This window comes from Aurantimonas sp. A2-1-M11 (genome assembly GCF_036549475.1).
In the GTDB taxonomy this organism is placed as follows: domain Bacteria; phylum Pseudomonadota; class Alphaproteobacteria; order Rhizobiales; family Rhizobiaceae; genus Aurantimonas.
In genome coordinates this window covers 1-103,379 of the sequence record NZ_JAZHLI010000010.1, presented here as the reverse complement: position 1 = coordinate 103,379, position 103,379 = coordinate 1, and the positions used below count along the sequence as shown (strand labels likewise).

Annotated in this window: 111 protein-coding genes and 5 pseudogenes; 59 read left to right on the top strand and 57 right to left on the bottom strand. The window is 65.6% G+C overall.

What is annotated here, in order from left to right; translation table 11 throughout:
• The 8 genes from VQ042_RS07125 to VQ042_RS07095 all read left to right on the top strand — a co-directional run.
• The coding region (locus tag VQ042_RS07125; protein ID WP_331816984.1) for a hypothetical protein at positions 1-239 on the top strand (239 nt) is incomplete at its 5' end.
• 107 nt (positions 240-346) lie between these two features.
• Positions 347-2,536, top strand: coding sequence for an anthranilate synthase (locus VQ042_RS07120; protein ID WP_331816982.1), 2,190 nt, complete (start codon positions 347-349; stop codon positions 2,534-2,536).
• A gap of 64 nt (positions 2,537-2,600) precedes the next feature.
• The gene (locus tag VQ042_RS07115; protein WP_331817001.1) at positions 2,601-3,464 is read left to right on the top strand and encodes a cation diffusion facilitator family transporter; all 864 of its coding nucleotides are present in this window, start codon (positions 2,601-2,603) and stop codon (positions 3,462-3,464) included.
• Positions 3,465-3,760: 296 nt separating this feature from the next.
• The gene (locus tag VQ042_RS25950; RefSeq protein ID WP_442880050.1) at positions 3,761-4,330 is read left to right on the top strand and encodes a DUF4118 domain-containing protein; all 570 of its coding nucleotides are present in this window, start codon (positions 3,761-3,763) and stop codon (positions 4,328-4,330) included.
• Positions 4,225-4,707: a sensor histidine kinase gene (locus VQ042_RS07110; RefSeq protein WP_331816980.1), complete on the top strand. Its 483-nt coding sequence runs from the start codon at positions 4,225-4,227 to the stop codon at positions 4,705-4,707. The genes VQ042_RS25950 and VQ042_RS07110 overlap by 106 nt, the downstream gene beginning before the upstream one ends.
• 415 nt (positions 4,708-5,122) lie before the next feature.
• Positions 5,123-6,793 carry a 2-isopropylmalate synthase gene (gene leuA / locus VQ042_RS07105; RefSeq protein WP_331816999.1) on the top strand — a complete coding sequence of 557 codons (1,671 nt, stop codon included), beginning with the start codon at positions 5,123-5,125 and terminating at the stop codon, positions 6,791-6,793.
• Between the two features lies 1 nt (position 6,794).
• Entirely contained in the window at positions 6,795-7,613 is an 819-nt protein-coding gene (locus tag VQ042_RS07100) for an alpha/beta fold hydrolase (RefSeq protein ID WP_331816978.1), read from the top strand.
• An 85-nt stretch (positions 7,614-7,698) separates the two neighbouring features.
• Positions 7,699-8,316: a hypothetical protein gene (locus tag VQ042_RS07095; protein WP_331816976.1), complete on the top strand. Its 618-nt coding sequence runs from the start codon at positions 7,699-7,701 to the stop codon at positions 8,314-8,316.
• Here the strand turns inward: VQ042_RS07095 and VQ042_RS07090 are convergent, their stop codons facing one another.
• Positions 8,317-9,267, bottom strand: coding sequence for a metallophosphoesterase family protein (locus tag VQ042_RS07090; RefSeq protein WP_331816975.1), 951 nt, complete (start codon positions 9,265-9,267; stop codon positions 8,317-8,319).
• A gap of 59 nt (positions 9,268-9,326) precedes the next feature.
• Here VQ042_RS07090 and VQ042_RS07085 point away from each other — a divergent pair, with 59 nt between their 5' ends.
• Positions 9,327-9,788, top strand: a complete 462-nt coding sequence (locus VQ042_RS07085) for an NUDIX domain-containing protein (protein ID WP_331816974.1) — start codon at positions 9,327-9,329, stop codon at positions 9,786-9,788.
• On the opposite strand, the gene VQ042_RS07080 is transcribed toward VQ042_RS07085, so the two are convergent.
• Complete coding sequence (locus VQ042_RS07080; protein WP_331816973.1) at positions 9,779-10,771, bottom strand: glutathione S-transferase family protein; 993 nt, start codon at positions 10,769-10,771, stop codon at positions 9,779-9,781. The two genes, VQ042_RS07085 and VQ042_RS07080, sit on opposite strands and share 10 nt — an antisense overlap.
• Before the next feature lie 304 nt (positions 10,772-11,075).
• On the opposite strand from VQ042_RS07080, the gene VQ042_RS07075 reads away from it, so the two are divergent.
• Together VQ042_RS07075 and VQ042_RS07070 are read left to right on the top strand one after the other, a co-directional pair.
• Positions 11,076-11,618, top strand: coding sequence for a GNAT family N-acetyltransferase (locus VQ042_RS07075; protein WP_331816972.1), 543 nt, complete (start codon positions 11,076-11,078; stop codon positions 11,616-11,618).
• 68 nt (positions 11,619-11,686) lie between these two features.
• Entirely contained in the window at positions 11,687-12,589 is a 903-nt protein-coding gene (locus VQ042_RS07070) for an HNH endonuclease (RefSeq protein WP_331816971.1), read from the top strand.
• A gap of 15 nt (positions 12,590-12,604) precedes the next feature.
• Here VQ042_RS07070 and VQ042_RS07065 read toward each other — a convergent pair whose 3' ends face one another.
• The 4 genes from VQ042_RS07065 to VQ042_RS07050 are packed head-to-tail and all read right to left on the bottom strand — an operon-like array spanning position 12,605 to position 19,615.
• A complete protein-coding gene (locus VQ042_RS07065; RefSeq protein WP_331816969.1) occupies positions 12,605-14,803 on the bottom strand; it encodes a hypothetical protein in 2,199 nt (732 codons plus the stop codon).
• Positions 14,800-17,673, bottom strand: a complete 2,874-nt coding sequence (locus tag VQ042_RS07060) for a DUF4159 domain-containing protein (RefSeq protein WP_331816968.1) — start codon at positions 17,671-17,673, stop codon at positions 14,800-14,802. Before VQ042_RS07060 ends, VQ042_RS07065 begins: the two co-directional genes overlap by 4 nt.
• Entirely contained in the window at positions 17,670-18,596 is a 927-nt protein-coding gene (locus tag VQ042_RS07055) for a DUF58 domain-containing protein (protein WP_331816967.1), read from the bottom strand. Before VQ042_RS07055 ends, VQ042_RS07060 begins: the two co-directional genes overlap by 4 nt.
• Before the next feature lie 8 nt (positions 18,597-18,604).
• The gene (locus tag VQ042_RS07050; RefSeq protein ID WP_331816966.1) at positions 18,605-19,615 is read right to left on the bottom strand and encodes an AAA family ATPase; all 1,011 of its coding nucleotides are present in this window, start codon (positions 19,613-19,615) and stop codon (positions 18,605-18,607) included.
• Positions 19,616-19,798: 183 nt separating this feature from the next.
• On the opposite strand from VQ042_RS07050, the gene VQ042_RS07045 reads away from it, so the two are divergent.
• From VQ042_RS07045 to VQ042_RS07035, 3 genes are read left to right on the top strand one after another with little or no spacing between them, the layout of a single operon-like run.
• Positions 19,799-20,413 (top strand): DUF1285 domain-containing protein, encoded by a 615-nt coding sequence (locus VQ042_RS07045; protein WP_331816965.1) that lies wholly within the window; start codon positions 19,799-19,801, stop codon positions 20,411-20,413.
• A complete protein-coding gene (locus tag VQ042_RS07040; RefSeq protein ID WP_331816964.1) occupies positions 20,398-21,096 on the top strand; it encodes a CoA pyrophosphatase in 699 nt (232 codons plus the stop codon). Before VQ042_RS07045 ends, VQ042_RS07040 begins: the two co-directional genes overlap by 16 nt.
• A complete protein-coding gene (locus VQ042_RS07035; protein ID WP_331816962.1) occupies positions 21,093-22,334 on the top strand; it encodes a CCA tRNA nucleotidyltransferase in 1,242 nt (413 codons plus the stop codon). Before VQ042_RS07040 ends, VQ042_RS07035 begins: the two co-directional genes overlap by 4 nt.
• 59 nt (positions 22,335-22,393) lie before the next feature.
• On the opposite strand, the gene VQ042_RS07030 is transcribed toward VQ042_RS07035, so the two are convergent.
• Both VQ042_RS07030 and hemF read right to left on the bottom strand, forming a co-directional pair.
• The gene (locus tag VQ042_RS07030) at positions 22,394-22,594 is read right to left on the bottom strand and encodes a DUF1059 domain-containing protein (protein ID WP_331816960.1); all 201 of its coding nucleotides are present in this window, start codon (positions 22,592-22,594) and stop codon (positions 22,394-22,396) included.
• A gap of 88 nt (positions 22,595-22,682) precedes the next feature.
• On the bottom strand, positions 22,683-23,591 hold the full coding sequence (gene hemF, locus VQ042_RS07025; protein ID WP_331816958.1) for an oxygen-dependent coproporphyrinogen oxidase: 909 nt from the start codon (positions 23,589-23,591) through the stop codon (positions 22,683-22,685).
• A gap of 239 nt (positions 23,592-23,830) precedes the next feature.
• Here hemF and VQ042_RS07020 point away from each other — a divergent pair, with 239 nt between their 5' ends.
• Positions 23,831-24,115, top strand: a complete 285-nt coding sequence (locus VQ042_RS07020) for a hypothetical protein (RefSeq protein WP_331816956.1) — start codon at positions 23,831-23,833, stop codon at positions 24,113-24,115.
• Between the two features lie 37 nt (positions 24,116-24,152).
• Here the strand turns inward: VQ042_RS07020 and VQ042_RS07015 are convergent, their stop codons facing one another.
• The 3 genes from VQ042_RS07015 to VQ042_RS07005 form a co-directional block, all read right to left on the bottom strand.
• Entirely contained in the window at positions 24,153-25,127 is a 975-nt protein-coding gene (locus VQ042_RS07015) for a calcium/sodium antiporter (RefSeq protein ID WP_331816954.1), read from the bottom strand.
• Between the two features lie 287 nt (positions 25,128-25,414).
• Complete coding sequence (locus VQ042_RS07010) at positions 25,415-25,594, bottom strand: hypothetical protein (RefSeq protein WP_331816952.1); 180 nt, start codon at positions 25,592-25,594, stop codon at positions 25,415-25,417.
• A gap of 92 nt (positions 25,595-25,686) precedes the next feature.
• Entirely contained in the window at positions 25,687-26,190 is a 504-nt protein-coding gene (locus VQ042_RS07005; protein WP_331816950.1) for a tRNA (cytidine(34)-2'-O)-methyltransferase, read from the bottom strand.
• A gap of 273 nt (positions 26,191-26,463) precedes the next feature.
• Here VQ042_RS07005 and VQ042_RS07000 point away from each other — a divergent pair, with 273 nt between their 5' ends.
• From VQ042_RS07000 to VQ042_RS06970, 7 genes are all read left to right on the top strand, one after another.
• Positions 26,464-28,335, top strand: a complete 1,872-nt coding sequence (locus VQ042_RS07000) for an ABC transporter ATP-binding protein (RefSeq protein WP_331816948.1) — start codon at positions 26,464-26,466, stop codon at positions 28,333-28,335.
• Positions 28,332-30,227, top strand: a complete 1,896-nt coding sequence (locus VQ042_RS06995) for an ABC transporter ATP-binding protein (RefSeq protein WP_331816946.1) — start codon at positions 28,332-28,334, stop codon at positions 30,225-30,227. The genes VQ042_RS07000 and VQ042_RS06995 overlap by 4 nt, the downstream gene beginning before the upstream one ends.
• A gap of 259 nt (positions 30,228-30,486) precedes the next feature.
• The gene (gene petA, locus VQ042_RS06990; RefSeq protein WP_331816997.1) at positions 30,487-31,047 is read left to right on the top strand and encodes a ubiquinol-cytochrome c reductase iron-sulfur subunit; all 561 of its coding nucleotides are present in this window, start codon (positions 30,487-30,489) and stop codon (positions 31,045-31,047) included.
• 17 nt (positions 31,048-31,064) lie between these two features.
• On the top strand, positions 31,065-32,363 hold the full coding sequence (locus VQ042_RS06985) for a cytochrome b (RefSeq protein WP_331816995.1): 1,299 nt from the start codon (positions 31,065-31,067) through the stop codon (positions 32,361-32,363).
• Between the two features lie 98 nt (positions 32,364-32,461).
• A complete protein-coding gene (locus VQ042_RS06980; RefSeq protein WP_442880053.1) occupies positions 32,462-33,370 on the top strand; it encodes a cytochrome c1 in 909 nt (302 codons plus the stop codon).
• Between the two features lie 133 nt (positions 33,371-33,503).
• Entirely contained in the window at positions 33,504-33,830 is a 327-nt protein-coding gene (locus VQ042_RS06975; RefSeq protein WP_331816942.1) for an antibiotic biosynthesis monooxygenase family protein, read from the top strand.
• On the top strand, positions 33,827-34,390 hold the full coding sequence (locus tag VQ042_RS06970) for an adenine phosphoribosyltransferase (RefSeq protein ID WP_331816940.1): 564 nt from the start codon (positions 33,827-33,829) through the stop codon (positions 34,388-34,390). Before VQ042_RS06975 ends, VQ042_RS06970 begins: the two co-directional genes overlap by 4 nt.
• A gap of 94 nt (positions 34,391-34,484) precedes the next feature.
• Here VQ042_RS06970 and VQ042_RS06965 read toward each other — a convergent pair whose 3' ends face one another.
• The 12 genes from VQ042_RS06965 to lgt all read right to left on the bottom strand — a co-directional run bounded on the left by VQ042_RS06965 (position 34,485) and on the right by lgt (position 45,212).
• Positions 34,485-34,955 (bottom strand): MaoC family dehydratase, encoded by a 471-nt coding sequence (locus tag VQ042_RS06965; protein WP_331816938.1) that lies wholly within the window; start codon positions 34,953-34,955, stop codon positions 34,485-34,487.
• On the bottom strand, positions 34,952-35,404 hold the full coding sequence (locus VQ042_RS06960; protein WP_331816936.1) for a MaoC family dehydratase: 453 nt from the start codon (positions 35,402-35,404) through the stop codon (positions 34,952-34,954). The genes VQ042_RS06965 and VQ042_RS06960 overlap by 4 nt, the downstream gene beginning before the upstream one ends.
• Positions 35,405-35,494: 90 nt before the next feature.
• On the bottom strand, positions 35,495-36,598 hold the full coding sequence (gene ychF / locus VQ042_RS06955; protein WP_331816934.1) for a redox-regulated ATPase YchF: 1,104 nt from the start codon (positions 36,596-36,598) through the stop codon (positions 35,495-35,497).
• A 232-nt stretch (positions 36,599-36,830) separates the two neighbouring features.
• Entirely contained in the window at positions 36,831-37,562 is a 732-nt protein-coding gene (pth, locus tag VQ042_RS06950; protein ID WP_331816932.1) for an aminoacyl-tRNA hydrolase, read from the bottom strand.
• A gap of 44 nt (positions 37,563-37,606) precedes the next feature.
• On the bottom strand, positions 37,607-38,266 hold the full coding sequence (locus VQ042_RS06945; RefSeq protein ID WP_331816930.1) for a 50S ribosomal protein L25/general stress protein Ctc: 660 nt from the start codon (positions 38,264-38,266) through the stop codon (positions 37,607-37,609).
• A 216-nt stretch (positions 38,267-38,482) separates the two neighbouring features.
• Positions 38,483-39,031 carry a hypothetical protein gene (locus VQ042_RS06940; protein WP_331816929.1) on the bottom strand — a complete coding sequence of 183 codons (549 nt, stop codon included), beginning with the start codon at positions 39,029-39,031 and terminating at the stop codon, positions 38,483-38,485.
• A 126-nt stretch (positions 39,032-39,157) separates the two neighbouring features.
• Positions 39,158-40,090 carry a ribose-phosphate pyrophosphokinase gene (locus tag VQ042_RS06935; RefSeq protein WP_331816928.1) on the bottom strand — a complete coding sequence of 311 codons (933 nt, stop codon included), beginning with the start codon at positions 40,088-40,090 and terminating at the stop codon, positions 39,158-39,160.
• Between the two features lie 156 nt (positions 40,091-40,246).
• Entirely contained in the window at positions 40,247-41,053 is an 807-nt protein-coding gene (locus VQ042_RS06930; protein ID WP_331816927.1) for a hypothetical protein, read from the bottom strand.
• 146 nt (positions 41,054-41,199) lie between these two features.
• Positions 41,200-42,351 carry a M24 family metallopeptidase gene (locus VQ042_RS06925; RefSeq protein ID WP_331816993.1) on the bottom strand — a complete coding sequence of 384 codons (1,152 nt, stop codon included), beginning with the start codon at positions 42,349-42,351 and terminating at the stop codon, positions 41,200-41,202.
• Between the two features lie 3 nt (positions 42,352-42,354).
• Positions 42,355-43,161 (bottom strand): peptidoglycan editing factor PgeF, encoded by an 807-nt coding sequence (gene pgeF, locus VQ042_RS06920; RefSeq protein WP_331816925.1) that lies wholly within the window; start codon positions 43,159-43,161, stop codon positions 42,355-42,357.
• Positions 43,162-43,194: 33 nt separating this feature from the next.
• Positions 43,195-44,169 carry a class I SAM-dependent methyltransferase gene (locus VQ042_RS06915; RefSeq protein ID WP_331816923.1) on the bottom strand — a complete coding sequence of 325 codons (975 nt, stop codon included), beginning with the start codon at positions 44,167-44,169 and terminating at the stop codon, positions 43,195-43,197.
• A gap of 164 nt (positions 44,170-44,333) precedes the next feature.
• Positions 44,334-45,212 (bottom strand): prolipoprotein diacylglyceryl transferase, encoded by an 879-nt coding sequence (gene lgt / locus VQ042_RS06910; RefSeq protein WP_331816921.1) that lies wholly within the window; start codon positions 45,210-45,212, stop codon positions 44,334-44,336.
• Positions 45,213-45,496: 284 nt separating this feature from the next.
• Here lgt and VQ042_RS06905 point away from each other — a divergent pair, with 284 nt between their 5' ends.
• From VQ042_RS06905 to VQ042_RS06890, 4 genes are all read left to right on the top strand, one after another.
• Positions 45,497-45,781: an accessory factor UbiK family protein gene (locus VQ042_RS06905; RefSeq protein WP_331816919.1), complete on the top strand. Its 285-nt coding sequence runs from the start codon at positions 45,497-45,499 to the stop codon at positions 45,779-45,781.
• A 280-nt stretch (positions 45,782-46,061) separates the two neighbouring features.
• On the top strand, positions 46,062-46,562 hold the full coding sequence (locus VQ042_RS06900; RefSeq protein ID WP_331816917.1) for a YbjN domain-containing protein: 501 nt from the start codon (positions 46,062-46,064) through the stop codon (positions 46,560-46,562).
• 1 nt (position 46,563) lies between these two features.
• Complete coding sequence (gene proC, locus VQ042_RS06895) at positions 46,564-47,376, top strand: pyrroline-5-carboxylate reductase (RefSeq protein ID WP_331816914.1); 813 nt, start codon at positions 46,564-46,566, stop codon at positions 47,374-47,376.
• A gap of 4 nt (positions 47,377-47,380) precedes the next feature.
• On the top strand, positions 47,381-47,746 hold the full coding sequence (locus VQ042_RS06890) for a tRNA-binding protein (RefSeq protein WP_331816912.1): 366 nt from the start codon (positions 47,381-47,383) through the stop codon (positions 47,744-47,746).
• 11 nt (positions 47,747-47,757) lie between these two features.
• Here the strand turns inward: VQ042_RS06890 and VQ042_RS06885 are convergent, their stop codons facing one another.
• From VQ042_RS06885 to VQ042_RS06875, 3 genes are all read right to left on the bottom strand, one after another.
• Positions 47,758-49,053, bottom strand: coding sequence for an ATP-binding protein (locus VQ042_RS06885; protein WP_331816910.1), 1,296 nt, complete (start codon positions 49,051-49,053; stop codon positions 47,758-47,760).
• Between the two features lie 189 nt (positions 49,054-49,242).
• Positions 49,243-49,977 (bottom strand): response regulator, encoded by a 735-nt coding sequence (locus VQ042_RS06880; protein ID WP_331816908.1) that lies wholly within the window; start codon positions 49,975-49,977, stop codon positions 49,243-49,245.
• Positions 49,974-50,522: a MarR family winged helix-turn-helix transcriptional regulator gene (locus VQ042_RS06875; protein WP_442880052.1), complete on the bottom strand. Its 549-nt coding sequence runs from the start codon at positions 50,520-50,522 to the stop codon at positions 49,974-49,976. The genes VQ042_RS06880 and VQ042_RS06875 overlap by 4 nt, the downstream gene beginning before the upstream one ends.
• Positions 50,523-50,747: 225 nt before the next feature.
• On the opposite strand from VQ042_RS06875, the gene VQ042_RS06870 reads away from it, so the two are divergent.
• Together VQ042_RS06870 and VQ042_RS06865 are read left to right on the top strand one after the other, a co-directional pair.
• Positions 50,748-51,638, top strand: coding sequence for a branched-chain amino acid aminotransferase (locus VQ042_RS06870; RefSeq protein ID WP_331816906.1), 891 nt, complete (start codon positions 50,748-50,750; stop codon positions 51,636-51,638).
• Positions 51,639-51,760: 122 nt separating this feature from the next.
• Positions 51,761-52,402: an MBL fold metallo-hydrolase gene (locus VQ042_RS06865; RefSeq protein ID WP_331816904.1), complete on the top strand. Its 642-nt coding sequence runs from the start codon at positions 51,761-51,763 to the stop codon at positions 52,400-52,402.
• A gap of 24 nt (positions 52,403-52,426) precedes the next feature.
• Here the strand turns inward: VQ042_RS06865 and VQ042_RS06860 are convergent, their stop codons facing one another.
• Together VQ042_RS06860 and VQ042_RS06855 are read right to left on the bottom strand one after the other, a co-directional pair.
• Positions 52,427-53,308 (bottom strand): hypothetical protein, encoded by an 882-nt coding sequence (locus VQ042_RS06860; RefSeq protein ID WP_331816902.1) that lies wholly within the window; start codon positions 53,306-53,308, stop codon positions 52,427-52,429.
• 198 nt (positions 53,309-53,506) lie between these two features.
• A complete protein-coding gene (locus VQ042_RS06855) occupies positions 53,507-53,719 on the bottom strand; it encodes a cold-shock protein (protein ID WP_331816900.1) in 213 nt (70 codons plus the stop codon).
• A gap of 335 nt (positions 53,720-54,054) precedes the next feature.
• Here VQ042_RS06855 and VQ042_RS06850 point away from each other — a divergent pair, with 335 nt between their 5' ends.
• From VQ042_RS06850 to VQ042_RS06825, 6 genes are all read left to right on the top strand, one after another.
• On the top strand, positions 54,055-54,687 hold the full coding sequence (locus VQ042_RS06850; protein WP_331816898.1) for a pyroglutamyl-peptidase I family protein: 633 nt from the start codon (positions 54,055-54,057) through the stop codon (positions 54,685-54,687).
• Positions 54,688-54,760: 73 nt separating this feature from the next.
• A complete protein-coding gene (locus tag VQ042_RS06845; RefSeq protein ID WP_331816896.1) occupies positions 54,761-55,582 on the top strand; it encodes a class I SAM-dependent DNA methyltransferase in 822 nt (273 codons plus the stop codon).
• 90 nt (positions 55,583-55,672) lie between these two features.
• Positions 55,673-55,816, top strand: a complete 144-nt coding sequence (locus VQ042_RS06840) for a hypothetical protein (RefSeq protein WP_331816894.1) — start codon at positions 55,673-55,675, stop codon at positions 55,814-55,816.
• 64 nt (positions 55,817-55,880) lie between these two features.
• Positions 55,881-56,180: a hypothetical protein gene (locus VQ042_RS06835; RefSeq protein WP_331816892.1), complete on the top strand. Its 300-nt coding sequence runs from the start codon at positions 55,881-55,883 to the stop codon at positions 56,178-56,180.
• A 108-nt stretch (positions 56,181-56,288) separates the two neighbouring features.
• Positions 56,289-56,411, top strand: coding sequence for a hypothetical protein (locus tag VQ042_RS06830; protein ID WP_331816890.1), 123 nt, complete (start codon positions 56,289-56,291; stop codon positions 56,409-56,411).
• 107 nt (positions 56,412-56,518) lie between these two features.
• Positions 56,519-56,977: a GNAT family N-acetyltransferase gene (locus VQ042_RS06825; RefSeq protein ID WP_331816888.1), complete on the top strand. Its 459-nt coding sequence runs from the start codon at positions 56,519-56,521 to the stop codon at positions 56,975-56,977.
• A gap of 126 nt (positions 56,978-57,103) precedes the next feature.
• On the opposite strand, the gene VQ042_RS06820 is transcribed toward VQ042_RS06825, so the two are convergent.
• From VQ042_RS06820 to uvrB, 5 genes are all read right to left on the bottom strand, one after another.
• A complete protein-coding gene (locus tag VQ042_RS06820) occupies positions 57,104-57,322 on the bottom strand; it encodes a hypothetical protein (protein ID WP_331816886.1) in 219 nt (72 codons plus the stop codon).
• Between the two features lie 75 nt (positions 57,323-57,397).
• Positions 57,398-57,715 (bottom strand): hypothetical protein, encoded by a 318-nt coding sequence (locus VQ042_RS06815; RefSeq protein WP_331816884.1) that lies wholly within the window; start codon positions 57,713-57,715, stop codon positions 57,398-57,400.
• Between the two features lie 567 nt (positions 57,716-58,282).
• Positions 58,283-58,453: a hypothetical protein gene (locus VQ042_RS06810; RefSeq protein ID WP_331816882.1), complete on the bottom strand. Its 171-nt coding sequence runs from the start codon at positions 58,451-58,453 to the stop codon at positions 58,283-58,285.
• Positions 58,450-58,650: a hypothetical protein gene (locus VQ042_RS06805; protein ID WP_331816880.1), complete on the bottom strand. Its 201-nt coding sequence runs from the start codon at positions 58,648-58,650 to the stop codon at positions 58,450-58,452. The genes VQ042_RS06810 and VQ042_RS06805 overlap by 4 nt, the downstream gene beginning before the upstream one ends.
• A 65-nt stretch (positions 58,651-58,715) precedes the next feature.
• Positions 58,716-61,970: an excinuclease ABC subunit UvrB gene (gene uvrB, locus VQ042_RS06800; protein WP_331816878.1), complete on the bottom strand. Its 3,255-nt coding sequence runs from the start codon at positions 61,968-61,970 to the stop codon at positions 58,716-58,718.
• Between the two features lie 279 nt (positions 61,971-62,249).
• Between uvrB and VQ042_RS06795 the strand changes: the two genes are divergently transcribed.
• Together VQ042_RS06795 and VQ042_RS06790 are read left to right on the top strand one after the other, a co-directional pair.
• Entirely contained in the window at positions 62,250-62,594 is a 345-nt protein-coding gene (locus tag VQ042_RS06795) for a DUF2147 domain-containing protein (protein WP_331816876.1), read from the top strand.
• Between the two features lie 325 nt (positions 62,595-62,919).
• Positions 62,920-63,369 carry a transposase gene (locus VQ042_RS06790; protein ID WP_331816874.1) on the top strand — a complete coding sequence of 150 codons (450 nt, stop codon included), beginning with the start codon at positions 62,920-62,922 and terminating at the stop codon, positions 63,367-63,369.
• On the opposite strand, the gene VQ042_RS06785 is transcribed toward VQ042_RS06790, so the two are convergent.
• The 4 genes from VQ042_RS06785 to VQ042_RS06770 form a co-directional block, all read right to left on the bottom strand.
• Entirely contained in the window at positions 63,366-63,758 is a 393-nt protein-coding gene (locus tag VQ042_RS06785) for an EAL domain-containing protein (RefSeq protein WP_331816872.1), read from the bottom strand. The genes VQ042_RS06790 and VQ042_RS06785 overlap by 4 nt on opposite strands.
• Complete coding sequence (locus VQ042_RS06780; protein WP_331816870.1) at positions 63,755-64,267, bottom strand: molybdopterin-dependent oxidoreductase; 513 nt, start codon at positions 64,265-64,267, stop codon at positions 63,755-63,757. Before VQ042_RS06780 ends, VQ042_RS06785 begins: the two co-directional genes overlap by 4 nt.
• Before the next feature lie 412 nt (positions 64,268-64,679).
• Positions 64,680-65,300 (bottom strand): ferric reductase-like transmembrane domain-containing protein, encoded by a 621-nt coding sequence (locus VQ042_RS06775; RefSeq protein WP_331816868.1) that lies wholly within the window; start codon positions 65,298-65,300, stop codon positions 64,680-64,682.
• A 4-nt stretch (positions 65,301-65,304) separates the two neighbouring features.
• Entirely contained in the window at positions 65,305-65,775 is a 471-nt protein-coding gene (locus VQ042_RS06770) for a twin-arginine translocation pathway signal (protein ID WP_442880049.1), read from the bottom strand.
• Between the two features lie 413 nt (positions 65,776-66,188).
• On the opposite strand from VQ042_RS06770, the gene VQ042_RS06765 reads away from it, so the two are divergent.
• Entirely contained in the window at positions 66,189-67,310 is a 1,122-nt protein-coding gene (locus tag VQ042_RS06765) for a YihY/virulence factor BrkB family protein (RefSeq protein WP_331816864.1), read from the top strand.
• Positions 67,311-67,431: 121 nt separating this feature from the next.
• Here VQ042_RS06765 and VQ042_RS06760 read toward each other — a convergent pair whose 3' ends face one another.
• Positions 67,432-67,692: a hypothetical protein gene (locus VQ042_RS06760; protein ID WP_331816862.1), complete on the bottom strand. Its 261-nt coding sequence runs from the start codon at positions 67,690-67,692 to the stop codon at positions 67,432-67,434.
• 137 nt (positions 67,693-67,829) lie between these two features.
• Here VQ042_RS06760 and VQ042_RS06755 point away from each other — a divergent pair, with 137 nt between their 5' ends.
• Positions 67,830-68,063, top strand: a complete 234-nt coding sequence (locus VQ042_RS06755) for a hypothetical protein (RefSeq protein WP_331816860.1) — start codon at positions 67,830-67,832, stop codon at positions 68,061-68,063.
• A 152-nt stretch (positions 68,064-68,215) separates the two neighbouring features.
• On the top strand, positions 68,216-69,400 hold the full coding sequence (locus tag VQ042_RS06750) for an extensin-like domain-containing protein (protein ID WP_331816858.1): 1,185 nt from the start codon (positions 68,216-68,218) through the stop codon (positions 69,398-69,400).
• Positions 69,401-69,410: 10 nt separating this feature from the next.
• Here VQ042_RS06750 and VQ042_RS06745 read toward each other — a convergent pair whose 3' ends face one another.
• Positions 69,411-69,650 carry a YrhK family protein gene (locus VQ042_RS06745; protein WP_331816856.1) on the bottom strand — a complete coding sequence of 80 codons (240 nt, stop codon included), beginning with the start codon at positions 69,648-69,650 and terminating at the stop codon, positions 69,411-69,413.
• Between the two features lie 240 nt (positions 69,651-69,890).
• Here VQ042_RS06745 and VQ042_RS06740 point away from each other — a divergent pair, with 240 nt between their 5' ends.
• Positions 69,891-70,226, top strand: a complete 336-nt coding sequence (locus tag VQ042_RS06740; RefSeq protein WP_331816854.1) for a YnfA family protein — start codon at positions 69,891-69,893, stop codon at positions 70,224-70,226.
• A gap of 10 nt (positions 70,227-70,236) precedes the next feature.
• Here VQ042_RS06740 and VQ042_RS06735 read toward each other — a convergent pair whose 3' ends face one another.
• The 3 genes from VQ042_RS06735 to VQ042_RS06725 all read right to left on the bottom strand — a co-directional run bounded on the left by VQ042_RS06735 (position 70,237) and on the right by VQ042_RS06725 (position 71,460).
• Positions 70,237-70,638 carry an acyl-CoA thioesterase gene (locus VQ042_RS06735; RefSeq protein ID WP_331816852.1) on the bottom strand — a complete coding sequence of 134 codons (402 nt, stop codon included), beginning with the start codon at positions 70,636-70,638 and terminating at the stop codon, positions 70,237-70,239.
• A gap of 86 nt (positions 70,639-70,724) precedes the next feature.
• Positions 70,725-71,003: a DUF6522 family protein gene (locus tag VQ042_RS06730; protein ID WP_331816850.1), complete on the bottom strand. Its 279-nt coding sequence runs from the start codon at positions 71,001-71,003 to the stop codon at positions 70,725-70,727.
• Between the two features lies 1 nt (position 71,004).
• Positions 71,005-71,460 carry an Rrf2 family transcriptional regulator gene (locus VQ042_RS06725; protein WP_331816848.1) on the bottom strand — a complete coding sequence of 152 codons (456 nt, stop codon included), beginning with the start codon at positions 71,458-71,460 and terminating at the stop codon, positions 71,005-71,007.
• A 94-nt stretch (positions 71,461-71,554) separates the two neighbouring features.
• Here VQ042_RS06725 and VQ042_RS06720 point away from each other — a divergent pair, with 94 nt between their 5' ends.
• Positions 71,555-71,977, top strand: coding sequence for a group III truncated hemoglobin (locus tag VQ042_RS06720; protein WP_331816846.1), 423 nt, complete (start codon positions 71,555-71,557; stop codon positions 71,975-71,977).
• 40 nt (positions 71,978-72,017) lie between these two features.
• On the opposite strand, the gene VQ042_RS06715 is transcribed toward VQ042_RS06720, so the two are convergent.
• Complete coding sequence (locus VQ042_RS06715) at positions 72,018-73,064, bottom strand: potassium channel family protein (RefSeq protein WP_331816839.1); 1,047 nt, start codon at positions 73,062-73,064, stop codon at positions 72,018-72,020.
• Positions 73,065-73,297: 233 nt separating this feature from the next.
• On the opposite strand from VQ042_RS06715, the gene VQ042_RS06710 reads away from it, so the two are divergent.
• Positions 73,298-73,441 (top strand): hypothetical protein, encoded by a 144-nt coding sequence (locus VQ042_RS06710; protein ID WP_331816837.1) that lies wholly within the window; start codon positions 73,298-73,300, stop codon positions 73,439-73,441.
• 43 nt (positions 73,442-73,484) lie between these two features.
• On the opposite strand, the gene VQ042_RS06705 is transcribed toward VQ042_RS06710, so the two are convergent.
• Together VQ042_RS06705 and VQ042_RS06700 are read right to left on the bottom strand one after the other, a co-directional pair.
• Complete coding sequence (locus VQ042_RS06705) at positions 73,485-74,387, bottom strand: DMT family transporter (RefSeq protein WP_331816835.1); 903 nt, start codon at positions 74,385-74,387, stop codon at positions 73,485-73,487.
• 140 nt (positions 74,388-74,527) lie between these two features.
• A complete protein-coding gene (locus VQ042_RS06700; protein ID WP_331816833.1) occupies positions 74,528-74,977 on the bottom strand; it encodes a DUF1499 domain-containing protein in 450 nt (149 codons plus the stop codon).
• Between the two features lie 156 nt (positions 74,978-75,133).
• Here VQ042_RS06700 and VQ042_RS06695 point away from each other — a divergent pair, with 156 nt between their 5' ends.
• Complete coding sequence (locus VQ042_RS06695; RefSeq protein WP_331816831.1) at positions 75,134-75,724, top strand: superoxide dismutase family protein; 591 nt, start codon at positions 75,134-75,136, stop codon at positions 75,722-75,724.
• A 49-nt stretch (positions 75,725-75,773) separates the two neighbouring features.
• On the opposite strand, the gene VQ042_RS06690 is transcribed toward VQ042_RS06695, so the two are convergent.
• Complete coding sequence (locus VQ042_RS06690; protein ID WP_331816829.1) at positions 75,774-76,391, bottom strand: glutathione S-transferase family protein; 618 nt, start codon at positions 76,389-76,391, stop codon at positions 75,774-75,776.
• A gap of 273 nt (positions 76,392-76,664) precedes the next feature.
• On the opposite strand from VQ042_RS06690, the gene VQ042_RS06685 reads away from it, so the two are divergent.
• From VQ042_RS06685 to VQ042_RS06675, 3 genes are all read left to right on the top strand, one after another.
• Positions 76,665-77,870 carry a pyridoxal phosphate-dependent aminotransferase gene (locus tag VQ042_RS06685; protein ID WP_331816827.1) on the top strand — a complete coding sequence of 402 codons (1,206 nt, stop codon included), beginning with the start codon at positions 76,665-76,667 and terminating at the stop codon, positions 77,868-77,870.
• A gap of 476 nt (positions 77,871-78,346) precedes the next feature.
• On the top strand, positions 78,347-79,669 hold the full coding sequence (locus tag VQ042_RS06680) for a hypothetical protein (protein ID WP_331816990.1): 1,323 nt from the start codon (positions 78,347-78,349) through the stop codon (positions 79,667-79,669).
• Between the two features lie 6 nt (positions 79,670-79,675).
• On the top strand, positions 79,676-80,611 hold the full coding sequence (locus VQ042_RS06675) for a hypothetical protein (protein WP_331816825.1): 936 nt from the start codon (positions 79,676-79,678) through the stop codon (positions 80,609-80,611).
• Positions 80,612-80,626: 15 nt separating this feature from the next.
• Here VQ042_RS06675 and VQ042_RS06670 read toward each other — a convergent pair whose 3' ends face one another.
• The gene (locus tag VQ042_RS06670; protein WP_331816823.1) at positions 80,627-81,070 is read right to left on the bottom strand and encodes an MgtC/SapB family protein; all 444 of its coding nucleotides are present in this window, start codon (positions 81,068-81,070) and stop codon (positions 80,627-80,629) included.
• Between the two features lie 111 nt (positions 81,071-81,181).
• Positions 81,182-82,141, bottom strand: coding sequence for an alpha/beta hydrolase (locus tag VQ042_RS06665; protein ID WP_331816821.1), 960 nt, complete (start codon positions 82,139-82,141; stop codon positions 81,182-81,184).
• A gap of 157 nt (positions 82,142-82,298) precedes the next feature.
• Between VQ042_RS06665 and VQ042_RS06660 the strand changes: the two genes are divergently transcribed.
• Both VQ042_RS06660 and VQ042_RS06655 read left to right on the top strand, forming a co-directional pair.
• The gene (locus VQ042_RS06660) at positions 82,299-82,598 is read left to right on the top strand and encodes a hypothetical protein (protein WP_331816819.1); all 300 of its coding nucleotides are present in this window, start codon (positions 82,299-82,301) and stop codon (positions 82,596-82,598) included.
• A gap of 104 nt (positions 82,599-82,702) precedes the next feature.
• Positions 82,703-83,713: a ribonuclease T2 family protein gene (locus VQ042_RS06655; RefSeq protein WP_331816817.1), complete on the top strand. Its 1,011-nt coding sequence runs from the start codon at positions 82,703-82,705 to the stop codon at positions 83,711-83,713.
• 86 nt (positions 83,714-83,799) lie between these two features.
• Here the strand turns inward: VQ042_RS06655 and VQ042_RS06650 are convergent.
• Positions 83,800-84,143: pseudogene (locus VQ042_RS06650) on the bottom strand (SDR family NAD(P)-dependent oxidoreductase); the annotation flags it as partial.
• A 111-nt stretch (positions 84,144-84,254) separates the two neighbouring features.
• Between VQ042_RS06650 and VQ042_RS06645 the strand changes: the two are divergent.
• Complete coding sequence (locus tag VQ042_RS06645) at positions 84,255-84,686, top strand: AraC family transcriptional regulator (RefSeq protein ID WP_331816988.1); 432 nt, start codon at positions 84,255-84,257, stop codon at positions 84,684-84,686.
• Entirely contained in the window at positions 84,623-84,991 is a 369-nt protein-coding gene (locus tag VQ042_RS06640; protein WP_331816815.1) for an AraC family transcriptional regulator, read from the top strand. The genes VQ042_RS06645 and VQ042_RS06640 overlap by 64 nt, the downstream gene beginning before the upstream one ends.
• 97 nt (positions 84,992-85,088) lie before the next feature.
• Here VQ042_RS06640 and VQ042_RS06635 read toward each other — a convergent pair.
• Positions 85,089-85,326, bottom strand: a pseudogene (locus VQ042_RS06635) (Rid family hydrolase); the annotation flags it as partial.
• A gap of 10 nt (positions 85,327-85,336) precedes the next feature.
• Here VQ042_RS06635 and VQ042_RS06630 point away from each other — a divergent pair.
• Positions 85,337-85,815, top strand: a pseudogene (locus tag VQ042_RS06630) (TetR/AcrR family transcriptional regulator); the annotation flags it as partial.
• Between the two features lie 9 nt (positions 85,816-85,824).
• Here the strand turns inward: VQ042_RS06630 and VQ042_RS06625 are convergent.
• The 5 genes from VQ042_RS06625 to VQ042_RS06605 all read right to left on the bottom strand — a co-directional run bounded on the left by VQ042_RS06625 (position 85,825) and on the right by VQ042_RS06605 (position 89,464).
• Positions 85,825-86,634: an aspartate dehydrogenase gene (locus tag VQ042_RS06625; protein WP_331816813.1), complete on the bottom strand. Its 810-nt coding sequence runs from the start codon at positions 86,632-86,634 to the stop codon at positions 85,825-85,827.
• A 2-nt stretch (positions 86,635-86,636) separates the two neighbouring features.
• On the bottom strand, positions 86,637-87,587 hold the full coding sequence (locus tag VQ042_RS06620; RefSeq protein WP_331816812.1) for a 3-hydroxyacyl-CoA dehydrogenase: 951 nt from the start codon (positions 87,585-87,587) through the stop codon (positions 86,637-86,639).
• A 92-nt stretch (positions 87,588-87,679) separates the two neighbouring features.
• Positions 87,680-88,303 (bottom strand): cupin domain-containing protein, encoded by a 624-nt coding sequence (locus tag VQ042_RS06615; RefSeq protein ID WP_331816811.1) that lies wholly within the window; start codon positions 88,301-88,303, stop codon positions 87,680-87,682.
• 16 nt (positions 88,304-88,319) lie between these two features.
• Entirely contained in the window at positions 88,320-89,156 is an 837-nt protein-coding gene (locus VQ042_RS06610) for an alpha/beta fold hydrolase (protein WP_331816810.1), read from the bottom strand.
• Positions 89,153-89,464 carry an NIPSNAP family protein gene (locus VQ042_RS06605; protein WP_331816809.1) on the bottom strand — a complete coding sequence of 104 codons (312 nt, stop codon included), beginning with the start codon at positions 89,462-89,464 and terminating at the stop codon, positions 89,153-89,155. The genes VQ042_RS06610 and VQ042_RS06605 overlap by 4 nt, the downstream gene beginning before the upstream one ends.
• Positions 89,465-89,525: 61 nt before the next feature.
• Between VQ042_RS06605 and VQ042_RS06600 the strand changes: the two genes are divergently transcribed.
• Both VQ042_RS06600 and VQ042_RS25945 read left to right on the top strand, forming a co-directional pair.
• Positions 89,526-89,633: an ATP-binding protein gene (locus tag VQ042_RS06600; protein ID WP_331816808.1), complete on the top strand. Its 108-nt coding sequence runs from the start codon at positions 89,526-89,528 to the stop codon at positions 89,631-89,633.
• A complete protein-coding gene (locus VQ042_RS25945) occupies positions 89,588-89,911 on the top strand; it encodes an ATP-binding protein (protein ID WP_442880048.1) in 324 nt (107 codons plus the stop codon). The genes VQ042_RS06600 and VQ042_RS25945 overlap by 46 nt, the downstream gene beginning before the upstream one ends.
• A 174-nt stretch (positions 89,912-90,085) precedes the next feature.
• Here VQ042_RS25945 and VQ042_RS06595 read toward each other — a convergent pair whose 3' ends face one another.
• Together VQ042_RS06595 and VQ042_RS06590 are read right to left on the bottom strand one after the other, a co-directional pair.
• Positions 90,086-90,538 (bottom strand): hypothetical protein, encoded by a 453-nt coding sequence (locus tag VQ042_RS06595; protein ID WP_331816806.1) that lies wholly within the window; start codon positions 90,536-90,538, stop codon positions 90,086-90,088.
• 64 nt (positions 90,539-90,602) lie between these two features.
• On the bottom strand, positions 90,603-91,262 hold the full coding sequence (locus VQ042_RS06590; RefSeq protein ID WP_331816804.1) for a helix-turn-helix transcriptional regulator: 660 nt from the start codon (positions 91,260-91,262) through the stop codon (positions 90,603-90,605).
• A gap of 638 nt (positions 91,263-91,900) precedes the next feature.
• Here VQ042_RS06590 and VQ042_RS06585 point away from each other — a divergent pair.
• The 6 genes and pseudogenes from VQ042_RS06585 to VQ042_RS06560 all read left to right on the top strand — a co-directional run.
• Complete coding sequence (locus tag VQ042_RS06585) at positions 91,901-95,074, top strand: hypothetical protein (RefSeq protein WP_331816803.1); 3,174 nt, start codon at positions 91,901-91,903, stop codon at positions 95,072-95,074.
• Positions 95,075-95,221: 147 nt separating this feature from the next.
• On the top strand, positions 95,222-97,270 hold the full coding sequence (locus tag VQ042_RS06580; protein ID WP_331816802.1) for a type I secretion protein: 2,049 nt from the start codon (positions 95,222-95,224) through the stop codon (positions 97,268-97,270).
• A 1,679-nt stretch (positions 97,271-98,949) separates the two neighbouring features.
• The gene (locus VQ042_RS06575; RefSeq protein ID WP_442880051.1) at positions 98,950-101,154 is read left to right on the top strand and encodes a type I secretion system permease/ATPase; all 2,205 of its coding nucleotides are present in this window, start codon (positions 98,950-98,952) and stop codon (positions 101,152-101,154) included.
• A gap of 14 nt (positions 101,155-101,168) precedes the next feature.
• Positions 101,169-102,503 (top strand): HlyD family type I secretion periplasmic adaptor subunit, encoded by a 1,335-nt coding sequence (locus VQ042_RS06570; RefSeq protein WP_331816801.1) that lies wholly within the window; start codon positions 101,169-101,171, stop codon positions 102,501-102,503.
• Positions 102,504-102,648: 145 nt separating this feature from the next.
• A pseudogene (locus VQ042_RS06565) lies at positions 102,649-103,089 on the top strand (transposase); the annotation flags it as partial.
• 125 nt (positions 103,090-103,214) lie between these two features.
• Positions 103,215-103,379, top strand: a pseudogene (locus tag VQ042_RS06560) (IS5/IS1182 family transposase); the annotation flags it as partial.

The window sequence follows — 103,379 nt, the reverse complement described above, 5'->3', positions numbered from 1 at the left end:
ACAAAATCGCCATCGCTCTCCACCATCGAAATCTCCTCCCGCAAGAATCAGAGGAGTTCGAAAGATTCAGCTCTTCAGCCGCTTGTCATCACCTTCTTCACCCGATTGCCCTGAGGCCGAACGTGATTGCCATTGCCCTTTGCCGCGCCGTCGTCTATCCGAATCTTCATGGAAACGATGATCTCTGCGATGGACTGGTGGTGGGCACGCTGACAGCGGCCGGACCGTCACGCATGTGATCAGTACATCAAGGCCGCCTCGGATCATCCGGCGGCCTTTTTGCTTTGGCGCCGGGGTCCGGGCACGAGACCCGCAACGAGCTTGTCGCAAGACCCGGAGAAAATGCATGGTGACCGAGCAGACCGAGGACGGACGGGAACGTTTCGTAACCGCCGGAGGCATCACGATCACCCGCAGCCGGACGGCCGTCGCCTATGAGGGCGCGATCGAGCCTTATTTCGACTGGCTCGACACGCGCCGCGGCGCCGTGCTGTTCTCCAATTACGAATATCCGGGCCGCTACACCCGCCAGGACGTCGCCTTCGTCGATCCACCGCTGGTGCTCTCGTCCGCCAGGCGCGAGATGCGCATCGAGGCGCTCAATCCGCGCGGCCGCGTGCTGCTCGACTTCATCGACGCGGCGCTGGCTGGCAATGCCGACATCGCCAGCCGCACCCATGGCGACGGCTTCATCGACCTGACCATTGTCGAGCCGACCGCCGCGGTCACGGAGGAAGAGCGCTCGCGCATGCCGAGCATCTTCTCGGTGCTGCGCACCATCGTCTCGCTGTTCCGTTCCGAGGAGGGCCGCGAGCTCGGCCTCTACGGCGCCTTCGGATACGATCTCGCCTATCAGTTCGAGCCGGTGCCGGAAGTACTGGAGCGCGACGCCGAACGCCGCGATCTGGTGCTGTACCTTCCCGACGAACTGCTCGAGGTCGATCACTATTCGGCCTCGGCCGTCCTGACCCGCTACGATTTCGCCATGGACGGCGCCTCGACCGAGGGGCTGGAGGGCGGCGGGCCGGATGCGCCCTTCGTCCCGTCGGACCGGATCCCGCCCCGCGGCGACCACCGGCCCGGCGAATATGCCGACCTCGTGCGCTCCGCCAAGGAGCGGTTCATGCGAGGTGATCTCTTCGAGGTGGTCCCCGGACAGGTGTTCTACGAGCGCGCCGAGCACCGTCCGTCGGAAATCTCCCGGCGTCTGAAGGCGGTGAACCCGTCGCCCTATTCCTTCTTCGTCAATCTCGGATCCAACGAATACCTGATCGGTGCTTCGCCGGAGATGTTCGTGCGGGTCAATGGCCGCCGCGTCGAGACCTGCCCGATCTCCGGAACGATCAAGCGCGGCGACGACGCCATCGCCGATTCCGAGCAGATCCTGAAGCTGCTGAACTCCAAGAAGGACGAGTCGGAGCTGACCATGTGCTCCGACGTCGATCGCAACGACAAGAGCCGGGTCTGCGATCCTGGCTCGGTGCGGGTGATCGGCCGGCGCCAGATCGAGGTCTATTCCCGCCTGATCCATACGGTCGACCATATCGAGGGCCGGCTGCGCGACGGGATGGACGCCTTCGACGCCTTCCTGTCCCACGCCTGGGCGGTCACCGTCACCGGCGCACCGAAGCTTTGGGCGATGCGCTTCATCGAGAACAACGAGAAGAGCCCGAGGGCCTGGTATGGCGGCGCCGTCGGCATGGTGCATTTCAACGGCGACATGAACACCGGCCTGACCTTGCGCACGATCCGCCTGAAGGACGGTATCGCCGAGGTGCGCGCCGGCGCAACGCTGCTCTACGATTCCAATCCCGAAGAGGAGGAAGCCGAGACCGAGCTCAAGGCTTCCGCGCTGATCGGCGCGATCCGCGAGGCCGGCGCGCCTGATCCGGCAGCCGCCAAGCGCGATTCCGCAAGAGTCGGGGAGGGGCTTCGGATCCTGCTCGTCGATCACGAGGATTCCTTCGTCCACACGCTGGCGAACTATTTCCGGCAGACCGGCGCCGAAGTTTCCACCGTGCGCACCCCCGTGCCGGCCGAAATCTTCGATCGCATCGCGCCGGATCTGGTGGTGCTGTCGCCGGGACCGGGCAATCCGTCCGACTTCGACTGCAAGGGCACGATCGCCCGGGCGCGCGAGCATGGCGCCGCGATCTTCGGCGTCTGCCTCGGCCTGCAGGCCCTGGCCGAAGCCTATGGCGGCACGCTGCGCACGCTGCACATGCCCGTTCACGGCAAGCCGTCCCGCATCCGTATCTCCGAGCCGGGCATCATCTTCTCCGGCCTGCCGGGCGAGGTGACCGTCGGGCGCTATCACTCGATCTTCGCCGATCCGGTGCGCCTGCCGAAGGACTTCATCGTGACGGCCGAGACCGACGACGGCATCGTCATGGCCTTCGAGCATCGGACCGAGCCGGTCGCGGCGGTGCAGTTCCATCCGGAGAGCATCATGAGCCTGGGTGGCGATGCCGGCATGCGGATGATCGAGAACATCGTCGCGAAGCTGCCGCGCCGGGCCCGCGAACAGGCGGCCTGATCTCGTGAGCAACGGGGCACATGAGGCGGCGGTCACCAGCGCCCCATTGGTCAAGCGCATCGCCATGGCATCGGTCGCCGTGGCGGTGGTCGTGCTCGCCATCAAATACGCCGCCTATCGGATGACCGGTTCGGTGGCGCTGTTTTCGGACGCGCTGGAATCCATCGTCAATGTCGTCGCCGGCCTGATCGCGCTCTGGGCGGTAACCCTGAGCTACAAGCCGGCCGACAGCGACCACCCCTTCGGCCACACCAAGGCGGAATATTTCTCGGCGGTTGTCGAGGGCGTGCTGATCGTGCTCGCAGCGCTCCTCATCCTGCGTGAGGCGTGGCAGGCCTATCTGGTGCCGCGCGAACTGGAAGCACCGCTGATCGGCATTGCGATCAACGCGGCCGCAACGACCATCAACGCCGTCTGGGCAACCTATCTGATCCGCCAGGGCGCGGCCCGGCGTTCGCCGGCGCTGGCCGCGGACGGGCGTCACATCATGGCGGATGTCGTCACCTCGATCGGCGTCATCTCGGGCCTGCTGATCGCCACCAGCACGGGGTGGACGATCCTCGACCCGCTGATGGCGGCGCTGGTCGCGCTGAACATCCTGCGCGAGGGCTACCTCGTGGTCATGAGCTCGCTGTCGGGGCTGATGGACCGCGCGATCGACCCGGGCGAGGAGGCCAATGTCCGCGACATCATTTCGTCCCACGCCGAGGGAGCGCTGGAGGTCCATGACCTGAAGACGCGGCTCGCCGGCCGGGCGATCTTCATCGAGTTCCACATGGTGGTTCCGGAAACCATGACCGTCGGCGCGGCCCACGAGATATGCGACCGCATCGAGGATGCGTTGCAGGTAGCCTTCGACGGTGCGCGGGTCTCGATCCATGTCGAACCGGAGGGCGAAGCCAAGCAGACCGGCGTCCCGGTTCTCTGACGCCGTTTCACTCGCAGACGCGCTGCCAAGTTTGGCCAGCCTGCTGAATTCAATAGGCAATTGCTTGCCATTTGCCGCAACAGCGGCAATAGCTGGCGATGCAGGGGAGGTCGGCGTCGCAAGAGCCTTGCGGCGACAGACAATCAGACAGGGAACCCCCATGGCGGTCGACATCGGCACACGGCGCAAGAATGCCGATCCTGACAGCCTGAAAGGCATACAGGCATTTCTCGTCGCCATTTCGTGGCGCGACAAGCCGGTCCTAAAATGGATGTTCGCGGCGACCGCGATCGCTCTTGCCTTCTGGGTTCGCTACGAGCTCGACCACCAGCTGCCGGGCGGATTTTCCGTACCTCACCTTCTTCCCTGCAGTGATCATCACGACGTTCCTGGCCGGCACCGCGCCCGGTGCCCTGGTCGGTATCCTCGGTGGACTGGCGGCCTGGTACTTTTTCATCCCGCCTTTCGATTCCTTCGGGCTGACCGGCGGCTCGTTGCTGGCGCTGGCCTTCTACGTCTTCATCGTCGCGGTGGACATAGCCCTGATCCACTGGATGCATGTGGCGCTCGACCGGCTGACAATCGAGAAGGAGGCGACGGCCCGCTATGCCAATGAGCGTGATCTCCTGTTCCGCGAATTGCAGCACCGGGTCTCCAACAATCTTGCGGTCGTGTCCGCCCTTCTGACACGCAGGCTCGCGTCTCCTCCTCCGCGGAGGCGACCGCAGCCCTGCAGCAGGCGTCCGCCAGGATCGGCCTCGTGTCCAAGATACAGCGCCAGCTGCACGATCCCAGTCGCCAGAGCCTCGACATGGCGCCTTATCTGTCGCAACTCGGCGCGGATCTCCTGGCCGCCTCCGGGGTGACCGGGGTGACCTATGAGACCGAGGTCGCGCCCACCGAGGTGGATGCCGAAACGGCTGTGCCGCTCGCCCTGATCGTCACCGAACTGATTTCCAATGCCATCGAGCATGGCTGTGCAGATGGTCGGCCGGGGACCATCCGGGTCACGCTGCAACAAGAAGGAAAGCAGGGAAATACCCTGCGGCTGCAAGTCGCCGACGATGGGCCCGGTTGGCCCGAAGGCTTTTCCATCGCAGAGTCGCGCAATCTCGGCATGCGGATCGTCGGATCGCTGACCCAGCAGATCGGCGGCAGCTTCGAGGCGTCCAACGACGCCGGCGCAGTCGCCACGCTGGTCTTCGAGGCGCGGCCCGCCTTCGCGCCGCAACCGGCGGCTTGAGCCCTGCGCATATTTTCGGCTTGCCATGGGCGAATTTGCGGCTACTCTTCGCGGCATGAATGCGACGCCATCCCATTTCGGCATGATCGCGGCCCGGAACGGGGCTGCCGATGCTGCGCGTCCGCTGACCCTTCTACGTCTTCTCCTTCTTAGCTGCGGCCGTCGGACCCGTTGACCTGAAGGGGCGTCCGGCGGTCGAGCCGGCACTGTGGTCCGATCGGCCCACGCGCTCAGCCCCTCTCGCTTTACAAGACGGTTCCAATTGCCGATGACCGGCCCGATGCGTGCGCAAGATCGCCGCAGCCGGCATCCGCCCAGCGACCAAGGTGCGAAGACCATGTCCGTTTCCCCCGCCACGCGTCCGGCCGCAGATGCCCGGCAGACGCCGCACGAAACCGCCGAGCGCCGTGGAACGATGCCGCTCGCCTCCCGCAAGTATCAGCCGTACGGGCCGGTCGACCTGCCCGACAGGACGTGGCCGTCCAAGACCATCACCCATCCGCCGATCTGGTGTTCCGTGGACCTGCGGGACGGCAATCAGGCCTTGGTCGATCCGATGGGCCACGACCGCAAGGCGCGCTTCTTCGCCCTGTTGAAAGCGATGAACTTCAAGGAGATCGAGATCGGCTTTCCGTCGGCCTCGCAGACCGATTTCGACTTCGTGCGCTGGTGCATCGAGGAAGGCGAAACGCCTGACGACGTCTCGCTGCAGGTGCTGGTCCAGTGCCGGCCGGAACTGATCGCACGCACCTTCGAATCCCTGGAGGGCTCGCATCGGCCGATCGTGCATTTCTACAATTCGACCAGCGAATTGCAGCGGCGCGTAGTGTTCCAGAAAGACCGCGCAGGCATCAAGGAGATCGCCACCGACGCGGCCAAGATGGTCGTCGACATGGCGGCCAAGGCGGGCGGTGGCTATCGCTTCCAGTATTCGCCGGAGAGCTTCACCGGCACCGAGCTCGATTTCGCCGTCGAGATCTGCAACGCGGTCGCCGAAATCGTCCAGCCGACGCCGGACAACAAGCTGATCCTGAACCTGCCCGCCACCGTCGAGATGTCGACGCCGAACATCCATGCCGACCAGATGGAGTGGATGTGCCGGAAGCTCGACAATCGCGACAACCTGATCGTCTCGCTGCATCCCCACAACGACCGCGGCACCGCTGTCGCCGCCACCGAGCTCGGCCTGATGGCCGGTGCCGACCGTGTCGAGGGCACGCTGTTCGGCAATGGCGAGCGCACCGGCAATGTCGACATCGTCACCCTGGCGCTGAACATGTTCACACAAGGGGTGGATCCGAACCTTGACGTCTCCGACATCAACCACATCAAGGAGATCTTCGAGTACTGCAACCAGATGACGATCCACGAGCGTCATCCCTATGTGGGCGAGCTGGTCTATACGGCCTTCTCCGGATCGCACCAGGATGCGATCAACAAGGGCATGAAGGCCCGCAAGGTCGCCAACAAGGAATTGTGGGAAGTGCCGTATCTGCCGATCGATCCCAAGGACGTCGGCCGCTCCTACGAGGCGATCATCCGCATCAACTCGCAGTCGGGCAAGGGTGGGATCGCCTATGTCCTGCAGGCCGACTACGGCCTCAACCTGCCGCGCAACCTGCAGGTTGAGTTCCGCGAGGACATCCAGCAGATCACCGACGAGGAAGGGCGCGAGCTGCCGGTCAAGCGCATCTACGAGCGCTTCATCGAGCGTTATGTCGAGCAGCCGGAGGGCCGCATCCGCTTCGTCGAGCACACGACGCGGCCGAGCCCCAACGTGAAGGGCGAGCGCATCGTCGAGGCGACCATTCTCGACAATGGCGTGGAGACCACGATCGAGGGCATCGGCACCGGACCCATCGACGGGTTCGTCGACGCCCTCTGTCGGCATCTGGGCATCGAATTCTCGGTGTTCGACTATTCGGAGCATTCGCTGGGGGCCGGCTCCGACGCTGGCGCCATCTGCTACATGGAAGTCCAGCACGAGAGCGGACGCCTGTTCGGTGTCGGCATGAACAAGAACATCGTCACCGCTTCGCTGGAAGCGCTGGTCGCCGCAGCGAACCGGCTCCTGGCATCGCGCTGACATGAGCGACGCCAATTCGTCACCGCGCCTCTTCGCCGTCGAACGCGGCGGCGAGGCAGGCGGAACGACCCCTCCCGTGGTCCTGCTGCACGGCTTTGATGGTCGTGCAGTGCTGTGGGAGTCCCTTCAGGAGCGGCTGGCCACGCCGCAAAGGCGAGTGCTCGCCTTCGACCTGCCGGGCCACGGCGCTTCGCGGGACTATCCCGGCTTCGGCCCGCCCAAGGTTGCGGCGCGCGCGATCCTCGCCGAGCTGGACGCCAGGGACATCGCCTCCGCCCATCTCGTCGGCCATTCCATGGGCGGGGCGATCGCCTGCCTGATGAGCCTGTTCGCGGCCGATCGCGTGGCGTCGATGACGTTGCTGGCGCCTGGCGGCTTCGGGCCCCAGATCGGCAGCGGCATGATTGGTGCGGTGATGCGGGCCGAGGGCGCAGATGCGATCCGCCGGGCGATGGGGGCAATGGGCGCGCGGGGCTGGCTGCCGGACGCTGAAATCGCCGCGGCGATCGCCGCCGGCCGATCGCCGGAGGATCGGGCCGCGATCCAGCACATATTCGCGATGCTGTTCACGGCCCAAGAGGGCGTCGATTTCGGCACGCAGGGCCTTCTGCCCCTGGAGGCCATCGCGGCAACCGGTGTTCCGATCTCGCTGCTCTGGGGAGCCGACGATCCCGTGACCCCCTTCGCGCAGGGCTCGCATGCCCCGCCGGGATTCGCTTTCACGGCGCTTCCCGACCGCGGCCACATGTTGATGCTGGAGGACGAGGGTGCCTGCGAGCGCGCTATCCTGGCAGCGATCGAGCACGTCGATGGTGCCTGACAGCCGCCACCACGCAGTTTCTTCCAATCATGAATCTGGATATGATAAACATTCGGTTAAGGAATTGGATTCGAGGCAACGATCGATGGGCGAAGGCAAGGACAATGTCGCGTCCCTGATGGGGACGAAGCGGCTGGCCGATGCCGTGCGACAGGCCAAGATCGCCGCCGCGCAGAGATCCGACGTCGTCGTCGACATCCGCGAGGCCGATCGCGCGCGCCTGGAGATCCTGCAGGAAGAACTGCAGCCGCTGATCGACGAATTGCCGGCCGGCGAAGAGATGTTCGATTTCACCCTGTCGGGCGGCGCGCATGCGCGGCTGTGGATCGACGGCACGGCGAACGTCGTGATGGCGCGGGACCGGCGCACCTATCGCCTCGTCCGCGAGACCCGTCTGGGCCGCGTCACTCTGGTGGAATCCACCGAGGCACGGGTGATCGCCGATCGGGTGACGGACTATGTCGCCGAGCGCATCGTCGAGCGCGACAAGGCGTTCGCGGTGAATGACGAACTCAACGAACGGATCGCCAAGCCGGAGCATCCGGTCCGCCGCACCCAAGAGGAGCCGCTGCGGCAGCCGCAGCAGCACCGCTCCCGCACAACCGATTTCGTCATCGCCGCAGTGTGGATGATGATCGGAGTGGTCGTGGGCGCGGGCCTGCTTCTGGCGATCGCGTCCTATGCCGGCGTGTCGGTCGGCTGATCATCTCGCGGGAAGCGCATCCTCTCGAGAGGTCGTGTTGATCGCCCTTCCGTCGGTGAGAAGCTCACGCTGACGCACCCAGCCGATCCCGGGCCGCGCCTCGCGCGCGCCGCGCTCGCGCTGGATCAATGACCATCTGCCGGGCTCGCCGTCGATCTCGAACAGATTGTAGCGCGAGGCCGGATGCGAACCGCCAGGCGCCTGGCTGGCGGATGGCACGCCAACCACCGGCACCATGCCTTCGGGCCCTTTCAGCCAGTGCAGCGTGTCGAGGTGGGTATGCCCGTGCAGCACCAGTTCGGCCCCGATCTCGTGGATGACCTTGGAAAAGAACTGCTTGCCGATCAGTCGCTTGTGCCATGAGGTCGAGCCGGAAATCGGCGGGTGATGGATCAGCACCACGCGGAAATGTCCTTGCTCTCGGCTCTGTTCGAGCTGCTTGGCCAAGGTCATCGCCTGCTTGCGGCGGAACGTGCCGGTGGCGAAAAACGGTGCCGTCGCCTCCGCCGTCGAGACGCCGAATACGGCAACCTTGTCGCGCACCCGCACATAGGGAAACGAGTTGCCGAGCGCGTTCAGCGGATTGTCGCCGATCATGTATTCGTACCATTCGCGATACGAACGTTTCAGCGCTCCCGGCACGTAGGCGTCGTGGTTGCCGGGCACCACGGAGACGTGGTGCGGCTTGCCCAGTTCCTCGAGCCACATCCGGGCGGCCATGGTTTCGACCTTGGTTGCCAGATTGACCAGATCGCCGGTGACCGCGATGTGGTCCGGCGCCTCCTGTTGCAGGTCCTGGATGAGGTTGGCGAGCGTGTCGCCGAACATCACCCGGCGACGATTGCGATGCCAGTTGACGTATCCGGTGACCCGCTTCGAGGCGAGTTCGCGGATCGACAATTCGGGCAGGGGGCCGAGATGGATATCGGAGAGATGGGCAAGTCGGAACATGCCTGTCATCCTAGGAGCGCAGCGGCCGATTGGTAGGGTTGCGGGAGCGAAGGGTTTCGATGGGTTTCGAGAAATTGATCGTTCGCGTTCTGCATGGCGTGCACGTGGTAGCACGGCCAATGACCCTGGGGGTGCGAGGCGTCGTGTCCGATAACGACGGACGGATCTGTCTTGTGCGTCACACATATGTTTCCGGCTGGTACCTGCCGGGCGGCGGGGTCGATCCCGGCGAGACGGCGGCCGACGCGATGGCGCGCGAGGTCAGGGAGGAGGTCGGGCTGGTGCTGGTCGACCCGCCGCGACTCGTCTCGGCGCATTTCAACCGCAGCGCTTCCAACCGCGACCACGTGCTCTTCTATCGCTGCGGTGCCTTCCGGCGCGAGGGGGCCCGAAAGCCCAGCGCCGAGATCGCCGAGATGGATTTCTTCGCCCTCGACGACCTGCCGGATGGCACGACCGACGCGACCTTGCGTCGCCTCGCCGAACTTGCCGGCGAAGCGGCTCCCGATCCCTATTGGTGAACCGCCAATCGCTCCCGGCCATGGGGAACGGTCAGGTCCTGTTCGGGCCCCAGCGGGACGATGCCCGTGGGATTGATGGTCTTGTGGCTGGAGTGATAGTGGCCCTTGATGTGATCGAGATCAACCGTCTCGGCGACACCCGGGATCTGATAGAGTTCCAGCATGTATTTGAAGAGGTTCGGGTAGTCCTTGATCTGGCGCTGATTGCATTTGAAGTGGCCGAAATAGACCGGGTCGAACCGGATCAGGGTCGTGAACAGACGCCAGTCCGCCTCGGTAGGGGCCGCACTTGGGACGAGATAGCGCTGCTTCGAGAGAAGCTCCTCCAGTCGGTCGAGCGCGGCAAACAGTTCGCCGAAGGGCTCCTCATAGGCCGACTGGGTCGTTGCGAAACCGCATTTGTAGACGCCGTTGTTGACGTGGTCGTAGATGTCCGCGTTGATCGCGTCGATCTCGCTGCGCAAGGCCTCGGGTGAGAGATCGACCGACCCATCGCCATACTCGTCGAAGCCGCGGTTGAGGATCCGCAGGATCTCAGCCGATTCATTGTTGACGATGGTCCCGGTCTGCTTGTCCCACAACACCGGCACGGTCACGCGCCCGCTGTAATGAGGGTCGGCCTCCAGATAGATCTCGTAGAGCCGCTCCTTGCCGAAAACCGTGTCCGGGATGGCTCCGGGACGGTCGGAGAAGACCCAGCCTTCCTCGCCCATGTGGTAATCGACCACCGAGAGGGAGATGACGTCCTCCAGCTTCTTGAGCTTGCGGGCGATCAGCGTGCGATGCGCCCAGGGGCAGGCGAGGGACACATAGAGATGGTAGCGGCCGGGCTCCGCCTTGTAGCCCTTCTGCCCATCCGGGCCAGGCGAGCCGTCGGGGGTGATCCAATCGCGGAAGCTCGTGGTCGTTCGCTTGAAGCTGCCGCCGGTCGACTTGGTGTCGTACCATTTGTCCTGCCATTGGCCGTCTACGAGCAATCCCATGGGCGTCCTCCTTCGGTTCGGGTTCGTCACGCTAACCGAAGTGGCCCCGGAGCGTCCCCGTTACAGCCGCGACGCAGCGTCAACGGACGTGGCTGCCTCGAGAGCTTGCAGCATTGGCTGGACCTTGGCCGGAGGCGGTGCTACCGATCCGAAGACCGAGGAGCGACCAGCATGATCATCCGCCGACGACGACACAGGATCTGCGCCCGCGCGCACTGACCGTCGTCGTTTGCCGGAGTCCCGATCAGCCGAATGGGAGCCTTGCGAGCGGCGCTGATGCCCGCCCGACCTGGATGATCCCCGCATGTTCGCTCTCTCCGATGTCCGGTATCTGCCGGAACAGCCCGCACATCACGCCGCCATCGATGCGATTGCCGCCGAGGCCTTCGGACCTGGCCGCTTCACGCGGGCCGCCGAACGCGTCCGCGAGATGGCGGCGCATGCGCCGGCGCTGTCCTTCGTCGCCGAGTATGACGGTGCGATCATCGGCTCGGTCCGCCTGACGCCCATCGCGATCGGTGCGACGGCCTCGCTGATGCTCGGACCGCTTGCCGTGCGTCCGGCCTTCAAGAACCGCGGCGCCGGCAAGGCGCTGATGCAACGCGCAGCCGAGGCCGCGCGCCAGGCCGGCGAGACCTCCATCATCCTTGTCGGCGATCCCCCCTATTACGCGCCGCTCGGCTACCGACCGCTGCCGCGCGGATCTGTGATCATGCCGGGCCCGGTGGATCTGTCCCGGCTGCTGGGGCTGGAACTCGTCCCGGGTGAGCTGGAGGGTGTGAGGGGACGGGTCCAACCGAGACAGGAGTCCGCTGGTAGAAGCGCTTCTGGATTCTTCTGTAGCTAGGCTGTTTCGCCGGCGCTTTCTCCTTGGAAAGCTATGGTTTTGTCCGACTTGCCGGTATCCATTGACACATGGCATTCGGCATCTTCATCCACCGCACGGATTCGATCTACGACGACAGCCCGGCGGAACGCTATCAGTTCCCGAGCCAGTATCTTGGTCGAGTGCGTGCATGCCTCGGCGATTGGATCGTCTATTACGAACCGCGGAAGGTGATGGATACGCGAGGATATTTCGCGATCGCGAAGGTGCAAGATGTCATATCCGATCCCATGGCGCCTGGGATGTATATCGCTTTGATCGAACCGGGGAGCTATCTGGATTTCCCGAACCCTGTTCCATTCAGCGACGCAGATGGGGTGATCGAGCGCGGTGTACTGAATGACGCGGGCCGGATCTCCGGGCGGGCGCAATCAGCCGTACGACAGATTTCGGCAGCGGACCTGGACCGTATCCTGGAGCGTGGGTTCGAGATGGATTCGGAGATGCTCCCGCGAACCGACCTACGCGATCAAATGGGGTTTGAGGATGAGCCGACGCCTTTTCAATATGGCGACGAGGAAGAGCGCGATCGAGGCAAATATTTCGATTCACGAATTGTGCGCGACCGGGTGTTCCGGCGGCTCGTGCTGCGCGCATACGACTCGCGCTGCGCCATCACCGGGCTGAAGCTCATCAACGGCGGTGGCCGGGCGGAAGTCGAAGCGGCTCACATCAGGCCGGTGGAGGCGAACGGTCCCGATATCGTCAACAACGGTGTGGCGTTGTCGGGCACCGTTCATTGGATGTTCGATCGCGGGCTGATCGGTATCGCCGATGATCTGCAGATACTGGTGTCGAGACAGGTGAACGATCCGTCGAGTGTCCGTACCCTGATCAACAAGAGCGGCTATCTGCTACCGCCGCATCGAACAGCGGATCGCCCACATCCTCGCTTTCTCGGCTGGCATCGCGACAACTGCTTCAAGCACTGACGCGCCGACGCCCTCTTACCGTCCCTCGCGGTACCACGTCGCGGAGAGCGCCATGAGCAGAACGGCAAGACCAAGGAAGCCGGCGAAGAGCGGTGTGCGGTCGACGCCGCGCAGCACCGTTTCGTCGGTGGTCCTCAGGCCGATCCAGTCGCGACCGTCGGCATTGGCCCGTCCGCTGACCGGCACGATGCGGGGCACGGTGACGTCGCCGTCCGCATCGCCGATGCGGCGCACGCTGCCGCGCGTGGCATCGGCGAGGGGCTGCAGCTTCTCGCCGGTGGAGATCGCCTCGCGATATTCGCGGGGATTGACCGGTCCGACATTCGCCAGCGCCCGCAGATCGCCATTGGCGGCCTGGAACAGGCCGAGTTCATCGGTCTCCAGGACGCCTTCATAGCGGCCGGCGCCGACCTCGTTCAGGGGCAGCGTCACCGCCGCACCCGAAGGCGTCAGGACTGTTGCGGTGCCGGGCGCGTCGCCGATGGTCTGGCGCGTCACGACGAGGTCGGAACCACGGGCCTCGGCGTTCAGCGCCTCTTCCTCCAATTCCGGCTCCTTCATCAGCCAGTGGGCGAGGCGCCGGAACAGCGCCACATGCGGGCCTCCGCCTTCGAAGCCGCGCGACCAGAGCCATTCCTGATCCGACAGGAGCAGGGCAATCCGGCCTTCGCCGACCCGATCGAGCACCAGCAACGGCTTGCCATCCGGCCCGTCCATCACCGTCTCGCCCTGCGTCTCACCCACGTCGATGGAGCGGAACCAGCGGCTCCAATCCGGGGGTTCGCTGGCCGAGCCTGGCAGGTTGCGCGTCACCGGGTGCTTTCGTCCGATATCGGAGATCTGCGGCCGGAAGGCGCTCTGCTCGATGTCGCCGGTGGGCAGTGCCGGCAGGATCGACTGCAGCGGCGTGCGCGCAACGCTTTCCGGGCTGGCATATTCCGGCCCCGAAGCGATCAGCATCGCGCCGCCGTTTTGCACGTATTGCGCGATGTAGTCGAAATAGAGCGAAGGCAGCACGCCGCGCTCCTGATAGCGATCGAAGATGATCAGGTCGAAATCGTCGATCTTCTCGACGAAGAGTTCGCGCGTCGGAAAGGCGATGAGGGACAGCTGGTCGATCGGCGTGCCGTCCTGCTTTTCCGGTGGCCGCAGGATGGTAAAATGGACGAGATCGACCGCAGCGTCGGATTTGAGGAGGTTGCGCCAGGTGCGCTCGCCGGCATGGGGCTCGCCCGAGACCAGGAGCACCCGCAGGTTTTCGCGAATGCCGTCGACGACCGCGATCGCCCGATTGTTCACCGGGGTGATCTCGTCCGGCGCGCGCGCGGCGACCAGTTCGAGGATGTTCTTGCCGGCGCGCGGCAATTGGAACAAGAGTTCGGCATCCGCGCCGGGGCGCACGCTCTCGCGCGAGACCAGATCGCCATTCAGGAACAACTGGACCTCGACGGGCTGGTCGGATGCGTCGGGTCCGTCTTCCAGGACACGGTAACGCAGCCGCTGGTCCTCGTCGACGAGCCCGAAGCGCGGGCTGGTGGTGATCTCGATCCGCCGGTCGAACTCGTCCGGCTGCCCGGTGATCAGGCCATGGACGGGAGCATCGAAGCCGAGCGNCCGCTGGTCCTCGTCGACGAGCCCGAAGCGCGGGCTGGTGGTGATCTCGATCCGCCGGTCGAACTCGTCCGGCTGCCCGGTGATCAGGCCATGGACGGGAGCATCGAAGCCGAGCGCCTGGGCCTCGGCCGGGATGTCGTGGATCTGCCCGTCCGTCACCATGATGGCGCCGGCGACTCGGGCCGGCGCCACGTCCTTGAGAGCGCCCGAGAGGGCGCCGAACAGCGCCGTTGTGGCACCGTCTGCGGGCGACGCGCCGGACCTTGCCTCGACCGTGCGAACCTCGAATTCGGGATAGCGGGCGAGGCTGTCCTTCAGCGCCGCTTCCGCTGCATCGGCCTGGGCCGTGCGCTCGCCGATGGTCTGGCTCTGGCTGCTGTCCACGACGAGCGCGACCACGCTCTTCAGCGGATCGCGTTCCTCCTGCAGGACGACGGGGTTCATGATCGCCAGCAACAGCGCCGCGATGGCGACGATGCGTACCAGCGCGCCGCGAATGCGGGCGACGACCAGACCAAGAGCCAGCAGCACGGCCGGCACCGCGAGGAGGGCGATCACCGTCCAGGAAAAGAACGGCGCGAAGTCGACGGACCAGCTCATTGGCCCAGCCTTTCCAGAAGCGCCGGCACATGCACCTGGTCGGCCTTGTAGTTGCCGGTCAGCACATACATCACGATGTTGACGCCCGCCCGATAGGCGTATTCGCGCTGCGACGGATCGGCGGAATCCGTCGGGAAGAGGAACAGCCCCTGACTGTCGACGGCCCAGGCGCTGGCGAAATCGTTGGATGTGATCATGATCGAGGACACGCCGTCGCCGCCTCGGGCAGGCCGGGCACCACCCTCGCCATCACCCACCAGCGATTCCACCCACAATTGGGAGCCGGTGTGGCGGCCGGGAAAATCGTCGAGCATGTAGAAGGCCTTGGTCAGGACGTGGTCCGACGGGACCGGGTCGAGCGGCGGCACGTCGAGATCGGCGAGGATGTCGCGCAGACGCCCCTGGCCGGCGGAGACACTGCCGCCCGACAGACCGGAGATCGGATCGTCCGCCACGTCGAACAGCACTGTGCCGCCCTGTTTCATGTAGGCGTCGATACGGCTGACCGCAGCTTCGGTCGGCATCGGCGCCGCAGGATCGATCGGCCAGTAGATGATCGGGAAGAAGGCGAGCTCGTCGGTGGCAATGTCGACGCCCATCGGCTCGCCCGGCTCCAGGGCCGTCTTGGCCGTGATGTATTGCGACAGGCCCGACAGGCCCTGCCGCGAGATCTCGTCGGTGGCCTCGTCACCGGTGAGCACATAGGCGAGGTGAGTGGTTTCCGTCGCCTGGATCGCCCGCTCGACATCGAGGGCGTCGGCGGTTTCCTCGGCTGGGACAGGCTCGGCTGTCGTTGGCTCCTGTGCGCGGGCGTCGGGCGTTGCAGCCATTCCCCCGAGTGCCACAGCGAGCAGGATTGCTGGAAGCGCGCTGGCGCGGCGGCCCGCCACGGCACTGCCGATGCGGGTGGCGGCGCCGTTCAGCCAGAGCAGGGCCAGCGCATCGAGCGCGAACAGGACGAGCGCGGCTGCAAACAGCCAGGGCGCGAGATCGACCGCTTCTGCGCCGCCATAGCCACGCGCCTCGATCGGAGCCCCGAGATCCAGCTCCGGAAGCGCTCGCAATTCGGCATTTGCCGTCAGGAGATTGTGGGCAAGGTAGCCTTCCTCGCTGCCATAGAGACCGGGCGGGTTCTCGCGCGTCACCGGCTGGTCGCCGTCGGCGACGGGCTGAAGCGGCTGCACGTCGGCACTTGGGCTGGTGAGGCGGCCCTGACCGTCGAGCATGCGATAGGGTGGCAGGCTGTCGGCGGCAGTGCGACCCTCGCTGGTGCTGGCTCCGGCCCGCGACAGGGTCACGATCCGTCGCAGCATCTCAACGAAGGCGCCGGAGATCGGCAGGTTCGACCAGGTCGCTTCGGCTGTGACGTGGAAAAGGACGATGGTGCCCGCGCCGACCGTTTCGGCGGTGACCAGCGGTGTGCCGTCTGCCAAGCTCGCCCATGTCCGCTCGGCCAGGTCTGCCGCCGGTTCGGCGAGGATCTGGCGGGTCACGGTGACGTCCTGCGGTACCTCGATCCCGGCAAAGGGTTCGTCGTCCGGCATCGGAGCGATCTTCTGGGGCTCCGACCACGACATCGCGCCGCCGAGTTGACGCTCGCCGGTGCGCAGGCGCACGGGTACCAGCGTGTCGTCGCCGGGAGCGGCAGCAAGCCGCGGACCGGCAAAGCGCAGGAGATAGCCGCCATCCGCGACGAAGCCCTGTAGCGCCTCGCGGGCGTTGTCCGGAAGGATGCCGATATCGGCGAGGACGATCACCGAGGGTCGGCGCGCGATCAGCGCGGGAATGGATTCGGCAAGGTTGGCGCTCTCCGGGCGCACGATGTCGGCGAAGGGCTCCAGCGCGCGGGTGATGTAGTAGAGCGGCGAGAGCAGCGGCTGCGCCAGATCCGACGATTCACCCGAGACCAGCGCCACGCGCCGCCGCTGGAAACTGTCGTCGACCAGCCGCACGGCGCCGGCCGTTCCGGCACCCTCGATTTCCAGCCGGGCGATATCGTTGCGCAGTTCTACGGGGATTGCGAAGCGGGCTTCGGCACTGCCGGATCCGGCGTCGAAATCCAGCGTTGTGCGCCCGATCTCGCGCTCCTGGGCATCAATCGCGCGAATGTCGAAGCTGCGGGACTCAGCCTCGGCACCGGGACGGACGGCCTGGACGACAAGCGCCTCCGTCGAGTTGTCGGCGCCGGTCAGGCCGACGAGGCCGTCGATCTCGGGCGCATAGACGATGGCTTGCGAGGGTGAGAGCGCCGCCAGGCTGCGGCTGGCAGCTTCGGTTCCGTTGGCATCGAGGCCGTCGGCGACAAAGGCCAGCGAGCCGACTCCATTGCCGGCCAGCGCTGTCGCGATGCGTTCGGCCGCCGCCGCACGATCGGTGGGGATCGGGCGCGGCGCGGCTGCCGCAAGACGTTCGAGCGCCGCCGATGCCTCGACCGGCGTCGCGTCGTCAGCCTGACCCTCCGCCGTGAAGGCAAGCGAAACCGGTCTCCCGGCTTCGCCGGCTTCGCGGATCAGCTCTTCCGCCGCCGTACGCCGTGCATCGAAATCACCGCCACTGGCCCAGCCATTGTCGACCATCAGCGCCAGCAGACCGGTCCCCGACAACTGGCCTTCGCGCGGATTAAGGGTCGGGGCGGCGAGGGCGAAGATGATCAGCGCCGCGAGCAGCAGGCGCAGCAGCGTCAGCCACCACGGGCTCTTGGATGGCGTTTCCTCGCGCTTCAGCACCCGTTCGAGGATGCGCATCGGTGGAAAGGTTTCCAACTGCGGCCGCGGCGGCGTCAGCTTCAGAAGCCACCAGATCGCCGGCAGCGCCAGGAGCCCGAACAGCACGAGCGGCGCACCGAAGGAAAGTGCCAGCCCGCCGATCATGCCGATGCCCCGGATGCCCGCGGCGCGACCGCCTGCGGTGCGCCACTCAACCGGCCGTGGACGGCGACCAGCACTTCCGAAGCCAGATGGTCGGTGCGATGGGGGATGAAGCTCCAGCCGAGCCGGCGGCAATGTTCGGCGATGTGCTCGCGCCGCGCCCGGTACAGGGTGGCATAGTCCTCGCGCAGGGTCTCGGCGCGCCCGGCGGTCAGCGTGGCGCCGGTTTCGGGATCGCGGAATTTGGTCCGGCCGGCATAGGGAAACATTTCTTCAGCCGGGTCCGAGATCATCACGACATGCCCGCGAATGCCGCGCCGGCCGAGCCGGTCGATGCGGGCAACGACCTCGTCCACCGGATCGAGGAGATCGCTGACGATCACCAGTTCCGTGAAGCGTTTCAGGCGATCGTCCGGCGGGAACGGGTCGTCGGGGCGCCGGCTGAGCAGCGCACCGGCGATGCGTTCGGCGGCATTGCGCGCCGATATCGGATCGACGACGCCAGGATAGCCGATGCGCTCACCCGAGCGCGACAGGATCTCGGCGAGTGCCAGCACGATGACCAGCGCGCGCGATTCCTTCGATGCCTGCGCCGCACTGGACATGAAGCGCATGGACGGCGACGGATCGGCCCACAGCCAGACGGTCTGGGCGGCCTCCCACTCCCGGTCGCGCAGATAGACATGATCGTCGCGGGCCGAGCGGCGCCAGTCGATGCGCGACACCGGTTCGCCCTCGACGAATGGACGGAACTGCCAGAAATTCTCGCCGACGCCACGCCTGCGCCGCCCGTGCCAACCGGCGATCACGGTCGAGACCACGCGCCGTGCCTCGACCAGAAGGTCGGGCATCAGCGCCGCGCGCTGGCGCGATCGCGCGAGCGCGGCCGGTGCGGTTGTCAGGTCGACGGTGGATCCGATCCGCATGCCGGGCCCTACGCCACGTCGCGCTTCAGCGCGCCGATGACGTCGCGCACGTTCATGCCCTCGGCGCGGGCCGAAAAGTTCAGCGCCATACGGTGCTGCAGGATCGGCTCCGCCAGCGCCATGACGTCGTCGACCGACGGAGCGAAGCGGCCGTCATACAGGGCGCGGGCGCGCACACAGGTCATCAGCGCCTGGCTGGCGCGAGGGCCGGGGCCCCAGGCGATATGGGCGTCCGCCTCCTTGTGGCCGTTGCCCGGCCGGGCCGAGCGCACGAGCCGCAAGATGGCGTCGACGACGTTTTCGGCGACCGGCATGCGGCGCACCAGCGTCTGGATCTCGCGCAGGCGGTCGGACGTCATCACCGGCTCGGCCACGTGATCGGCCCCGCCGGTGGTCTCCAGCAGAATCCGGCGCTCGGCTTCCAGATCGGGATAGAACACGTCGACCTGCATCAGAAAGCGGTCGAGCTGGGCTTCGGGCAGCGGGTAGGTGCCTTCCTGCTCCAGCGGATTCTGGGTTGCCAGGACATGGAAAGGCTTGGGCAGATCATGCCGCTCGCCTGCGACGGTCACGTGATATTCCTGCATCGACTGCAGGAGCGCCGACTGGGTGCGCGGCGAGGCGCGGTTGATCTCGTCGGCCATCAGGAGTTGGGCGAAGACCGGACCCTTCACATAGCGGAACGAGCGTCGGCCGGTCTCGTCCTGGTCCATCACCTCGGTGCCGACGATATCGGATGGCATCAGGTCGGGCGTGAACTGGATGCGCCGGGCATCGAGACCGAGGGAGAGGCCGAGCGTGTCGACCAGCTTGGTCTTGGCAAGGCCCGGCACGCCGACGAGAAGCGCATGGCCGCCCGAAAGGATCGCGATGAGGCTCTGCTCGACGACGCTTTCCTGGCCGAAGATGACCCGTCCGACCGATTCGCGGACCTTGGCAATGTCGGCAAGCGCCGTCTCGGCCAGTCCCACGATGGCGTCCTCGCTGAGGGTCTCCTCCTCGGGCTTCATCATCGTCATCGAAACGGTCTCCGTCGGGTATCGAGGGGAATGGCCAGATCTGCATCTGCTCATGATCGCCGGCGCGCGCCCGCTTCCGGCCATCAAATCGGCCACCGGGACTCCTGGCAAGCTGGCGATGAGCAACTATTTCGTGACTGCGAAGGCCGGCCAAAATAAGACGAATCCCGATCGGAGGACCCATTGCCGCACCAGCTCAGCGACCCGCAGGACGACGCAACCGGCAGCGCGCCGGCAACGCAGGCCGGCACCAGCCTGGCGGCCCTTGTCGCCCGTGCAGAGCGTGCGGGCAAGGGCGCTCCGCCGGTGGAGCGCTGGGATCCGGAATACTGCGGCGACATCGACATGGTGATCCATGCCGACGGACGCTGGAGCTACAATGGCTCTCCGATTACCCGTCCGGCGCTTGTGCGCCTGTTCGCCACGGTCCTGCGGAAGGATCCAGACGGCCGGACCTATCTCGTCACGCCTGTGGAAAAGCTCGGCATCACAGTCGAGGACGCGCATTTCCAGGCCGTGGAGATGAATCGGGAGGTGCGCGACGGTGTGCCGCTGCTGACCTTTCGCACCGATGTCGGCGACATCTGCGCCGCCGGGCCGGACAATCCGATGCGGTTCAACATTGGCGAGAACGGCGAGTTCCGACCCTATGTCACGGTTCGCGGCCGGCTGGAGGCACGGCTGACGCGGGCTCTCGCCTTCGACCTCGCCGACCATGTCGAGACCGAAGGGACGCGCCGGTTCGTGCGCTCGGGCGGCGCAGAATTCGACATCCCCGCCACATGCGGTGGATCCTGATCGTGCTGTCCGATACGTCCGGATATGGAACTGTCGCCGCTGCAGGTTCCGACAGCTATGCCGGGTTCACCGCCGCCGATCTGCGCGCACGGATTGCCCAACGTGGCTGGGTGGGGGATGGCGCGCCGAGCCGCGAATTTGGCGACCACCTGCTCAACCCCGATCTCGTGCAATTGATGGAGCGTGATCGGGCGCGGGAGGCCGCCGTGCTCGTGCCGGTGGTCGACCGCGGTGATGGCGCAACCGTGATCTTAACCACGCGCACCGCGCATCTGCGCAAGCATTCGGGCCAGATCGCCTTTCCCGGCGGTTCCGTCGACCCCGAAGATGCGTCGCCGGAAGCCGCCGCGATCCGCGAGAGCGTCGAGGAGATCGCCCTCGATCCGGGACATGTGGAACCGGTCGGCCGGCTGCCGCGCTATCTCACCACCACCGGCTTCCGGATCACGCCGGTCGTTGCGATCGTGCGGCCGGGCTTTGCCCTTGCCGCCAATCCCGATGAGGTGCAGGACGTCTTCGAGGTGCCGCTGGGCTTCCTGATGAGCGCGGCGAACCATCGCGAGGAAAGCCGCGTCTGGCAGGGCATCGAGCGGCGCTACTACGTGATGCCCTTTGGCGAGCGCTTCATCTGGGGCGTCACCGCCGGCATCATTCGCACATTGTACGAAGGACTCTACGCATGACCGCCACGACGATCGAGGCAGACTGGCTGACGACGCCGGCCCTGCAGACGCTGCTGGCGACGCTGTCGGCCGATGGCGAGGAGGCGCGGGTCGTCGGCGGTGCCGTGCGCAACTCGGTTCTCGACCAGGCCGTCACCGACATCGACGTCGCCACGACGACGCTGCCGCAGGAGACCGTACGGCGCGTCGAGGCGGCCGGCTTTCGGGCTGTCCCGACGGGCATCGAGCACGGCACGGTCACCGTCGTGACGACCGAGCGAGCGTACGAGGTGACGACGCTGCGCCGCGACATCGAGACGGATGGCCGGCGCGCGATCGTGCATTTCGGGCGAGACTGGCAGGCCGACGCCGAGCGCCGGGACTTCACCATCAATGCGCTCTACGCCCGTGCCGACGGCAGCATCGTCGATCTCGTCGGCGGCCGGGCCGATCTCGACAGCCGGACCCTTCGCTTCATCGGGGATTCCGAGACCCGGATTCGCGAGGATTATCTGCGCATCCTGCGCTTCTTCCGCTTCTTCGCCTGGTATGGGGAAGGGCGGCCGGACGCGGCGGGCATTCGAGCGGCGACACGGCTGAAGGAGGGGCTGGACGGCCTGTCAGCCGAGCGTGTCTGGACAGAACTGAAGAAGCTGCTGGCTGCGCCCAATCCGTCGCGGGCGCTCCTGTGGATGCGTCAGACCGGTGTGCTGACCCGCATCCTGCCCGAGAGCGAGCGCTGGGGCATCGACGCGATCCATTCCCTGGTCGAAAGTGAACGGGCCTTCGGCTGGTCGGCCGATCCGATGCTGCGGCTCGCCGCCATCGTGCCGCCGGACGCCGCGCGCCTGACCCAGATGGCCGAGCGGCTGAAACTGTCGAATGCCGACCGCAACCGCATCGTCGGTTTCGCGGTCGCCGAACCGGCGAAACCCGAGGAGAGCGATTCCGCCTTCCGCGCCCGGCTGTATTTCGGCGACCGCGCTGCGATAACCGATCGGTTGCGCCTCGGTGTCGCAGCGGCGCGCGCCAAAGCAGGGGCTTCGGCCGAGACGCTCGAGGCAATGGCTCAGCTCACCGGTCAGCTGGACGTTGCGCGCAATTTCGCACCGCCGGCATTCCCGGTCAGTGGTGACGACCTGAAATCTGCGGGCATTTCGCCGGGACCGGAAATGGGCCGGACCCTCGACCGGCTGCGCAGGCTCTGGGCAAGCAGCGGGTTTGTTCTCGGACGCGATAGCCTCCTGGAACGGGTCTGACCACCATCGTCGGCCAGGTGACGTGCACAAAAAAAACGGGCCGAGTGCCCGCTTTTTCGTTACGCAAAAGTCGCCGATCGCCGCTCGTCGACCTGTTCGCGCATCTTGGTTCGCATGGCATCGAGCATGCCCGGCGAGATGTGCTCGACGCCGAACTGCCGGGCTTGGACAACCGCCCTGCGAACGACTTCGGCCTCGGACTCGGCTCGGATGACGCGTCTGCAGCCGGGAATTACGCCTGCACAATCCAGTTCATACATGAGATCCTCCCTGATCCGTCACGACTAGAATAGGTAGAACGCCCGATCATTTAAACAGTTCATATTCAACGAAGAATTTGAGTGCTGCCTAGGGCCACTTCACCACGGGTGGCATGGAGGAGAGGATCGAGTTCACATTGCCGCCGGTCTTCAGCCCGAACAGCGTGCCCCGGTCATACAGGAGGTTGTATTCGACGTAGCGCCCGCGCCGGATGAGCTGTTCCTCGCGATCGGCCTCGGTAAAGGGCTCGGTGATGTTCTGCCGGACGATGTGGGGATAGACCACCAGGAACGCCTTGCCGACGTCGCGGGTGAAAGCGAAGTCCGCATCCCAGCCGCCGGCCTCGTCCGAGGAATGCAGCCAGTCGTAGAAGATGCCGCCAACGCCGCGTGGCTCGTCGCGATGCGGCAGGTAGAAATAGGTGTCGCACCATTCCTTGAACTTGGCGTAGTCGGCGACGTTCGAATGGCGATCGCAGACGAATTGCAGCGCCTTGTGGAAGGCCCGAGTGTCACGGTCCTCGTCCGTGCGGCGCCGGTCGAGCGTCGGGGTCAGGTCGGCGCCGCCGCCGAACCATTGCCGCGACGTGACGACCATGCGGGTGTTCATGTGGACGGCCGGCACATTCGGATTGCGCATGTGGGCAATCAGCGAAATGCCGGAAGCCCAGAAGGTCGGGTCCTCCTCGGCGCCCGGGATCTGCTTGCGGAATTCGGGCGAGAACTCGCCATGCACCGTCGATGTGTGGACGCCGATCTTCTCGAAGACCCGACCGTGCATCATCGACATCAGGCCGCCGCCGCCATCGTCCTCACGCGACCATTCGGTCTGCACGAAGCGGCCCGGTTCCAGCCCGGTCTCCTCGCCGAAGCCGTCCTCGATTTCCTCGAAGACCTTGCAGAGGCGGTCGCGCAGCGCTTCGAACCATGCCTGCGCCGTCGCCTTCTTGGTCTCGATGTCTGCGGGAAGCCCCTCGGGCAGGTTCGGCCGTTCCATGCAACGCACTCTTTTCGGTATGGCGGGCAAGCCCGCGCTGACAGTCTGGCAGCCGCGCAGGGTCTCGACGGGGGCGCGGCAGGTCCTTACAGGCACGACATCTGGCGTCGCACTGCAAAACGCCAACCTCATGACGAGGCGACGATACTCCGTTGTGCCGTCATCCAGCGATTCGCAAAAGCGTTCGCCACCCGCTATCTTGCATTTCCTGACGATCGGTACTTCGAGAGACGACGAGCATGTCCCGGCTGACCCCGCCGCCCCTCGGTGGCCTTTCCCGGCAACTCCAGCGCACGCGCAACTCTCGCGGTGTCGGCCGCGACGCTGCAAGAATGCCGGGTGCCGGCGGCGACAGCTTCGTGCGCGAGACCTTCACCCTGCCGCGCGAAGCTGCCCGCACGAAGGCACGCGAATGGCTCGATCGCTACCCGAAGGCTGCCTATTGGACATCGGTCGAAAGCTGGCGAACCTTGCCGGAAGGCGACATCGAGTTCACCATGCGCCGACTGCCCAGCGCCGACTGACGATCCGGGCATGCCCTGCTGGACTGCATGCCCGCCCTCAGAGCCCTGCCTGTATCGCGATATATCCGGCATAGGCGGCCAGCATGACGGCGGCTGTCCACCGGCTGATCGTTTGGAAAGCAAACAGATAGATCAGCATCGCCGCTGCGATCGCTGCCATGAATGGCCCGTCCCAGATCGCAAAGCGTGAGGAGACGTGGATCGGCGCGACGAGCGCGGCTACGCCGAGAATGCTGAGGATGTTGAAGATGTTCGAGCCGACGACGTTGGCCAGAACCACCTGGGACTGCCGGTGCAAGCCAGCGATGACAGCGGTTGCCAGTTCCGGTAGCGATGTGCCGATCGCAACGACGGTCACGCCGATCACGGCTTCCGAAATCCCGAAGTCGCGGGCAATTCCAACCGCGCCGGTCACCATCAGCCGTGCGCCGACTACCAGCATCACGATGCCGGCGATGACGAACAAAGCTGCCGGCAGAAACGCAAGGGGCGGGCTGCCGGCATCATCGTCGCCGTGGTCCGGGGCCTCCCGTGTTGTGCCCTTGGCGTGGCTGCGCCTGCGCTGCTCCAGCACATACGTGGCGCCCAGATAGATCGCGAGAACCGCCAGAAGCGCGGCGCCCGTCAATCGACTGACTTCGCCGCTGAGAAAGATGCCGACCGCAATGAGCGAGACGGCTACCATCACGACGAGGTCGCGCCGGATGGCGGGATCGCGGTTGCAGATCGGCGCGATCAGTCCCGCTGCACCGATGATCAGGAGAATATTTGCGATGTTGGAGCCCACGACGTTGCCGATGGATATGTCGGGCGACCCGGCGAGCGCTGCCTGTACGGAGACGAGGAGTTCGGGGGCAGAGGTTCCGAAACCGACGATGACCAACCCGACGACGATTTTCGATATGCCGTAGCGCGTCGCAATTGCGACACTGCCTCGAACAAGTGACTCACCGCCTCCGAACAACAGCAACGCGCCTGAAATCAGATACGCCAAGTCCCAGAAGATCTGCACCGTTCCCTCATTCCCTTGTCATGAGCGAGACCCTGACTGTGTCCGTAGCAGGGTTTGTCCGCCCGCATGTGGGAATGGTGTCATGCAACGCCAACACGCAGCGCAGAGGAAAAGCGCAGAGCATCGCGGCGATAAGTCGACGGAGGGGCGTCGTGAGCTTCAGTTACTGGACCGGGTACCGCACATGACTGATGCTCAGCTTGTCCTGGACAGGTCGTGAGAGGCGAGAGCACAACACAGTTGAATGGCCGCTATGCTAGAGCAGCACATGGCTGGAAATGGGGGTGTCATCGGGAGTTTGAACCGGACTCGCGCATCGCAGTCTCGGCGGTCTGCAGGCGTTCAAGCTGTTCGCACAGCGACTTCGGCAGTTGCGGCGGAACCGTGAAGGTCGGCAGGTGCTGCAGGAATCGAGCGACTTCCGACTGCCGATGTTTGTTCGACAGTGTTCTAGCCAGGTCACTCATCGGATGGCCTTTTTGCTTGAGAAGATAAAGTTGTCACGCTGGACAAACAACGTGCCTTCTGCTGGTCGGTTCCTAATATTGCGCTGATTTGCTTAATCGGATGCTAACGATGTCGAATCTGTCACAAGATCGCCCGCCCAGCGCAATTGTCGGAGTGCCTCTCCTGCGGCCATGCCGACGGCGACTGCCAGATTGAGTGAGCGGCCACCGCCGTCCATCGGGATGGTCACAGTCGCATCGACAACGCGGTGGATGGCTTCGGGAACGCCCGCGCTCTCGCGTCCGAACAACAGGATGTCTCCCGCCGTGTATCGAAAGTCCGTGTAGCGAGTCTGCCCTTGGGTCGACAAAAGTACGAGGCGCCGACCACACGTGCGCCGTGCCTTTTCGAACGTGGAAAAATCCAGATGTCTCACAAGTTGCGACATCGCAACGTAATCCATGCCGGCACGCTTGAGGGCTCTGTCGGAAAGATCGAAGCCGGCCGGCTCGATCACTTCCACCGGCAGCCCCAGGCATGCGCCCAGCCGCAGAATCGTACCGGTGTTGCCGGCAATGTCGGGTTGGTAAAGCGCGATCGAGAGCTGCGCCCCCAACCTCCTCGGTTGTTCTTGTGATTCGATCCTCACAATGCTGTCACTCGCACCCGCCATACCGCCCCGTGAAACCGGTAGCTGGTTCCCTATATCCCAAACTCGCCGAGGGCGCCCGACCGGCATCACCGGGCGTCGCGTCCGCGGCATCACAGATCTGCATTCATGGTCCCGCGGTCTTGGCCGTCCGGGGCAGGGCTACGTCTCAGGATCGCGATATCGTTCGGTCGTGCGAGGAGGCGATGATCGCCCGTCAGTTCGATTGGAAAACCCCGTATGTTCTCGTTGTTCGAGAAAATGGTCGAGCCGTTCCCTCGGCAGGATCTGACCACGCCGCCGGAAGGCGGTCTCTTCCGCTTCGTCTGGTTCTACGCCAGGCCGGTCTGGCCGCTGCTTCTGGCGACCGCTGTCCTGACCTCGCTGATCGCGATCGTCGAGGTGTCGTTGTTCGGCTTCCTGGGCGAGATCGTCGACTGGTTCTCCGGGGTTTCGCGCGAGACCTTCATGGCCGAGAACGGCACGACGCTGGCGCTGATGGCGGTTGTCGTCCTGGTCGTGCTGCCGGGCCTCGTCTTCCTGGAGGGTCTCGTGACCTTTCAGGGACTGGCCGGCAACTTTCCCATGCGCTTCCGCTGGATAGTGCATCGCTGGATGCTCGGCCACTCGATGGGGTTCTATCAGGACGAGTTCGCCGGCCGTATCTCGACCAAGCTGATGCAGACCGCGCTCGCCGTGCGCGAGACGGTGATGAAGTCGATCGACGTCTTCCTCTATGTGGTCGTGTATTTTACGGGGATCGTCGTCCTGGTGGCGGCCGCCGACTGGAGACTGGTGCTGCCGTTCGCCGTTTGGGTCGCGATCTATGCTCTTATCCTGTGGTATTTTATCCCGCGCCTCGATCGGGTTTCCCAGAGTCAGGCCGATGCCCGCGCCGAGATGACAGGCCGGGTGGTCGACGCCTATGCCAATGTCGCAACCGTCAAGCTGTTCGCCCATACCCGCCGAGAGGCCGATTACGCCCAGCGCTCGATGCGCGGCTTCCTCGGCACGGTGTACGGCCAGATGCGGCTGGTGAACCTCTTCTATGTCTCGCTTTATGCGTTGAACTCGCTGTTGCTCTTCGCCGTCGGCGCCCTGTCGATTTGGCTATGGCTCGGCGAACTTGTCAGCGTCGGTGCGATCGCCGCGGCGATCGGCCTCGTGCTGCGAATCAACGGCATGTCGCAATGGATCATGTGGGAAGTCTCGGCGCTGTTCGAGAATATCGGCACCATCCGGGACGGCATGGCGACATTCTCGCTTCCGCACGCCATCACCGACCGGCGGAGCGCGCCGGCGCTCGTCGTCGACCGCGGCGAGATTGCCTTCGAGCGGGTGGCCTTTCACTACGGACGGGGCGACGGCGTCCTGCAGGATTTCGAACTGACGGTGCGGCCGGGCGAAAAGGTCGGGTTGGTCGGACGCTCCGGCGCCGGCAAGTCGACAATCCTCAACCTCCTCTTGCGCTTCCATGACGTGGAAGCCGGACGAATCCTGATCGATGGTCAGGACATCGCGTCGGTGAAGCAGGAATCGCTGCGCAGCCAGATCGGCATGGTCACACAGGACACCTCGCTGCTGCATCGTTCGATTCGCGACAACGTTCTCTACGGGCGCCCCGACGCGAGCGAAGCCGACCTCCTGCGAGCGATCGAGCGCGCCGAAGCAGCCGATTTCATCGCTGAACTGCGCGACATCGAGGGCCGCAGCGGTCTCGATGCGGAGGTCGGCGAACGCGGGGTGAAGCTTTCGGGCGGACAGCGCCAGCGTATCGCGATCGCGCGCGTGATGCTCAAGGACGCGCCGATCCTGCTGCTCGACGAGGCGACATCGGCGCTGGACTCCGAAGTCGAGGCGGCCATCGCCGGCAATCTCTACCGGCTGATGGAGGGCAAGACGGTCATCGCCGTCGCCCATCGCCTGTCGACGATCGCGGCCCTCGACCGGCTGATCGTTCTCGATCGCGGACGCATCGTCGACGAGGGCAGCCATTCCGAACTGATCGAGCGGGGTGGACTCTATGCACAGCTCTGGGCGCGTCAGACCGGCGGCTTTCTGCTGGGGGATCCGGACGAGGCTGCCAAGGCGGCCATGAGGGCCGCCGAATGATGGATCGGTTTCTGCGGCGTTTCGAGACGCTGCTCGACCCCTTCGACGATCAGGGCGAGGATCGGGAGGACGCACGGCTCAACCGCACCGGCCAGCTGGAACCGCTTCCGTCGGAGACGAACCGCTTCATCTGGCACTTCGCTCGCCAGGCGAAATGGCCACTTTTGGCCCTGCTGCTGACCGGTGGGCTGACCGGGGCTATCGAGGCCGCACTGTATACCGGCGTGGGCTGGCTGATCGACGCCATGGAGCGTTCCTCGCCCACGACCTTCTTCGCGGAGAACTTCTGGCTGGTCACTGTGCTGGCCTTCCTCACGCTGATCGGCCGTGCGCTCGTGCTGTTCGTCTCTTCAGTGCTGGAGGAGCAGGTCATTTCGCCGAGCTTCTACAACCGGATCCGATGGCAGAGCTATCGCCGGCTGATGGAGCAGACCTACACGTTCTTCCAGAACGACTTTGCCGGCAGGCTGTCGCAGAAGGTGCAGCAGGTCGGGCAGGCGACCGGCGACTTCATCACGACAATCCTCCAGACCTTCTGGTCCTTCGTCACCTTCATCATCCTGACCGTGACCATCCTGGGTGCCATCGACTGGCGCATGGCAGTGGTGCTCGGCCTTTGGGCCCTGGGCTACGCCTGGATCATCCGCAACCTGTTGCCGAAGATCCGCGAGAACGGTCGCGCGGCGGCTGAAGCGCGTTCCGTCGTTTCCGGCCGCGTCGTCGACAGCTTCACCAACATCCTCTCGGTCAAGCTGTTTGATTCCTCGCGCCGCGAGGATGCCTTCGTGAAGGACGGCTTCGCGTACCTTGTGGACGCCGTGCGACGCATGACCAGGGCGCTCACCGGCGTGCGCACCGCGGTAGCCGTCCTCAACGGCCTGATGATGACCGGCGTCGGCGCGGTTGCCATCCTGGGCTGGCAGTCCGGAGGCGTGACCACCGGCGGCGTCGCCACCGCGCTCGGCCTTGTGTTGCGCCTCAACCAGATGTCCGGCTGGATGATGTTCAACATCAACGGCCTCGTGCGCAACTACGGCACCATCCAGGACGCCGTCGCCACGGTGACGGCGCAACCGGCGCTGGTCGACCGGCCGGACGCCCAGCCGCTTCGGGCCAGCCGCGGGGAGATCCGCTACGAGAACGTCACGTTCCACTATGGCGCGGGTGGCGGTATCATCGAGGACCTGTCACTCACCATCAAGGCCGGCGAGAAGGTCGGGCTCGTCGGCCGCTCTGGCGCTGGCAAGACGACGCTCGTCAATCTTCTGCTGCGCCTCTACGACCTCGAGGGCGGCCGTATCTGGATCGACGGTCAGGATATCGCCTCCGTCACCCAGGCGTCGTTGCGTGGTGCGATCGGCGTGGTGACGCAGGATACATCGCTGCTGCACCGCTCGATCCGCGACAACATCGCCTATGGCCGCCCGGGCGCCGACGACGGGGACATCCTGTCGGCGGCAGAGCGGGCCAGTGCGGAGGAGTTCATTCCCGGACTGCGCGATCTCAAGGGCCGCAGTGGCTACGACGCCCATGTGGGCGAACGCGGTATCAAATTGTCGGGCGGCCAGCGCCAGCGCATCGCCATCGCCCGTGTCCTTCTGAAGGACGCTCCGATCCTTGTGCTGGACGAGGCGACTTCGGCACTCGATTCGCAAGTCGAAGCTGCGATCCAGGACAATCTCTCTGCAATGATGCAGGGCAAGACCGTGATCGCCATAGCCCATCGTCTGTCGACCCTCGCAGCCATGGATCGCCTGATCGTGCTCGACAAGGGCCGTATCGTGGAGGAGGGGACCCACGCCGAGCTGGTTGCCGGACACGGCCTCTATGCCAGTCTCTGGGCGCGCCAGTCCGGCGGGTTCCTCTATGGCGAGGCAGACGCGGCGCAGTAGTCGTGACGGTCGTCGCAAAACCGCCGTCGGGCTCCACGAAGGCCCGGACTGCCGTGAAGCTTGTGACACGACAGCGACACTTGGACCCTGGAGCCCTTCCAGTCTGGACAAGCGGCGGGGTTCGCGCATAGAACCGCCCGAAATCGTAATCCTGTCAGGAGCGTGGCGATCTTGCGTCGTGTCTCCTCTTGCCGCACGGGTCCGAATCCGCAACAAGCGGGACGATCCGCGTACGATCAGTCAAGGAGTGGCAGCCGCCGTGAGCCTCAACGAAACCACCGAACCCAGCCGCCGGGATTTCCTCTACATCGCCACGGGCGCGGTCGGCGCTGTCGGCGCGGCGGCGTTCGTCTGGCCGTTCATCGACCAGATGAACCCGGATGCTGCGACGCTCGCCCTAGCCGAGATCGACGTCGATGTCAGCCAGGTCGAGGTGGGTCAGTCGATCACAGCAAAATGGCGCGGCAGACCGATCTTCATCCGTCAGCGCACGGAAGCCGAGATCGCCGAAGCCCGTGAAGTCCCACTCGACGAGCTCAAGGATCCCATCGCGCGCAACGCCAATATTCCAGGCGACGCGCCGGCGATCGACGAGAACCGCGCGGCTGAAGGCCGGGAAGCATGGCTGGTGATGGTCGGCGTCTGCACGCATCTCGGCTGTATTCCGCTTGGCCAGGCCGGCGATTTCGATGGCTGGTTCTGCCCCTGCCACGGCTCGCATTACGACACGGCCGGCCGTATCCGGCAGGGACCTGCGCCGACCAATATGGACATCCCGCCTTTCACGTTCACGTCCGACACCACCGTCCGCATCGGCTGATCGGTTAGAGGGTAGACATCATGAGTGGTCATTCTTCCTATGTTCCGTCGAGCGGCGTCATGCAGTGGCTGGACGCCCGTCTGCCGCTGCCGCGCCTCGTCTACGATTCCTTCGTGGCCTATCCGACGCCGCGCAACCTGAACTACGCCTACACCTTCGGCGGAATCCTTGCGGTCTTCCTGATCTCTCAGATCCTGACCGGCGTGGTGCTGGCGATGCACTACGCGGCATCCTCGGCCATCGCGTTCGAGTCGGTCGAAAAGATCATGCGGGACGTGAACTGGGGCTGGCTGCTGCGCTACATGCATGCCACCGGCGCCTCGTTCTTCTTCATCGCGGTGTATCTGCACATCTTCCGCGGACTGTATTACGGCTCCTACAAGCAGCCGCGTGAGGTGCTCTGGATCCTCGGCGTGATCATCTTCCTGCTGATGATGGCGACCGCCTTCATGGGCTACGTTCTGCCCTGGGGCCAGATGTCCTTCTGGGGTGCGACGGTGATCACCGGCTTCTTCACCGCCTTCCCGCTGATCGGCGAGCCGATCCAGCAATTGCTGCTCGGCGGCTTCTCGGTGGACAACGCCACACTGAACCGCTTCTTCTCGCTGCACTATCTGCTGCCCTTCATGATCGCCGGCGTCGTCATCCTGCACGTTTGGGCGCTGCATGTGACCGGCCAGACCAACCCGACCGGCGTCGAGATCAAGTCCTCGAAGGACACGGTGCCGTTCACGCCGCACGCCACCGTGAAGGACGGTTTCGCGATGGTCGTGTTCCTCGCGATCTTCGCCTATTTCGTCTTCTACCTGCCGAACTTCCTCGGCCACCCCGACAATTACATCGAAGCAAACCCGCTGAAGACGCCGGCTCATATCGTTCCCGAATGGTACTTCCTGCCATTTTACGCGATGCTACGCGCCATCACCTTCAATATCGGCCCGATCGACTCCAAGCTCGGCGGCGTCCTGGTGATGTTCGGCTCGATCATCGTGCTGTTCTTCCTGCCATGGCTCGATACGTCGCGGGTGAGGTCGGCGGTGTACCGTCCGATCTATCGGGTGCTGTTCTGGGTCTTCGCCGCGGATTGCGTGTTCCTGGGCTGGCTTGGCGCCAAGCCGGCAGAGGGCATCTATCCGACGCTCGCCCTGATCGGCACGATCTACTACTTCGCGCACTTCCTGATCATCCTGCCGATCCTCGGCCTCGTCGAGAAGCCGAAGAAGTTGCCGAACTCGATCACGGAGGCCGTGCTCGCCAAGCATGGCGGCAGCGGTCACCCGGCCGGCGCCACTGCTTCACCAGAGACCAAAGGCTGAGCTCGGACGGCTTCGGAGAGAACATTCCCATGAACAGACTATTGTCAGCCCTGCTCGCGGCCGGCCTCCTCACCACCTCGATGTCGATGTCGATGTCGATGTCGGTGGCGGTGGCTCAGGACGCCGAGACCGCGGTCGAAGCTCCGGCCGAAAATGCCGCCGCACCAGAGGCCCAGCCGGCCGATGGCGCCGCGGAAGCCGAGGCGGAGCACGAAGCCGCGGCCGAAGAGGGGCATAGCGAGACGCCGCACTACCCGCTTCGCAAGCCGGAAGAAATGAACTGGAGCTTTGCCGGACCGTTCGGCCGCTACGATCTCGGCCAGCTCCAGCGCGGCCTGAAGGTTCACAGGGAGGTCTGTGCCTCCTGTCACTCGATGAACCTCGTGGCGATGCGCACGCTCACCGACCTCGGCTACAGCGAAGCCCAGGTGAAGGCCTTCGCAGCCGAGTACCAGGTCCAGGACGGCCCGGACGATTCCGGCGAGATGTTCGAACGGGCCGGACTGCCGGCGGATCATTTCCCGGCGCCGTTCCCGAACCCGGAAGCTGCGGCCGCAGCGAACGGCGGTGCGCATCCGCCAGATTTCTCACTGCTTGCCAAGGCGCGCGCCGTGGAGCGTGGCTTCCCGACCTTCGTCTTCGACATCTTCACCCAGTACGCTGAAGGTGGACCGGATTACATCCACGCCCTTCTGACCGGCTATGATGAAGAGGCACCGGCGGACCTCGATATCCAACCGGGCACCTATTATAATCCCTACTTCATTTCCGGCCCGGCACTGGCGATGCCGCCGCCGTTGTCGGACGGACTGATCGAATACCCGGACGGCGCGCCCGAGACGGTCGATCAGTACTCCCGCGACGTGACGGCCTTCATGATGTGGGCAGCCGAACCGCACCTCGTCGAGCGCAAGGCGACCGGTCTTGTGGTCATGGTTTTCCTGATCGTGTTTGCGGCGATGCTGTTCCTGGTCAAGCGTCGCGTCTGGGCCGGCACGCCGCACTGAACGTGCGCGGGAGTCTCAGATAACGAGGAACTTGAGGGGGCTACGGCCCCCTTTTTCCTGTGCCAGAACACCGGGCCGTGATTCACTGTCCGACGACCGATCCGCATGCCGTCAGCCAAGGAAAGGGCGTTCGATGTACATCGCCATGAACCGATTCAAGGTCCTCCCCGGGGCCGAGCAGGAGTTCGAAGATCTCTGGTTGCGCCGGGAATCTCGATTGCAGGACGTGCCGGGCTTCGTTGAATTTCACATGCTCAAGGGTCCAGCCGGTGAGGCGCATACGCTGTACGCGTCCCACACCATCTGGCGCGATCACGCGGCCTTCGAGGCCTGGACGAAGTCCGAAGCGTTTCGTGCCGCCCACGGCAAGGCCGGCGGCACCCGCCCGCTCTATGACGGCCATCCGCAATTCGAGGGCTTTCAAGTGATCCAGACCATCGAGAGCGAGAACGGGGCGTGAGCGCACGATCGGCAGGTGGCACGAACGGAGCCATCGATTTCGCGGCTGCGATCCGCACGATTGCGGACTATCCCAAGCCGGGTATCCAGTTCCGGGACATCACGACCCTTCTCGCCGACGCCGAGGTCTTCCGCGGTGCGATCGACGCGCTGGTCGACGGGCACCGGGACGAGCGGGTCGATCTGGTTGCAGGCATCGAGGCCCGCGGTTTCATCCTGGGTGGGGCACTGGCGCATCAGTTGGCGGCTGGCTTTGTGCCGATCCGCAAGAAGGGGAAGTTGCCTCACGAGACGATCCGGGTCGCATACAGTCTGGAATACGGTGTCGACGAGATGGAGATGCACCGTGACGCCGTGCGTCCGGGTCAACGCGTTCTGTTGACCGACGATCTGATCGCGACGGGCGGCACAGCCGAAGGCGCAGTGAAGCTGCTGCGGGAACTGGGCGCGGAGATCGTCGCCGCCTGCTTCGTCATCGATCTGCCGGATCTCGGCGGACGGCGTCGGCTGGAGGCGCTGGACGTGGAAGTAAGGACGCTGGTCGCTTTCGAAGGCGACTGAAGCCCTCCAAGCTGGCCCGCTCGGAGGTCGGCCGCGAACCAGGACGAGGTGCTGCAGCTTATGCTGGCCTCCCGGAGCGCCCGTCGGCGTCCCGTCAGTCAGTCCCGCAGAATGCCGCCCCGTCAAAGGAAAACACCGTTTCGCCGTGCTGGTTGACGCCCAGCGTGGTGAACTCCAGGACGCCCCACCCGGGACGGCTCCCAGACGCGCGCTTGGCTGTCAGGGTCTGGGTGAAGGTGATCGTGTCGCCAACATAGACTGGCTTGGGCCAGCGCAGATTCGTGACGCCGGGGGAGGGGCCCATCCGTGGCGGTCGGTTGCCGGCAGCAATCCAGTCTTTGGCAAAGGCGACCTGGTTCTCGACGTTCAGCCGCATGCAGACGCCAGCCGTGTGCCAGCCGGAGGCGCACAGGCCACCGAGCACCGAGCCTTTCGCTGCGACCTCGTCGAGATGGAACGGCTGTGGATCGAATTTTGCGGCGAAGCGCTTGATGTCGTCGGCCGCGAATATGTGCGAGCCGAGAATGCGCGCTTCCCCGACGGTCAGGCTGTCCCAGAAGGTCATTCTGCGACACCGTCTCGGGTCAGCACGAGAAGCGTGTACTCGCTCTCCAGCACGATATCGTTGGTCTGTTTGCGTAGAACCGTCGAGATCTTGAGGATGCCGAGGGTCGGACGTTTCGACGACAACCGGCGCGAAAGCACCCGTGCGGTGCCGCTGAGCACGTCGCCCGGCCGGACGGGACGCCTCCATCTGACGAAGTCGACGCCCGGCGACCCCTGCGACGAGGAATCGAGGATGTAACTGTCGGCCATCATGCGCATCATCATTGCGCAACTGTGCCAGCCCGATGCCGACAATCCGCCGAGCAGCGTATCCTTCGCCGCATCCTCGTCGAGATGGAAGGGCTGGGGGTCGAATTCGCGTGCGAACGCGATCACCTCGTCCCGCGTCACCTCATAGGGACGCAGGTCGATCTCGAGCCCCTCGGTGAAATCCTCATATGTGCGCATCCGTTCCCCCTGGCGGCGGCAGATCGACGATCATGCCAAGCATTCTCAGGCTGTGCCGGGGCCACTCCGGCGGCGCGACCGCCCACAGGTTCAGTTGTTGAACTTGAACATCAGGATGTCGCCGTCCTGAACGACATATTCCTTGCCCTCGTCGCGAGCTTTGCCGGCGTCCTTGGCCGCAACTTCGCCGCCGAGCGAGACGAAGTCGTCGAAGGCGATCGTCTGGGCCCGGATGAAGCCCTTCTCGAAATCGGTGTGGATCACGCCCGCGGCCTGGGGAGCCTTGGCGCCGCGACGCACGGTCCAGGCACGGGTCTCCTTGGGGCCTGCAGTGAAATAAGTGATCAGGTCGAGCAGCGAATAGCCAGCCTGGATCAACCGGTCGAGACCCGGCTCGGTGAGCCCCATCGCTTCCAGATAGTCGCCGACTTCCTCGCCCGGCAATTGCGCGATCTCCGCTTCGATCGCCGCCGAGATCACGACGCTCTTGGCGCCCTGCTTCTCGGCCATTGCCGCGACGGCCTTCGAATATTCGTTACCGCCAGCTGCGTCGTCCTCGGCGACGTTGCAGACATAAAGCACAGGCTTGGAGGTCAGGAGATTGAGCGTCTTCAACTCGCTCCGTTCCTCGGAATCCATACCGGACAGAAGCACGCGCACCGGCTCGCCATTCTGGAGCTTCTCCAACGCGGCTTCCATGACGGGAAGGGCCTGCATTGCTTCCTTGTCCTTGCCGGTGGCCTTCTTGCGGGTCGCCACGATGCGGCGCTCCAGGCTCTCCAGGTCGGACAGCATCAGTTCAGTCTCAACCGTCTCGGCGTCGGCGACCGGATCCACCCGGCCTTCTACGTGGACCACGTCGTCGTCCTCGAAGCACCGCAACACGTGGACGATCGCGTCGACCTCGCGAATGTTGGCGAGGAACTGGTTGCCGAGGCCTTCGCCCTTGGAAGCGCCCCGCACTAGGCCTGCGATATCGACGAAGGTGATTCTCGTCGGCAGGATGTTCGCCGATTTGGCGATGCCGGCGATGTCCTTCAGTCGCGGATCTGGCACCGGCACGTCGCCGGTATTCGGCTCGATCGTGCAGAATGGATAGTTCGCGGCAGCTGCAGCCGCCGTCTTGGTGAGAGCATTGAACAGCGTCGACTTGCCGACATTCGGCAGGCCGACGATCCCGCATCTGAAACCCATGGGGTTGGTCCTTCGAAGATTGTCGTGTCCGACGCATGCCGCGTCGATCTTGGCCGCTGTTTGCCGGCTTCGCGGCGGAGGGTCAACTGCGAGGGGTTCGGAGTGTCCGGTACCGGCGGCAAATGGGACGCCCGAGCGGCTCCAAGATGGCATGGCTACTTTCGGGCGCGGCTGGCAGCTCGACCGAAACAGCCTTACCATGCACCCATGCACCCATGCAGGAGAGCAAGGCTCAGTCTTTGCCGAAAAGCCGCTTCAGCATGTCCGCCATCGGTCCCTTTTCCGGAACCTTGACCTGCGGTGGGGCACCACGCGCCTGGCGAATGTGACTGCGTGCCTTGGCTGTGCCTGCCGCACCGGTGGCCGCGGAGCCCTTGGCGCCAGATGGTTCGTTCGATCCGGTGGCCAGGCTCACCTTGTTCATGAACATCGCATCCTCGCCCTTGGCGAGACTGTCGACATGATGCGCGACCGCCTCGATAAACGGCTCAAGCCATTCGCGATCGACCTTGGCGAAGTCGCTGAGCACATAGGGCGAGACGGCGTCCTTGTTGCCAGGATGGCCGATGCCCATGCGCACGCGCCGGTAGTCCTTGGTGCCAAGATGGGCGTCGATGGATCTCAGGCCGTTATGGCCGCCATTGCCGCCGCCGGTCTTCACCCGCAACTTGCCGGGCGGCAGGTCCAACTCGTCGTGGATGACGACGATCTGCGAGGGCTCCAGCTTGAAGAAGCGCGCGGCGTCACCGACCGACCGGCCGGACTCGTTCATGAAGGTCTGGGGTTTGAGCAGCACGACTTTCTCGCCGCCGATCTGGCCCTCGGAGATGTCTGCCGAAAACTTTTTCGACCAGGGGGAGAAGGCGGGGTCGCGCACGATCTCGTCGAGCGCCATGAACCCGATATTGTGGCGATTGCCGGCATAGCGGGAGCCGGGATTGCCCAATCCTGCGATTAGCAACATCACCCGGCTCCTTCAGTCGTTTGGCGTTCAGCCGAGTCCGGGACTTACTTGTCCTCGTCGGACTCGTCTTCGTTGACCTCGGTGGCCTCGACCTCATCAGCCTCGGCCTCGGCTGCTTCGTCGTCCTCGGAGCGCAGCGCCGCGGGGGCTGCGATCGTCGCGATCGTGAAGTCGCGGTCGGTGATCGTCACTTCGACGTTCTTCGGCAGTGTAAGCGCCGATGCATGGATCGAGTCGCCGATGTCCAGACCGGTCAGGTCGAGCGTGAAGTTCTCCGGGATCTCGCTGGCCGGGGCATGGACCTCGACCTCGTGGCGGACGATGTTGATGACACCGCCGCGCTTGAGACCCGGGGATGCTTCCTCGTTCTCGAAATGCACCGGGATGTTGACCGTCACGCGGGTTTTTTCGGAAACGCGCAGGAAGTCGACATGCATCAGGAAGTCGCGGACCGGCTCCAACTGATAGTCCTTCGGCAGGACCTGGATCTTCTGGCCGTTGACCTCGATGGTCGCAACGTGGGTCATGAAACCGCCGGCGTGAAGCGCCAGGAAGGTTTCCTTGTAGGGGATGGCGATCGGCAGCGGGTCCTGCTTGTCGCCGTAGATGACTGCGGGGATCATACCGCTGCGGCGAAGATGTCTGGCGGCCCCCTTGCCGACCTTCTCGCGCGCCTCGGCCTTGACCGTAAAGGTCTCGCTCATGGCAATTGTCCTTTGTGCTGTGAGGTGGTCGGTCAGACAGCGTGCCTGAAACGACGAAAAGCGGACCTGCGAAGGACCGCCCAACTCCGCGCTGCCTCCAAGGGTGTCTGCGCGGACGCCGTGCCTATAACCCAAGGCGCGCCAAGGGACAAGATCGACGGTCTTCCTAATAGCGGTTGCATGTCGCCGGGCTTTTCCAAACGGGGACGAGTGACCTTACGGTCGGGGCGTGTCGGGCCCGTCCTCGATCGACGCCTTCCACCCCTGCGGCAGCTCGGGATTGCGGGCATAGCCCGGGCCGACGGTAAGGGGCGCCGGAGGCAACACCGCATCCGACATCTGCGAAGCCACCGTGAAGCTGTCCTCGAACAGTACCGCTCCGTCGCCGTTCTGAACCAGACGCACGTCTATGCGGTAGGGCTTGTCCTTGACGATGCCGCGAAGCGGCGGCGTGCGCAGGCCGTAACGCGTCGTGCGCGCCGTCAGCGTCTCGCTCACATGGATCGGCGGGCCACCGGCTGGGTTCTCGAATAGTGCCTCTATTCGGGAATAGCTCTTCACCGGGCGCTGTACGAATGCAGTAAACCCATAAAAGGCTTCAGCTTCGCGGTAATTCAGGATGAAACCGGTCCCGGCAATCCGCAGGTAAGGCCGGTCGGCTTCGGTTTCCCGGGTAAGCAGGCCGATCACAAAAAGGATGGCAACGAGAGCGACGAGCGTCGCCACAAGTCCCCGAAACCCGAACTTTCCCAATCGCGCGAACATGGCGGCTTGTCCGGAGCCCAGTCTGGCCGAGGGGCCATTCTAGCGCGATCGGGGGTCTGTCGCCAGCGCATCGATCCAATGCGGCAAAGGGAGCAAGGGACGCGGATCGATCCGCGCCGGGCAGCCTCAGTCGAACAGGCTCGAAACCGACTCCTCGGACGCTGTGCGAGCGATGGCCTCGCCGAGCAGGTTGGCGGTCGTCACGACGCGGATATTCGGAGCATCGCTGATCGGCTTGGTCGGCTGGATCGAATCCGTGATCACCAATTCCTTCAGGCTGGAAGCGGTGATGCGCGAGACCGCGCCGCCAGAGAGCACGCCGTGGGTGATATAGGCAGAGGCACTGTTTGCGCCTGCCTGCACCAGGGCGTCCGCCGCATTGCAGAGTGTTCCGCCGGAATCGATGATGTCGTCGATCAGGATGCAGTTGCGGCCGGTCACGTCGCCGATGATGTTCATCACCTCCGACTCGCCGGGGCGATCCCGGCGCTTGTCGACGATGGCCAACGGCGCATCGAGCCGCTTGGCAAGGGCGCGGGCACGGACGACGCCGCCGACATCGGGCGAGATGACCATCAGGTTCGACAGATCCTGATGCCCTTTCACATCGCGCGCGATCAGAGGGACGGCAAAGAGGTTGTCGGTCGGGATGTCGAAGAAACCCTGGATCTGCCCGGCATGCAGGTCGAGCGTCATCACGCGGTCGGCGCCCGCCTCGGTGATCAGATTGGCAACGAGCTTGGCCGAGATCGGAGTGCGTCCACCGGCCTTGCGGTCCTGTCGGGCATAGCCGAAATAGGGCAGGACGGCGGTGATGCGCCTGGCCGAAGCCCTGCGCATGGCATCGATCATGATGAGCAATTCCATCAGATGATCGTTGGCCGGATAGGAGGTCGACTGGACGATGAAGACGTCCTCGCCGCGGACGTTCTCCTTGATCTCCACGAAGACTTCCTGGTCGGCGAAGCGCCGCACCATGGCCTCCCCGAGTGGCAATTCCAGATAACGTCCGATGGATTGTGCCAGGACGCGGTTGGAGTTGCCGCTGAAGAGTTTCATCGCGTTCTTTCCGATAGCGGGTACGGTCGAGACGGCGTGGCAGTGCCGCTTCGGTTGGTCATCCCGTCGATGCACGGGCTCATATCAACATCGCGCGAAACTTCAACCCGCCGTATTTCGCAATGCGGGAAGAAACGCAGCGCCGATGCGAGGAGGTCAGCCGGCGTCCAAGTCGATCTGCGCGGCCTCCTGGAGGGTGCGATCGGCGACGGCAGCCAGTGTCGGCAGATCAATGGCCGACCACGGATCAGCGGCTGCGCCCGGGACGCTTTCCTGTCCCTGGATGCGACGAACACGCTGGTCGTTGGCATCGAGGACGTCCCATACATAAACGAGCGTCGTGGAGGTGCCGTCATTGAATGCGGAGAAGTAGCCCTTCAGACGCACATTGGACGGGGCTTCGGCGGCCGGGCGAATCGAAACGCCCTTGGCAGCCGCGCTCTCGGAAAGAGCGCGGGCCAGAAGGACGGCCTTCTCCTCGGGTGCGCCCACCAACGGCAGGAACTGCACCTCACCGACGCTTTGGCCTGCCATGGCGGGCGCAGGCGCCGCCGCAAGCGTCGCCGGAGCGGCGGCAGTGGACACGGGAGGGGAAGGCAATTGAGGGGCGGGCGTCCCGCCCGACTGCTGGACGGGCGCGATCGGTGCCGACGTGACCGGCTGCTGCTGCACCGGCGGATAGGCTTGCTGGGGCGGGAACTGCTGCTGTTGCGACATGGCGGGCGGCGGATAGCCCATCGTGCTGCTGGCGACCGGTGGCGGCATTGCGGAGGCGAACTGCCGGGTCGGTGCGGCCGCGCTCATCGATCCGGTGCCCGGCGACCCGATGCCGACGCTCGGCACGGGGCCATCGGGCCCGAAATCCATTGAAGCCTCGGTGCATCCGGACAGGCCACCCCCGAGGCTCGCCATCCCGAGCGTCAGGGCGATCATCGGTACGCTGCGGCGGGGATTGAATTCCACGGAGCTCGTTCCTTGCGTATGACGGCCAAGCGTTCGATGGGAACGTGGACCGGGAGTCGCAAGATAACGTTAAAAGACTGTCGATATGCCTCGATCTGCCGTCGGGCAGGCCCATACTTTGGCACAGCCGGAATGCGCCGGTGCGATCAGACCGTCGTCAGATCGAGCGAGAGCCGCGACAATGGCTCCGGAGCGCCAGTGGTCGTCAGATAGGTTCGGCCGAGTGTCATCGCGGTATCGCTGTCGGAATCCATGATGATCATGTGCGCGAACAGCGTCATGTCGGGCACGATTGGGTGCGGATTTCCTGAAAAGAACATCGGTGTGTCCATCCAGGACGGCGCATAGCGTGCGCCCAGAGAATAGCCACAGGCGCTCAGGCGATGGCGCACAAGTTCGTGGGCTTCCATGACCGCCGCATGAGCGTCGAAGACATCGCCGAAGCTGTGGCCCGGCACCATCGCCTCCTCGACGGCTTCCAGTGCCTCCCTGGCCGCCGCGTGCAGTTCCAGATGCCGCTCGGTCGGGCGGCCCACGATCACCGTCTTCATGAGGGCGGCGTGGTATTGTGCCTTCACGCCCGCCCACTCCAACGTCAACTGGTCCTGGGCGTCGAGACTGCGTCGTCCCGATTTGTAGCGGCAGAGTAATGCGTCGCGGCCCGAGCCGACGACGAACGGGTTGGCCGGGTAGTCGCCGCCCTGGCGCAGGATTTCGCCCTGCAGGGCTGCCAGAATGTCGGCTTCGCTGGCGCCGGCCTTGATCAGCGGAATGGTCGTTTCGAACGCGTCGTCGCCAAGCCGCGCGGCCTCGCGCACCTTTTCGATCTCCGCTGGGCTTTTCACCGCCCGCAGCAGTGGCACGAGGCTCGAGGCTTCCTTCAGTGAAGCGAAGGAGCCGAGCCGTTCCTGCACCAAATGGCCATAGGATGCGGTCAACCCGTGGGTGGCCCATTCGACGCCGATCCTGGCGCCGAGAAGATCCATGTCGTCGAGCATGTCGCGCAATTCGATGACCGGATCGGCATTGCCGCGGTCACGCCAGATGGTGATCGATTCCAGCGTGGAGGTATGGCGTGCCTGACGAAGGTCGGCAGAACGGGTCAAAAGCCGCATCTCGCCATCGGCCTTCACTACCAGGCACTGGAAGTGGCAAAAGCCGAACGTGTCGTAGCCGGTCAGCCAGTACATCGACTCCTGGGCGAACAGCATCATGGCGTCGAGCTTTTGCTCGCCCATTTCCAGCACCAGCCGGTCGCGGCGCGCGTCGAATTCGTCGCGGGAAAAATGCAGCATCAGACGTTACTCCGCGATGGCGATGGCAGAAAGCTGGCGACCGTAGTCGGGCTCGCCGCGATGCGTGGTCCGCCGGAAGGAAAAGAACCGGTCCGGTTCGCCATAGGTGCAACGGCCGATGAAGCTGGCGTCGACCTCGCTGGCTGCAAGTTGGGAGACAATGAATCCCGGCAGGTCGAACTGGCGCTTGTCCGCAGCGCGACCCGGCCGGAAAAAACGTTCGCGCTCGGGGTCGGCGTCGAGAAACTCGGCGACCATCTCGATGCCGACTTCGTAATTGGGCTGGGTGATCGTCGGCCCCAGCACGGCGCGGATCGAACTGCGCGTGGCGCCGAGCCCTTCCATCGCGGTTATCGTCGCCTCCAGCACACCGCCAAGCGCGCCGCGCCAGCCGGCATGAGCCGCGCCGACGACCCGGTTTTCGGGATCGGCAAAGAGTACCGGCCCGCAGTCCGCTGTCACGACGCCGATGGCAAGGCCAGGGCGACTGGTCACGATGCCGTCGGCGCGCGGACGTTCGCCGGAAAAGGGGGCGTCGACTGCTACGGCGTCGGCCGAATGCACCTGCCAAGGCGTCGCAAGATCGCTGCTTGTCAACTGCAGCGTCGCGACGGCACGCTCGCGATTGTCGGCGACGTGTTCAGGCCGATCATTTGACCCGACCCCGACATTCAGGCCGCGATAAATCCCTTCCGAGACACCCCCGGTTCGGGTGAAGAATGCATGGGCGATGCCGGTTCCCGCCAGCCTGTCCGAACGGATGACGGCGGAATCAGGCAGCGGCGAGGCGGATCGGCTTTGGATTTCGGACATGGCGCGGGATCGTGGTCGAGCGGCAGGGTTAAGTCAATCCGCTGTCCGCTCGACCGCCGCGCCCGGTAAATCTGCCTCGTTCAGGCCGAAGGGCGGCAACGCCATGGGCTGCGAGGCGGCGCATAAGACTTTGAAAATCTGACCCATCTCGTTGTGAGCGGTTCCGGCCAGCCGCTGGACGGCCCGGGTAATATCTTCCCGTGTCCTCTCGTCCTGATCGGCGCCCAGGGCGCCAGCCCTCTCGATGAGGCCGAGCGAAAGCAGGAATTCGCTCTGCGTAACGGTCGGCGAGACGAAAAGCCCGGCCGCGTAAAACGGTGCGGCGATCCGGTCGAAATCCACATGGCTGGTGATGTCGCTCTCGCCTGGACGGTCGAGCGGGTCGGCAAAGGCATGGCCATGCATCGCCTGCAGCGTATCGCCATAGCCGCTTCGGGCATGGCCATAGTCGATGAACAAACCTGCCCCGCCATCTGTCGCCAATCGCTCGGCGAGCGTGGCGGCGATCCGTTCGCGGGCCGGAGATATTTCCAAAACGGCGCCAGCTTTTGGTTCAACCAGTCCCATCGCTTTCGCGGCCTGCCCGACCTGTGGGCGCAGCTCGCACAGGATGAATTCGAAGCGTCCGCTATCGGTCGCCGAAACGCAACGCTCGCGCCATTCGCTGCCGTCGAAGACATATTGCCGAATCGCCACGGCATCAAAAAGTTCGTTAGCGATGACGATCATAGGACGGCGTTCCAACTCCTCGATGCGGCGCACCCGGCGGATGGGGAGGTCGAAGCGTCCCAGCGTGAGTGCCTGCTTGGCGGTGAGCCGGTCGCTGGTCTCCACCAGCCGGACGTCGGCGGCCTTCATGCAGTCTGGCGCGACCGAACGCAGCGTCCGCAACATGTCGGCCATCATTGTGCCGCGACCGGGTCCGCATTCGACCAGCAGGAATTCATCTGGTCGGCCAAGCGCTACCCAGGCGGACGCGACCCAGGCGCCGAGAAGCTCGCCGAACATCTGGCTGACCTCGGGGGCCGTTACGAAATCGCCGCTACGGCCGAACGGGTCGCGCTGGGCATAATAGCCGTGCTCGCGATCGTAGAGGGCAAAGTTCCAGTAGCGGTCGAGGCCGAGCGGGCCTTCGACCTGCACGTGCTCGGCAATCTTGCGGGCGAGAGGGTTCACGGCCGGGCAGTGCCCGCTTCGTCGTCCTCCAACGGTCCGGGCTCGTATGCGCGGGGCTTGGCGGTCGCCATGGCCCAGATGCCGACGACCAGCATCGGCATCGACAGGAGCATGCCCATCGTGAGCCAGCCGCCATACAGATAGCCGAGCTGGACGTCGGGCATGCGGAAGAACTCCACGAAGATTCGCGAACAGCCATAGCCAACAAGGAAGAGGCCACCGACGAAGCGCGGACGGCCAAGCATCTTGAAATGATGGGTCGCAATCCGCAGGACGATGAAAAGCAACACGCCTTCCAGAAGCGCTTCGTAGAGCTGGCTCGGGTGCCGGGGCATCGGGCCTGCATCGGGAAAGACCATGGCCCAGGGCACCAGGGACGGGGCGCCCCATAATTCGCCATTGATGAAATTGGCGATCCGCCCAAAGAACAGGCCGAACGGCACGGATGCTGCGACAATGTCGACGAGGCTGAAGAGCGGCACCTTGTAGACCCGGCAGAACACCGCAATCGCCACGACGACGCCGATCAGGCCGCCATGGAACGCCATCCCGCCTTCCCACACCTTGAGCACCGCCAGCGGATCGGCGGCATAGCGCTCGAAATCATAGAAGAGCACCGAGCCGAGCCGACCGCCAAGGACTATGCCGATGGTGATGTAGAGGATGAAGTCGTCGATCTGCAGCTTGGTAATCGGCGAAACGCCGTTCGGCCAGAGCCGTGTGTTGCCTGCGAGATGCCGTCCGTAGAGCCAGCCGCAAAGAATGCCGGCCACATAGGAGAGGCCGTACCAGCGTAGCTGGATCAGGCCGAGATCGAGGAAAATCGGATCGATCTGCGGATAGGTGAGAACACCGAAATAGGGGAGGGTGAGCATCAGTCCGCCGTGCAGAAATGTCGGCGCCTGGCGCCCTTGATGAAGCCGCGCGACCTTGGCCCGAGGCACCGGAAGGGTCAAGCCACACAACGCTGGAACGCCACGGCGAGCAAATGTCAGCCCCGCGCGACTTTCAACCTCTCGTTCTTTTGCACAAACGAGATGACGCTGGAACAGCGAACGCACAGCGATCCGCCGCAACACCGGCGCCATTGCCATCGCCCCAGGCGCTCTCTACCTGCAACTTGAACAGAAGGCGTGACAACGCAAAGCGGAGACCACCTATGTCCAGGACAGGCCCCGGCCGCCAAGGCCCCAACCGGATGCTCGACGAGTTCGCGCGGGTGATGACCGATGCGGCGGGCGCCGCGCAGGGCGTTCGCCGAGAGATGGAGACGGTGTTCCGCGCTCAGGGAGAGCGGTTGCTGAACCAGATGGACCTTGTTCAGCGCGAGGAATTCGAAGCTGTCCGCGACATGGCAGTGAAGGCGCGCACCGAGAACGAGGCGCTGAAGAAGCGGCTGGCCGATCTCGAAGCCCGCATGAGTGGTGGTGACGCTACCTCCTGATCGCTGAAAGCCTGGTTCTCCACAGGCTATCAACAACTTTCGGGCGTCGTTCAATGCGCCCGAAAAGCCTTTGCCGAGAGTCGCTTAAGACTCGACGCCGGCCTCCTCCGACTCGCCCGAATCCGACGAACGGTGAATTATCCGTTAATCCCCTTAAGCCGACGACTCCCCGTCTATATGCTGATTCATAAGGGTGATTCGACACGAGGCAGTGTGACACCCCGGGTGGGAGAGCCGTTGCGGGAAACGGAATCCTGCCGATGCGGACACGGGGACTTACATGCAATTGACTGAATTCGCCTCATTGCGCCAATCCAACCCGGTCGACATGATCGAATGGGTGGCTTCGGCGCGTGAATGGGCATTCGAACGCTCCTGTGACGACGAACTTGCGGTTGCGGTCGCCGGGGTGTGGACCGACTATTCGGTATCGTTCTCCTGGGTCGAGGATATCGAGGCGCTGCATCTGGGCTGCGCCTTCGACCTCAGAATTCCGGCGCATCGCCGCACCGAGGTGCTGCAACTTCTCGCGTCGATCAACGAAAAGCTCCTGCTCGGGCATTTCGACCTCTGGCAGAACGAGAATGCGGTGATGTTCCGCCATGCCCTGCTGCTGTCCGGCGGTGCGGAGCCGACCACACAGCAGGCTGAGCGAATGCTGACCAGCGCGCTGGAAAGCTGCGAGCGCTTCTATCAGGCTTTCCAGTTCGTCATCTGGGCTGACAAGTCGGCGAAGGAGGCACTGGCCTGTGCCCTTTTCGAGACCGAAGGCGAGGCCTGACATGGCGACGACCCAGCACATCCTGCTTCTCGGTGGTGGAAACATGGGGGCGGCGCTGCTCGGTGGATGGCTGGACAAAGGCCTAGACCCCGCAAGAGTGCTCGTGGTCGATCCCAAGATCGGTGAGACTCTGCGTCCGCTGATCGAGCACTACGGCGTCCGCCACGCCACTTCTGTGCCTGAGAGCAATTTCGATGTCGCGTTGCTGGCTGTGAAGCCGCAGATGATGGGTGCGGCGCTGCCGGATCTGCGCGAAGCGCTGACGCGTGATAGCCTCGTCGTCTCGATCGCTGCTGGTACGACGATCGCTGCCATCGAGGCGCTGCTCGGCGAGCACCCGGTGGTGCGCGCCATGCCGAACACCCCGGCGCTGATCGGCCGTGGCGTGACCGGGGCTTTTGCCAACGAGCGCGTCGACGAGGCTGGTCACAAGATGGCCGACGGCCTGCTCTCAGCCAATGGTCCGGTGGAATGGGTCGAGAGCGAAATGCTGATTGACGCCGTCACCGGCGTTTCGGGGAGCGGCCCAGCCTATGTGTTTTATCTCGCCGAGTGCCTGGCCAAGGCAGGCGAGGCCGCAGGGCTCCCGGCAGATCTTGCGATGCGGCTTGCCCGCCACACGGTCGCCGGAGCCGGTGAACTGATGATCCGCTCCGACGAAACGCCGGAAAGGCTCCGCCGAAACGTTACCTCGCCCAATGGTACGACCCAGGCGGCGCTCGACGTTCTGATGGCCGATGACGGGCTGGCGCCGCTGATGGAACGGGCGGTTCGTGCGGCGCGCGATCGGGCCGAGGCGCTGTCGAAGGAATAGCCGGATGAGTGCGTCGCAGAACGAAAGCCCGTCGCCGCAGATCAGCTTCGACGATTTCATGAAGGTCGACATACGCGTTGGTACCATCGTGGAGGCTGCGCCATTCCCGGAAGCGCGCAAGCCCGCCATCAGACTGGTGATTGATTTCGGCATGCCGCTCGGCCGCAAGAAGTCTTCGGCCCAGATCACCCGGCACTACGAGCCGGAGGGGCTGATTGGACGGCAGGTGCTGGCGGTCGTCAATTTCCCGTCGCGTCAGATCGGCCCGATGATGTCCGAGGTGCTCACTCTCGGCGTGCCCGACAGGGAGGGTGAGGTTGTCCTTATTGGTCCAAGCATACAAGTGCCCGAGGGCGGACGGCTCTATTAGGGTGGTTCCCCTCAGGCCGGCACGCGGATAAGTGCCCGCAGACCGCCAAGCTTCGAATCCGACAGCAGAATATCGCCGCCGAAGCTGCGGGCGATGTCGCGGGCGATCGCAAGACCGAGGCCTGTCCCACCACTGTCGATATTGCGCGCCGTGTCGAGGCGCACGAAGGGTTTGAAGACCTCTTCGCGCTGCTCCGCCGCAACGCCCGGTCCGTCATCCTCAACCGTGATTGTCAGCCAGCGCTCCTCATGGGTCGCCGCGACCTTGACCTGGTCACCGTGGCGCATGGCATTCGTCACGATGTTGGTCACCATCCGGGTGAAGGAGTCCGGACGCACGGCAATGCGAGGGTCGCCATCGATAACCAGTTCCAGATGCTTGCCCTTCAGTTTGGCTTCGTTGCGGAACTTGGTCAGCATCGGTGCCAGATCGAGCTCGCCGATCTCCTCGGCCGCCTCATTTCTGGCGAATGCCAGATAGCCTTCCAGCATCCGCTGCATCTCGTCGACATCGGCGTTCAGTTCGTCTTGATCCTCGCCTTCGCCAAGCAGCGCCAACTGCAGGCGGAAGCGGGTCAGGATGGTGCGCAGGTCGTGGCTGACGCCGGTCAGCATGGCGGTTCGCTGTTCCATCTGCCGCTCGATCCGGTCGCGCATCTGGATGAAGGCGAGAGATGCGCGGCGGACTTCCGAGGCACCGCGCGGGCGAAAGTCCGGGGGCATCGGCTGGCCGCGGCCGAAACCGTCAGCCGCCGCCGCCAGTGTCTGGATGGGGCGGATCTGGTTACGCAGAAACAGCACCGCAATGATCATCAGAACCAGCGATGTGCCGACCATCCAGACCAGAAAGATGTGAGTGTTGGATGCATAGGCCGAGTTGCGGGTGGCGAAGACCCGCATCACGCGATCGTCCAGCCGGATCCGGATCTCGACGATCTTTGAATTCCCGACGGTGTCGATCCAGAAAGGCCGGCCGATCTGACGGGTCAGTTCCTCGCTAAGGATGCCGTCGAGGATATTAAAGAACGGCTTGGGCGCGGGCGGCGGCAACGGTTCAGCCGGTAGAACCGAGACATTGAGATCAAGATTGTCGCGAGCGATGCGGATGATGTCGTTGTAGTCCGAGGCGAGCGGCCGCGACTCCACAATAGCGGTGATAGCGGCGATGTCCTGCACCACGGCTTCCGACAGTCTCAGGGTGACGAGTTGCCAGTGCCGTTCCATGAACACAACCGTCACGACGCATTGGAGAAGAACGACCGGCGCGATGATGATGATCAACGAGCGGGCGTAGAGCCCCTTGGGCATGTATCGCTGGATGATCCTCGGGAGCGGCCGCAGCGGACCGCGCCAGATGTCGAGTGAGGGCAGCCGGCCCGGTCGCCAATGTGGCCGCCAGCCCCGGCGATCATTCTGCGACGCCGGGATGCTGCGCCGAAGTTGAATCCACCGGCGCTGTTGCTGTATGAGTCGTCCGAGAAGGGACATGTCGGCCGCTCAATCCGTGTTGAGGCGGTAGCCGATGCCGCGGACGGTCTGCAGCCACATTGGATTGGCCGGGTCGCCCTCGATCTTTCGCCGCAGACGATTGATCTGGACGTCGACGGTGCGCTCGCCGACCTCGGTCTCGTCGCCGAGAAGATCCTGGCGGGGGATTGTCTCCCCCGCATTGCCTGCGAATTGCGACATCATCGCCTTTTCGCGATCGGTCAGCCGGATGATTTCCGCGCCCCGCTTCAATTCGCAGCGCGACAGCGAGAAAGTGAAGGGGCCGAATCGGATATGCTCCAGCTTCTGGATCGGCGCCTGGCCGCCGCGCCGCAGGATATTGTTGACTCGCAACAGCAATTCGCGCGGGTCGAAGGGCTTGGCCAGATAATCGTCGGCGCCAGCTTCCAGGCCCTCGATGCGATGCTCGGTTTCCGAGCGCGCCGTCAGCATCAGGATCGGTGCTTGCCTGTTCCTGCGCAGCGAGCGGACCAGTTCGATGCCGCTTTCGCCTGGCATCATCACGTCGACGACCAGAAGATCAAAATCGAGGCCCTCGAGAATCCGCCGGGCTTCGGCCGCATCGGCTGCGACCGACACCCGGAAATGCTGTTCGCTGAGGAACCGCAGCAGGAGTGACCGAATCCGGCGATCATCATCGATGACGAGGATGTGGGGGGCGTCATCCCCGAGTGGAGCGGTCGATCTACCTGCCGTCGCGCTCGTCTCCGTCAGCTCGGTCATAGCGGTTCCTTTCGGTCGATGCCCTTCTTCTTGAACCATTCCCGCGTCGTTGGCCTGTCGTCTGCCATCTCCATCAGGAAGGCACCAATCGGTCCGGCGTCGGCCGGCGCCGTACTCTCCAGCGCTGCCTCGATCCGCCTTGCCTGGGCGCGCGACAGTTCCAGTGTCAGGGCTCGTCCGCGCTCGGTCGGGAACAAGCAGCGCTGGCGTCGGTCCTCGACGCCGGGCATTTGCTGCACGAATCCGCCGTCGATCAATTGCCGCAACACCCGCGACAGCGACTGCTTGGTAATTTGAAGGAGGTCGAGGAGCTCGGCGATGGTCATACCCGGATCGCGGTTGACGAAATGAAGAACCCGGTGATGGGCTCGTCCGAACCCATAGCGGATCAGAATGGAATCCGCGTCGGTCGTGAATTCGCGGTAGGCAAAGAACAGCAGCTCGATCATCCGGAAGTCCAGTTCCCCGCTTGTAGGGAGTGGTTCACGTACGATCAGATCTTCGGCGTCCGGTGCACGGTCATCGGCGGTCAGGGCGGCATCCACAATATAGGTCAGCACTGTTGACGTAATTTGGTTCTATTGTTACACCTTGCCAGCGAGAGTGGAAACCGTCGCTTGCGACCATTCCGCTCCCGGCCCATTGTCGACTTCGGGCAACCCGTATCGTGAAAAGGCGGGGTGCGGTCGGCAAACCAGCCACGACTCGGCTAGACGCCGATCGCCGCTACACCTCGTATAGGGAGGACGCCGGGACAGGCGTCGAAAACCATGAGCAGTGTTCCATTCGACCAGCTTGAGGGCGAAATCTGGTACAACGGCGAGTTCGTGCCCTGGAAAGATGCCAAGATCCACGTCCTGACCCATGGCCTGCACTACGCCAGCGCGGTCTTCGAAGGCGAGCGCGCCTATGGTGGCACCGTCTTCAAGTTACGCGAGCATACCGAGCGGCTGATCGCCTCGGGCCGCATGCTCGGCTTCGATATCCCCTACAGCGCCGACGAAATCGACACGGCCACGGAGGAACTCTTGGTGCGCCAGGGATTCACCGACGCCTACGTCCGGCCGATCGCTTTCCGCGGCTCCGAGATGATGGGCGTGTCGGCCCAGAAGAACCGGATCAATGTCGCGATCGCCATCTGGCAGTGGCCGAGCTATTTCGCCCCGGAGCAGAGGATGAAAGGCATTCGGCTCGATCTCGCCGAGTATCGCCGGCCCGATCCACGTACGGCACCGTCCAAGGCCAAGGCAACCGGCCTCTACATGATCTGTACGATTTCCAAGCACGCGGCAGAGGCCAAGGGTTATGCGGACGCGCTGATGCTGGACTGGCGCGGGCAGGTGGCCGAAGCGACGGGCGCCAACGTCTTCTTCGTCAAGGACGGTGTCATTCATACGCCAATCCCTGACTGCTTCCTCGATGGCATCACCCGTCGCACGGTGATCGAACTGGCCAAGCGGCGCGGTATCGAGGTGCGCGAGCGTGTGATCATGCCGGAGGAACTCGCCGAATTCGACGAATGCTTTCTCTGCGGCACCGCCGCCGAGGTCACGCCGGTATCGGAGATCGCCGAATGGCGCTTCACCCCGGGCGAGACCACGCGTCGTCTGGTCGAGGACTACACCGCTGTCGTGCAACCGCGGCGCGCCGCTGCCGAATAAGCCCCACGAAGCCTGGCATCTCATCCTGTCCGGTCGCGACCGTCGCGACCGGACACCAAGCTTGCCTCCGCTATCCGCTCCACGTTAACAGCCGGGCACATCAATCGACGCCCGAGGCTCCCGTGACCACACTCAATGCCCAGATCGTCCCCGTCACGCCGTTCCAGCAGAATTGCTGCATCCTCTTCGACGCCGAAGACAGGGTCGGTGTCGTGGTGGATCCAGGCGGCGACGTCGACCGGATCGTGGCGGCGATCGAGAAGGCGGGCGTCACCATCGAGGCGATATGGCTGACCCATGGCCATATCGACCACGCGGGCGGAGCCATGGAACTGAAGGAGCGCCTCGGCGTCGAGATCGTCGGCCCGCACCAGGACGACGCCTTCCTTCTCGCCGGACTGTCGGAACAGGCTCGCATGTTCGGGATTGCGGGCGCGGTCCGAAACTGCACCCCGGACCGCTGGCTGGAAGAGGGCGATACGGTCGGTTTCGCCGGCCACCGGTTCGAGGTGCTGCACACGCCCGGCCATGCGCCTGGTCACGTCGTCTTCTACGACAGGGCAGCCAAGTTCCTGCATGCAGGAGATGTCCTGTTCACCGGCTCGATCGGTCGGACCGATCTGCCCGGCGGCGACCATGCGACATTGATCGCGTCGATCAAGGACAAGGTCCTGCCGCTCGGCGATGACGTGGGGTTCATCTGCGGCCACGGCCCAGGCGGACGCCTCGGCGACGAGCGCCGTGGCAATCCGTTCCTCACCTGACCGATACGGTCGCGGCCCCTGCCATCAGTCGCAGAACTGCGACTGGCCAGAGGCGTCGACATAGGTGCCGTAGTCGGGATCGAAGCTTTCGTGTTCGCGGGTGCAGCGGTCCAGCCATTCGCGGGTCCATGGGGCCGACGGTGGTGACGCGCGCGGGGTCGGTCGCGCCATGGCCCGATCCGTATCCGTCGCGGCAACGCGCTGACCATAGCCCGGTGCGATGCGGATGATCTTCGGTCCGCCGATCTTGTAGATCACTTCGATGCCGGACGCCGGCATTGGCCGGTTGTCGAGGCGCATGCTCTCCACGTCGATCACCTTCGCCCGTGGTCGCGTCCGGTTGATGCCGTCCGCCGGCGCGTAGGCGGCGGTGCGCACTTGGCGGTCACCGATGTCGCTGGTGATGACGGTGAAGGAACCTGAGGAGCGACGATAGGTCCGCGGCGCTGCGACTTCCTGCCACCCCCGACCGCCACGCAAGTGCCTGCCATCAATCAGGACATTCGGCTCGACCGTGATCGAACCGCCATCCTCGAGAAATTCCTCGCGTTCGTCCGAGAAGACGATGTCCGGAGCAGTGGTGATGGAACCCCCGTCCCGCAGGAATTCTTCGTCGCGACCGGAACCGATGACGATGTCGGGCCGGGTGCTGATGTTGCCGCCATCATCGAGAAAGCCGCCGCGGCGATTGCCGGCGCGCGTGCCGGATCGGCGCTGCAAGGGCCCGCCGCCGTCAAGAAAGCCGCCCGTGGGATCGCTGGTCTGGGGCCGGGAACTGCTGCCGCCGCCCCCGTCGAGATAGGTTTGGCTCCCGGCGGAGGTAGCCGTCAGCAACATCGCGGCGAGGCTGGCAGCGACGGCAAGGCCGCCGGTTCCGCGTTGGCTCGGTCGATGGCGTTGAGACATGGATCGCACTCCCGTTTCGGCCTTTTGCAGGCATTCGGAGGTGGCCTTGCACGTTGCGTGCCAGACGCTTCCGTGTCGAAATGAAACGGTGCGGCGTCTGAAGGAAAAGCCCGTCGCAGAAACGCTTCCGGCTTTCCCAGTTTGTATGTCACGGTGCGGCACCGGGGCAGTCCCGGGGGCAGCCATCGTGCAGGCGTATCAGTCCGCTGCGAGGTTGACGGCTTTCGGGCCCTTGCCGCGCTTGTCCGGTTCGGTGTCGTAGGACACCTTCTGGTTTTCCTCCAGACCGGGCAGGCCGGACGCCTGCACGGCAGAGATGTGGACGAAGATGTCCGCACCACCATTGTCGGGCTTGATGAAACCGAAGCCCTTTTCGGTATTGAAGAACTTGACCGTGCCGGTCTGTGCCATCGTCGGAATTCCTTATCCTGGCATTGCGAGTCGCCGTTTGGCAGTGGCAGGCAAGTCTTGACTAGGAAAGGAACCGATACATCGTGGTCCGAGGTTTCGCGCAGACCACCCGGAGGATGCGCCCCCGATACGCAGCTCGTCCATGACCCTTGTTCGCGAGATTGCCCGAACCCTCCTTCATTGCTATCCCGTATCCGGCTCGGCAAGCAGCGTTTGCACGACACTTGCAACGTGCCAATTCGGGACAGACATTGCAGCTTCCAACATCCCAAACGCGCTGTAAAGACAGATCGCCGCCAGTGTCGGGCGCATTTTCCCCAAGGCATTCCTCCCCAATGACAATACTCGTTTGCGGATTCTCCTCCTTTCCTGGTGCGCCGCGCAATCCGACCGAGGCCATGGCGAAGACACTCGAGACCGATCCGCGCCACGGCCAGGCGTTCCATGCCGCCGTGCTGCCGGTCGAGTGGGATGCGAGCTGGCCGCGGTTGCGCGGGCTCATCGAGACGGTTGCGCCGACCGCGGTCCTTCTCTTTGGCCTGCACCAGCGGGCCGAGCGGCTGCGCATCGAGCGCGTGGCCCGCAACCGTCGCAAGCTCGGTCAGGCCGACGCGGTCGGGGCCTTTCCATCCGGGCCGGCGGTGCTGGATGGACCGGAGGCCCTCGCCTGCAACATGCCGTGGACCGCGGTGGCGGAGGCGCTTCGGGGCGCCGGAGTGTCGTTTGAATGGTCGTCGGATGCAGGCGGCTATCTGTGCAACGATACGCTCTACCGTCTGGCGTTCCATGCAGAAGTGCTCGGGGTTCGCCATTTCGGCTTCTTCCATGTGCCGCTGAGCGACGAGGGTGCGGCCGAGGCCGAAGAGATCGCGGCGATGCCGGAGATCTTCTGCAGCATGCCGGCGGCCCACATCGTCGCGGCCGCCCTGGCGATCGCCGAACGGTTGGAGGTCGGGCCATCATCCTGACCACAGCCGTCCGGCTTTTGCCGGAGGCGGCTTTGCCCTAAGAGCGGGCGCAGCAAAGGCAGAGGAGCCGGCAATGAGCGACGCGAGCATCGACGAGGCCGCACTGGCGGAGGCGTATGACCGGGCCCTGGCCATGGAGAAGGCCGGCGACACGGCGGCGGCGGCCGAGCATTATCGCCGCTGCCTGGCGCTCGACCCGGACGACCATGCGGGTGCGGCGGTCCGGATCGCGGCGATGGGGGAGGGCGAGGCGCCGGTTTCGGCCGGCGACGCCTATGTGGCGACCCTGTTCGACCAGCATGCCGACGATTTCGAGGACATCCTGGTGCGCCAGCTCGGCTATGGCGTGCCGGGGCTGATGGCGGAGCGGCTGGCGGCGATCGGCCCGGCCCGCCACGAACGCGCGCTCGACCTGGGCTGCGGCACCGGCCTGGCCGGCGAGGCGCTGCGGGACCGCATCGCGACGCTGATCGGCGTCGACCTGTCGGAGGGCATGATCGAGACCTGCTTCGACAAGGGTGTCTACGATCACCTCTATATCGGCGAGGCCGTGGGCTTCCTGGAGGAGTTCGACGAGCCCGAGCCCTTCGACCTGGTGGTAGCGACGGACGTGCTGCCGTATCTGGGCGGCCTCGACCCGCTGTTTGCCGCGACCGCCGCGCGCATGGTGGCGGGGGGCCTCCTCGGCTTCTCCACCGAGACCCTGCCGGAGGCGCAGTTCGGCGCACGGGACTTCATGGTGGGGCCGCACCAGCGCTTTCACCACAAGGAAGGCTACGTGCGGGACCGGCTGGCGGCGCATGGCTTCGACACGCTGGAATGCGCGCCCATCGTCGTGCGCCGGCAGGAGGGCGAGCCGGCGGCGGGGCATCTGGTGCTCGCCCGCAAACGCTGATGCGCCGCCTCACGCAGGCGTGCGACGGGGCGCGGCAACCGCCGGGCGGTGCAGCCGTTGACTGGCCGAATGCAACCACAGGAGCCAATCATGCGCAGCATCATCACCATCGCCGCCATCGTCTCGGGCCTGGCCGTCGCCGGCTGCCAGGGCAACATGGCGGGCGAGCGTTCGAGTGTGGTCGACCGCTCGACGCCGTCCGACGGCATCGTGCCGGGACAGATCCCCGAATGACGCCCTGCAACACGCGGGGTGCGCCGCGCGTTGCTCTCGCGACAATCTCGAAACGGAGCCCGTCATGCACCGCACCTTCGCCGCCCTCATCGCCGCCGTGCTGATCCTGCCGGTCCTGCCCGCTGCCGCCCAGCAGACGGTGGGCGTGCGGCTGTCGGAGCGCGAAAAGGCCCAGTCCCGGCGCGTCGTCCTGTCGGACGGGCGCGTGGTGCTGCGCCCGGTGAGCCCCGGCATCCCGTGGCTCTACGGCTTCGGCAGCCGCTATGGCCGGGCCTCGGCCCAGCCGCTGGTCAACGGCGTGACGCCCTCGGTGATGGCCGACACGCCCTCCGGCGGCATCGTGCCGGGCCAGAATCCGCACTGATCGCAATCCCGCCCGGCCGGCCGGCGCGCCACAGGATTTGCGCCGCAAAAGGCCGGACAGTCGGCCCCGTCCTTGCCGATCTCTTCCTTCGTACCGGAGCCCGACCCGATGAAGCTCGTTCCCCTGCTGGCCCTCCTGGCGCTCGGCGCCTGCGCGACGCCGTCCGACGAGGTGCGCAGCGCCCGCTGGGAATCCCAGGCCTCGATAATGGACACCGCCGTCCCGCGCTGACGGGGTTCGCCTGGATGACATGGGGCGGTTCCCGGCCCGCCGGCGGTTGAAACGGCGGCCGGTCCGTGCGAGGGCGCGCCATCGTCTCGACCGCCATGGAGCCGCCCGTGTCCGACCTTGCCCTGCGCCCTAATGCGCCCTTCGACCTCGCCCCGCTCGCCCGGATGCTGGTGGAGGAGGACGACCTCGCTCTGGTCAATCCCAACGCCAAGCATCCCTTCGATCCGCTGGAATGGCAGGAAAAATGGCTGAACGAGGCCGACGACGCCTCGTTCTACCTGGTCGACGAGACCGGTCGCGAGGTGGGCTTCTTCGCCCTGCGCGTCGGCATCGGGCCGGAGGTGCGCCATCTGGTCTATGTCTTCGTCGAGGCGGCGGCCCGCGGCGGTGCCGGCGCCCGGTTGGCGGCGCTGGCCGAAGAGGCCGCCCGCGACCTGGGCGCCATTTCCATCACCCTCAAGGTCGAGCTCGACAACGAACCGGCGTTGCGGGTCTACGAGGCCGCCGGCTACGAGGAGCTGAGCCGTCGCAACGGCATGGCCACGATGCGGCGCGACTGGGGGTAGGGCGCGGCTTTTGCCGCTGAGCCGCTGCAGTAGCCCCCCATCTCCGTAGCCCCTCATCCTGAGCCTGTCGAAGGACGAGGGGCGCTCGGCGCAGCTGGACCCCTGCTCCCCCGTCCTTCGACAGGCTCAGGATGTGGGAGCAGGGGCGCCGCGCCTGTCTCCTGCGTCGATGTCGCCCGCTCCGATGCCCGCCGGCGCGTCACCCGCCGTTTCAGCGCCCTGCATCTCCGCCAGCGCCCCTTTCGCGGCGCGGATGGTTTCGGCTTCGCGGCGCAGGAGGATGGGGTCGCGGAAGGCGGCCGGGGTGAGCAGGCACATCATCGCGTAGGGCAGGGCCAGGCGCACCGGGCGCGGCAGGGCGGCGAAGCAGGGGGCTTCCTGGGCCGCGGCCTCGGGCGGCCGGTCGCCCGGGCGCTCGCCCTAGCGGCAGGCGCGGGGGGCCCGCCGGCAGGAGCCGCGCCGGCAGATGGCTGCCAGCAGCCAGGCGGCGCTGGGCATCAGCCGGTCGGCCCGTTCCGCCACAGGGGCCTGTGACGGGGCGTGCGCCGGCCCGGACCGGGCCGGCCGCAGATGCGCCGACCGGGCCTGTGCCAAGCGGGGGCGCGCAACGCGGGGCGGTTTCGGCCGGCCGGCAAGGGCGGCGGTGACCAGCGCCAGATGCGCGGTGGCGCGGCGGTGGCTGTCGGCGATCTCCTCGGGCGTCATCGGCGGGTCCTCGGCCATGGGCGGCTCCTTCATCGGGGACGTTTCACATGGCGTGCGGATGCGGCGCCGCGCCCGTTGCCGGGCCGGCGGTCGTCTTCCTGGGGCGGGCGGCGGATCGCCGACGGCACGCCATGGGGAAGGCAAGAGGCGGCACGCCGTCGGCGATCCGCGCGGTGTCTTGGCAGCCCGATGGAAGGAGTCACTGCCCAGCTGTTGCGCTGGGACCCCCTTCCGGCCGGCTCTTCGCCCTTTCGGGCTCAAGCGGAGCGATCCGCGGCCCCCTCCTAATGGGGGACGGTCCGGCACTGTCTCGGGCCGTCCGGGCCGGCGCGTCTCCGGAAGACGCCCCGTCGCGGACACCGCTCGCCGCCCCCGACCGATCCCGGCGATCGTCCGTGCCCGCCGTGGGCAGCGATGGGGGGAGTATGGGGGACGGGGAGGGGCGGGGATAAGTGGGGGGCGGCTATCGGTCACCTGGCTTGGTGCTAAGGCCAATTTCACGCCGCGCCGACACCAAGAGCCGCATCACCCGACGAATTTGTTTTCAAACTCACTTTGTTGTTCAGACTGCGCACTAGTCCTGGTGGGCGGCACGCCCCCTCAGCGAAGGCCGATGCGGGCCGACCAGAAGCGCCCGATTGGCTTGAAGCGCAGCGACGGGCGGTCGGGGTCGGCCTTGAGCAGCGCGAATTTCTTGTCGGCCTGACTGCGGACCGGGGCAGGGAGTGCGTTGTAGGCCTTCCAGAAGGAAGCGGCCGCGTGATGGATCACAGAGGGCGCGTCCGCCCGGCCTGGAAGTCGGCGAGGGCGGCGTCGGCAAGGGCATCGAGCGTGCCGGACGCGGCGTCCTGCGCGATCGCCGCGTCGAAGCGGTCGGCATCGTAGGCGTCGAACCAGGCGCGCAGGCGCGCCCGCTCGGCGCCGGAGAGGGAGGCGATTTCGGCTTCGATCTTTTCCACGCGGGTCATCGGGGCAGCTCCGGCATCTGCTGCAAGTATACGGGCGCGTTCGGAATTTTGAAGTCCCGCCGCCCCTACTGCCCCGGACGCCCGGTCTTGCCGGGGCGGCGCTTGCGGCGCTGGTCGGCGGGGCCCTCGTGGGAGCCGCGGCCGATGCGTTCGCGGCGGATCGGGGCGGGGGAGTCGGGGTCGCCTCTGCGTGGTTCGACAGGCTCACCATGAGGGGCGTTGGTGGATGACCCACCCCCCTCTGTCCTGCCGGACATCTCCCCCACAGGGGGGGAGTTCGGCTGCTTCGCCGTCGCGGGCTTCCTCGGCGGGGCCTTGCCGGTCGGCTTTTCGGTGCGGCCGACGGTCATTTCGTCGAGGGAGTTCTTGCGGAAATAGGAGGCCCCGCGCGGTTCGGCAGGCTCGCCATGAGGGCGGCCGGCCGGGAGGGCCGCGTCGGTGCCGGGGCCCATGTCGTCCAGGGACGGCTTGCGGAACAGCGAGGCGGGGGCCGCGGCGGGGCCTTCGCCGCGAGGCTTGAGCGGTTCCCCGCGTGGGCCAAAACGTTCGCCGCCGGCGGGGGAGCGGTCGCGCTTGGTCTTGCGGCCGTATTTGGAGCGGCCGGTGACCGGGGAGATGGCGTCCTCCTCGAAGGCGATGGCGTCGGCGGCGGTGTCACCGGGCTCGGGGGACGCGCCCCGGGCGGCTTTTTTGCCGGCCTTGCCGTCGCCGCGGGGGCCGACCGGCGCGACATGGGGGGAGAGCGCCGCGTCCGGCGAGGCGTCGCCGCCGGGGATGCCGCCATATTCCAGCTCCTTGGCGCGCAGGCGCTTGAGCTCGTCGCGCAGGCGCGCGGCGGTCTCGAAGTCGAGGTCGGCGGCGGCGTCGCGCATCTGCTTTTCCAGATGCTCCAGATGGCTGCGGAGGTTGTTGCCGACCAGGGCGCCTTCCGTCGCGCCGGGGCCGACATCGACCCGCACATGGTCCTTTTCGTAATAGCTGTCGAGAATGTCGGCGATCTGCGCCTTCACCGAGGCCGGGGTGATGCCGTGCTCGGCATTGTAGGCCTCCTGCTTCTCGCGGCGCCGGCTGGTCTCGGCGATGGCCCGCTCCATGGAGCCGGTGGTGCGGTCGGCATAGAGGATGACCTTGCCGTCGATGTTGCGCGCCGCGCGGCCGATGGTCTGGATCAGCGAGGTCTCCGAGCGCAGGAAGCCTTCCTTGTCGGCGTCGAGAATGGCGACGAGGCCGCATTCGGGGATGTCGAGGCCCTCGCGCAGCAGGTTGATGCCGACCAGCACGTCGAAGGCGCCGAGGCGCAGGTCGCGGATGATCTCGATGCGCTCCAGCGTGTCGATGTCGGAGTGCATGTAGCGCACGCGAATGCCCTGCTCGTGGAGATATTCGGTGAGGTCCTCGGCCATGCGCTTGGTGAGCACGGTGGCCAGCACCCGGTAGCCCTTGGCGACGGTCTCGCGGATCTCGCCGACGAGGTCGTCGACCTGGGAGCGGGCGGGGCGGATCTCGACCGGCGGGTCGATCAGGCCGGTGGGGCGGATGACCTGTTCGGCGAAGACGCCGCCGGCCTCCTCCATTTCCCAACTGCCGGGGGTGGCCGAGACCGCGACGGTCTGCGGCCGCATGGCGTTCCACTCCTCGAAGCGGAGCGGGCGGTTGTCCATGCAGGAGGGCAGGCGAAACCCGTATTCGGCCAGCGTCGCCTTGCGGCGGAAGTCGCCGCGATACATGGCGCCGATCTGCGGCACGGTGACGTGGCTCTCGTCGATGAAGACCAGGGCGTTGTCGGGCAGGTATTCGAACAGGGTCGGCGGCGGGTGGCCGGGCTGGCGGCCGGTGAGGTAGCGCGAATAGTTCTCGATGCCGGGGCAGGACCCGGTGGCCTCGATCATCTCGATGTCGAAGCGGGTGCGCTGCTCCAGCCGCTGGGCTTCCAGCAGGCGCCCGGCCTTTTCCAGCTCGACGAGGCGGTGGCGCAGCTCCTCCTTGATGGAGCGCACGGCCTGGGTGAGCGTCGGGCGCGGCGTGACATAGTGGGAATTGGCGTAGATCTTCACCGACTTGAGGTCGTCGGTCTTGCTGCCGGTGAGCGGGTCGAATTCCTGGATGGATTCAATCTCGTCGCCGAACAGCGAGATGCGCCAGGCCCGGTCTTCCAGATGGGCGGGGAAGATCTCGATGGTGTCGCCGCGGACGCGGAAGCTCCCGCGTTGAAAATCCATGTCGCGGCGCTTGTACTGCTGGGCGACGAGGTCGGCGAGGAGCTGGCGCTGGTCGAGCCGGTCGCCGATGGCCATCTGGAAGGTCATCGCCGTGTAGGTCTCGACCGAGCCGATACCGTAGATGCAGGACACCGATGCGACGATGATGACGTCGTCGCGCTCCAGGAGCGCGCGGGTGGCGGCGTGGCGCATCCGGTCGATCTGCTCGTTGATCGAGGATTCCTTCTCGATGAAGGTGTCCGAGCGCGGCACGTAGGCCTCGGGCTGGTAGTAGTCATAATAGGAGACGAAGTACTCGACGGCGTTGTCGGGGAAGAAGTTCTTGAACTCGCCGTAGAGCTGGGCGGCCAGCGTCTTGTTCGGCGCCAGGACGAGGGCCGGGCGCTGGGTCCGCTCGATGACGTTGGCGACGCTGAAGGTCTTGCCGGAGCCGGTGACGCCAAGCAGCACCTGGGTCTGGTCGTGGTCGGTGATGCCGGCGACGAGGTCGGCGATGGCCGTCGGCTGGTCGCCCTGGGGCGTGTAGTCGGACGCGATGCGGAAGGGCACGCCGCCCTCGGACTTGTCCGGCCGGGCCGGGCGGTGGGGAATCCAGACCTTGCCGTCCTTGAGCAGCGGATCGCCCTCGGAGATCAGCCTGGTCAGCGCGTCGACCGTGGCGGTGACGCCGCCCTCGGGCAGGCCCTGGGCGTCCTCGAGGCTGAGATCCATGCCGGCCACCGGGTTGAGCCCGGCGGCGGCGCGCTTCTTGGGGTCGCTGGTGCCGCCCATGGACGTGCCGCGCGCGGTCTTGCCGGGGCGGGCGCCGGTGGCAGGCGGAGTCTTGCCCGTGGCCTTGCCGGATCTGGCGGCGGGTTTCACTTTGGCCGGCGCCGCGTCGGGGGGCGCGCCATCGGCGACGTGTTCGGCCTGGGTCTCCAGCCCTTCGGCGATCTCGTCGGCCCAGCCGGACACCGGCCCGGCAAACTCCCGGTCGGCGGCGAAATCCGCCTGGGGCGCTTCGGCAAATCCGCCGCGGCGCGCCGGCGCGCCCGGATCGAAGGGCGCGTTCTCCTCGACGGGGGTGGGATTCGAGCGGGGGGTGCGGGATCTGGAAGCCATGGCGGAACATATAGGGACCGCGCCGCGGGGTTGGAAGCGGGGATGCGGGCGCAAAGCTGCGGGCGGGAGACTGGGGGCGGGGTGGGCGGCGTGCGTGGCCGATTCTGCACCGGAGAGGCGGTGGCGGCGCAGATGGCCCTCCATCGACGGCGCGAGCGACATCTCGCCGCGGCGGCGGGTTTTATGGCGGAATGTCGTAATTTCGGCAGATCGCCGCGGCATGGCCTCGGGCAATCGGCGCCGCGGAAGCGGGCGTCCCATTGCCAGGAGTTCTTGCCCATGAATATCGTCCGTCCCGCCCTCGTCGCGGTGTTGTGCGTCGGCGCGGCCGGCACCGCCTCCGCGCAGGCCCTCACGGGGGACTGGCTGACCGAGAATGGCGAGCGCGTGACCATCGCGCCCTGCGGCAACGGCTATTGTTCGGTGGTGGCGACGGGCACCTATCAGGGCCAGCGCATTGCCGAGGTCGCCGGCACCGGGCCGGAATATCCCGGCACCATCACCGATCCGAGCGCCGGCAAGACCTACAAGGGCTCGATGACGGTGCGCGGCACGCAGCTCGACCTGAAGGGCTGCCTGATGGGCATGTTCTGCAAGACCGTCCAGAGCTGGCGCCGTCCCTGAGCGCCGTCCACGCGTCGCTCGTGCCGCCGGGCGAGGGGGTCTCGTATCCCGGTCGGCATTGGCGGCGCACTTGCGGAAGGCTGAGGTTTCTGGCCGTCAGGAGGGCGGCGACGGTCCCGGGCTGCGACAGGATATGTCGGACCAAAGGCGTGGGCAGGCGAGCGAGGCATACTCGGTCGCCGACCACCATGATGGCATGGTCGAGCGGTCGACCGGTCCACTGGCTGTCAGGCGGTCTTCAAGGCTCACGCACGCCTCCCACGGGAGTGTCCGGTCTTTTGTGTATGGCTGAACCGGTCCATGCTTCCTGAGAGGAGCAAGGACGATGACAATATCCAACGAGCTACTGGACGAGCTGCTGAAGGGCTGCGAGCGTCCTGATGATCTGCTTGGCGACGCAGGGCTGATGAAGCAGCTGAAGACCCTACTGATGGAGCGAATGCTTGGCGGTGAACTGACAGCGCATCTGGGCTACGAGGCCGGAGCGGAACCGCTTCCCGGTCAGACGAACCGACGCAACGGGACCACGACCAAGCGTGTGAAGGGGCAGGACGGGGAACCGCTAGCCGCTCCCCGCGACCGGGATGGCAGTTTCGAACCCGAGCTTGTGAAGAGGGTCAGACCCGAATCGACGGGATCGATGACAAGATCATCGAATTGTATGCCGCCGGTCTGTCGGTGCGCGACATCCGGGCTCACCTTGAGCAACCCCGCCAGCGTCCTGGAACGCGATACGTCGAGCTCGCTGGCCGGCTTCGGGCGTGAGAAGAGTTAGCCCTGCACCTGCGTGCATCCGATGAGCTGGAGGTAGCTCAACTGCTCCTCGGTCTCCACGCCCTCGGCCGTTGTCCTGATCCCGAGCTTCTTGCCCAGGTCGGTAACGATCTCCACGATGGCCGAGGCATCGGAAGAACTCGTCATATTCTGGATGAAGCCCTTGTCGAAACGCTGGTTCTGCAAGGTCAGAACACCGTGGGTCTCGGCAAGCTGGGCTGCGGTCGCGCTCAGGCTCTCATGGTTCTGCCCGAGGAGCCTGTTTTGCGTCACCAGGAGGAGGATGAGACCGATGCCGCAGAGAATGAGGCCCCAGGCGAGCCCGGTGAAGAGCAGATGCAGCCGTTCAAGCTCCCTCCGATCTTCGGTGCGACCTTCAGGTATATTCATTCGACGACAAGCTTCGTAACTTGCCACGCGGAGCGAGCAAAATAGGTCTGCGTCTGTAGGACCGGATCGCTGTCATAGTCATAGACGATGAACAGAGGGCCTTTTTCGCGCACCGACATGTATTCTCCGTCCCGCTTCAGAGCCAGGATCACGTCGAAATCGAAAAAGTCCGTCATCGGAATGGTGGTGACATAGTCGTTGAGCGCAGTGGCGGTGACGGAATTCCCCTGGGCACCCAGCATTTCCATCAGTTTGGCGAGGCGGATGCCCGAGAATTCCGTTCGGCCATCGGACCACTGCGTCTTGGTGGTGATGCTCTCGGCCCCCAGCGCCTCCAGCATGACCCGGTCGAAGACGGCGGTTTCGCCGATATTGGTCGACGAGATCGCTCCGGATACCTCGAGGATCGGCTTGCCTTGCGGAAGGTCGAGCTCACCCGCAAACGCCGGAGCACCCAGAAACAATGCACCCAATGCACAGAGGCAAACTGTTGAAAGACATCGCGCCATAGCCGCCTTTGCCTCCAAGATTGCCAGTGGCGGAGACCATGGCGTCTTTCTCCTAAGCTAAGGACCCATGAACAAAAAGCTGTCGTAACGGTGTGGTGGCAAGATCGGCTCGGCACGCGGGCTTTTGCCGGCGTCGCAATCTCAGGGCGGGCTCCAGCTGCCAGCCGCACTCACCGACGCGCCACCCAGGGGCAATGGATTTGCGCGCCGTTGCCGTCCGGTGAACGGATGAAGGAGTGCGGATTGATGACGAGCAGAACCGGGGACATGACGGGGCAGGGCGCGGCGAGGGGGCGGCGAGCGGCGTGGCCGTCGCAGCTTGCCGGGGGCCGCCTGCGGCACCCCGCTCTCGCGTCGATCCTCTTCGGTCACATCGTCCCTGGCGGTGGGGTCCCTACGGGACGCGGACACATCAATGGCGGCTGCCCAATCGCTTTAGCACGGCCCAGCTTCGAAGATCCGACAGGGCCTTGCCGGTCGCGGCCAGGACCAGGATGCAGAGAAAAACCTTCGAGATCGTGCCCATCGTGCCCTCGATCAGCAGCGCGTGGACGACGCTGCCAACGACGACCATCGTCGCCAGCGCCGTATGGGCGAAACGCCAGATCGGCGGACGGATGCGCAGCTTCCTGCGCAGGGCGGCCAGCGTGGCCGCCGCGAAAAGCGCCCACATGGCGACGACGCCCCAGTTGGAAAACGGCGTCGGAGAATCGAAGAGCAGCGCATCCACGACGTCCGGCGGGCTCGTCAGCCAGAGGCCTCCCACATGGGCAACGACCGCGGCGACGAGGGTCATCCCGACCCATTGGTGGACCCGGCGCCCGTCTCGCATGCCGATTCCGGGCAGATATCCGGCCGCGAGAAGGGGCTGAAGGAGGAGCAGCGCCATCGCTGCTATCCCGGCAAAGCCTGCCGCGATATAGATCCCGCTGCGATAGGCGAGGTATTCGCTCGTCGCTGCAATCACGACAGGGCCGACGACTGCGACGGCGAGAGCCGATAAGCCCAGAACGGCCCGGATGGACAACGACATGAAGTCAGGCCGGCTGCAGGACGAAGTCGGCGCTGAGGCTCGTGTCTTTCGGACTGGACATGAGGGGCCGGAGGAAGACGGCCTCGAATTCGGGATCGTCATAGGCCAGATGGCCGTGCGCCTGGCCGAACGCGGGTACGATCTGCGGCATTTCCAGCCGGAACACGCCGTCGGGGCCGGTCAGCGTGGCTCCGTGGCTTTCCGGATCGCGTTCGTAGGCTTCTGTCGTGTGCGCCCAGACCTGGATGCGGATGCCTTCGAGCGGAGCGCCGTCGCCGGCACGGCGAACGCGGCCCGACATCCAGAAGCCGCCATTGCCGATTCGTTCGACGATCGGCGCACCGGGACGATAATTGTTCGAACCGCCGCGCATGGAGGGCGTGGGTGCGAGGCCCTGGGCGCGCGCGGGGACGAGCAAGCCGGCGACGCCACTCGTCAGCAAGGCACCACCGACGGCGGCACCGGCCGCCAGCATCGTCCTGCGGTTCAGACGGGTCTGAGACAATATGGCCTCCCAGGCGGTTCGTCGGACGAAGAGCTCGTCCTGCAAGATCGAGGGATCGGACGCAACGACGTCAACCGGGTCCCTGTTGCGCGTGCGGCATCCTGCTCGGGTGCCGCGCCTTTTCTTTGAAATGGAAGCCATTCTGAGCCGAAACAAGTCAGAACTGTTCACGGAACGTTGAGGCGGACGCGTGGCCCGTCGATCGGTCCGACGGACTTCGCCACGTCGCAGCAGGGGCGTGCAGCAAGCCGGATGCGACGTCCAGTCGGGCTCCATCTGCGCGGCCGGCCAGGGAGCACGCGCCCGACACCCACGCCGCCGCGTGGCAACGGATCGGCGTCCGAGCCGTTGCCGTCTGTGAACGGACGAAGGAGTGCGGATTGATGACGAGCAGAACCGGGGACGTGGCGGGGCAGGGCGCGGCGAGGGGGCGGCGGGCTGCGTGGCCCTCGCAGCTGCCGGCCGCAGGGTGGAAGGACGTGCTGTGGCGGGTCTACGGCGAGATCGGCCAGGACCGGGTAATGCTGATCGCCGCCGGCGTGACCTATTACCTGCTGCTGGCGCTGGTGCCCGCCCTCTCGGCCCTGGTGTCGGTCTACGGCCTGTTCGCCGATCCGGCGACGGTGCAGGAGCATGCCGCGATGCTGCAGTCGGTGATCCCCGGCGGCGGCATGGAGATCATCAACGAGCAGCTAACGCGGCTCGCCGAGCAGGGCACCACCACGCTGGGCCTGACCTTCGCAATCTCGCTGGCCATTGCCCTGTGGAGCGCCAATGCCGGCATGAAGTCGCTGTTCGAGGCGATGAACGTGGCCTATGACGAGGCGGAGAAGCGCAGTTTCGTCAAGCTGACCGCGGTGTCCTTCGTCTTCACCCTGGGGGCGATCGTCGCGGTGATCCTGTTCATCGGCCTCGTCGTCGGCCTACCGCTGGTGCTGGGGTTCCTGGGCCTGGGCAGCGGCACCCAGTGGCTGGTGAGCCTGGCCAGTTATGCGGCCCTGTTCGCGCTGGTCTTCCTGGGCATCGGCGCGCTGTATCACTGGGGCCCGAGCCGGACCCGGGCGAAATGGCGCTGGATCACCCCCGGCACCGTGCTGACGGTGGTGGTGATCGCCGCGGTGTCGGTGCTGTTTTCCTGGTACGTGGCCAATTTCGGCTCCTACAACGCGACCTATGGCTCGCTGGGGGCCTTGATCGGCTTCATGACCTGGATCTGGATCTCGACCATCATCCTGATCGTCGGCGGCGAGCTGAACGCCGAGATGGAGCACCAGACCATCCGCGACACGACCCATGCCCCGGCCCAGCCCATGGGCGCGCGCGGCGCCACCATGGCAGACACGATCGGCAAGGCCTCGGGCGCCGACGCGGCGCCCGAACTGCCGAACCGGCGCGACGACGTGCAGCGTTTGCTCGACCGGCGCCGCGGCTCGTCGAAGGTGCTGGCGATGGCGTTGCCGACCGCCCTGTTCGTGACGTGGATCCTGCGCAACCGCGATCGCTGACGCGGGATGGGACGCCAGCGGCGCGTGGCGGACGGCGCGGTGCCGTCCGCTGCAACGCCGCGGGCGTGTGAAACTGCCGGCGGTGCCTTCCGGATGCGGATCAGGTCTGCGGTGAGGGGCGTTAGGCGGCGCTGTAGCGCTTGCGGTAGGCGGCGAAGGCGTCGCTGCGATAGACCGCGTCGACCTCGTCCATGGAGAGCGACGTCTCGTCGGTGTCGATCGAGACGCTGTAGCGCTGGGTTCCGTGATCCTCGACGGCGCAGCAGATCGCCTCGGCCAGCGTCTCGAACCGCTTGTGCGCGACGCCGCCGCGCGGGCTGACGCGGCGTGCCGACTTCGCCCAGAAGAAATCGGCAGGCAGATCGAAATTCAGGGAAGACATGTGTCAGCTCCGTTGGTTGGACGCCGCGCACGCCCACCGGACGCTGCGTCTGTCTTTACATAGGGCGGCCGGCGGCGATGGCCTGCGAAAAGCCGCCGTTCAGCCGCGGTTCAGGCGCGCCGGCCCATGGTCGCTCCATGATCACCAACCGGACCAGGACATTCGGGGCCGCGGCCCGCCCACCGGCGCAATGCCTGCCCAGCGAAGCGGACCGGCCTGGCGGGGCGACGCCGGGCGAGGCGCGCGACCTGGCCGTGGGCACCGCGGCGCTGCTGTCGGCCGACGGGCCGATGACCCGGGCCGCACGCCGGCTGCGGCAGGCGGAAGCCGGCTGGCTGGCCGAGGCGCTGCGCCACGAGGGCGGCGCCTGAGCGCTGTCCTGCGGTCCCGGTCTGCCCGGGGGTGAGGCGGTCGCACGGGCAGGCGCCGGGCAGAAACCTCGTCGCGTTCATTCTTCGCTTACCAAACCGGCCTACCGTCCGGCTGTCCGCTCGAGTTTCGCGGAAAGACGAAAGGCCATCGCATGGTATCGCGTATTCGCGAATGGCGCTTCGCTGCGCTCGCCGTCGCCTGTATCGCGGCGGCGAGCCTTTCCTCGCAGCCAGCCGCCGGCCAGTCCGGCTTCGCGCCGCCCGTTCCGCCCGGTGAGATTCCGCAGGGAGGGGGCATGGTCTGGGGTGGCCGCGTGCCCGCGCCGGGCGAAGGCTACACGCCGAGCGTCATCGGGCAGGGCGCGGCGCAGCCGGCCCCCGCCGCGACACCCGAGCCCTTCGTCCCGAGCCAGCCCGCCAGTCCGCCGGCCGCCGCGACCGGCGACGATTCCCTCTACCGCGATCTTCTCGGCCGCAGCCCCAGCGCGGCCTCGGTGCAGCCGGCACCGGTCCAGCCCATGGTGCAGCAGCCGCAGGCCAGTCCGCCGCCGCTGGGCGCGCCGGTCAGCGTGGCGCGCGAGAGCACCGCCTACGCCGAGCCGGCCGGCGACCCCTGGAGCGGGCTGAAGGCGGTGACGCCCGGCGCTGCCCCGCCGCGGCCGGCACCGGCGCCGCAGGTGGTGCCGCAGCGCAGCGTGGTCGCGTCGCTGGGCGAGGCGACCACGCTGGCGCCGCAGGCTGCGGTTCCTGGCCGCGGCGCCCTGGAGAACCAGACGCCGAGCGGCTACCGCGTGCTGCCGCGCGCCGAAGCCATGTGCCGCGCGGCGCTGCGCAAGATGGGCGTGAGCTTCGTCGACATCGATCCGGTCGGTTCGGGAAAATCCTGCGGCATAGCCCATCCGGTGAAGATCACCGCCATCGCCGAGGGCGTCGCCATGAAGCCGGCCGCGACGATGAACTGCGCGGCCGCCGCGCGCATATCGCAATGGGTCGAGGACGAGGTGAAGTCGGCGGCACGTTGGAAATTGTGGAAGCGGCCGACGGCGGTGCTGAACGCCTCCTCCTATCGCTGCTCGCGCATCGCCGGCTCGCGCTCGGTGTCCGAGCACGCGTCGGGCAATGCGCTGGACGTGCGCGGCTTCGCCTTTTCCGACGGCTCGGTGGTCGACGTGGAGAAGAAGGGCTTCTTCTCCTTCCGCGAGAAGAGCTTCCAGAAGGCCGTCCGCCACTCCGCCTGCCGCTATTTCGGCACGGTGCTGGGGCCGGGCTACAACTACGCCCATCGCGACCATCTGCATCTGGACGCCAAGAACCGCCGCCGCGTCGTCTGCAAATAGGTGGGTGGCGTCAGTTCCGGTCGTGGCCCGAACGGCGCTTTTCCCGGGCCTCGTAGATCGTCCTGGCGAGTTCGCCGAGCGAGCCCAGGAACATGCCGGTGGAGCCGATGACGAACATCCAGACGGCGAGGGTGTACCAGGCCTCGAAGGCCTTGAAGAACAGCACCGAGCCGATGACGAAGAGGAGATTGCCGCTCAGGCCGATGCCAAGATGGATGTAGCCGAAATCGCGGACGAGGGTTTGCAGCATGCGGGCACCTTCGGGTGTCGTGGGCGGCGGGGCAATCAGGGACAGGGCGGCGCGCCGGTGGCGCCATGGTCGCGGAACGCCATAACGGCGCAGGCCCGCGCATGGCAACCGGGCCGCGGCGCTTGCCGTGGGCTCTGTCAGCTGCAAAAGGCCGGTCCGGCCGTCTCAGCGATGCTAACAGGCGGATGCGCGTCGCCACGGCCCCACTGCCTCCGAGCGCCCGCGCCCGAGGGAGATCCGATGACCGCCACGTTCACCGCCGTCACCTATGTCGCGGCCGCGATCGCCGAGATCGCCGGCTGCTTTGCCATGTGGTCCTGGCTGCGGTCGGGCGCCTCCAGCCTGTGGCTGGTGCCCGGCGTGGCGAGCCTGATGCTTTTCGCCTACCTCCTGACGCTGGTGCCGGTGGAGGCGGCGGGCCGGGCCTATGCGGTCTATGGCGGCGTCTATATCGCCGCGTCGCTCGGCTGGCTGTGGCTGGTGGAGGGCAGCCGGCCCGACCGCTGGGACCTCTTCGGCGCCGGCCTGTGCCTGGTTGGGGCGGCGGTCATCCTGTGGGCGCCGCGCGGCGCCTGAGCGCTTCGGATCAGTCGTCCAGCGTCTCGCTGGGCACGGCGGTCGGCCGGCCCTCGTCGTCGATCGCCACCATGACGAAGGAGGCCTCGGTGACCTTGGTGCGCTCGTGCTGGGCCCGGCCCTTGGCCCAGGCCTCGATGGACAGGGTGATCGAGGAGCGGCCGACCTTCTCGATGTTGGAATAGACGCAGAGCGTGTCGCCGATCTTCACCGGCTTCTTGAAGGTCAGAGCGTTGACCGCGATGGTGGCGACGCGGCCGCGGGCCCGCTCGGCGGCGCGGATGCCGGCCGCCAGATCCATCTGCGACATCACCCAGCCGCCGAAGATGTCGCCATTGGCATTGGCGTCGGCGGGCATCGCCGGCAGCCGGATCGTCAGTTCGCCCCGGGGTTCTTCGTCGTTCTCGTCCATCGCGCGTCTCCTGTCCGTGCCCGATTCTCATAGCAGACGCGACGGGACTTGGCAGTCCGCCCGAGGCGATGTCGGATGGGGCGGAGCTACGGCCGGCAGGGCGGGCCGGGCTCTGCGTCGGACGCTTCCTCCTGCGCGAGGCTGCCGTCGGGGTGGCGGATCATCACCAGCATGCGGCCGCGATAGCGGAAGACCAGGCGGTGGCGGCCGGCATCCGCGCCGATGCCGCGCTCGACGGTGCCGCGGACGTGGCCCCGGCGCAGTTCGGCCCGGAAGAAGGCGACCGGCAGGCCGAGGGCCGCGGCGATCGCGGCGCTGTCGACCTCGACGTCTTCGGCGTGATCCTGTGCGGGATGATCGGCCATGTCAGGCGCGCGCCGCCACGCGCGGCGCATTGCCCGGTTCGGCCAGTGGAAACAGCGCCAGTATGTCGATCTCCCGCCTGGGCAGGTCGGCGAAGCTGTAGCGGTCGAGGACGGCGAGGAAGGCGGTCACCGCCTCGGCCAGGACGCCGCTCATGCCGCAGGCCGGCTGGATGATGCAGCGTCCGCAATCGGCCAGGTCGAAACTGTCCTCGGTCGCCCGTACTAGCTCGCCGACCGAGATTTCGCCGGCCGGCCGGGCCAGCCGGATGCCGCCCGAACGACCGCGCAGGGTGGCGACGTAGCCGGCCTTGCCGAGCTCGTGGACGACCTTCGACAGGTGATTGCGGGAAATGCCGTACGCCTCGGAGATCTCGGTGATCGACGACAGGCCGTCGGGCCGCGCGGCGAGGAAGATGACGACGCGCAGGGCATAGTCCGTGTAGCGGGTCAGTCGCATTTCATTCTCCCTCTTCCGATGTGCGGATAAAACATATATCAGAAATACATGTTTATCCAGCGGGCCAGTTCGCCCGCGTGTCGAGAGGTGAGGCATGGCAGGCGAACGCGACGCGATGCCGATCGTGAGCGAGGACGAATTGCGCGCCCTGGTCGACGATTTCTACGACCATGTGCGCGCCGATGCGGTGCTGGGGCCGGTGTTCGAGCGGGCCGTCTCTGACTGGCCGGCGCATCTGGAGCGCCTGACCGCCTTCTGGTCGTCGGTGATGCTCACTTCCGGCCGCTACAAGGGCAATCCCTTCGCCGTGCATCATCGCCATCGCGGCGAGATCGACCTGCAGATGTTCGACCGCTGGCTGGGCCTGTGGCGGGAAACGACGAGCCGCCGGTTCTCCGCCGAGACGGCGGCGGTCTTCCACATGAAGGCAGAACGGATCGCCGACAGCCTGAAGTCCGGCCTGTTCTTCCGGCCCGAACTGGCCGATCTGCGCCCGGCACACCCGGTCCGCACCTGACTTCGGTGAAGGTGCTGCGACCGTCGTCCGACGAGGTGCGTCAGCTTGCGGGAGTCTGCGACCGGCGTTCCATGGCGCCGTCGTCGTCGTTGCGAAAATTGATGTCACGCCAGTGCCAGCCGTCGCTCTCAATCAGCGACAGCAGGAGGCGGCGGTCGACCGATCCGGCCTGACCGGCGGCGATCCGCTTCAGCTCGTGGGCCGGGGCCGGCGGCGCGACGACGTGGCTGTGCGGGCGGGGCGGCTCGTCCTCGGCCAGCCGGATATGGCCCGATTGCAGCGACCACAGGAACGAGCTGATCGCCGACTGGCAGCGCATCATGGCGAGGCTGTCGGGCTGCTTGTCGGCGGGCACGGTGGCGGCGATGCTGTCGATCGCCTCGCTGAGGGCGGCGAGCCGGAGCGGCAGCGCCGCGGCGGCCTGGGGCGAATGGAAGTAATGCAGCGCCGGATAGGCCAGATGCTGCTGGCCGAGGGTGACGATGTCCGGCGACAGCGTGTCGAGGATGCTGCCCAGCCGCGCGTAGCTGCCGCACTGCGCGCAGCGCGTCAGGATGCCGTCGGGCGTGCTGCCCAGGCCATGGATGAGGATCGCCAGCTGCCGCTTGGCGACCGCCGCCGAGATAACCGGCACGAGATAGGTGACCGACAGGGTGAGGGCGAGGAGGCCGTTGGCGGCGCACAGGGTGGTGAGCATCTGCCACAGGGCGCCCGTGGGCTGGTAGTCGCCGAGCCCCAGCGTCGCCAGCGTGTAGCCGGTGAAATACAGCATCTCCTGCGCATCGGCCGGCACCCTGGTCTGGGCGTTGAGGATGCCGTCGCCGCTCCCGAGGAAGACCAACCACCAGCCGAGCCAGAGTCCGAGGAACCAGATCAGCGCGGCGCCGGCCAGGATGAGCGGGCCGAACAGGGTGAGAAGCCTGTGCCGGCGCTCCTCGCCGCCAGTGATCGCCAGGGCCAGGCGCCAGCCCCATTGCATCGACCGGGCGGTGAGGGGGCCGGCGCCCTGGGCGGTCAGCGTCGTCAGCCCGAGTTCGACGATGGTCCAGGCGACGATTGCCGCGCCGAGGAGCGAGAGGAGTGCCATGGCGACCTTCTGGATGTAGCCGCCACCGGGCAGGCGGCGGGAACGGGGACGCAGCCGCAACGCGGCAACCTGCGATCCGATCCCGCAAGCGTGACGGGCGGGGATGGAGCGGCCAGGGCCAGGTCCCGTCGCGGCACCGATGCAAGGCTGCCTTGCATTCGAAAGGGTGCCACGCCGCGCGGGGGCGGCCTATCTGTTGCATTGCAACATCGATCCCCAGCAGGAGACCCGCCATGACCCGCCACGAGACCGCGTCCCGTCCCCGCCGCTTCCACCACCGCATCGCCGGTTTCTTCGTCGGCGCCGTGGCGGTCATCGAGGACGCGCACCGCATGCGCGAGGAGTACCGCCGCACCCATCGCCACACGATCGACTAGGCCGCCGCCGGGCTCAGCCTGTCGGGCGGATAGCCGCGTCCCGTTACGCCCGCCCGGCGCCGGCCTGCCGTCCCCAGCGCCGCCGCATCGGCACCAGCTCGACCGCCAGCATGGCCGCGAAGATCAGCGCGCAGCCGACAAGGCCGATGGCCGCGATCCGCTCGCCCAGGAAGAGCGCGCCGAACAGGGCCGCGAAGAGGGCTTCGGAGGACAGGAAGATCGCCGCCTGTGCCGCCGTCGTGTAGCGCTGGGCGACGATCTGCAGGGTGAAGGCGAGCCCCGTCGACAGGACGCCGCCATAGAGGATCTCCGGCCAGACCTGCCAGAGGGCCGCCAGTGTCGGCGCCTCGAGGACGAGCGTGCCGATCGCGGCGAGGCCGGCCGTGACGGAGAACTGTACGAAGGACAGGGTGTAGGGCCGCCCGCTGGGGCCCGCATACATCCCGACGAAGACGATCTGCAGCGCCCAGAACAGGGCGCAGACGATCATCAGCAGATCCCCGCCATTGAGTGCCGTTAGGCTGCCGCCGCCCAGAAGCGCGATGCCGGCAAGCGCCGTCAGGGCGGCCGGCCACACGACCCAGTGCGGCCGGTTGCGCAGCAGCACCAGGCCGAGGATCGGCGTCAGCACCACATAGAGCCCGGTCAGGAAGCCGGCATTGGTCACCGTCGTGGTGACGATGCCGATCTGCTGGGTGATGGCGCCCAGGAACAGGAGCGTGCCGACCGCCACGAAGCCGAGGCGCGTGGCCGCCGGCACGGGGGCCGCGGCGGCGCGTCGCTCGGCGATGGCGAAGGGCGCGAGGGTCAGCGCAGCGATGGCGAACTTGGCAGCCGTGAAGGTCCACGGGCCGACCGCGTCCATGGCCGTCGACTGGGCGACGAAACCCATGCCCCAGACGGCACCGGCAAGAAGCAGCAGGCAATTGGCGCGAAGGCGGGTCATCGGCAGGCCATCCGGTGCAGGAACCGGCCGTGGCTAGCCGAGGCCGCGAACGGGTGCAAGGCGGGGCGAGGGCCGTGGCGTCCTGGCGGACGGACGGCGCACCAGGGCCGACGCCGGGGTCCAGCGTCCGGACGGTCCGGTCAGCGCGCCATCCGGGCGAGGCCGCCGGCCCAGCGGGCCAGGCGCTTGCGGTTGGAGCCGAAATCGCCCTTGCCGAGGAGCGAGCGCGAATAGGCCAGGAGGAGGGTGCCGCCGTCCGGCGCGGGCGTGGCCTTGACGTCGACCGTGTCGGGAAAGCGCAGGCGCCGCGTGCGCACGACATAGCGGCGATAGGTGGAACTCGTCCGGTCGTCGACGCGCTCGGCGCTGGCATCGTCCGCGAGCATCGCGTCGAGCCGGCGCATCACGGTATCGGGGCCGTCGGCATAGACCGGCAGCGTGACGTCGACCTTGGCCGTCGTGGCGCCGGGGGATGCGGCGAGGCTGTCGTTGGGGACCGTGCGACGGGTCAGGTGGGCGAAGTCGACGGGGCCCTGATCGGCGGGCCCGGCCAGCCGCGACCAGAGTGCTTCGAGGGGATGGGCCATCATGCGCCTTTCGGGATGTCGCGGCAGGATCTGCGGCGGGGGTCGTTCACGCCTGCCTGATGGATACGGAACGATCGCGTCCGGGCAGCCGTTGCGGGGGACGACGAGACCCTGGATGCCGATCGCATCCGGAGCCACGCAACCGAAAGGATACGTCCCATGCTTCGCATCGCCGCCCTCGCTCTTGCATCTTCCGCGCTGCTCGCCTTTCCCGCAATGGCCCAGGATTCCACGCCGATGCCGACGGACAAGCCGGCCAACGCGCCCTCGGACGGCATGAAATCCGGCATGCAGAACAACATGGAGCCGGTCACCGTCGAGATGAAGAGCGCCGATGGCGGCTCTGCCGGCACGGTGACGGTGACGCCGACGCCGCACGGCCTGCTGCTGAAGGCCGACCTGACCAACATTGCCGATGGCGAGCATGGCTTCCACGTGCACGAGACCGGTGTCTGCGAAGGCGACTTCACCTCGGCCGGCGGGCACTACAACCCGACCGACAAGGACCACGGCTACATGGCAGAGGGCGGCTATCATGCCGGCGACATGCCGAACTTCACGGCGACCAACGGCGCGGCCACGTTCGAGACCCTCGCGCCGGCGCTGACGCTGACCGGCGGCGACGCGCCGCTGAACGACGCCGACGGCTCGGCGATCATGGTCCATGGCGGCGCCGACGATTACACCTCGCAGCCTTCGGGCGATGCCGGCGAACGTGTCGCCTGCGGCGTCGTCTATTCGGCGCAGTAGTCTTCAGAAGCGGCCGCGCGGCATCCGAGCGGCGCGGGCCCGCCCGGGCTCAGGCGCCGGGCAGCCAGTCGCGGGGGCGGTATCCGTCGAGGGCCGTCACCCGCGCCAGCCAGCCACGAATGCCGGCGAAGGCGGCAAGGTCGAAGCCGCCTTCGTCCGCCACATGGGTGTAGGCATAGAGTGCGATGTCGGCGAGGCTCGGCGCGTCGCCGACCAGCCAGTCATGGCCCGCCAGCCGTTCCTCCATCACCTCCAGCGCACTGTTGCCGCCGCGGAGCGTCGACGCGAGGCGCTCGGGCGTCGCGACATCGGCCATCTCCGGGTAGCAGAGCAGCGAGCGACGGACCGCGACATTGGGCTCGTGGCTGTATTGCTCGAAGAACATCCAGGCGAGCATCCGCGCGCGCTCGAAGGCATCGTCAGGGACGAACCGGGTGCCTTCGCCGAGATGACAGAGGATGGCGTTGGATTCGGGCAGGAACCGGCCGTCCCCGGTTTCCAGCAGCGGTATCTTGCCGATCGGGGTCTTCTGCCGGAACGCCTTGGACGCCGTGCCGCCGTCCCGCCAGCTGACCTCCGCGTGGCGGAAGGGGCGGCCGAGCAGCGCCATCAGGAGCCGCGGCTTGTAGCAATTGCCGGAATCGGCCATGCCGTGGATGGTGATCATGGATCCTCCGAGCGTCGCGTGGCGCCAGGATCGGCGAGGCCGGCCGGCGGCGCCAATTCATTCTGCTGACGCCAGCCATTGCGGCCCGTGATCGACGGACGCCGAGCGCCGGATCTCCGGGGTTTCCAGCCCACAGGCGAGCAGGGGCAAGCCGCAAAACGGCGCGAGGGTGACCCGCCGCCCGCCTTGCACCGCGTCGGGACTGGGCCTAGGGTTCGCGCGCCATTTTGGCCCCGCAAGGGCCCCCCCAAGCAGAACCGGAGTATCACAGCCATGGCATTTCTTGCCGCCGCCCTCGACCGCGTCAAGCCGTCCGCGACCATTGCCGTCACCCAGAAGGCGCGCGAGCTGAAAGCCCAGGGGCGCGACGTCATCGGCCTGGGCGCCGGCGAGCCGGATTTCGACACGCCCGACAACATCAAGCAGGCGGCAATCGACGCGATCAACCGCGGCGAGACCAAGTACACGCCGGTGTCGGGCATTCCCGAGCTGCGCCAGGCGATCGCCGCCAAGTTCAAGCGCGAGAACGGCCTCGACTACAAGCCGGAGCAGACCATCGTCGGCACCGGCGGCAAGCAGATCCTGTTCAACGCCTTCATGGCGACGATGAATCCCGGCGACGAGGTGATCATCCCGGCGCCCTACTGGGTCAGCTATCCGGAAATGGTGTCGATCTGCGGCGGCACGCCGGTCTTCGTGCCGGCCGGCATCGAGACGAATTTCAAGCTGACGCCCGAGGCGCTGGAGCAGGCGATCACGCCCAAGACCAAGTGGTTCCTGTTCAACTCGCCCTCCAACCCGTCGGGCGCCGCCTATACGCGCGACGAGCTGAAGGCGCTGACCGACGTGCTGATGCGCCACGAGCATGTGTGGGTGCTGACCGACGACATGTACGAGCACCTGGTCTATGGCGACTTCACCTTCACGACGCCCGCCCAGGTCGAGCCGGCGCTCTACGAGCGCACGCTGACGATGAACGGCGTGTCGAAGGCCTATGCCATGACCGGCTGGCGCATCGGCTATGCCGGCGGCCCGGTGCATCTGATCAAGGCCATGGACATGATCCAGGGCCAGCAGACCTCGGGTGCCTGCTCGATCTCGCAATGGGCTGCGGTCGAGGCGCTGAACGGTCCGCAGGACTTCATCGACACCAACCGGGCGATCTTCCAGGGCCGGCGCGACCTCGTCGTGTCGATGCTGAACCAGGCGAGCGGCATCGACTGCCCGACGCCGGAAGGCGCCTTCTACGTCTATCCGTCGTGCCAGGACCTGATCGGGCGCAAGACGGAGGCGGGCACGGTCATCGACAGCGACGCGACCTTCGTCTCCGAACTGCTGCAGGCGGAGGGCGTCGCGGTGGTGCACGGCTCGGCCTTCGGCCTCGGCCCGAACTTCCGCATCTCCTATGCCACCTCCGAGGCGCTGCTCGAGGAGGCCTGCAAGCGGATCCAGCGCTTCTGCGCCAGCCTCAGGGCCTGAGGGCTCTCACGAGAAGACGATCGCAGTGGCGGCTTCCCCCGGGGAGTCGCCTTTTTTCATGGGCGCGGCGAGTGGAGCGCGGGCAAGAAAAAAGCCGGGTTCGCGAGAACCCGGCTGAATTAGGAAGGGTATTCGAAAAACCCTTGGGAGGAAACAGCCAGTGCCGGGCGGCGGGAGGAGGTGCCGTCGGCGGCTGACTGCTGACGAACATATCTGTTCGCAGGCGCAAAACCATGACCAATTCGGTATGCGAGCCCTGCGTCAGGTGCATGGCTTTTCGGAAACCCCCTGCGCCTGCGTCATAGCGAAAACAGATCGGCCGATAGGAAATGGCGATCGTGCACCGGGCAGCCATTAACCCTTGCGCAGCTTTCGGCGGCGCGCGCCTACCCCCCAACATGCGATAGCCCTAATGTCCGGTTAACTGCATGGCGCGGGATGTCCGCACCGACGAATGTCTGAAGGGCAGTGGGCCGATGAGCGCATCGCAATCCTACACGCTGCGCGGGCAACTGACCCGCCTCGACACGACGACCCGCATCACGCTGGCCGTCCTGGCCCTGGCCAGCGGCGTCTATACCTATCTGGGCGTGCGCGAACTGCTCGACGGCACGGCCACGACGGTGTTCCTCGGCGCCATCGTCTATTCCTCCGCCGTCTCCGTCGCGATCTACGCCTTCTGGTCCTATCTGATGCGCTTTATGCCGCATGTGCGCCAGCCCGGCAGCCGGCGCTTGCTCTATGTGGCGATGGGCCTCGGCGCGGCGATGATCATCGCCATGTCGTCCTGGCTGAACGCGGCGGCGCTGGCCGGCGCGGCGGCGCTGGAGCAGCACCTGGCCGTCACCACCGAGGAGTATCAGGGGAAGCTGAACGAGGCGCACGAGAACGCGCTGGCGGCCCAGAGCCTACTGCCCGACATCCAGCTCGCCTCGCAGCGCTTTGCCGGGCTCTCCGACCAGGAGGCGCGGTCGGGCGTTCTGACCGGCACGTCCGGATCGGGCACCGTGGTCCAGCTGCTGCGCCAGATGTCGAACCAGCTCACCGGGCTGCAGGGCGAGATCATCGCCTCGCGCGAAGAGGTCGATACGCTGTTCGACGAGGGCGGCGAGCGACTGTCGGCGATGCGCCAGCTGGTGTCCTCGCAGGGGCCGATCGCCGACCGGGCCAACAGCTATGCCGAACAGGCCGTCGCCCTGTCCGGGCTGATCACCGCACTGGAGCAGACCTCGGTGGCGCCGACGGTGCGTCGCGCGGCGGAAGATCTCGGCCGCACCTTCATCGCTCCCATCGCCGACGGCGCCGACGACGATCTGCGCAACCGCCAGAGCGAGGTGGTCGGACGGGTCGAGACGGCGGTGCAGGCCCAGAGCCAGGCGCTGGCGGCGGCCGCCGACGAGATCCTTGCCCGGCCGGTCGTCGTGCCGGTGCGCTTCACGCCGCTGTCCTCGCCCGAGGCGGTGATCCGCTATGCGCGCGACTTCCTGCCGTCCTGGGCCGGGGCGATCTCCATCGACCTCCTGCCGGCCGTGCTGATCTTCATCCTGTGCATCGTGCAGGACGTGATCCGCCGCGAGGATGGCGAGGAAATGGAGACCGGCGACATGAGCGCGGCCGAGCTGATGCGGGCCATCCGCATCCAGAAGAAGCTGCGCACGGCGGAAGTCGACAACGTGATGGTGCCGGCAGTGGCCACAGCCGAACCGCCGCCGCCGGGCCCCCGGGCTGAGCCCGACGACATCGTCCAGGCCAACACGGTCGGCGGGCCGACGCCGTTCCCCAAGACGGTGGTGCGCTAGACCGCGATGATCGGCGAGGAGACATCACCGGGGCGGGTGGAACGGCTGATCCGGGCCATTCCGGAGGGCGCCGTCCTGCGCGGCGTCTTCGTCGCGCTGCTGGTCGTTGCCGCCTCGATCGCGTTCCTGGACTATCGCCAGCTGGCCGAGGCCAATGCCGACCGCGACCGGATCAGCCGCACCGAGCCGATGCCGCTGGCCCGCCCCGAACCGGGTGATCAGGTGCGCCCCTATCTGCCGCGCACCATTCCCGTGGCGCCCGACCGCGGCGTGCCGCAGCTGCCGGGCTGGGACGGGCCGGTGGACGGCGAGGCGATGGCCGAGCGGATGCGGTTCGTGGCCGGGACCGACGGGGCGATCACGGCGATCGGCCGGATCGAGATCGGCACGGCGAACGACTTCCGCGACTTCCTGGAGACGCCCGAGGCCGCTGGTGCCCGCACGCTGGTCCTGCATTCGCCGGGCGGCGCCGTCGACGACGCGATCGTCATGGCGCGCACCATCCGCGACAAGCGCCTGTCGACCATGGTCCCGGCCGATGGCTATTGCGCCTCGGCCTGCCCGCTGGTCATGGCCGGCGGGCTGACCCGCAAGGCGGGGCCCGATGCCTGGGTCGGGGTGCACCAGGTCTATGCACTGCCGCTGGGCAATCTCGCGCGCGACGTCGACCGCTCGATCGCCGGGGTGCAGGAAACCATCGCCCGGTGCCAGCAGCTGCTCGTGGCGATGGGGGTCGATCCGGCGGTCTGGATCAAGGCGATGCAGACGCCGGCCGACAGCCTCTATGTCCTGACGCGGGACGAGATGGTGGCGTTTCGCATGATCCGGCCGTTTCCCGACGATGCGAGCTTCATCGGCCCGCCGGCACCGGCCGCGCCGAAGGTGATGTCCGTCGCCGAGGAGGCGGCCGATCCCGCCGCCGCGGGGCCGGACGCGATCTAGGCGCGTCGGCCGGGCTCACTCCAGCAGCTTGACGAGGCGCAGGACGATCAGCGTCAGCGTGATGGCGATCAATGCCAGCACGTATTCGCCGAGCCCGCAGGCCAGGCCGAGCGCCCCCGCCAGCCAGAGCGAGGCGCCGGTCGTCAGCCCCTTCACCCGGCCGCGGGCCTGGATGATGGCACCGGCGGCCAGGAAGGCGATGCCGCTGGTGACCGCCTCGACGATGCGGATCGGGTCGGCGCGGGTCGTGTCGGAATCGAAGCGGTCGATCAGCACGATCATCAGCAGCGTGAAGACGCAGGCGCCGATCGACACCAGCATGTGGGTGCGCAGCCCGGCGGCATGATCGCTGCGTTCCCGCTCGTAGCCGACGGCGCCGCCGAGAAGGGCCGCGGCGATGAGGCGGACCGTTTGCCGCAGCACGTCCTGGACGTCCGGCAGGTTCAAGAGATCGGTCATGGCCATCTCCGGGTCGGGTGCGGTGGACGGGCGGCGAAGCGGGGAGCCTGCCTGCCGGGACCCGTGCAGGGCAATGGCCGCCGCGTCGGAAACCTAGGAAGCCCGCCGGTTCTACGGCGCGCGCGGCGCAGCCGCACCGGGCGGCACAATCCGGTCGAGCCATGCGAGCAGCCCGGCCATGGCCGCCTCGCGATAGGCCGGCACTTCCTTCAGCGTCTCGTGCCGTGCGCCATCGACGATCTGGAGGGTCACGTCCCTGACGCCGGCCAGGCGCAGCCGCCCGGCCAGGATGGTCACGGCCTCGCCCTGGCGGGTGGCGGGATCGGCGGTGCCGCCCAGGAGATGGACGGGCAGCCCGGCCGGCAGCATCGCCAGCCCGGCCTCGGACCCGCCCTGGAAGATCAGCGCCAGCACGTCCTCCATCATCGACAGGGTGGGCGAGAAGACGCAGAGCGGGTCGGCGATATAGGCGTCGATTTCGGCCGGATCGTGGGACAGCCAGTCCTGCATGGTGCGGCGGGGCGTGATCGCGCGGCCCCAGGCGTCGAAGGTGGCGCGCTGCAGGATGCCGCTCGGCACGTCCGAGCCCTTCAGCGCCTTTTCGACCTTGAGGGCGATGCGTCCGACGCGCTCCTCGAGCCCTGTGGTGAAATCGGCGTTCCAGACGGCGACCCCGGCGAGATCGCGGCCATGGCGCTCGGCATAGTTCAGCGCGATGAGGCCGCCCATGGAATGGCCGAAGACCGTCACGGGCAGGCCCGGATGCCGGGCGATCGCCTCCAGATGGACGGCGCGGCAATCGGCCAGCACCTTCTCGGCGCCGCCCCGGCGGGCAAAGCGGCGCAGCGGCGCATCCGCCGCCGTGGTCGAGCCGTGGCCGCGATGGTCGTGGGCCAGGACATGGAAGCCGCGCGCGGCGAGCGCGTCGGCAAGGGGGCCATAGCGCCCGGAATGTTCCGCGAGCCCATGATGGACGAGGACGATGCCACGCGCGGCGCCCTGGGCGCGGCGGTGGCGGACATGCAGCGCGGCGCCGGTCCTGGTGTCGAGTGTCGTTTCGCCGTCGAACATGCCTGTCTCCTGGTCCCGCAGGCCGGAACGATAGCCGGATTCGGCCCGAGGCGAACAGCGGTGCGCGGCGCGATGTCGTTGCCTGCCGATGGGCCTGTGACCTGCGATCCCGTCTCGTGCCTTCCGTCCGCCGTTGTTGGGGCCTATCGCAAGGGTCATGACCCGCCTGATCCTCGCCGCCCTCCTTCTGACCATCGCAGCGCCGGCCGGCGCCCAGATCCCCATGACCGGGCGCTTCGTTGCCGAAGCGCGCTGTCCGGCGCTGGCCTCGCTGGTCGACCCCGCCAATCCGGGAACCGTCGCGACGGAGCCCGGCGCGGCCTACGCGCTCTTGGCGCGCAATGGCGAGCCGACGACGCATTATCTCCTGCAGATCCCGGGCGCGGAGCCGGCGCGCCGCTGGGTGGCCGTGGGCTGCGGGCGGATCGAGGCGGCGGACGCGACCGCCGCTTCCTGACCGGTGCCGGCGGCCGCCGCCGGATCCTGCCGACCGACCCGCTTGGCCGGGTGCCGCGGCCTGTGCGATCATCGGGCCGCTCGGGGGCGCAGGGAGGGTGGCCGATGGGGTGGTTCAGACGGGACGGCATGATCGCGGCGGGCCTGGCCCTCTTCATGGGGCTGCCCGGCGCGGCGGCGCAGGAGCCGCTGGACGGCTTCGTCATCGCCCGCAAGGCCTGCGACGCGACGCCCTCCATCCGCAATGCCGCGAGCGAGGGCGGAACGCAGCTGACAATCGACCGGGCCTATCGGCTGATCGGCGAGAACCGGCGCGGTGGCGGCCACTTCCAGATCGAGATGCCGGGAGCCGAACCGGCCCGGCGCTGGATCGCCAAGGATTGCGGCCTCTGGGTGCAGCCCGTCGACCCGGCCGACGACGGCACCGCGCCGGCCTGCCCGGAGACGGCCGACGGGACGGCCCATCGCGACCTGCTGCTGGCGATCAGCTGGCAGCCCGGCTTCTGCGAGACCCGGCCCGGCAAGCGGGAATGCCGGTCCCAGACCGAGGACCGCTTCGATGCCGACCATCTCACCCTGCACGGCCTGTGGCCGCAGCCGCGCGGCACCGACTATTGCGGCGTCGCCGCACAGGACCGCCGCACTGACGAGGCGGGCCGCTGGTCCAACCTTGCGCCGCTGTCGCTCACGCCGGACACAAGGGCCGCGCTCGACGAAGCGATGCCGGGCACCCGCTCGGCGCTCGATCGCCACGAATGGCTGCGGCACGGCACCTGCTACCGCGCCGGTGTCGAGGAATATTTCGCCGATTCGCTTCTCGTGCTGGCCGCCATCAACGCCTCGCCGGTGCGCGACCTGTTTGCCGGCTCCATCGGGGGCGAGGTGACGCAGGCGGCGGTGCGCGGCGCGTTCGACACCGCTTTCGGGGAAGGGGCAGGCGACAGGGTGCGGATCGCCTGCGCCAATGACGACGGGCGCCGCATCGTCACGCAACTAACCATCGGCCTCGTCGGCGAGATCGCGCCCGACGCCGATATCGGTGCGCTGATCCGCGCCGCCCCGCCCACCGACGGCGGCTGCCCGGCCGGCATCGTCGACGCGGTCGGCCTGCAATAGGCGTGCGCACCGGCGGCGTCCTGCCCTTCCTTGACCGCGCCGTAGAACTCGGTGTCGGTGACGAAGGGATAGAGGGTCGAGACGGAAATCCCGGCTTCCGCCAACTCGACCCGTGCCACGTCCGACAGCATGTTCAGGGCCGTTTTCGAGCTGGTATAGGCCGCAGCGCCGGGCAGGATGCCGAAGGTCGCGCCGGAACTGATGTTGACGACGGCCCCGTGCCCCTCCGGCGCATCTGCGGGATCACCGTCTGCATCATCGCCAGGGGCGCGACGGTGTTGAGATCGAGAAGTTCGCGATAGTCCGCGATGTCGATCGTCTCGATCGGCGCATAGAAGCCCCGTCCGGCATTGTTCACGAGGGCGTCGATCCGGCCGAACGTGTCCACGATCGTCCAGAATGAGTAGATCGGGCAAGATTGCGATGGCATCGGGCACGGGGGGCTGCGCCCGCCTGCCATATCCCGTCTCGGGCATCGTCATGCCACCGGACCGGCTGCTTCCGGCCGTGCGAGACGTGATCACCGAAGAAGGCTGTTCCCATCGTTCAGGGAGAGAAGCGCCTTCTGATCGGGACCGAAATCCTGCACTATCGAAGCGGCGACACCTATGCCGCGGCGGTCGATCTGCCGATGCGGGTCGAGATCCTCCTATGTACGCCTGCGCGCCCCTATCTGGCCGTGGCGCTGAGACCCGATCCGGCGCTGATCGTCGATCTGTTGAGGCAGTCGGAGGCGGGAGCAGACCCGTGCGGCGGCCGCGCTTTTGCCGTCCACGCGGCCGACGGGGAGTTGCTGGATGCCTATCGGCGCCTCCTGTGCCTGCTGGACAGGCCGGACGAACTCGCGGTCAGGGGCCCGCTGATCCAACGGGAGATCCTGTTTCGACTGTTGCGCGGGCCGCAGGCGCCGTGCTGCGCAGGATCGCAGCCGGAAGCGGCCAGGAAGCCGGCATCGGGTCGGCCATCGCGCTGATCCGGGCACGATATGCCGGGACGATCCGCGCGTCCGAGCTGGCCCGGGTGTCAAGGATGAGCGTTGCGAGCTTCTACCGTCGCTTCAAGGCGGAAACGGACATGTCGTCCCTTCGCTACCGGACCACGATCCGGCTCTACGAAACCCGCCGCAGACTGCTCGCCTCGCCCGGCAACGTCGCGGCAGTGGCGTACGCGCTCGGCTACGAGAGCGCCTCGCAATTCTCCCAGGAATATGCCCGGGTCTTCGGCCACCCACCCATGCGCGATGCCCCCCGCATTCGGGCGAGCATGGCGGCAGCATAGCGCGGGAAGCCGGCGTGTGCCGGGTCGACACGCCCGTTCTGCCACCCGGCGCCCCACAGGACGGCGCGCCGGGTGAATGCGGCACCGGCGAGACGTGTCAGCCGCCAGCCGGAATGCGGGAGATCACCTTGATCTCGAAGTCGAAGCCGGCCAGCCAGTTGACGCCGACCGCGCGGTCCAGGTCGGGTAGGGCGCTTGCGGGAAGGCCTCGCCCTTGGCCTCCATCACCGTCGGGAACTGGTTTTCCGGGTCGGTGTGGAAGCTCGTCACATCTACGACCCTCGAAGGTGCAACCGGCGGCCCCTCAGGACCGCTTCGAGGTTCTGGAAGGCCAGGTCTCGGCTGCGCGGCGCGCTCTATCACAATTTCGGCGACAAGAAGGGCCTCTTGGCTGCGGTGGTGGCGCAGGTCGACGGCGAGATGGCACGGCGCGCCCAGAACGCCGGTGCCGCCGCGCCGAGCGAATGGGAGGGGCTGCTGGCGGAAGGGTCGGCCTATATCGAGATGGCGCTCGACCCCGAGGTGCGCCGGATCGTCCTGCTGGACGGTCCGGCCTTCCCGGGCGACCGTCGCAATGGCCGAGCCAGAACGCCTGTCTCGACCTGACCAAGCAGGCGGTGGCCAAGCTGCTTACGGCCAAGGTCCTGAAACCTGTGGACGTGGAAGCCGCCGCCCGCCTCCTGAGCGGAGCCGCGCTCCATTCCGCCCTGTGGGTTGCCGCCAGGGATGATCCGCACGCCGTCCTGCCCAAGGCCGTCGAGGCGTTTCGCTTGATAGCGGCAGGCTTGCTGCGTAACGCAGCGGCGCGACGAGAGCGTCGCTGAGCCGGGCGGTCAGACTGCGCAGGGTTCGAACAGGCGCAGGACCGTCGAGACGAGGCTGAGCGCGGTGATGGCCGAGGTCTTGGGATTGTCCGGGGAGGGGTGGTTCTCGAAGCGCAGGAAGGCGTCCCCGGCCGCACCGCTGATGGCGATCTCGTGGGTGTTGCGCGCCACGGCGGGGTCGGCGATGACCTGCACCCGCGTGCGATCGAAGCCGGCGGCCAGCGCGATGGTCAGGCCGGCATTGAGGTTCTTCGGATAGAGCTTTGCCGCGTCGGGGGCGGTGCCCTCGAACAGGGTGACGGGCTGGGTACGGGCCTGATCCGCCAGATCGAGGGCGGCAAGTTCGCCGGCCCAGGCGGCGGGCGGCTTGCGGGACGTGTAGGTGACCGCGATGTCGCCGGTGAGCGCGGCCGCGGCGATGTAGTCGAGGCCGCCCACGGCGCCCGCGGGCAGGACCAGACGCGCGCCGCTGCGGGCGCAGGTTTCCCGGATCAGCGCCGCGACGTCCGGCGACTGCAGCGCGCCGACCGATGCGGGGACGACGGCGATGCCGTGTTCCAGGCATCGCGGCACCATCTGGGTGAAGGCCTCGGCCGAGGCAGCCTCGATGATGGCATCGGGCTGCCAGGCGATCAGTGCGTCGAGATCGGCGGCAAAGGCGATCCGCTCCGACGGCGCGACATCCGGCGGCGTGCGGGTCACCACCAGGATTCGGCAGTCCGGCTCGGCGGAGAGGCGCGCCGCGCAGGACCGTCCGGCCGCGCCATATCCGATGATGCCGATGCGCCGTGGGGCGTCGGTGGGTGTCTGCTCGGACATGCTCATCCCCGGTCGGCCGTGCCGCGCTCGTCCTTCAGGCGGCGCAGCGCGACGATCGACCGGTCGCGCCAGGCGACCTTATCCTGCAGTGCGTCCAGCGGGATCTTCCGGCGGGCATAATCGTCGAGGGCGGCGATGGATCTTGGCGTCACCACGTCGTCGAAGCCGAGCTCGTTGGCCATCTCGTTGAACAGGAAGCCGAAATTTTCCAGATATTGGGCAATGCCGCCCTTTGCGTTGAGATCGACGCCCTCGAAGGGGCCGAGAAACGCCCAGCGCAGGCCAAAACCCTGGCTGATGATCTTGTCGATGTCCTCGGCTGAGATCAAATCCTCGTTCAGGCAACGGAACATCTCCACGACCAGCGCCGCCTGCATGCGGTTGAGGACGAAGCTCGGAATCTCCCGCTTGATGCGCACCGGGGTCTGCCCGCAGGCCTCCATGAAGCGGAAGGTCTCGTCTGTGACATCGGCCCTGGTGAAGGGCGCCGGGCAGATCTCGGTCACCGGCAGGAGATGCGGCGGAGTGGCAGGATGGACGACGATGCAGCGATCGCGGCAGGCGAGGTCGGCGGCGAATTTCGATACCGGGAAGCTCGACGTCGTCGTGGCGAGGATTGCCTGCGGCTCGGCCAGCTGGTCGAGCTCGGCGAAGATCGCCACCTTGCTCTCGATCTTCTCGACGATGCATTCGTGGACGAAGTCAGCGCCGGCAACGGCGTCGGCCAAGGTCTCGTGGATCGTGATCCGCCCGGTGACGACGGCGACGGTTTCGCCCGGCCGCAGCAGGGCGTCGGAGACGGCGACGGCATCGGCGATCCGTTGGGGAAGTGTGGCGCGGCCCTCGGCATTGTGGTCGAAGATCGCGACCCGCAGGCCGCTGCGCGCATAGACAATCGCCCAAGAGGCGCCGATGATCCCGGCGCCGGCGATGGCGACTGTTTCAATGCTCATGGTGACGTCCGATCATCGTTTCGGCGAGTGCCAGGGGAGTGCTTTGCCGCAGGGCAGGGGTGGGCTCGCGGCGGGGTGCCGCAGCCGGGTGTTCAGAAATCGGGAACCCAACGCCGCGTCTGCTCGCTGTCGTCGTCGTAGCGGCCCTCGAAGATCGGCGAGGCGATGGTGGCGCGCACATGCAGGATGTCGTCGCCGATATTGCGGAATCCATGTCTGGAGCCGGCCGGGATGAGGACCGACTGGTTCGGCTTGGCGATGATCGTCTCGCTGCCGACATGTATTTCCGCTTGGCCGGCGAGCACTTCCAGCACTTCCTCGACGGCATGGTGATGGGTCGGGGCGCCGAGGCCAGGTTCGCACCATTGCTCGAAGATGCAGATTTGGTGGGCGCCGGTCACCGCGGAGACGCGCATCTGAGTCATGACGCCGTCGCGCCATTTCTCGAGGGCGCCGTCATTGTGGTCTTTGATCAGCATGACATTCCTGATTTCGTTGTCGGGTCCGACGACCGGCTTGGTGGAAGCTATGGACCCAGCCTGTCCATAACCGGTTGCGTGGAACCGCGCACGACTATTCCGGATCATCAGGTTGGCGTGGGGGTCTCGCTGCGCAACGCTAACGCCCGCGCCGTTCTCGGCGAAGAGCCATGCGGTCTGATGGCCGATCCGGGAACCGCCGCCAACGACGATGGCGACCTTGCCGGCGGGTGTCATGGCCGGTTCCTTTCAGTCATGGATGCGCCCGGCTCGGCGCAAGCGCTGTCGATGATGGGAGGCTCCCCGCCCATTCGGCGATCTCGCGGACGAAGACTTTCGTGCGGGAAACCGGGTAGAAATGGCCGCCATCGGCCAGCAGCCTCAGGTTTGCCGATGGTAAGGCCTCGGCCAGATCGCGCTGCAGGAAGGCGGGAACGATCATGTCGTCCTCGGCGCCGAAGACGAGCGTCGGCATGGTGAGCGCGGAGACTTCGGCGCTGCCGTCGAAGGCGAGCAGCGCGGCGAGGCGCTCGGCGACGACCTGCCTGGCCGCGTCGCCTGTCGGGGCCTTGGCAATCGCACGCTCATAGACCGTCCAGTGCGCCTCCAGCCAGGCGGGCGCATAGGAGATCAGCGTCGCGGTCGCGGTATAGGCGATAGGGTCATTGCGCAGCAGTTCCAGGCGAGCGGTGAATAATGCCCGCATGTAGCGGCTCGGGCGCAGCCAGGTCGCGCTGAGGCCCAGTCCGGCGACCCGCTCGGGCGCGCGCGCGGACAGGCTCTGGGCGATGCATCCTCCGGTCGAATGGCCGACGATGATCGCCCGGTCGATCTCGGCCGCATCGAGGACGGCGCGCAGATCGTCGGCGAGCAGGGCGATGTCGGTCTCGGCCCGCCCCCGCGTCGAGGCGGCGATTCCGCGCTGATCGAAGGTCAGGACCTCGAAACGGTCCCGAAGCCCTTCGACGACGGGATCCCAGAAGCCCGCCGTGCCGCCGAGACCGCTGACGAGGACAAGCGCCGGGCCAGAGCCCTCGCTGCGGGCGTTGAGAACGGCGCCGTCGGGTGTGGAAACGGTAAAGGCGATCATTGCAGCGGCGAAAAGACGGTCGGGGTCAGGGTTCGGGGCCCTGCCTCTCGATGCGACCGTCGACGCGTGAGAAGTAGGCCTGCCGTACGGGGACTGCGAGCATGGTCACTCGGCGCCGCCCGGTCCACAAGGCTGTCATAGCCCCAGATCGCGACGACGTGGTTTAGTTCGCCGATCTCCTTCGTGAAATAGCAGACGAAGGTGCCCAGATGATTTTTCTGCAGCCCGACGCCGTCATACCGATAACAGGCGACGAACTCGCCCACCTTGCCCGGCCCGATGTGGTTGTCACGTTCTTCGTTGATCATGGTCGGTCTTTCCGTTGTGTGCGTCCCCTCGCGCAATGCTGATTGTCGACTAGGCGGCTACGTGCCGCTGTCGCAGAGCGGCACTGAACTCCTGCTCGAGGTGTTCTCACCACGATACGAGCGATGCTCGACCATCGTCACCTCGAACTTGCCCTTCGAGGACGAATGAACGTCTTGCAATCGGAACGGCTGACCGATGCTCTGCTGGATTTCTTGACCGAACAAATGCACATCTACACGATGAACGGCGAGAGCTACCGGCTTCAATCGTTGGGTCGGAGCCGTCCCTCTGCACCCGAAAAAAGGGAGGAGCAAAAACTAGGCCGCCAGCGACGCCATCGACCCGCCGACGCGCGAAGAGGCCCAATCAGGGGGCTCCTTCGCGCCCGCCATCGCAGTTGCCTGGCTTCACTCCGCCCTACTTGCCTGATTTTGGTCCATCGTTGACAGGCTTCATTTCCTCGTCTTGAACCGATCTTAGAAGAAATGGAAGATGCCGCCTCGGGGCGACGGCTACGGCGCAGCTCGCCGTCTTCTACGGCAAGCGCTCTGCCCAGGCGATGCCGAAAATTGTTCAACAGCCCGCCACACATTGCATGACTGACACTCCCCCTCTTGGTGTCAGCTTGGAAAATTGTTATCCTCAACAATCTTCCAAATATCCTTGTTAATTTTGCCGATGACTTCGATCGATTTGGAAATATTCTGCATTTCGGCATCGTCCAGGTTTTCAACCTTTCCGTACTTTATGGCATCCTTCGTCTCAAAAATTCGCATCAACTGCGTGCTTGCGCGCGTGCCGGTTTCGTCAAACGAGTAAATGCAGTGGCTGTATTTGTTGCGCAATTTCCCTTGGCGCGTCAGCTGGTCGGTCACGGTCAACACCGCCTTGCGGCATTCGTCCGTTGTTTTCGACATCTTCGCCAGTCTTTCGACCAAATCGAGTCGGGCTCGGGTAGTATTTAAAGTCAGAAAAATGATGATGGCTGTTTCTTTGTCAACTTTCGCCAACCCTGCGATTAAATAGATCAACAAGCTTTCGGTATTGGTCCAAACATAGTTGAGTTGGCCCACTAGGAGGAGTATCTCCTGCAACTTTAGCGTCCCACGCCTGTCGGACTGTCTGAAACCGGTCTTTTCAATGTCCGTCACGACGGTCACGATACAGTGAGGCCGCCTCGGTTCTGTTATGGGCGCCCAATTTTGTGATGATGTTGTGAAGATGGATCTTCACCGTGTGTTCGGACAGATGGAGGTTGGAGGCGATCACTTTGTTCTGTAGACCGCGTGAAACCATCTCCAGTACCTGCGACTCCCGTTCAGTTAGATTATCAACTCGGCATGGACGAGCGGGGAGTGCCGCCGAAAGAGTAAAATTAGTCGCGGGAGGTGCAGCACTGGCGATCTTGTTGGAGACGAGGGACTGAAACATCGACGGAGGAAAGTATTCTCCTCCGCGGAGCATCAACCTGACGACGGACAACCAAACGTCCAGTTTGAGATCCATCGGCAGGACGCCCCGGATCGTTCTTGAGGCGAAAATCTCCGAGGCCGAGACGACATCCCTGCTATCGTTCTGCATGACAGCGATCAAGGCCGCTGGGTAAAGGCGTAACAGATCGTCGGCATGCGCCTCGAGGGCCGGCAGAAAAGCGATGTCGATCGCAATGAGGGGAACAGGGTCCTTTAAGGCGACGCAGGCCGCGCTGACAGTATGAAACTGCTCAACCGTGACGCCAAGAAACTCCCGCTCGAGGGCGTCAAGAAAACATGCTGGTACACGGTCGGGCGGCGCCACAAGCACAATTGTGCGGCGTGCCCACGTTTCCGTTCTGTCCCTCCTCGCCTTACCCGAAGCGTTTGACTCAGCCAACATTCCGACACCCATACACGCAGAGATTGAGAACCAGTTTTTTCGACCGAACTGCAACTTCTCTCAGACATTTCGACGGCTATTCAGCAACGTGTTGAGAAATAAACATAGCCCAAAATTGGACGGCAGGATATAGGCTATAAGGTCTATCAGGGACGCTAAACCTCTCATATCGTTGCGTCAGATGGGCGTCCGCTCCAGGAAATAGCCAGTGGCGCGAGTCTCGGCGGGCTAGCTCCAACTATCAGCTTATAATTTTCCCTTAACAGCTTCAGGATTTCCTTATTCCAGCAGGGAGCTGGGGGGAAATTGAGATTGCGAATGGCTGTAGGGCGACCGCACTTTTTGGGGCGGCGCAAAGCCAGTCTGCGCTCAGATCTGCCCCGTCCCTGAAGAGAGGGAGGCGCTGATCAATCTTACAGGTAGCAGTCGGATCTCCGGCCGTTAGTCCCCTGGGTTTCGGCGATCCATACCACCCACAATCTGAAACGCTGCGCACAACTCAAGACCACTTAAGAGATAACTGTGGTTCGGTTGTCGCGGCCTCCAATGAGGATACGACAATGACTGATAGGACTCAAAAATATCCTTTCGATCTCGAATTGGAGAGCGAAGCAGAAGCAGAAGCAGAAGCAGAAGCGAAAGCTGAGGCTGAAGCCGATGCCGATGCCGATGCCGATGCCGATGCCGATGCCGATGCCGATGCCGATGCCGATGCCGATAGTGAATCGGAGAGCAAAAGCGAAAGCGACAGCGATTCTGACAGCGAAAGCAATAGCGAAAGCAATAGCACAAGCGAAAATAGCAACGAAAACGATAACGATAACGACAACGATAACGATAACTACAACTATAACGAGAACAAAACGGATGTCGATGTAGAAGTCGAAGTCGGGATGGACCTGGAAGGCTGGGATCCGAGCGACGATGATTTTGCCGACATCGACATGAACGATGGCGCGCGGGTCGATAACCTGTTCGTCAATAAGGACGGTACCATCGACTACGATCCGGGCGACGACGTTTCGGTCGAAAATGTGCTGAACGGATCCCTGAACGGTGAAGGTAACGACACCGGGTTCGTGATCAATCAGAGCTCCAGGCTAGAAAACAACAACCGGCTGGAAAACGCCGAGATCAAGCCTGAAAACTTCACCCTGAACTTCGACGCTAAAGGCGGCACCGCGAAGTCCGGCGATGGCATTAATGCCGGCGGCGGTAGCGGCGGCTACGGCACGTCCTATAGCGGCGACGGCGGCGACACCAAGGCCATCGGCGGTGAAGTCGAGGGCGGAGAGCTTGAAGCCAAGCTGGAAGGCGGCGAGGCTGATGGCGGCGACGGCGGCAATGCCGGCGACATCGAGGACATCGACGGTACTGCAGAGGTCGATGTCGAGGGTGGCAACGGCGGCGACGGCGACGGCGACGGCGGCGACAGCGAAGGCGGCAACGGCGGCGACGATGCCGAATCCGAAGGCGGCGACGGCGGCAATGTCGATCTCGACGCTTACGCTGACGGCGGCGACGGCGGCGAGGACAATGACGGCGGCGACGTCGATACGGAGTCGGAAGGCGGTGATGCCGACGAAGCCAATGGCGGCGACAGCGAAGGCGGCGGAGGCGGCGACTCCGAGTCGGAAGCCGAGTCCGAGGCCGACGACGCCAGGGCGAACGGCGGTGACGGCGGTGACGACGCCGACGGCGGTAACGGCGGCGATGACAATGACGGCGGCGACATCGACGATATCGATGTCGACGGCGGCGATATCGACGACGTAGAAGTCGACGGCGGAGACGGCGGCGAAGCCGACGCAGATGCCGAGGCCGACGGCGGCAACGGCGGCGACGACAATGACGTGGAGCCGGAAGGCGGGGACTCCGAGCAGGAAGTCGAAGCCGAGGCTGAGACCGGCGACGCTGATGCCGGCGACGGCGGTGACGGTGACGAAGTCGAACTCGAGTTCGAAGACTTCGAAACCGGCGAAGCCGATGGCGGCGACGGCGACGATGGAGGAGACGTCGAAGAACTCGAGATCGACGTCGAAGACGTCGAGGCCGAGAACGACGGTGAAACCGGCAGAGGCGGCAATGCCGACGCCGAGCAGGAGAACGAAGACCTCGAAACCGGCGACGCCGACGGCGACGACGGCGGCGAGGGCGGTGACAGCGGTGACGCTGAAATCGAGCTCGAAGCCGAAGAACTCGAGGCCGGCGACTCTGATGCCGAAGATGCCGGTAACGGCGGTGAGGCCGAAGTCGACGTCGAAGCCGAAGAGTTGGAGACCGGTGACTCCGAGGCTGACAGCAATGGCGGCGGTGCGGCGGCATTTGATGTCGCGGTCGCGCTTTCCGACGATCCGTCAGAAGCCGCCGAAGGTAACCAGACCGTCGTCCCGGTCGCGGTTGCACTCAGCGAGAACGAGGCCGAGGGCGGCGACGGTGACGAAGCCGAAGCTGGCGACAGCGGAGAAATCGAGGTCGAGACCGAGGTCGACAATGAAGGCGGCGACGGTGGCGACAACGAAGCCGCAGATGGTGGCTCTATCGAGGTAGAGAGTAAAGTCGACGATACCGAGACCGGCGACGGCGGCGACGGCGGCGACGGCGGCGACGGCGGCGAAACCGGCGATGTCGAGGCTGAAAATGAACTCGATCTGGCTACCGGCGACGGCGGCGATATCGATGGCGATGCCGAAGTCGGTATCGAGAACGACCTCGAGGCAAACTCCGGCGACGGTGGCGACGGTGGCGACGGCGAAACCGGGAACAACCGGGTCAATGTCGGCAACACGAGCGCCGACGGCGGCAACGGCGGCGACTCCGAAACCGGCGACATCGGCGACACGATTGCGTCGGGTGCCGCCAGCACCGAGATGGGCGACAGCATCCTCGAAGCAAATGGCGGCGACGCCGATGCGGATGGTGGTGAAGCCGATGGCGGCGACGGCGGCGACGTCGGTGAGGTCGGTGCCAACGGCGGAGATGTCGGCGACCTCGATCTGGATGGCGGAAACGTCGACGCGGACGGCGGCAACGCCGAAGCCGATGGCGGCGATGGCGGCATAGCCGCATCGGTTGCCGGCGATGCCACGTCGACATCCGGCCCCGGTGGTAGCGCGAATGGCGGCGAAGCCGGCGCAGGCGGCCTATCGATCGGCGGCAACGCCGGAGATGCCGATGGCACGGGCGGTGACGTCTATGCCGACGGGGGCGCCGGCGGCGATATCGACGCCGACACCGGTGATGGCGGCGATGCCAATGGCGGTGATGTCGACGCCAACGGCGGTAATGCCGGGAACGGCGGTTACGGAGTGGGCTGGGGCGGCGATGCCGGCGACAGCTTGGGCTTCGGAAGCGGCGTTGGACACGTGGATGGTGGCGCCGGTGGCGCAGGCGGCCACGCTACTCTCGGCGACATGACAGGTGGCAACGCGATCGGCGGCAACGCCGAGCACGGCGCCGTGACTGCCGGCAACGGCGGAGCCACGGGCGGCGGCGGCCAAGTCTCCACCGGTGGTGGCGGCGCTGGCGGCGTTGGCACTTGGGGCTCCTCGGAGTACGGCGACGGAAATGTCGAAGGCCAAAGTGTTGCTTCGGCGGACGCGGTCATCTCACCCAACATGTTCAACATGGAGATCGTCCAAGGTGCCAATGTGCAGCCCAACTCCGTGGACATGACCGTGATCGGCGGCAATTACAGCAGCAGCAGCGTCGGGGACGACACCGACTACGCCTGACGACAGCCACCTGGTTTCGCGCGCACGCGAAACCAGCGACGAGACCGGACTGCGCGGGTTCACCCGCGCAGTCCTTTCAATCAGGAGATCGCCGCGCTGTCTCGCTCAGGTGCGTGGATGATCCCGTAGAGAAGGGGCGCGACTTCCATGGATATGGACAAGACTACCGAGGCCATTGCCCACTTCATCGGCTTGTTCGAAGTCATTTTGGATGAGACGCGCCTTCGCGAGGCTCACGACGAGTTCAACGCGCTTCGGGCGATGCACCAGGAAAACCCGGAGCTCGTGAACGTCAATGTAAAAGTTTCGGTCCCTTACCAGTTTGCCAGCTTTGACCCCCACATCTCTTATATGCCCAAGGCACCGGAACTCGTCCGGATCGAGGCCGGATCGCGTGTCGACCTGCTCCCTCCCGACGTTCCATCCAGCTTCGAACATGAGTACATATCTCGAGACTCCCTGCCTCCGCCTGTGCCCATTGCGAATGATGTGCCGATCGGGCAGTCCTCGCGCCTCGTGCTGCCTCAGGTCGAGCCGGCCGGTTCAGTGGCAATATTGATCAACCAGAAATCCTATCTCCAGAACAACGACTACGTATCCGTCGGCGGACACGGCTTGACCTTCGCGCCGGAGAGCAACAACGCCGCCGCCCTGGCGGGGCTAGTTGCCGCAGCCGAGGGACTGGATCCTGTCCACGGGCTGCAGGCCCCGAGCTCACTTGAAGACCTGAAAGACTTCGTTACCACGGTTACTGCGAGTCTGAAGGCGCATGTCACGGAAAGCGGCGACGGCGCCGATGTCTTCACGCTCCACAGCCATGTCATCGAAGGCATCTACGTGAGCGGTTCGTTGGTTGCGGAAGCGCCCGTCCTCGCCCACTATTTATCGGAAGACGACGAGGAAGATCTCGAGGAAGAGGGGTCGAAGAGCAACAACTCCGCCACAGTATTGGGCGATAGCACTCAAGTGCAAACAGGCGATTCCGAACAATCGACTGATTTCAAGGCGTCGGTGACGCTGGAGACAGGTGGCAACGCCCTCGTCAATACCGTAGATATCGTGAACAATTGGCTTGTATCCCCGGTGTTCGCGGTGATTGGCGACAGCTTCGAGATCAACGCGGTGGTCCAGATCAATGTCTGGAGCGACAACGACTTGGTCAGTGCGTCGATCGGCGGCTGGTCGCTGGTGAGCGACAATCCGACCGAGGCCCTGAACATCGCCGCGTTCAAGCGCACCGATCCTTCCATGGAGGACGAGGGTGCGCCGGCGCCGACGGGAGACTTCCCTAAGCATTGGGTCGTGACCGAGTTGAAGGGGGACTTGCTCATCCTCAACTGGATTGAGCAATTCGCCTTCATGATGGACGAGGACGTCGCCGTGCTGTCCGCTTCAGGCATCACAATGTCTGTGCTCACGGGCGGCAACGCCCAGGCGAATGCCGTTTCAATCTTCGAACTCGGCTATAATTACGACCTCATCATCGTCGGCGGATCGGTATACGACGCTAACATCATCCACCAGATGAACGTCCTTTTCGACAACGATGTCATTGGTGCGGTCGCCGGTTTCCAAACGAGCGGAGAAGGATCCGTCGCGTCTTCGAACGGCAACCTGCTGTGGAACCAGGCCGAGATCCACAATATTGGAGGTGCAGCGCGGTTCGAAACTTTGCCGGAGCATTACCGAAAGACGGCTGAGAACCTTGAGAAGGGCGAGAAGCTGGTCGAAGAAGGCGTCTTGAAAGACGCAGATTTTCTAGGGGTCGGCGTCCTAAAGGTTCTCTACATCTCCGGCGACTATCTCAACGTGAACTATGTCAAGCAGACCACCGTTCTGGGCGACGGCGATCACGTGGCACTCGCCATGGACGCCTTGAACGGGACCCCTGACGCGATATGGGATGTCTCGTTGGGAAGCAACAATCTGGTCAACATGGCCAGCATCACCGACGTCGATGCTCTCGGCAAAACCTATGTGGGCGGCGAGCAATATTCGGACGAAATCCTGATACAAGCCGAGCTTATTTCGAGCGACCCGCATCTTGGCGGTCAAGATCCCGACGTGCTGGTCAACGAAGCGATTGCCTTCCTCGACGACGATCTTGCAGGCCCCGAGGACGGATTAGAGATACCGCAGAGTTCGTTGGCGCCCGATTCCTCACAGGCTGATGTCATGCAGTCGATGCTTGCCTGATCCGGAAGCGGGAGAAGATCATGACCGACGACCGCGACCAGTCTTGGCCAGCACCCGGCGAGGGGGAGGTCGACTTCTCCGAGCCCGAGAACGATCGGCGCGCTCCGATGCCCAGACAGACGCTGTCTCAGGCTATGCAGCGCCACGACAAGGCGATCGATAGTTCAATCGAGCGTATCGACAGGATGCTTGCGGAGCTTCTTGAAGCGGCGGAGGACTCTTCGATCGAGACAATGTCGTTCGAGGGGGACGGCTGGCGTCCGAGGAACAGGGCTACCGGTGACGCCCGCGCTTCCATGCTGGAAAGCAAGTCATTCATGGCGACGGAACTATTGGAACACGGCCCGCCCGCCGGGGTTGATGGTCGAAGGCAGGCGCCGAAGTCACTTTACCCGACGACGTTGCCTGAGCCTGCGGCTACGGCCAAGTCTATGGCCATCGAACCGCGACCTGAGGTTGGCTTGGCACGCACCGACCCGATCAATCCCCTGGGATCGCAGCCAGACCAGGCACCGCGGCACGAGCGTGAAAAGCCGGGCGCCAACCCACCGGCGCAAGCCAGGACGTCAACTGCAACGGCCCAGGCGGCCACGTCGAGACCTGAGGCCGGCCCGGCACGCACCGACCCGATCAAGCCCCTGGGATCGCAGCCAGACCAGGCACCGCGGCACGAGCGTGAAAAGCCGGGCGCCAACCCGCCTGCGCAAGCCAGGCCGTCAACTGCAACGGCTCAGGCGGCCACGTCGCGACCTGAGGCCGGCCCGGCACGCACCGACCCGATCAAGCCCCTGGGATCGCAGCCAGACCAGGCACCGCGGCACGAGCGTGAAAAGCCGGTCGCCAACCCACCGGCGCAAGCCAGGCCGTCAACTGCAACGGCTCAGGCGGCCACGTCGCGACCTGAGGCCGGCCCGGCACGCACCGACCCGATCAAGCCCCTGGGATCGCAGCCAGACCAGGCACCGCGGCACGAGCGTGAAAAGCCGGTCGCCAACCCACCGGCGCAAGCCAGGCCGTCAACTGCAACGGCTCAGGCGGCCACGTCGCGACCTGAGGCCGGCCCGGCACGCACCGACCCGATCAATCCCCTGGGATCGCAGCCAGACCAGGCACCGCGGCACGAGCGTGAAAATCCGGTCGCCAACCCGCCGGCGCAAGCCAGGCCGTCAACTGCAACGGCGCAGGCGGCCACGTCGCGACCTGAGGCCGACCCGGCACGCACCGACCCGATCAAGCCCCTGGGATCGCAGCCAGACCAGGCACCGCGGCACGAGCGTGAAAATCCGGTCGCCAACCCGCCGGCGCAAGCCAGGCCGTCAACTGCAACGGCTCAGGCGGCCACGTCGCGACCTGAGGCCGGCCCGGCACGCACCGACCCGATCAAGCCCCTGGGATCGCAGCCAGACCAGGCACCGCGGCACGAGCGTGAAAAGCCGGTCGCCAACCCGCCGGCGCAAGCCAGGCCGTCAACTGCAACGGCGCAGGCGGCCACGTCGCGACCTGAGGCCGGCCCGGCACGCACCGACCCGATCAAGCCCCTGGGATCGCAGCCAGACCAGGCACCGCGGCACGAGCGTGAAAAGCCGGTCGCCAACCCGCCGGCGCAAGCCAGGCCGTCAACTGCAACGGCGCAGGCGGCCACGTCGCGACCTGAGGCCGGCCCGGCACGCACCGACCCGATCAAGCCCCTGGGATCGCAGCCAGACCAGGCACCGCGGCACGAGCGTGAAAAGCCGGTCGCCAACCCGCCGGCGCAAGCCAGGCCGTCAACTGCAACGGCGCAGGCGGCCACGTCGCGACCTGAGGCCGGCCCGGCACGCACCGACCCGATCAAGCCCCTGGGATCGCAGCCAGACCAGGCACCGCGGCACGAGCGTGAAAAGCCGGTCGCCAACCCGCCGGCGCAAGGCAAACCGTCAACTGCAACAGCGCAGGCGGCCACGCCGAAGGCGCAGGCTTCCCGCGAGCCGGAAGCGCGCGTTGCCGAACCGGCTGTTCCGGAAATGAAGGCCTCACCCGCTAGCCCTGAAGGCATGGTGACCATCGATGGCGCTACCGGCCCGGTGCAAGCCCGAGAGTTGCCCGGCGGCAAAGGCCCGGTCGGAGTCGACAAGGGTGGCGGTGGCGGTGGCGGTGGTGGTGGCGGTGTTTTTCACAAGCGGCTCGGCCCGATCGACTTCTCGTCCTCGCTGAAACTGGCCTTTCAGGCGGTCCGAAAAAATCTGCTGGTTGTGATGATCTTCACCGTCGCCAGCAACATCCTCGTGCTGGCGATACCCGTTTATCTGTTTCAGATCTCGGATCGGGTGCTCACCAGCCGATCGGTTGACACACTGATCATGCTGACCGTGGTGATTGTCGGCGCGGTGATCCTGCAGGCAATGTTCGACGCCATACGCCGCTTTATCCTGATGCGCACTGCGGTCGAGGTCGCTGCACAGCTCGGAGCGCCGATCCTGAGTGCGGCGGCTCGCGCCTCCCTGCATGGAAACGGCCGAGAATATCAGACGTTAGCCGATCTGGGTCAGGTCCGTTCCTTCCTGGTTTCAGGTACTCTGCTGGCGTTTCTAGACGCGCCGATCGCGCCGCTTTTCATCCTCGCCATCTTTCTGATCCACCCGCATCTCGGCTCTATCGTCGTATTTTCCGCGCTATTGCTCTTGGTGATCACCCTAATCAACCAGCGTATTACCGCACGGCCGTTCGGCGAGGCCAATGTCCATCAAAGCAAGGCCAACCTGCATCTGGATTCCATGTCGCGTAACTCGCAGATCATCAATGCCCTTGCGATGATCCCCGAAGCAGTTGGCATTTGGGGTAAGGACACCGCCAACTCGTTGAAGGCGCAAGTTATCGCCCAGGACCGCAACGTCGTATCCGCAGCTTTCTCCAAAGCGGCTCGGCTTTTGACCCAGGTCTCCATGCTCGGTTGGGGCGCATATCTCGCCATCGATGGCCACATCACCGGCGGCATGGTCATCGCCGCGTCGATTATCGCGGGGCGGGCGTTGGCGCCGATCGAAGGCGCGATCGAAGGCTGGAATCAGTTTATTCAGTCTCGCGCTGCGTATGGGCGCATCTCGGCGCTGCTAATGGCCTCGCCGCTTAACTTCGAGCGCTTGAACCTGCCTCGTCCCGAGGGACGGCTCGACGTCGAGAGGCTCTTGTTCGTGCCGCAAGGAACCAAGAGAGTGGTCCTCAACGGCATTAGCTTCTCCCTTGTCCCGGGAGATTCGCTTGCCATTATAGGCAACTCCGGAGCCGGCAAGACCACTCTGGGCAAGATGCTGGTCGGATCCATCCTGCCCACGTCGGGCAGCGTGCGGCTCGACCTGATGGATCTGCGCAACTGGGACCAGCGACAATTTGGCGAGAATATAGGCTATCTGCCGCAGGATGTGCAGCTCTTCCCCGGTTCGATCAAAGCAAATATCGCTCGAATGCGCGATGACGCGACCGACGCGGAGATATACGAAGCTGCCCGGCTCGCCGACGTGCACGAGATGATCGCCTCGCTGGCGCAAGGTTACGAGACACTTGTGGCGGCCGACGGGGCGCCTTTGTCGGGCGGACAGAAGCAGCGGATCGCACTCGCCCGTGCCTTCTTCGGAAATCCTCGGCTAGTGGTGCTCGACGAGCCGAATTCCAATCTCGACGCCTTTGGCGACGCAGCTCTCGCGCGCGCGCTCAAGCACGCCAAGGACGAGAAGATAACCGTGATAACCATCACGCAACGACCCTCGCTTTTGAAGATCGTCGACAAGATTCTTCTGCTCACCAACGGAACAATCTCAATGTTCGGTGTTCGCCAGGACGTACTGAAGGCGCTGGCGGCTGGTGGGCACGGCCTCGAAGGCGGCCCAATCAGCAACCAGATCCAGTAGAGGGGTGAGCGAAGATGAACGATATCGCCAAGGTTCATGACATCCAGTGGTATTCGGAAGTCCCCCGCTCAATCTGGAAGCAGACGACGGCGGGCCTTCTCCTCCTGACAGTCAGCTTCGGCGGCTTCAGCACCTGGGCGTTTACAGCGCCGTTGGCGGCGGCAGTAATCGCTCAGGGCACCTTCGTCGCGACCGGCCAGAACAAGATAATTCAGCACCTCGAGGGCGGCATCATTAAAGATCTTCTGGTCAGCGAGGGCGACCACGTCCAGCTTGAGCAGCCGCTTCTGAGGCTAGACGAAACAATGGCTCTCGCCAATGAGCGGAAGCTATTTCTGCGCCAGGCCCGCCTCGAGGCGATCGTGGCGCGCCTCACCGCCGAGGTGCGAGGCTATGAGGAGATCCGGTTTCCTGCGATGGTAATCGACAGCCGCTTCGATCCCGACATCGCGCCGATCGTGGAAAGCCAGGAAATGAACTTTGAAGCTTCGCGAACCAAGCTTGCCAATGAGCTTGGACTGATCGAGCAGAATATCGAATCGCTCAACTTTCGCGCTGAGGGATACGACCAGCAGTTGATTTCTCTTCGCCGTCAGTTGGTGCTCCTTCAGGAGGAATACGAAGGCAAGAAGGTGCTCCTAGACAAGGGGCTGATCCGCGGGACGGAAATAAAAGCCATTCAGCGCGCTATGGCGGATGCGGACGGACAGATTGGCAAATTGTCCTCCGAGATCGATGAGATCGGATCGCAGGTCAGGAAGCACGAACAGCAGATGGTCCATAGCCGTAACGCTTATGCGCAGGCTGCGCTTGACGAGTTGCAAGGGATTGAAGCCGAACTGGACAGCGTAAGGGAGAGCACTCGAGAGGCGGGAAATGTACTGCGCCGCGCGACGATACACGCTCCGGTAAGCGGAACGGTCGTTCGGATGTATTACCACACCTCTGGCGGCGTTATTGAAAGCGGAAAGAGTATTATGGAGATATTACCAGCCAATGTTCCGCTCATCATCGAAACACAGGTTCCTCGAAACGAGATAGACAATGTGAAGGTGGGACAGAAAGCTACAGTGAGGCTGGTCGCGCTTAACCAGCGCACCACGCCTGTTCTCGACGGACACGTCTATTACGTTTCGGCGGATTCGTTGCCTGATGGAACCGATGGCGGCCGCGAAGTTTATCTGGCACGCGTCAATCTTCCGGCCAGCGAACTGGCGCGGGTTCCGGGCTTTGCGCCAACGCCTGGAATGCCCGCGGAAGTGCTCATTCAGACGGCGGAACGTACGTTTTTCAATTATCTCTCCAAGCCGATCACCGACAGTATGGCGCGCGCTTTCATGGAACGCTGATGCAGGATTTATTGCTGCCACTCTTGCTATGCCGCCGCGAAAACGGTCGATATGGGTTGTCTAGCAGCCTGTCGGACTTAGCGCACGCGAGGGATATCGATTAGAATCGAGAGATTGATTCTCCAGCCGTATGACCGGTTCTGCGATGAGCAATTTTCGAATGGTAGATCGTACAACGGGATTTTTGCTGCCGCCTTCGGTGGATGAGTGGCTTCCCGAGCGGCATCTTGCCCGTTTTGTTGTCGAGGTTATCGAAGGGCTGGACCTGCGGACGATGAGTGGCAGCTATCGCGGGTCCGGTTCGGCGTCTTATCATCCGAAGGTTTTGCTTGGTCTTCTGGTTTACGGCTATGCGACGGGCGTTTTGTCGAGCCGCAAGCTTGAACGTGCGACGTATGACTCGGTGGCTTTCCGGTTTATCGCGGCGAATGATCATCCCGATCACGATAAGATTGCCGCGTTTCGGCGGCGATTTCTCGAGGAGATCAAGGGCCTGTTTGAGCAGGTGCTGCTGCTGGCGCGCGAGATGGGCGTTCTGAAGCTGGGCACGGTTGCGCTTGACGGGACGAAGATCCACGCCAACGCCNGATTGCCGCGTTTCGGCGGCGATTTCTCGAGGAGATCAAGGGCCTGTTTGAGCAGGTGCTGCTGCTGGCGCGCGAGATGGGCGTTCTGAAGCTGGGCACGGTTGCGCTTGACGGGACGAAGATCCACGCCAATGCCAGCCGGCACAGCGCGCTTTCCTATGAGCATGCCGGCAAGATCGAAGCGCAGCTGAAGGCGGAGGTGGGCGAACTGATGGCCAGGGCCGAAGCTGCGGATCAGGCCGATCTTCCCGATGGCTTTTCGATCCCCGATGAACTTGCGCGGCGGGAA

Bases quoted from the DNA above. Each gene is read 5' to 3' on its own strand.
- pgeF (WP_331816925.1), bottom strand. From the start codon at position 43,161: ATGTCCGAAATCCAAAGCCGATCCGCCTCGCCGCTGCCTGATTCCGCC.
- VQ042_RS06995 (WP_331816946.1), top strand. From the start codon at position 28,332: ATGATGGATCGGTTTCTGCGGCGTTTCGAGACGCTGCTCGACCCCTTC.
- VQ042_RS07030 (WP_331816960.1), bottom strand. From the start codon at position 22,594: ATGTATGAACTGGATTGTGCAGGCGTAATTCCCGGCTGCAGACGCGTC.
- leuA (WP_331816999.1), top strand. From the start codon at position 5,123: ATGCCGCTCGCCTCCCGCAAGTATCAGCCGTACGGGCCGGTCGACCTG.
- VQ042_RS06905 (WP_331816919.1), top strand. From the start codon at position 45,497: ATGTCCAGGACAGGCCCCGGCCGCCAAGGCCCCAACCGGATGCTCGAC.
- VQ042_RS06885 (WP_331816910.1), bottom strand. From the start codon at position 49,053: ATGCCCAAGGGGCTCTACGCCCGCTCGTTGATCATCATCATCGCGCCG.
- VQ042_RS06570 (WP_331816801.1), top strand. From the start codon at position 101,169: ATGAACGATATCGCCAAGGTTCATGACATCCAGTGGTATTCGGAAGTC.
- VQ042_RS06940 (WP_331816929.1), bottom strand. From the start codon at position 39,031: ATGTTCGCGCGATTGGGAAAGTTCGGGTTTCGGGGACTTGTGGCGACG.
- VQ042_RS06745 (WP_331816856.1), bottom strand. From the start codon at position 69,650: ATGCTGCAAACCCTCGTCCGCGATTTCGGCTACATCCATCTTGGCATC.
- VQ042_RS07070 (WP_331816971.1), top strand. From the start codon at position 11,687: ATGGCATTCGGCATCTTCATCCACCGCACGGATTCGATCTACGACGAC.
- VQ042_RS06855 (WP_331816900.1), bottom strand. From the start codon at position 53,719: ATGGCACAGACCGGCACGGTCAAGTTCTTCAATACCGAAAAGGGCTTC.
- VQ042_RS06770 (WP_442880049.1), bottom strand. From the start codon at position 65,775: ATGCTGGCGGCCGGTGCCGCCGTCGGTGGTGCCTTGCTGACGAGTGGC.
- VQ042_RS25945 (WP_442880048.1), top strand. From the start codon at position 89,588: ATGCTCGACCATCGTCACCTCGAACTTGCCCTTCGAGGACGAATGAAC.
- VQ042_RS06785 (WP_331816872.1), bottom strand. From the start codon at position 63,758: ATGAATATACCTGAAGGTCGCACCGAAGATCGGAGGGAGCTTGAACGG.
- VQ042_RS07115 (WP_331817001.1), top strand. From the start codon at position 2,601: ATGGCATCGGTCGCCGTGGCGGTGGTCGTGCTCGCCATCAAATACGCC.
- VQ042_RS06615 (WP_331816811.1), bottom strand. From the start codon at position 88,303: ATGACACCCGCCGGCAAGGTCGCCATCGTCGTTGGCGGCGGTTCCCGG.
- VQ042_RS06730 (WP_331816850.1), bottom strand. From the start codon at position 71,003: ATGGCCGATCATCCCGCACAGGATCACGCCGAAGACGTCGAGGTCGAC.
- VQ042_RS07050 (WP_331816966.1), bottom strand. From the start codon at position 19,615: ATGACGATGATGAAGCCCGAGGAGGAGACCCTCAGCGAGGACGCCATC.
- VQ042_RS06900 (WP_331816917.1), top strand. From the start codon at position 46,062: ATGCAATTGACTGAATTCGCCTCATTGCGCCAATCCAACCCGGTCGAC.
- VQ042_RS06845 (WP_331816896.1), top strand. From the start codon at position 54,761: ATGAGCGACGCGAGCATCGACGAGGCCGCACTGGCGGAGGCGTATGAC.
- VQ042_RS06670 (WP_331816823.1), bottom strand. From the start codon at position 81,070: ATGACCGATCTCTTGAACCTGCCGGACGTCCAGGACGTGCTGCGGCAA.
- hemF (WP_331816958.1), bottom strand. From the start codon at position 23,591: ATGGAACGGCCGAACCTGCCCGAGGGGCTTCCCGCAGACATCGAGACC.
- pth (WP_331816932.1), bottom strand. From the start codon at position 37,562: ATGTTGCTAATCGCAGGATTGGGCAATCCCGGCTCCCGCTATGCCGGC.
- VQ042_RS06960 (WP_331816936.1), bottom strand. From the start codon at position 35,404: ATGCGCACATATGAGGATTTCACCGAGGGGCTCGAGATCGACCTGCGT.
- VQ042_RS07120 (WP_331816982.1), top strand. From the start codon at position 347: ATGGTGACCGAGCAGACCGAGGACGGACGGGAACGTTTCGTAACCGCC.
- VQ042_RS06945 (WP_331816930.1), bottom strand. From the start codon at position 38,266: ATGAGCGAGACCTTTACGGTCAAGGCCGAGGCGCGCGAGAAGGTCGGC.
- VQ042_RS06625 (WP_331816813.1), bottom strand. From the start codon at position 86,634: ATGTCCGAGCAGACACCCACCGACGCCCCACGGCGCATCGGCATCATC.
- VQ042_RS06695 (WP_331816831.1), top strand. From the start codon at position 75,134: ATGCTTCGCATCGCCGCCCTCGCTCTTGCATCTTCCGCGCTGCTCGCC.
- proC (WP_331816914.1), top strand. From the start codon at position 46,564: ATGGCGACGACCCAGCACATCCTGCTTCTCGGTGGTGGAAACATGGGG.
- VQ042_RS06705 (WP_331816835.1), bottom strand. From the start codon at position 74,387: ATGACCCGCCTTCGCGCCAATTGCCTGCTGCTTCTTGCCGGTGCCGTC.
- VQ042_RS07000 (WP_331816948.1), top strand. From the start codon at position 26,464: ATGTTCTCGTTGTTCGAGAAAATGGTCGAGCCGTTCCCTCGGCAGGAT.
- VQ042_RS07035 (WP_331816962.1), top strand. From the start codon at position 21,093: ATGACCGCCACGACGATCGAGGCAGACTGGCTGACGACGCCGGCCCTG.
- VQ042_RS06605 (WP_331816809.1), bottom strand. From the start codon at position 89,464: ATGATCAACGAAGAACGTGACAACCACATCGGGCCGGGCAAGGTGGGC.
- VQ042_RS06580 (WP_331816802.1), top strand. From the start codon at position 95,222: ATGGATATGGACAAGACTACCGAGGCCATTGCCCACTTCATCGGCTTG.
- VQ042_RS06760 (WP_331816862.1), bottom strand. From the start codon at position 67,692: ATGTCTTCCCTGAATTTCGATCTGCCTGCCGATTTCTTCTGGGCGAAG.
- VQ042_RS07080 (WP_331816973.1), bottom strand. From the start codon at position 10,771: ATGGGATTGCTCGTAGACGGCCAATGGCAGGACAAATGGTACGACACC.
- VQ042_RS06610 (WP_331816810.1), bottom strand. From the start codon at position 89,156: ATGATCGCCTTTACCGTTTCCACACCCGACGGCGCCGTTCTCAACGCC.
- VQ042_RS06780 (WP_331816870.1), bottom strand. From the start codon at position 64,267: ATGGCGCGATGTCTTTCAACAGTTTGCCTCTGTGCATTGGGTGCATTG.
- ychF (WP_331816934.1), bottom strand. From the start codon at position 36,598: ATGGGTTTCAGATGCGGGATCGTCGGCCTGCCGAATGTCGGCAAGTCG.
- VQ042_RS07090 (WP_331816975.1), bottom strand. From the start codon at position 9,267: ATGTTCCGACTTGCCCATCTCTCCGATATCCATCTCGGCCCCCTGCCC.
- VQ042_RS06715 (WP_331816839.1), bottom strand. From the start codon at position 73,064: ATGGCACTCCTCTCGCTCCTCGGCGCGGCAATCGTCGCCTGGACCATC.
- VQ042_RS06975 (WP_331816942.1), top strand. From the start codon at position 33,504: ATGTACATCGCCATGAACCGATTCAAGGTCCTCCCCGGGGCCGAGCAG.
- VQ042_RS06710 (WP_331816837.1), top strand. From the start codon at position 73,298: ATGACCCGCCACGAGACCGCGTCCCGTCCCCGCCGCTTCCACCACCGC.
- VQ042_RS06700 (WP_331816833.1), bottom strand. From the start codon at position 74,977: ATGATGGCCCATCCCCTCGAAGCACTCTGGTCGCGGCTGGCCGGGCCC.
- VQ042_RS07085 (WP_331816974.1), top strand. From the start codon at position 9,327: ATGGGTTTCGAGAAATTGATCGTTCGCGTTCTGCATGGCGTGCACGTG.
- VQ042_RS06675 (WP_331816825.1), top strand. From the start codon at position 79,676: ATGATCGGCGAGGAGACATCACCGGGGCGGGTGGAACGGCTGATCCGG.
- VQ042_RS06890 (WP_331816912.1), top strand. From the start codon at position 47,381: ATGAGTGCGTCGCAGAACGAAAGCCCGTCGCCGCAGATCAGCTTCGAC.
- VQ042_RS06665 (WP_331816821.1), bottom strand. From the start codon at position 82,141: ATGTTCGACGGCGAAACGACACTCGACACCAGGACCGGCGCCGCGCTG.
- VQ042_RS06830 (WP_331816890.1), top strand. From the start codon at position 56,289: ATGAAGCTCGTTCCCCTGCTGGCCCTCCTGGCGCTCGGCGCCTGCGCG.
- VQ042_RS06850 (WP_331816898.1), top strand. From the start codon at position 54,055: ATGACAATACTCGTTTGCGGATTCTCCTCCTTTCCTGGTGCGCCGCGC.
- VQ042_RS06915 (WP_331816923.1), bottom strand. From the start codon at position 44,169: ATGTTCGGCGAGCTTCTCGGCGCCTGGGTCGCGTCCGCCTGGGTAGCG.
- VQ042_RS06795 (WP_331816876.1), top strand. From the start codon at position 62,250: ATGAATATCGTCCGTCCCGCCCTCGTCGCGGTGTTGTGCGTCGGCGCG.
- VQ042_RS06735 (WP_331816852.1), bottom strand. From the start codon at position 70,638: ATGGACGAGAACGACGAAGAACCCCGGGGCGAACTGACGATCCGGCTG.
- VQ042_RS06775 (WP_331816868.1), bottom strand. From the start codon at position 65,300: ATGTCGTTGTCCATCCGGGCCGTTCTGGGCTTATCGGCTCTCGCCGTC.
- VQ042_RS06840 (WP_331816894.1), top strand. From the start codon at position 55,673: ATGCGCAGCATCATCACCATCGCCGCCATCGTCTCGGGCCTGGCCGTC.
- VQ042_RS06870 (WP_331816906.1), top strand. From the start codon at position 50,748: ATGAGCAGTGTTCCATTCGACCAGCTTGAGGGCGAAATCTGGTACAAC.
- VQ042_RS06720 (WP_331816846.1), top strand. From the start codon at position 71,555: ATGGCAGGCGAACGCGACGCGATGCCGATCGTGAGCGAGGACGAATTG.
- VQ042_RS06750 (WP_331816858.1), top strand. From the start codon at position 68,216: ATGGTATCGCGTATTCGCGAATGGCGCTTCGCTGCGCTCGCCGTCGCC.
- VQ042_RS07060 (WP_331816968.1), bottom strand. From the start codon at position 17,673: ATGATCGGCGGGCTGGCACTTTCCTTCGGTGCGCCGCTCGTGCTGTTC.
- VQ042_RS07095 (WP_331816976.1), top strand. From the start codon at position 7,699: ATGGGCGAAGGCAAGGACAATGTCGCGTCCCTGATGGGGACGAAGCGG.
- lgt (WP_331816921.1), bottom strand. From the start codon at position 45,212: ATGCTCACCCTCCCCTATTTCGGTGTTCTCACCTATCCGCAGATCGAT.
- VQ042_RS06965 (WP_331816938.1), bottom strand. From the start codon at position 34,955: ATGACCTTCTGGGACAGCCTGACCGTCGGGGAAGCGCGCATTCTCGGC.
- VQ042_RS06680 (WP_331816990.1), top strand. From the start codon at position 78,347: ATGAGCGCATCGCAATCCTACACGCTGCGCGGGCAACTGACCCGCCTC.
- VQ042_RS06880 (WP_331816908.1), bottom strand. From the start codon at position 49,977: ATGACCGAGCTGACGGAGACGAGCGCGACGGCAGGTAGATCGACCGCT.
- VQ042_RS06585 (WP_331816803.1), top strand. From the start codon at position 91,901: ATGACTGATAGGACTCAAAAATATCCTTTCGATCTCGAATTGGAGAGC.
- VQ042_RS07020 (WP_331816956.1), top strand. From the start codon at position 23,831: ATGTCCCGGCTGACCCCGCCGCCCCTCGGTGGCCTTTCCCGGCAACTC.
- VQ042_RS06725 (WP_331816848.1), bottom strand. From the start codon at position 71,460: ATGCGACTGACCCGCTACACGGACTATGCCCTGCGCGTCGTCATCTTC.
- VQ042_RS06835 (WP_331816892.1), top strand. From the start codon at position 55,881: ATGCACCGCACCTTCGCCGCCCTCATCGCCGCCGTGCTGATCCTGCCG.
- VQ042_RS07100 (WP_331816978.1), top strand. From the start codon at position 6,795: ATGAGCGACGCCAATTCGTCACCGCGCCTCTTCGCCGTCGAACGCGGC.
- VQ042_RS06755 (WP_331816860.1), top strand. From the start codon at position 67,830: ATGATCACCAACCGGACCAGGACATTCGGGGCCGCGGCCCGCCCACCG.
- VQ042_RS06935 (WP_331816928.1), bottom strand. From the start codon at position 40,090: ATGAAACTCTTCAGCGGCAACTCCAACCGCGTCCTGGCACAATCCATC.
- VQ042_RS06860 (WP_331816902.1), bottom strand. From the start codon at position 53,308: ATGTCTCAACGCCATCGACCGAGCCAACGCGGAACCGGCGGCCTTGCC.
- VQ042_RS06805 (WP_331816880.1), bottom strand. From the start codon at position 58,650: ATGACCCGCGTGGAAAAGATCGAAGCCGAAATCGCCTCCCTCTCCGGC.
- VQ042_RS06815 (WP_331816884.1), bottom strand. From the start codon at position 57,715: ATGAAGGAGCCGCCCATGGCCGAGGACCCGCCGATGACGCCCGAGGAG.
- VQ042_RS06690 (WP_331816829.1), bottom strand. From the start codon at position 76,391: ATGATCACCATCCACGGCATGGCCGATTCCGGCAATTGCTACAAGCCG.
- VQ042_RS07075 (WP_331816972.1), top strand. From the start codon at position 11,076: ATGTTCGCTCTCTCCGATGTCCGGTATCTGCCGGAACAGCCCGCACAT.
- VQ042_RS06655 (WP_331816817.1), top strand. From the start codon at position 82,703: ATGGGGTGGTTCAGACGGGACGGCATGATCGCGGCGGGCCTGGCCCTC.
- VQ042_RS06660 (WP_331816819.1), top strand. From the start codon at position 82,299: ATGACCCGCCTGATCCTCGCCGCCCTCCTTCTGACCATCGCAGCGCCG.
- uvrB (WP_331816878.1), bottom strand. From the start codon at position 61,970: ATGGCTTCCAGATCCCGCACCCCCCGCTCGAATCCCACCCCCGTCGAG.
- VQ042_RS06685 (WP_331816827.1), top strand. From the start codon at position 76,665: ATGGCATTTCTTGCCGCCGCCCTCGACCGCGTCAAGCCGTCCGCGACC.
- VQ042_RS06790 (WP_331816874.1), top strand. From the start codon at position 62,920: ATGACAATATCCAACGAGCTACTGGACGAGCTGCTGAAGGGCTGCGAG.
- VQ042_RS06765 (WP_331816864.1), top strand. From the start codon at position 66,189: ATGACGAGCAGAACCGGGGACGTGGCGGGGCAGGGCGCGGCGAGGGGG.
- VQ042_RS07010 (WP_331816952.1), bottom strand. From the start codon at position 25,594: ATGAGTGACCTGGCTAGAACACTGTCGAACAAACATCGGCAGTCGGAA.
- VQ042_RS07055 (WP_331816967.1), bottom strand. From the start codon at position 18,596: ATGCGGATCGGATCCACCGTCGACCTGACAACCGCACCGGCCGCGCTC.
- VQ042_RS06620 (WP_331816812.1), bottom strand. From the start codon at position 87,587: ATGAGCATTGAAACAGTCGCCATCGCCGGCGCCGGGATCATCGGCGCC.
- VQ042_RS07040 (WP_331816964.1), top strand. From the start codon at position 20,398: ATGCGGTGGATCCTGATCGTGCTGTCCGATACGTCCGGATATGGAACT.
- VQ042_RS06980 (WP_442880053.1), top strand. From the start codon at position 32,462: ATGTCGGTGGCGGTGGCTCAGGACGCCGAGACCGCGGTCGAAGCTCCG.
- VQ042_RS06740 (WP_331816854.1), top strand. From the start codon at position 69,891: ATGACCGCCACGTTCACCGCCGTCACCTATGTCGCGGCCGCGATCGCC.